Raw genomic sequence first — 109,684 nt, 5'->3', positions numbered from 1 at the left:
ACGTCGGTGTCCACGGTGAAGCGGTCCTGCGGATCGTTCAGCTCGCCGGTGATGACGTTCTTGTAGTTCGGACGCGACGGATCGGTGTAGTTGTCGCGCTGGATCACATGGGTCCACTCGCCCTTCATCCGCACCAGAGCCCAGTCGAACCGGTGGTTGTAGGTGACGTTCGCATCGATGCCGCGCGCCTTGTAGCGGGCATAGTTCTGCGGCGCGTCCTGATACGAACCCTCGATGATGCGGTACGCCTGCTCGCCGTTCGGACCGCCGGCAGCGGGCGCGCGCTGGAAGAGCCCGCAGAACTGGTTGTTCAGCGACGGCGCGTCATAGCAGGCGTTCAGTGCGGCCTGCACCGACGGCGACGTGATCACGTTCTTGACCGTGATGTCGTAATAGTCGCCTGAGATCGAGAGACCCGGCACCCAGTGCGGCTCGAAGATGCCGCCCAGCGTCCAGGAACGCGAGCTTTCTTCCTTCAGGTTCGGATTGCCGCCGCTGAGGATCTGCAGCGACGAGGTGTAGACATAGTCATAGGACGCCGGGATGCCGGCCGCAGCGCAGTTCGCCTTGCGGTTGGCCGAGCCGGTGTTGATGTTGCGCAGCGAGCAGGGATCCGCCGGGGCCGGGGTGAAGTTCTGCCCCGCGACCGCATAGAGATCACCCACATACGGCGCACGGACGGCGCGCGAATAGCTGCCGCGGATGCCGAAATCGCGCACGGGGCGCCAGATCGCGTCGCCGCTGTAGGCGAACACGGTGCCGGTCGTACCGCGATAGTTCGCGACGCGACCCGAACCGCTTGCGGTCAGTTCCTGGAAGAACGGCACGTCCTTGAGGATCGGGACCGAAATCTCGCCGAACGCTTCCTTCACTTCGAAGGCGGGCGAACGGAAGGTCGGGATGGCGTTGTAGAACGCATAGCCAGCCTGGGTCAGCGGATCGAGGTCGTAGCGCAGCGTCTCGCGCCGATATTCGCCGCCGACCGCAACGCTCAGCGGGCCGCCCGGCAGCTCGAACAGGTTGCCGGCGACATAGCCGTTGGCCACGAACTGCGTCGCGCTGCCGGTGGCAGTGGTGTTCATCAGCAGATAGTTGCGCGCCGCGCTGCTCACCGAGCCTTCGCCGAACGGATTGAGCGGCACACAGGCCGCGACGTCCGCCGCGAGGACCGCCGGGTTTCCGGCGCGATCGGTGCCCGCATAGGCCGGGCTGACCTGCGAACGGCAGACGATATTGCCGTTGGCGTCGCGGGTCGTGTCATTCGCGAGCAGGAAGCGCTGGCGATTGACGTTGCCGCTGATCACGTTGGTTTCGCGATGCTCGCTGTACTCGGCCGACACTTCATAGTGCCAGCTGCTGGCGATTTCGCCACGCGCGCCGCCGACGAAGCGGTACACCTCGCGCTTGATGTTCTCGTCGCGCGTGCCCAGGTCGACCCAATTGCGACGCAGCGAGAAGCGATAGGTGCCTGCCGCGACCTGCGCGAGCGACGCGGCCTGCTGCGCGGCGGTGATCGCGGCGCCGGTGTTCGGGTTGACGCCCGTCGCGATCGCGGCCTGCAGCTGTGCGGTGATCGTGTTACGCGCGGCGCTGTTCAGATAGGGGTTGTCGAGGCGGATGCCCTCGCGATTCACGCGACCGGTGGCGCCACCGGTGGTGAAGTAGGACAGATCCGTGAGGCCTGTGCCCCCGATCTGATCGCTGAGCGTTTGCCCCTGCGAGAAGAACGGACCACTCTGCGAACCGAACGCTTCGGTGCGCACATACTTGGCTTCGAAGAACGGCACGAACGCGCTCGACACTTCGAAATGGCCCAGGGCGTTGAACGCATAGCGCTTCACGTTGGGCGACAGCACCACCAGCTTGCCTTCGCGGCCGGTCGAACCATTGCCGCCGACGAAGCTGCCGTTCGGGCCAAGGCCGACGCGCAGGCCCGTCTGCGGGGTGAGAGCGCCGCCCGGCTGGAACAGATAGGCGCACGTGAAGGCGTTGCCGACGGCGTCGGTGCCGCACGGGCGGCCGCCGGTGTTGCCGTAGCGGAAGCCGAGCTGGCCGCCGAGCGAGATGGTGGTGCTGCGCAGATCGCGATAGAAGATGCGATCCGGCACGTCGTCGGACGAGGCGCCGGTGTCGGTGTCGACCACGACGAACGCGTCATTGTGGCGCAGCGCCGGACGGTCGGAAGCATAGTAGTCCGACTGGTGCGAATATTCCGCCGAGACCACAACGTTGCCGCGGCCGTCGGCGAAGTTCTTGCCGGCCAGCAGCGACACGGTCTGGTTGCCGGCATCGCCATACTTGCTCACGCCGGTACGGGCGTTGAGCTGCAGGCCGTTGAAGTGATCCTTGAGGATAAAGTTGACGACGCCCGAGATCGCGTCCGAACCGTACACGGCCGACTTGCCGCCGGTGACGATGTCGATGCGATCGATCAGGTCAAGCGGAATCGTGTTCACGTCGACGGCGTTGCCGTTGTTGATGATGTCGCTGGTGACCTGGCGACGGCCGTTGATCAGCGTCAGCGTGCGCGACGTACCCAGACCGCGAAGGTCGAGGAAGTTTTGGCCACGACGGCCGAGGCCCGAGGTGGAGTTCTGCGAGCCGACCGTGCTGCGCAGCTGCGGCATCGTGTTCAGCACGTCGCCGACCGAGATGCGGCCGCTGTTGGCGATCTGTTCGGCGGTGACCGTGGTGATCGGAACCGGCGAATCCTGGTTCGCCGTGCGCAGACGCGAACCGGTGACGACGATCGAAGCGTCGTCCTCGGCGGCGGGCGCGCCGGCATCGTTCTGCGGAGTCGTCTGCGCCAGCGCCATGGTCGGAACGAGCATCGCGCTCCCGACCAGCGCCGTCGCACTCAAAAGCTTTGAAAATTTCATGGATTGCCCCTCACAGGCGATATGCCTGAGGGAGCTTTGACCCGAGATGGCCGGATTCTTACAAGAGGTTTGGTTACGTTTCTTTCATGTTTATTACGGCCTGTTGCAGCATTGTCACAGAGTGAAACGAATTGTTGCTAAAATGCAGCAAAAGCGCGCAATTTAATTACAAACAGTTGCTGAAGATAATCCAGACAAGTGCGCCCCGATGCGCTGGATAAAAAAGAGCCGGGGTTTTCACCCCGGCTCCGTCTTCCATCGCGGATTGGATACGTCAGTCGCGCTCGACGCACATCGCGATGCCCATGCCGCCGCCGATGCACAACGTCGCAAGGCCCTTCTTGGCATCGCGCTTGTTCATCTCGTGGAGCAGGGTGGTGAGGATGCGCGCGCCCGAGGCGCCGATCGGGTGGCCGATCGCGATCGCGCCGCCGTTCACGTTCACCTTGTCGGCATCCCAGCCCAGCTCCTTGCCGACCGACAGCGCCTGCGCGGCAAAGGCCTCGTTGGCCTCGATCAGGTCGAGATCGCCGATCGTCCAGCCGGCCTTTTCCAGCGCCTTGCGGCTGGCGGTGACCGGGCCGATGCCCATCACCGACGGGTCGACGCCGGTGCTCGCCCAGCTGCGGATGGTGGCGAGGATCGGCGCGCCGCGCTTCTCGGCTTCCTCGCGGCTCATCAGCACCAGCGCCGCGGCGCCGTCGTTAAGGCCCGAGGCGTTGGCGGCGGTGACGGTGCCGTCCTTCTTGAACGCAGGGCGCAGGCCGGCGACGCTGTCCACCGTCGCGCCGGCGCGGATATATTCGTCATCGGCGACGATCGTCTCGCCCTTGCGGGTCTTGACTGTGACCGGCGCGATCTCGTCCTTGAAGCGGCCGTCGGCACGCGCCTTCTCGGCGAGGTTCTGCGAGCGGACCGCGAACTCGTCCTGCTCGCCACGGGTCACCTGATATTGCTCGGCGAGATTCTCCGCGGTGATGCCCATGTGATAGCCGTTGAACACGTCGGTTAGGCCGTCCTTGATCATCGTGTCGACCAGGCTCAGGTCACCCATCTTGGTGCCCGGGCGCAGCGACTGGGCATGGGTGCTCATCGACATCGATTCCTGGCCCCCCGCGACGATGATCGAGGCATCGCCGTTGCGGATCGACTGGAAGCCGAGCGCCACCGCGCGCAGGCCCGAGCCGCAGACCTGCTGCACGCTCCACGCCGGCACTTCCTTGGGCACGCCCGCATGCATCGAGGCCTGGCGGGCGGGGTTCTGCCCCTGCGCGGCGGTGAGCACCTGGCCGAGAATGACTTCGGAAACTTCCTCGCCCTTCACGCCGGCTTCGGCGAGGGCGGCCTCGATCGCGACGCGGCCAAGCTCGTGCGCGGGGGTGGCGGCGAAGGCACCGAGAAAGCTGCCCACCGGGGTACGCTTGGCGGCAGTGATCACGACGTCGGTCATGCTGGTCTCCTGGGGTGTGTTTGGTCGCTATCTAGTGCGGGGAAGTGCAGTTAACCAGTGAGCAAGCGGCTCCCACACCGCTTTGCGCGCGCGGCCGCCGACGATCATGCCGACATGGCCGAGCGTCATCTCGCGCACTTCGCCCAGCCGCGCGGCGCTGGCGGCCGGGACGATGCGGTCGGTGGTGGAGATCAGCGACAGCGCGGGCATGTCGAGCGCCTCGGGCTGCGCGGTGATGCCTGCCACCTGCCAGCGGCCGCTGCCGGGCAGGTCGGCCGAGAGGAAGTCGTCGAACAGCTGGCGCCCGGCTCCGAAGCTGAGCGGCGCGCCGGCATTGGCCCAGTCCTCGAGTACGACGAAGGCGCGTGCCTCCGCCGCCTTGGGATGGAGGCGGCCGAAACGCTCGTACTTCACGATCGTGCGGCGGGGATCGAGCTGCCAGAAGCCGGCCTGCAGCACCTCCATCGGCACCACGCCCAGCCGTTCGCAGGTGGGATAGGCCTGGTCCCAGAGTGCTGCGAACCGCTCCAGCGCGGCGCCATAGCCGGCGAAGTGCCAGGGCGCCGCGATGGTGACGAGGCCAGCGGTTTCGATCGCCTGCGCCGCGGCGATCGCCATGGTGCCGCCGAGGCAATAGCCGGCAAGCACCGGCGGGCGCCGCAACTGGCGCAGCAAGGGAAGCAGCAATTGCTCGACATGGCCGTTGACGTCGAGCGCTGCCTCGTCAGGCACCGGGCTTCCCCAATCGACCAGCAGCGGGCGCACGCCCTGGCGCGACAGCCAGCGCAGCAAGGAATTGCCGCGCGCAAGATCAAGCACCACCGGCGGGTTGATCAGCGACGGCACGAATACCACCGGCCGGCCATGCCCGCCATAATCGCGCAGCACCGCGCGGCCGGCGCGCGCGACGATCGGCTTTTCGGGGCGCGGGGCGGGGCGGGGGGCGTGCTGATAGGCGGCCAGACCCGCCAGCGCGGCTGCCCGTCTTTCGGGCGATGTTGCCGTTTCGTTGCGCAGCAATGCGAGAAAAAGCGGCAAAGGGCGCGGTCCGTGTTGCGGCGCGTCAGAAACTGTAGTTAGGTGCGCATCTGTCACGCGCGGGGTTCCCCATGAAGAAAGCTGCACCTGGAAGCGGTCCGGTCATTATCAAGAAGTACGCGAACCGCCGCCTCTATAATACCGAGACTTCGTCCTACATCACGCTCGAGCATCTCGCAGCGATGACGCGCGAAGGCCGCGACTTCAAGGTCGTCGACGCCAAGACCGAAGAGGACATCACGCATAATGTCCTCACCCAGATCATCATGGAGGAGGAAGCCCGCGGCCAGACGATGCTGCCGGTGAACTTCCTGCGCCAGCTGATTTCGCTGTACGGCGATTCCATGCAGGCGATGGTGCCGGGCTATCTGGAAGCGTCGATGGACAGCTTCCGCCGCAACCAGGAACAGTTCAAGTCGGCGGTCGAAGGCGCCTTCGCCAACTCGCCCTTCGCGGAGATCGCCAAGCGCAACATCGCGATGTTCGAAGCCGCGGCAAGCGCCTTCCAGCCGGGTGGCGCCGCGAACCCGGCTCCGGGTGCTGCGCCCACGACGGCCCCGGCGGCGCCCGAGGCGAGCAGCGGCGGCGACGGCGACGTGTCGTCGCTCAAGGCCGAGCTGGCCCGGCTGCAGGAAAAGATCGAGAAGCTGGGGAAGTAACGCCCCCCGTTGAAGTAAGCCATATCCTCCCCCGCCAGGGGGAGGTGGCGGGGGAAGCGCGGCGGAGGGGGAGGAAGCCCGACGCTTGCGAGGTTCTGGCATCCTCCCCCTCCGAGCCGCTGCGCGGCCCACCTCCCCCTGGCGGGGGAGGATACGCCCTCCCAATACCCCCTTACGGCTTGCGGAATTTGAGCGTCATACGGTCGCTCTCGCCGATAGCGGCGTATTTGGCGCGGTCCTGGTCCTTGAGCGCATAGGTGGGCGGCAGCGTCCATACGCCGTTGGGCCAGTCGGCGGTGTCGGCCTTGTTGGCATTCACTTCCGATGCACCGACGAACTTGAAGCCCGCCGCCTCGGCCAGCCGGCGCACGGTCGACACCTTCAGATAGCCGCTGTTGGTCTCGCGCTCGTCGCTCGCGTTTTCGGGTAGGCGATGGTCCTCGATGCCCAGCGTGCCGCCCTTTTTGAGCATCGCGTACATCTGCTTGAACGCCTCGGGCGAATAGTCCTTTCCGTCCTTGCCGCCCATCCGCCAGTTATGGACGTTGCGGAAGGTGAGCACCACGTCGGCCGTGCCGTCCGGCACCTTGGCCTGGCCGGCGGCGGCAGGGAAGGCGACGACGCGGATCGGGCCGTAGAGCGCGGCATCTTTCGCCTTCAGCGCCTCGATACCCTTGGCGTTGCCGCTCGGCACGGCGGCGTAGAGGATGCCTTTGCCCTTGGTAAGCGGCGCGAGAATCTCGGTGTACCAGCCGCCGCTCGGCCAGATCTCGACGACGGTGTCGCCGGGCTTCACGCCGAAAAAGGCGAGCGTGTCGGCGGGGTGGCGATATTTGTCGCGCGCGGTATTGGCGGGCGTGCGGCTTGGTGCCTGGACCGCGGCTTCGATCGCCTGGCGCAGCGAGGCGGGTTGCTGCGCAGCAACGCTGGCGACGGCGGCGAGGGTGGTGACGGCGGCGACGGCGACAAGACGATGGCGCATAAGCGATGGCTCCCTGCTATCGGTGCGCGACTGTGACGCAACAGGATGACGATGCAACTAGAATTCTGGATCGGCGCCGGGGTTGCGCTGCTGATCGCGATCGTGGCCGGGGTGGCCGAGCATCGCCGGCGCAAGCGGCGGAATCTCGAACAGGTTGGTTGGGTGCCGTGGATGGCGATCCAGATGGCCGGGCTGTTCGCCGCGCTCGTGCTGGTCAGCGTCGCGTTGCACGCGGGTTGAGGCTTTGAAGATCCTCCCCTGAAAGGGGAGGTGGCGCGCGCAGCGCGACGGAGGGGTGTCAGCGCTGGTATCGTGGCGCGCACCCTTAGCGGGTACACCCCTCCACCACCGCCTTCGGCGGCGGTCCCCCTCCCCCTGCGGGGGAGGATCTAAGAGTTACAGGCACGCCTCCAGCAGCGCCTGGTCGAAACCGAACTGCTTGGCCTTGTCGAGCGTGTAGGGGCGCAGGCCCATCGAGCGATATTCGCCGATGATCTTCCCGTCGGTGCCCTCGTCGAGATACTCGAACTTGAACAGCTCCTGGGTGACGATCACCGGGCCTTCCATGCCGATCACCTCGGTGATGTTGGTCACCCGGCGGCTGCCGTCGCGCAGGCGCTTCACCTGGATGATCAGGTCCACCGAATCGGCGATCTGGCGGCTGATCGCTTCCTTGGGCACCTTGATGTCCGACATCATCACCATGTTCTCCATACGCGCCAGCGCCTCGCGGGGGCTGTTCGAGTGGAGGGTGCACATCGAACCGTCGTGACCGGTGTTCATCGCGGCGAGCATGTCGAAACACTCGGCGCCGCGGATTTCGCCGAGGATGATGCGGTCGGGCCGCATACGCAGCGCGTTCTTGACCAGGTCGCGGATCGAGATCTCGCCCTGGCCTTCGAGATTGGCGGGTCGGGTCTCCAGGGGCAGCCAGTGCGGCTGCTGCAGGCGGAGTTCGGCGGCGTCCTCGATGGTCAGCACGCGCTCGCCGGGGTCGATCATCTTGGAGATCGCGTTGAGCATCGTCGTCTTGCCCGAGCCGGTGCCGCCCGAGATGACGATGTTGAACCGGCTCGCGCCCGCGATCTTGAGCGCGGTCGCCATCTTCTCGGACATCGATCCGCCCTTGGCCATCATGTCGAGCGTGATCGGCTTGGCGGAGAACTTACGGATCGAGATGGCGGTGCCGCGCAAGCTGAGCGGCGGCACGATCACGTTGACGCGGCTGCCGTCCTTGAGCCGCGCATCGGCGAGCGGGGTGGTCTGGTCGACGCGGCGGCCGACCGAGTTGCAGATCCGCTGCGCGATCTGGAACAGATGCTCCTCGTCGCGGAACTGGATGTTGGCGAGCTCGAGCTTGCCCTTGCGCTCGACATAAGTCTGCTCGGGGCCGTTGACCATGATGTCGGTGACGGCGGCGTCGGCGAGCAGCTCCTCGAGTGGGCCCAGGCCGAGCAGCTCGTCGACCAGCACCTTCTCCAGCGCGAACTGCTCGCGCCGGTTGAGGGTCAGCTTCAGCTCGGCGAGCACTTCGCCGATGATCGGGCGGAATTCTTCGGCCAGCTCGTCCTTGCTCAGCGTCGCCGCGGCCTCGGGATCGACGCGCTCGAGCAGGCGCGGCAGCACCTGTTCTTTGATGCGGTGGATCGAGGCCTCGAAGCCCTCGTTGCGCGAACTGCCCTGGTCGGCGGGCGCCGCCTGACGATCGGCGAGGCGCTGCATCGCGTCGGCGCTCGCCGCGCTGGGGCCGAGCGGGTCGCGCTCCAGCATCGGGTCGGCGAAGTGGTGGCCGGGCAGGGGGACCGAGTCGAGCGGCGGGAACTGGTCGCCGCCCAGCGGCAGCGGCTCGGCACGTTGGTAACCGCCGCCCTGCATCGGCCGCGCCACGCCAAAGGCCGGACGTCCTCCGGTACCACCGCCCATGCCGCCACGACGCCCGAACGCGCTCATCGAACTTCAGTCCTCCAGGAAGGTACCGGGACTAAAGGACAAGCCTTGCGATTTGGCTAACTATGCGGGGGAGCCCCAAACGCAAACAGCCCCGCTCGCGCGGGGCTGTTGCAGGCCAGCGGCTGGAAGCCGGGCTTATTCGGCGCGTTCAGCCAGCACGGTCAGGCCGCGCTCGTTGACCTCGGCGAAACCGCCTTCGACGCGGATCAGCTCGGGCGTGGTGGCGCCGGGCTTGTACAGCTCGATATTGCCGTCGCGGATCGTCGACATGATCGGCGCATGGCCTTCGAGCACGCCGAAATCGCCCTCGCTGCCGGGGACGACGACCATGTGAACCTCTTCCGAGCGGACGAGACGTTCCGGAGTGACGAGTTCGAAGTGCAGCATCTCGGTTCTTCCTAAGCCCCTCCCCCGAAGGAGAGGGGCGAGAGTCAATTACGCCTCGTCGGCGAGCTTCTTGGCCTTGGCGATCGCGTCGTCGATGCCGCCGACCATGTAGAAGGCCGCTTCCGGCAGATGGTCATACTCGCCGTCGACCACCGCCTTGAACGAGCGCACGGTGTCTTCCAGCTGCACGAAGGCGCCCGGAATGCCGGTGAACACTTCGGCGACGTGGAACGGCTGGCTGAGGAAGCGCTGGATCTTGCGGGCGCGGGCGACGGTCAGCTTATCCTCTTCGGAAAGCTCGTCCATGCCCAGGATCGCGATGATGTCCTGCAGCGACTTGTACTTCTGCAGGATGGCCTGCACCGCACGTGCCGTCTCGTAATGCTCCTGGCCGACGACGCGCGGCTCGAGCACGCGGCTGGTCGAGTCGAGCGGATCCACCGCCGGGTAGATGCCCAGCTCGGAGATGGCGCGGTTGAGCACGGTCGTCGCGTCCAAGTGGGCGAACGAGGTTGCCGGCGCCGGATCGGTAAGATCGTCGGCGGGCACGTACACGGCCTGCACCGAGGTGATCGACCCCTTGTTGGTCGAGGTGATGCGCTCCTGCAGCTGGCCCATGTCGGTCGACAGGGTCGGCTGATAGCCCACCGCCGACGGAATACGGCCGAGCAGTGCCGACACTTCCGCGCCCGCCTGGGTGAAGCGGAAGATGTTGTCCACGAAGAACAGCACGTCCTGGCCTTCGACGTCGCGGAAATACTCGGCGATCGTCAGGCCCGACAGCGCGACGCGCGCACGGGCGCCCGGCGGCTCGTTCATCTGGCCATAGACCAGCGCGACCTTCGAACCTTCCGAGATGGCGTTGCCGTCGGCGTCCTTGGCGATAACGCCGGCGTCGAGGAACTCGTGATAGAGATCGTTGCCCTCACGGGTACGCTCGCCGACGCCTGCGAACACCGAGGTGCCGCCATGGCCCTTCGCGATGTTGTTGATCAGTTCCTGGATGAGCACGGTCTTGCCCACGCCGGCGCCGCCGAACAGGCCGATCTTGCCGCCCTTCGCGTACGGCGCGAGCAGATCGATCACCTTGATGCCGGTGACGAGAATCGCGCTGTCGGTCGACTGGTCGATGAACTCAGGCGCCTTGGCGTGGATCGGCGCGCGCAGATCGGTGCTGACCGGACCGCGCTCGTCGATCGGCTCGCCGACGACGTTGAGGATGCGGCCGAGCGTCGCCGGGCCGACCGGAACCTGGATCTGGTTGCCGGTGTCGGTCACGGTCTGGCCGCGGGTCAGGCCCTCGGTGGCGTCCATCGCGATCGTGCGGACGGTGTTCTCGCCCAGATGCTGTGCGACTTCGAGAACCAGGCGGTTGCCGTTGTTCTGGGTCTCCAGCGCCGAAAGGATCGCCGGCAGGTTGTTCTCGAACGTCACGTCGACGACCGCGCCGATCACCTGGCTGATGCGGCCGACATTGTTGGTGCCCGTGGTCGGGGTCGTGTCTACAGCGGCGGTTGCCATTGTTGCTTTCCTTGCTTCGTGCAGCTTTTAGAGCGCTTCGGCGCCCGAAATGATTTCCACCAGCTCGGTCGTGATCGCGGCCTGGCGGGAACGGTTATACTGGATCGTCAGACGGTTGATCAGGTCGCCGGCGTTGCGCGTGGCGTTGTCCATCGCGGTCATCGACGCGCCCTGCTCGCTGGCCTGGTTCTCCAGCAGCGCCTTGAAGATCTGCACCGTCAGGTTGCGCGGCAGCAGATCGGCGAGGATCGTCTCTTCGTCCGGCTCGTACTCGACCGAAGCACCCGCACTCGCCACCGTCGTCTCCGGTACCGAGACCGGGATCAGCTGCTGCTCGGTCGGCACCTGGGCCAGTGCTGAGCGGAAGTGCGAGTAGAACAGGGTCGCCACGTCGAACTCGCCCGCGAAGAAGCGGTCGGTCACGTCCTTGGCGATGGCGCGCGCCTCGTCATAGCCCGGGGTACGAACACCAGTGGTGTCGAACTGGCCGACGATCATGCCGGGGAAGGTACGGGCGATCACCGCGCGGCCCTTGCGGCCCACGAGGTAGAACTTCACGGTCTTGCCCTCGGCAATCAGCGTGCGGGCCTTGAGGATCGCCGCCTTGACGATGTTGGCGTTGAACGCGCCCGACAGGCCCTTGTCGCCATTGGCGATGATGAGGAGCTGCGTGTCCGCCTTGCCGGTGCTGGCGAGGAGACGCGGCGCATTGTCGCTGGCCCCCACCTTGCTGGCGAGGCTGGCGACCACGCCCTCAAGGCGCTGGGCATAGGGACGCGCGGCTTCTGCGGCGGCTTGCGCCTTCCGCAGCTTCGCCGCCGCGACCATCTGCTTGGCCTTGGTGATCTTCTGGGTCGACTTGACCGAGGCGATCCGGCCCTTGAGTTCCTTGAGGTTGGCCATCCGGCGGCAGTCCCTTAGGCGAAGGTCTTGGTGAAGGCGTCGAGCACGCCCTTCACCTTGTCCCGCGTACCGTTCTCGAAAGCCTTGGTGTCGCGGATCTCGGCGAGCACCTCGGCATGCTGCGAACGGAAGTGCGCGAGCATCGCGGCTTCGAAGCGGACCACGTCCTTGACCGCGACAGTGTCGAGGTAGCCGTTGGTGCCGGCGAAGATCGAGATGGTCTGCTCTTCGAACGACAGCGGGCTGAACTGCGGCTGCTTGAGCAGTTCGGTCAGGCGCGCACCGCGGTTCAGCAGCTTCTGGGTCGAGGCATCGAGGTCCGAACCGAACTGCGCGAACGCAGCCATTTCGCGATACTGGGCCAGCTCGAGCTTGATCGAGCCCGACACCTTCTTCATCGCCTTGGTCTGCGCGGCAGAACCCACGCGCGACACCGAAAGGCCGACGTTGATGGCCGGACGGATGCCCTGGTAGAACAGGTTCGTCTCGAGGAAGATCTGGCCGTCGGTGATCGAGATCACGTTGGTCGGGATGTAGGCCGACACGTCGCCTGCCTGGGTCTCGATGATCGGCAGCGCGGTCAGCGAGCCGTTGCCGTTGGCGTCGTTCATCTTCGCGGCGCGCTCGAGCAGGCGGCTGTGGAGATAGAACACGTCGCCCGGATAGGCTTCGCGGCCCGGCGGACGGCGGAGCAGCAGCGACATCTGACGATAGGCGACGGCCTGCTTCGAAAGATCGTCATACACGATCACGGCGTGCATGCCGTTGTCGCGGAAGAACTCGCCCATAGCGCAGCCGGTGTAGGGCGCGAGGAACTGCAGCGGAGCGGGCTCCGAGGCGGTCGCGGCGACGACGATCGAATACTCCATCGCGCCATTCTCTTCGAGTTGGCGGACGATCTGCGCGACGGTCGAGCGCTTCTGGCCGACGGCGACGTAGATGCAGTAGAGCTTCTTGCCTTCGTCGCCCGAGCTGTTCGGGCCCTTCTGGTTGATGAAGGTGTCGATCGCGACGGCGGTCTTGCCGGTCTGGCGATCGCCGATGATCAGCTCGCGCTGGCCACGGCCAATCGGCACCAGCGCGTCGATCGCCTTGAGGCCGGTCTGCACCGGCTCGTGCACCGACTTGCGCGGGATGATGCCCGGCGCCTTCACTTCGACGCGGCGACGCTCGGTATATTCGATCGGGCCCTTGCCATCGATCGGGTTGCCCAGGCCGTCGACGACGCGGCCGAGCAGGCCCTTGCCGACGGGAACGTCCACGATCGTGCCGGTACGCTTGACGGTGTCGCCTTCCTTGATCTCGGCGTCCGAGCCGAAGATCACGACGCCGACGTTATCGGCTTCGAGGTTGAGCGCCATGCCCTGCACGCCATTGGCGAATTCGACCATCTCACCGGCCTGGACATTGTCCAGCCCGTGGATGCGCGCGATGCCGTCGCCGACGGACAGCACCTGGCCGATTTCCGAAACCTGCGCTTCGGTGCCGAAATTGGCGATCTGGTCCTTGATGACCTTCGAGATTTCTGCGGCGCGGATATCCATCTTCTTGCCTTCAGCCTTTCATCGCGTGCGCGAGGGAGTTCAGTCGGGTCTTGATCGACGAATCGATCATCTGGCTGCCGATCTTCACGACCAGGCCGCCGAGCAGCGAGGGGTCCACCGACAGGTCGACCGAGACCTCGCGGCCGATACGGGTGCGAAGCTGCTGCTTGAGCGCGTCGACCTGTTCGGCAGTGAGCGGGTGTGCCGAGGTCACTTCCGCGGTCGTCTCGCCGCGGTGGCTGGTCGCCAGCGCGCGGAAGGTGCGGATGATCGCCGGCAGCTGCGCCAGACGATGGTTCTCGGCGAGTACGCCGAGGAACTTGGTCGTCGTCGCATCCAGGCCCATCACGCCCGCCGCAGCGGCGACGGCCTTGCCGGCGTCCTTGCGGCCGATCAACGGGCTGGTGGTGAGCGCCTTGAACTCGGGCGATTCGTCGAGCGCCGCCCGCACGGTCGCAAGGCTCGCTTCGACGGCCTCGATGGCCTTGGCGTCACGTGCCAGCTCGAAGAGCGCGGTTGCGTAGCGTCCGCTTAGGCTGGCCTGAATACCGCCGGAATTCTCCACGCGATTCGTTTCCTCTCGGAGGGTCGGAAGTGACCCCATGCACAAAAGGGGGGCGACGCAAACTGCGCCCCCGATGGGTTGCCGGGCTGCTAGCATCGCGCTTGGCCGTATGCAACCCGAGTCGCCGAAACGTCACACGCTGGTTTCATGTTTGCGTTTCGACGTGTCTGGAAGCGCCCAAGAAAAAGGGCAGGCGATGCGCTCGCCTGCCCCGAAATCATGGGATTAGCCGGCGTCAGGCGACTCGCAGCGCCGCCGCGCGCTTGCGCCGGAACATGCCGCCGACCAGCGCGAAGCCGCCGATCATCGTCGCCCAGCTGGCGGGCTCGGGCACTGCGCTGAGGAACACCTGGCTCTGCTGGTCCTTGGAGAAGAGCAGCTGCAGCTTGTGGCCGGCGATCGCGGTCCAGCCGCCGGTCGTGATCTGGGTCAGGTAGCTGTTGGCCAGCGCACGGGCATCGTCGCTGTTGCCGCCGACGGTGTAGAACTGGCCGCTGGTGGTGTCGTAGTTGCCGCTATGCTCTTCGAGGATCTCCCACACCGCCAGCTGGGTGGCGGCGGAGATGGTCTTGCGGCCGAGCAGATCCTGTTCGTTGCCCAGCAGCACCTCCGAATGGGTGAGCAGGGTGAGCAACTGCTGCTGGCGGGTGACGTCGCCGAGCACGGCGGAGATGCCGGTGCGCTCGAAGCTGCCGGTACCGATCGCGGTGAAGGCGTCGGCGCAATAGGTGAGGAACTCCACCGTCTTGCCGTTCTCGGTGCCGGTGAAGCGGAAGCGGCTCATGCCCGGCCAGTTGCCGACGAAACCGGTGGGGGTGTAGACCATCTGGTCCGCGGCGAGATAGCCGGGATCGTCGTCATAGCCGGTGATCACCACCGTCGCATGGGCGGCTGCCGGCACCACCGCGCCGAGCGCCAGGGCTGCGGCCATCAGGACATTGCGCATCGTCTTCTGTTCCCACCTGTTGTGGGGACGAGCGCTAGCGGGCGCGCGGGGGCCGGGGCTAGCTTATTGAAATTGGTGAATGACCGGCTTTGGCACAGCCGTGCCGGGTTGGGACGGGCGCGGCGCGTCCCGACCTAAATCCCCCTCCCGCCTGCGGGAGGGGTTAGGGGAGGGTGTGTGAGGGTAGCGGGCGATCCGACGTCGATTGGCCGAACAGGCGCAGCCGCGCTTCTTCGAGCGCAGCCCCCGCTTCCCTTACACACCCTCCCTCTGCCCCTCCCGCAAGCGGGAGGGGGTAAAGAGGGCAAGACTTAGCGCGAGCGACCCGCGCCGCCGCCCTGGCCGCGATTGCCGCCACCGGGGCGACCCTGGCCGCTGCCGGCCGGACGCGCGTTGAACTTGCGCTTCGGCGCACCCGGACCACGACCGGCGCCAGCGCCCGCACCGGCATGGCCGGCACCTTCGGCGCGACGCGGCTGGTCGCTGCGCGGACCACCCTCGGCGCGGCGCGGCTCGCCGGCACGCGGCGCATCGCTGCGCGGACCGCCGCGACCACGACCGCCCGGCTGGCCGTCGCCACGACGACCCGAGGCATGCTGCATCGCGCGGCCGTTGCGGCCGTTCTGCTCGTCGCGGCTCGCCGGCATCGGCGAACGGGTCGACTTGATCTTGTCGGACTCGGCCGTGAAGTTCTCCGGCAGCGGCTGCACGGTGAGCTTCTGGCGGGTCAGCCGCTCGATGTCCTTCAGGTACGGACGCTCGTCATCGGCGCAGTAGCTGATCGCGATGCCGTCGGCGCCGGCGCGCGCGGTGCGGCCGATGCGGTGGACATATTGCTCCGGCACGTTCGGCAGCTCGAAGTTGAACACATGGCTGACGCCCGACACGTCGATGCCGCGCGCGGCGATGTCGGTCGCGACCATCAGCTTGACCTTGCCCGAGCGGAACTCGCCCAGCGCGCGCTCACGCTGCGGCTGGCTCTTGTTGCCGTGGATCGCGTTGGCGGCGATGCCGTTGCCGGCGAGCAGCCGCACGACGCGGTCGGCACCATGCTTGGTGCGGGTGAAGATCAGTGCGCGGTCGATGTCCGGGTTGCGCAGCTGGATCGTCAGCAGCGCCTGCTTTTCGGCCTGGGTCACATAGGTGACGAACTGCTCGACGCGCTCCGCCGTGGTGGCGACCGGGGTCACCTTCACTTCGACCGGATTATGGATGAACTGGCTGGCCAGCTCGCGGATCGTCTTCGGCATGGTCGCCGAGAAGAACAGCGACTGACGCTTGGTCGGCAGCTCCTTCACGATGCGGCGCAGCGCATGGATGAAGCCGAGGTCGAGCATCTGGTCGGCTTCGTCGAGCACCAGGATCTCGATGCCCAGCAGGATCAGGAAATGCTGATCGAGCAGGTCGACGAGGCGGCCCGGCGTGGCGACGAGGATGTCGACGCCGCGCGCCAGATCGGTCTTGTTCTTGTGGACCGAAGTGCCGCCGAACACGGTGGCGATGCGCAGGCCGGTGCCGCTGGCATAATGCTTGGCGTTGTCGGCGATCTGCGCGGCCAGCTCACGCGTCGGCGCGAGGACGAGCATGCGGCAGCCGCGCGGCTGCGGGCGCTTGCCGCTGGCGATCAGGCGATCGATCGAGGGGAGCATGAACGCCGCGGTCTTGCCGGTGCCGGTCTGCGCGATGCCGAGCAGGTCGCGGCCTTCGAGCAGCGCGGGGATCGACTGCGCCTGGATCGGCGTCGCGTCGGTATAGCCCTTGGCGGCGAGCGCAGCCAGGACGGTCTCGGAAAGGCCGAGTTCTTTGAATTGCATGGTAAAACCTTATAGATGCGGCCGGCGCGCACGCATCTTCAAAGGGCGCACGCGAAGGCGGGGTCAACAAGTGACGCCCCGCGTGATTTGGGAAGCCGATAAGCGACGAAGCAGAGCCTAGCGGAGCAGGTCCCCGTTTGGGGCGCGCCGCCGATCACGCTGCATATAAATGCCTCGTCGTGATTTCGCATATGGCAGTGATGCTGCGTCGCGTCAAGAAGCGTGTGCGCGTTGGTCAGGCGTTAACCCCGTTTGTCGTAGAGCCGGTGTCCTGGGGCAAGGGAACAGGTGCTGGTGCTCGTCGCGAGGCTGGAAGTTTGGGGAAGCATGGACGCGCGCGGCGCGGTGCGCTTCCTGGTGAATCGGGAAACCACCGTGCGCGGCATGGACGGCCGCCCGTTCGACGCAGTGGTCGAGAATTTCTCGCGCACCGGCTTTTTGTTCAACGCCGATGTCGCGCTGCCCGAGGGGACGCTGATCTGGATCGGCATGTCCGGCGCCGGCGCGCGCGAGGCACGGGTGGTGTGGCGCGAGGACACGCGCCACGGCTGCGAATTCCTGATGCCGCTCAGCCAGCGCGACCTGCAGCATGCGTTCCGGAGCCGGGAGCGGATGGTGGAGGATCTCGAGGCGCGGCTGCGGCGGGCGAGCATGTTGCGCGAGGGGGAGTAAACTATTTGGATCCTCCCCTGCCAAAGCAGGGGAGGGGGACCATGGGCGCCAGCCCATGGTGGAGGGGCCGCCGCGCCAGCGGCGGTGCGCAGGTGGTGCAGGGAGCACCGCGCCTCGCGGCGCGGCCCCTCCACCACCGCCTCCGGCGGCGGTCCCCCTCCCCCGTAGGGGGAGGATCCGGGCAGCCCACCGTCAGCCGACCCCTTGCGACAAAATGCGACAATTTAACCGTGGTTAATTCAGAAACCCGACATGCGCTGTCGTGTTCTTTCTCGCTCTCACAATGGAGGACGAGATGACCATCAAGCATATCGGATCGATCGGCGCCATGTTCGCCGCCGCCATGATCGTGTCGGCACCGGCCGACGCCGCACCCCGCCACTATGGCAAGAAGCAGGTCTGCAAGGTCGAAGTCCGCGGCCATGGCCATCACAAGAAGCGCGTGCGCGTCTGTCACTGGGTTCGCCACCGCTGATCGCGGGCAGTTTCCAGGTCGCCAAATAGAGGGATACCCCGCGATATGAAGAACATGATCTCATCGACCGTCAAGGCGCTCGCCTGTGCAGGCCTTATCGCTTCGGCGAGCGCGCCCGCATTCGCCGCGCAGCACGATCAGCGCTGGCACGGCGAGCAGAAGAACTGGGATCCCGCCCGATCCTATCGCGACACCAACCGGTCGCCGCGACGGCTTTCCCGCAACGACCGCATCTATCGCGGCCGCGACGGCAGGACCTATTGCAAGCGCTCCGACGGCACGACCGGCCTTGTGATCGGCGGCGTGGCGGGCGGCGTGCTCGGCAACGTCGTCGGCGGCGGGACGCTGGGGACGCTGCTCGGCGCAGGCGGCGGCGCGCTGCTCGGCCGCCAGATCGACAAGGGCAACGTCAAGTGTAAGTGAGCCGTGGGAGGCGCTACGGCGCCTCCTGCCTCCAGGCCTAGCCTATCGTCGGGTCCGGCAGGAACGCCCGCTCTCGATACGCGAACCAGTCGAAGTCCGCCGGCGCGCCCATGCCACTCACGTCCTGGCAGGCCATGCCGATGAAGGCGCCGGTGAAGTTGGGCAGGCCCGGCGCGCTCGCCTCGTCGGAGAGGATCGAGGCGTCGAACAGTTCGGGGAGCCAGTGCCAGGCCTCCGCCCCGGCCATCCGCCAGCCGAAGCGCAGCCGCTCGTAATCCACTTCGCAGCGTAGCTCGACCGGACCTGCCGGCAGCGGGATCGGCGTGGTGAAGGCGTCGCCCTGCGGCGAATCGGGCAGCGCTGTCATCACGCGGAGATGGCGGCCCACATCCTCGTCATGGCTGACATGGAGATAGTGGAACTTGGTGCTGTTGTAATAGACGACCAGCCCCGCCGCCTGCTGGAAATCCTGCGGTTCGAAGTCGAGCACGCAGCTGGTCGAGGTGCAGAAGGCCTGGAGCCGCCGCGCGACCAGCGCTTGGGTAAAGACGCTGCCGATCGTCTCGCGCCCGAACAGGCGGAGATGGCCGGGCCGGGCGGTGAGGCTGAAGATCCGGTCGGGCTCGGGGGTGCGCAGCCATTGCAGGTTGATCGGCAGCGTGGCCGAGTCGAAGTCGTGGCGCTCCTCGGTCGGTCGCGCGGGCGAGGGCGTGTTGCTGAGCGCGGGCACTTCCAGTTCGGGCAGGCCGCGGCCGTCGCGGGTGTAGAGCCAGCCATCCTCGGCCCAGCGCATCGGCTGGATCGCGGTCTCGCGGCCGAGCACGCAGCGCCCGCGATTCGGCAGCGGGCGGCCGCACAGATAGGCGAGCCAGGGTTCGCCCTCGGCGGTGTGGACCAGATCGGCATGGCCCGCGCGCGCCAGCACCGCATCGGGGCGGGTGCGGCTGGAGAGGATATAGGTGTCCGGGTGCAACTCGTACGGCCCGGTAATCTCGCGCGACCGCGCCATGGTGACGGCATGGTTCCAGCCGGTGCCGCCCTCGGCGGTGAGGAGGTAATAGAACTCGCCCCGGCGATAGAGATGCGGCGCCTCGGTCAGCCCCAGCGCGGTGCCGGGGAAGATGTTGGTGCGCGCGCCGACCAGCTTCTCCGCCGCGGGATCATATTCCTGCAGCACGATTCCGGCGAAGCGGTTGCGGCCGGGGCGATGGTCCCAGAGCTGGTTCACCACCCATTTGCGGCCGTCGTCATCGTGGAACATCGAGGGGTCGAACCCGCTCGAATTGAGGTGGATCGGATCGGACCACTCCCCGTCGATCGTGTCGCAGGTGACGAGGTAGTTGTGGAAGTCGCGCAGCGACGCGCCCGAGGCGCCGCCCATCGTCGTGCGGCCGTAGCGCTTCACATCGGTGTAGAGCAGGTGGAAGCGCGTGCCGTCATGGGTGAGGCACGGCGCCCACACCCCGCAGCTGTCCGGATCGCCACGCATGTCGAGCTGCGCCGCGCGCACCAGCGGGCGGGCGATCAGCGTCCAGTTGGCGAGATCGCGGCTGTGGTGGATCTGCACGCCGGGGAACCACTCGAAGGTCGAGGTCGCGATATAATAGTCGTCGCCGACGCGGCAGATCGACGGATCGGGGTTGAAGCCGGGAAGGATCGGGTTGCGGATCATCGGGGCGCCTTGACGAGGGTCCAGAGAAGAAGGGCGGCGACGAGGTCGAGCAGCCCGAGGGCGATGAAGAAGGGGCCATAGCCCAGCGAGGCGACCAGCCCGCCGATCAGCAGCGTGAAAATGAGGATGCTGCCATTGGCGAAGGTGCCGGCAAGGCCGGCGACGGTGCCGAGCTCATTGCGCGGGAACAGGTCGGTCGCCATGGTGATGACGGTGACCGAAAGCGTCTGGTGCGCGAACCCGCCCAGGCAGAGCAGCGCCACCGCCGCCCAGGCATTCTCGACGCTGGCGACGAACACCATGCCGGTCATCAGCAGTGCGCCGAAGGTGAAGGTCCAGCGCCGCGCGTTGATCAGGCTGATCCCGCGCCGCTGGAGGAACAGCGCCAGCGCCGGGCCGAACATGCAGCCGATGTCCGCCGCGATGAACGGCAGGAAGGCGGAGACGGCGATCTCGCCCAGGTTGAAGCCGCGTACCTTCACCAGATAGAGCGGCATCCAGAAGGTGAGCGTCCCCCAGGTCGGGTCGGCGAGGAAACGCGGCAGCGCGATGCCCCAGAAGTTGCGCTGGGTGAGCAGACGCAGCGGCGAGGGGCGCTCGGCGCGTTCCTGGATATGGGCTTCCTGGCCGCTGAGGATCAGGTCGCGTTCCTGCTCCGAGATGCTCGAATGGGTTTGCGGCGTGCGATAATTGACCAGCCACAGCAGCGCCCAGAGCAACGCCAGCACGCCGGTGACGACGAACGCCGCGCGCCAGTTCCACAGCGCTATCGATCCGGCGACCAGCGGCGCTGCCAGCGCCGCGCCGGCCGAGGCGCCGAGATTGTAGATGCCGCCGGCAAAGCCGCGCTCGCGCGCCGGGAACCATTCGGACACGACCTTGAGCCCGCCGGTGTGCGAGGTGCCCTCGGCAAAGCCCAGCATGCCGCGGAGTGCGAACAGCCACTGCCAGCTGAACGCCAGCCCGTGCGCCATGCTCAGCAGGCCCCAGCCCGCGGCGAACAGCGCCATGCCCGAGCGCAGGCCGACCACGTCGAGGATATAGCCCACCACCGGCTGCAGCATGATGCCGCCCTGGAAGGCGGCGGTGATGTAGGAATATTGCTGCTCGTTGATGTGGAGATCGACCATGAAGCTCGGTGCGGCGACCGCCAGCGTGCTCCGCGTCAGATAGTTGAGCATCGTGCCCAGCATGACGATGCCGATGATCCACCAGCGCAGCGCGCTCGTGCGGTGCCAGAAGGACATGCACTCTCCAAACTTCCGCGCCGACACGCGTGTTAACGTTAACGTTGCCAGCAAAGCGCGTCGACTGCAAGAGCCGGGGCGGCTTTGCGCGCAAGCGGCGGGATGCCGCAACTACGCCAATGGGCGTATAGCGATGGCATGACCGATGCCGCTGCCCTGCAGGATGCCCGCTGGAACGCCTTCGCCGCGCGCGACCGGGCGCAGGATGGGCGCTTCGTCGTCGCGGTGACCACTACCGGGATCTATTGCAAGCCGAGCTGCCCGGCGCGGCGGCCGCGTCCGGAGAATGTCCGCTTCTTCGATGCGGGGGCGGACGCCGCCGCAGCGGGCTTCCGCGCGTGCCTGCGCTGCAAGCCGGACGAGGCGGCGCGCGATGCGATCGCCGTCGCCCGCGCCACCGAACTGCTCGATGCAGCGGAGGAGACGATCGGGCTCGAAGCGCTGGCCGCGGCGGTCGGCTACGCGCCGCACCATTTCAACCGGCTGTTCAAGCGTGCGACCGGCGTGACCCCCGCCGCCTATGCCCGGGGTCTGCGCGCACGCCGGGCGGCCGCGGCACTCGACGAGGAGGACAGCGTGACCCAGGCGATCTATGCCGCCGGCTATTCGGCCCCCAGCCGCTTCTATGCCGAGGCAGGCGCGCGGCTCGGCATGGTGCCGAGCGCCTGGCGCAGCGGCGGGGCGGGGGTGACGATCCGCTGGACGCTCGCCGACACCAGCCTCGGCCCGCTGCTCATCGCCGCGACCGACAAGGGCCTGTGCCGCATCGCCTTCGACGAGGATGCCGCGATGCTTGCCCGCCGCTTCCCCGCCGCGACGGTGGCACCCGGCGATGCCGATTTCGTCGCGCTCGCGGCCGAGGTAGTGGCGCTGGTCGAGGACCCCAACCGCCAGCGCGACCTGCCGCTCGACGTGCAGGGCACCGCCTTCCAGGAGGCCGTCTGGCAGGCGCTGCGGAAGATTCCGCCGGGCGAGACGCGCAGCTATGCTGAACTCGCGGCGATGGCGGGCAATCCGGGCGCAGTGCGCGCGGCGGGCACGGCGTGCGGCGCCAACCCGGTCGCGCTCGCCATCCCCTGCCACCGCGCCCAGCGCGGCGACGGCAGCATGGGCGGGTACGCCTATGGGCTGGAGCGGAAGAGAGTGCTGCGCGCTCGCGAGGGCGTGCGCGAGCGGAAGTAGCCTACTGCGCCCCGCCCGGCGCGCAGTGATAGACCAGCTTCTCGTTATAGGCCGGCGGCAGCGTCGCGCGCATCAGTTGCTGGAGGCTGGCGAGGCTGGCGCGCTTGGCCTGGTCGGCGGTGCACTGGTTGACCGGCACCACCGGCTTCACGTCGCGCACCTTCTGCATGTCCGCCGCCGAGAGGAAATAGCGCGTGTCGGTGAGCGTGCCGCTGTCCGGATCGAACTCGCGCACCGTCACCGTCTGTTCGTCGGCGGGGACGAGCACGCGCTGCCAGCGGCGGCCGGATTCGGCATACTGCGTGCCGCCGTCAAAGCAACCGTCGGGTCCGACATTCAGCTTCACCGCTTCTCCCGGCGAGACGGTGATCCGGCTGCGATCGGGCTGGAGCGTGCAGACCAGCGGGCCTTCCGCCCCATCCGCCGGCAGCTTGGCCTCGGCTGTCTGGTTGCCCTCGCCCGGCGCGGCGATGCTCGCCTCGTCGAAGCTCGGGCGCAGCACGAACAAGGCGACCGCACCGAGCAGAAGCGCGCCGCCGCCCACCGCGGTCCAGATGCCCGGGCGCTGCCGGTCGCGCGAGAGCAGCAGCCCCGCCGCGCCCAGCGCCAGCGCGCCGAACACCAGCAGCACCGCGGCACCCGCCATATAGGTTTCGCGCGCGGACTCGTTGGCCGCCCGCGCCTTGTCGATCGCCGCCTCCCGGGCGCGCGCCGCGGCGGATTCGGCCTGCGCATTCCGGTTGGCGATGTCGGCGCGGTCCTTCTCCTCGGCCGCCTTGTCGAGCGCGTTGCGCTGGTCGACGCTGATGCACGGCGCCGCGATCGAGACGAAGGGCTGCTTGGCCTGGGTCAGGAAGGCGGTCAGTTCCGGGTACGAGATTGCGAAGGCGAAGGTCGAATCGCCTTCCTCGCTGTTGGTGATCGCCGAGTTGACGCCGAGCACCCGCCCGCACGCATCAAGCAGCGGCCCGCCCGAATTGCCGCGGGCGATGTTGGCGGTGTGGAGCAGCACCGAAATGCCCTCCAGCGTCCGCGTGCCGGCAAAGCCGCCCTGCGAGCGCACCGGCGATTGCGGGGTGATGAAGTCGGCCGCCGAGCGCGCCGTGGCGATGTCGACATTGCCCGGATAGCCGAGCGCGAACAGCGTCTCGCCATCGGTCACCGCGGCGCTGGACAGCGCCAGCGTCGGCAGCTTGGCGCCGCTGAACTCGATCAGCGCCAGGTCGCGCTTGGTGTCGATCGCGATCAGCTTGCCCTGGAAGGACTTGCTGCCCTCGGACGGCACTACGCCGATCACCACGTTGCCGGGATAGCGCGAGGCGAGCTCGACGACATGCGCGTTGGTGACGACCCGGTTGGGTGCCACCGCGAAGCCGCTGCCATGGCCGAAGCCTACCACCTCGTCGTCGGCAACCGCGATGGTGACGATCCGCACCACGCCGCGCCCTGCCGCCGAGATGTCGTCGGCACGCGCCGGCACAATCCAGGCGAGCAGCATCGCCACCAGCATGATCACCTGCCGCATGCGCGGAAACACCCCGGTTCTAGCCATGGCCGCGCTTTCGGCGAAAAGTGCCGCGGGTTCAAGCGGCGCCGCGCCAATGCCGCTACTTCGCACCGGCAGGCGCCGGTGCCGCGGCGGCACCCGCCCGGATCCGCGCGTCGAACGCGTCGATCATCCTGGAGGCCGCCGCGCCCGCGCCCGAGGCGTGCGGATCATAGGTGAGCACCAGCAACATCGCCCGCGCCTCGACCAGCTTCTTCTCGCCGACCAGCATCCCCGCGACCTGCATCCGCAGGCCCCGATCCTGCGGCGCCAGCGCATAGGCCTGCAGCAGCCCCTTCCGCGCGGCCTCGGGCGGCCATTGGCGGCGATCGGCATAGCTGCGGTAGAGCAGGATCAGCGGCCGCGGATCCTCGGTATCGAGCCGGTTGGCGCGATCGATCGTGCGGCGGATCGCGGCCCAGGTCTCGGGCGTGTCGTCCCTGGCCGCCTCGGCGATCGACATCTGCGCCATCGCCCGGGTGCAATACGCCTCGACCAAGTTCGGGTCCGCGGCGATCGCCCGGTCGGTGGCAGCGAGCGCGGTCGCAGGATCGCCCGCGGCATAGGCCGCCCCGGCCAGCGCCTGCTGGACCTCGACATCGTCGGGGAAGCCCGCCGCGATCTTCCTGGCCTCGGCATAGAGGGCGGCGGCGGTCTTCTCCTCCAGCCCGGCGTCCGATCGAATCCGTATCGGCAGCATCGCGGCCTCGCCCGGCCGCAGCAGCCGGATGGACACCGGCGGAATGGCGAGGTTCTCCGCGCGGATGCGAAACCCGCTGATCTTGCGCTGCCGGAGGAAGCGGTCGAGTTCCTGGTCCAGCGTGTCCGGATCGCCGAACGCGGCGGCCGCCGCCTCGGGGGGGTTCCGCTGCCGGGTGATCGCATCGAGATAGGCGCTCAGCTGGCCCCTGCGGCTCGATTCGAAGCTCAGATAATGGACCAGCGCCCAGCCGCGCCCATAGAGCGCTTCGCGCTGGTCCGGGCGCAGCCTGCCCGCCGCGCCCGCCAGGATCTGCCGGATCGGTAGCGGGTTGACCGTCTGCAGGCCCTGCGCGCGGTAGAGCGGCGCGCCGCCGAATTGCAGATTGCCCGCGCGATCGAAGCTGGCGGTGGCATGGAACTCGGCCCAACCTTCGGACACCCAGGAGGGCAAGGCGGCATCCGGCCAGGTGGTCGCCAGGAAGTGATGGGCATATTCATGCTGCAGCACCTGTTGCGTGCCGAGCGCGAACGGCCCCTCGCCGAACAGGTCGCCCGGCACGAACGCCACCGAGGCCCCGGCGCGCGGGATGTAGAAGCCGGCGACATTGGCGGTACCGGCAAGGGCGGCGACGCGCCCCTTGTCGCCGACGAAATAGACGGTCAGCCGCCCGGCCTTGCCCAGCGAGGATTCCAGGATGCCGCGCGACAGGCGCAGCGCCTTGTCGAACTTCTCCAGCCGTTCGGCATTGCGCCGCAACGCCGCTTCGGAGGCATTGGCATAGACGATGAAATGCGCCGTCTCGGCGACGCGCCAGTCGGCATGGGCCGTTCGCACACCGAGAACCGCCAGGAACAACGCCAGCAAGGCCAAGCACCGCATACACGGTCCCCCGTCGCCCCCGGCCGCCACGATATCGTGCGGCGGGGCGATGGCAAATCGAATCGGCGGGGTCAGACGAAGCTATAGGGGTCCACGTCGACGGCGACCCGCACGCGGGCGCTCCAGCTCAGCCCGCCCAGCCAGTCGCGGAGCACGTCCTGCACGTCGAAACTCCGCTTGGCGTGGACGAGCAGCCGGAAGCGGTGCCGCCCGCGCAGCATCGCCAGCGGCGCCGGGGCAGGGCCGTAGACGTGCATCTCGGCCAGCTCCGGGGCCGAGCGGCCGATCATCCGCGCGGTTTCCTCCGCCGCCGCCTTGTCCTCCGAGGAGACGATGATTGCGGCATAGCGGCCGAAAGGCGGCGCATCGGCCTCTCGCCGCGCCTCCGTCTCGGCGGCGTAGAAGGCCTCGGCATCGCCCGAGACCAGCGCCCGCATCACCTGCGCCTCGGGCGCATGGGTCTGGATGAACACCGTGCCCGGCTTCTCGCCGCGGCCGGCACGGCCCGAGACCTGCATGATCTGCTGGAAGGTGCGTTCGGAGGCGCGGAGGTCGCCGCCGTCGAGCCCGAGATCGGCATCGACCACCCCGACCAGCGTCAGGTTGGGGAAGTGATAGCCCTTGGTGACCAACTGGGTGCCGACGACGATATCGATCGCGCCATGCTCCATCCGCGACACGAACTCGGCCGCCTTGGCGGGGGACCAGAGCGTGTCCGAGGTGACGATAGCTGTCCGTGCCTCGGGCCACAGCGCCGCGACCTCGTCGGCGATCCGCTCGACCCCCGGGCCGCAGGCGACCAGCGTGTCGTCGGACTTGCACTCGGGGCACATGCTCGGCGTCGGCATGGTGTGGCCGCAATGGTGGCAGGAGAGGCGGTGGAGCAGCCGGTGCTCGACCATCCAGGCCGTGCAGTTCGGGCACTGGAAGCGGTGGCCGCAGTGGCGGCACAAGGTCAGCGGCGCATAGCCGCGGCGGTTGAGGAACAGCAGCGACTGTTCGCCGCGCTTCAGGGTCTCCTCGATCGCCGCAACCAGCCGGGGTGCCAGCCAGCGGCCGCGCTCCGGGGGCTCGCGGATCAGGTCGATGGGCTCGATCTTCGGGAGTTCGGCGGCACCGTAGCGGCCGGGCAGCTTGAGCTCGGCATAGCGGCCGACTTCCACCTGGTGCCGCGTCTCGATCGCCGGGGTGGCGGAGGCGAGGACGACCGGGCAGCGCTCGAACATGCCGCGCATCACCGCCACGTCGCGGGCGTGGTAATGCACCCCCTCTTCCTGCTTGAAGCTGGTCTCGTGCGCCTCGTCGACCACGATCAGGCCCAGCTTGGAATAGGGCAGGAACAAGGCCGATCGCGCGCCCACCGTCACCATCGCCTCGCCGCTGGCGATCGCACGCCAGGCGCGGCGGCGCTCGGAGCTGCGCAGGCCCGAATGCCATGCCACCGGCTCGCAGCCGAAGCGGCCGGCGAAGCGGGTGAGGAAGGGCTCGGTCAGCGCGATTTCGGGGAGCAGCACCAGGGTCTGCTTGCCCGCCTCGATCGCGGCGGCGACCGCCTCGAAATAGACCTCGGTCTTGCCCGATCCGGTGACGCCGTCGAGCAGGAAGGGCTGGAAGGCGGCGGTCTCCACCGCGGTGCGCAGGCCGCCTGCCACCGCCGCCTGGGCGGGGTTGAGCTCGGGGGGCGCGAAGGCCGGGTCGGGGAGCGGGTAGGGGGCCTGGGTGTCGACCGTCACCGCCTCGATCGCGCCGGTCTTCACCAGCCCGCGAATCACCGCGTCGGAGACTTCGGCGATCGCGGCGAGCTCGCGCACCAGCCCCTGGCGCTCGCCGATTCGCTCCAGCGCCTGGATACGCTGCGGCGTCAAGCGGTCGGGGATTACGCCGGTAGCGCGATATTCGGTGATCGTCGGCGCCGCCTCGAACGCCGCCGAGGTGCGCAGCGTCATCGCCAGCACCGAGGAGGGGGGGGCGAGATAATAGTCCGCGGTCCATTCGATCAGCCGCCGGACGGGGGCGGGGATCGGGGGCGCGTCGGCGACGGCGAGGATCGCGCGCAGGCGATTATCGCCGATTTCTTCGGTGGGTAGCCGTTCGGGCTCCCACACGACGCCGGCAAACTGGCGCGGGCCGATCGGAACGATGACGATACTGCCGGGCTCGACCGTCATGCCATGGGGCACGCGATAGTCGAGCGGCCCCAGAGCCGGATGGAGGACGAGAATGCGCGCGCGGGACATGATCGGCCCCTCATATGGGCATTTTCGGCGGAACGGGAATCCCGTATCGCCTGTTCGTCGTCCAAGGAGACCTGCCGATGCTGTTGCTCGCCCTGCTGCTCGCCCAGACTGCGCCCGCCCAGGCGACCACCGCGTGCAAGGCGCCGGACGCCAGCCTGCCGGTTGCGCTCGCCGGCTGGAGCACGCCCGGCGACGAACTGGTGACGGACAAGGCGGTGTCGCTGGCGACGGTCGACGCGTCGACGCTCAAGGGCCTGCCCAAGGGCGCCAAGCCGGGGCGCGCGGCGACGATCGAGTTCCGCATTGCCAAGGCCGGGACCTACGGCGTCGCGCTCGACCAGCCGGGCTGGATCGACGTGGTGCCGGGCGCCGCGGGCGGCGCGCCGCTCACGTCGGTGGCGCATGGGCATGGACCGGACTGCTCGACGATCCGCAAGATCGTCCGCTTCGAGCTGGCGCCGGGGACGTATCGGGCCTTCGCCAGCGGTCTGCAGCAGACCAAGGCCAAGCTGATGCTGGTGCCGAACTGAATCGGCTTGTTCTTGGGGTGGAACGAATATAGAACAGCGACTCGCTGAACAGGGGAGTCGGCGATGCTGATACTGATAGCTGGACTGGCCATGACGGTGCCGCAGTGCACCGAGCTTCCGCGATCCTTGTCGGGCTGGGAACGCAGCGCCGACGGGCTCGATACCCGCCATGCAACGACGATCGCCGCGAAGAACGGCGCGGCGGAAACCCAGGTGACGATCCGCAAGGCCGGCACCTTCGGCATCGCGGCGGATCAACCCGGCTGGATCGACGTTTCCAAGGGAAGCGGCCGGCCCTTGCGCATGACCTCCCGCGCGCCGGGCGTCGCCTGCGCGAAGATCGAGAAGATCGTCTACTACAAGCTCGAACCCGGCACCTACCGCGTCACCATCGGCAAGCTGCAGAAGCCGCAGGTGAAGCTGATGCTGGTCTATGGCAACCGCGCGCAGGGGTTTGCCCGGCGCGGCCGTGTCGGCTAGGCGGGCGCAAACACTCCACTGGAAGGTTCTGCCATGAAGTTCTTCGCCGACACCGCCATCATCGACGACATCCGCGACCTGGCCGATGCGGGTCTGCTCGACGGCGTCACCACCAACCCGTCGCTGATCGCCAAGTCGGGTCGCAACTTCCTCGAAGTGGTGGCGGAGATCTGCGGGATCGTCGAAGGCCCGGTGTCGGCCGAGGTCGTCGCGCTCGATTTCGCGGGCATGATGCGCGAGGCGGAAATCGTCCGGAAGATCGCCGACAATGTCGCGGTCAAGCTGCCGCTGACGATCGACGGCCTCAAGGCCTGCAAGGCGCTGACCGACGACGGCACGATGGTCAACGTGACGCTCTGCTTCTCGGCCAACCAGGCGCTGCTGGCGGCCAAGGCAGGCGCGACCTTCATCTCGCCCTTCGTCGGCCGCCACGACGATATCGGCTTCGACGGCATGGACCTGATCGAAGACATCCGCCTGATCTACGACAATTATGACTTCGGCACCGAGATCCTGGTCGCCAGCGTCCGCCACCCGATTCACGTGCTGCAGGCCGCCAAGATCGGCGCTGACGTGATGACCGCCCCGCCGGCGGTGATCAAGCAACTGGTCAAGCACCCGCTGACCGACAAGGGCATCGAGTCGTTCATGGCCGACTGGGCCAAGACCGGCCAGACGATCGCGTGACATCCGGCGCGCTGGCGGCGATCAGCACGCCAGCGCGCTACTATCTAACGGCGGCACGGAGATGCGGCCGTCTTCCATGATCGCCCGGAAATACTGCATATTCGGGCGGGCCCCTTCCTCCAGATCGAGCGCAAGCCACCCGAGGTCGAGCGATTCGGGGTGCCTGTTCAGCGGAGCGACGAGATCGTCCTCTTCCTCGATCAGATCGATCTGTGCCGGATATTCGGGCATCCCCAGAAACGGTGTGGCCGCATACTGCTTCCGCCGTGCGTTCCGGAGGAACATCTTGGTGAACTGGGCCGCATTGGCGTTGGCTTCGACTGAGAAATGGCCATCGATCAGATAATGCGGCTCGGCGAGCAGCAATCGTCGGTTCGGCGAACGCTCTTCAATGAACCGAATCGGGTTTAGTACCTGGATGGCGTCGATGTGCCATCGCATCGCACTGCGACAGTAAATCGCGTTGAAAATAGCTCGGGCGACGAACGGCGGAATCACATCGTAGCTAATTTGATCCCGGCGGAATTCCGGCCGGGGGAAGCATGCGCGAGGCCCTTGTACGCGCAACCGGAACGGCATCTGTTCTCCCCTAGATCCTCCAATGTTCTATACATGTTCATGTGTGGCCTAACAAGCGCCGTACGCCCGAAACGGAGCTTTCTCTCCGCGCTTGCTGGTGGTGGTGAATGGTACTGCGACGCTGCTGCTCGCCGCCTCGGCGAGTCTATCTTGAGGAGTCCTCGCATGTTCGGGCTGAGCCACATCTCTTTCGAAATCCGCATCGCACGCCTTGCGTTTAAGCTCGTCTTTTCGGTCGCGGGACGTTCCCGTGGCTGAGCGATGAGAACGATGCTAGCGATGGACGATGACCGACCCCCCCCTCCCGCGCCGCTTCGCCGAGCATCTCGGCCGCGACCGGCGGCGTTCGGTGCACACCATCCGCGCCTATGAGGCGACCGCGATCCGGCTGCTCGGCTTCCTCCAGGGGCATTGGGGCGGCCCGGTCGCGGAGGACGCGCTCGCCAAGGTCAGCGCTGCCGATCTTCGCGCGTACCTCGCCCACCGCCGCGGAGAGGGCCTGTCCAACGCCTCCGCCGCGCGCGAGCTTTCCGCCGTCCGCGCCTTCCTGAAGTTTGCCGGGGGCGACGATGCCCTGCTGCCGCGCCTGCGCGGGCCCAAGGTGAAGAAGGGTCTGCCGCGTCCGATCGCGCCGCACGAAGCCGTAGCGCTCGCCGAATGGGCGTCGGACGAAGCCAGCGAGCCGTGGATCGCCGCGCGCGACTGGGCGGTGCTGCTGCTGCTGTACGGCGCGGGGCTGCGCATCGGCGAAGCGGTGGCGCTGACCGGCGCGGCCTTGCCGCTCGGCGCCACGCTGCGCGTCACCGGCAAGCGCGACAAGACGCGCGACGTGCCGCTGTTGCCCGAGGTCCGCGCCGCGATCGAAGCCTATGTCGAGGCCTGCCCCTGGAGCACCGGGCGCGACCTGCCGCTGTTCCGCGGCGCCAAGGGCGGGCCGCTGCCGCCGGGGGCGATCCGCAAGGCGGTGCGCTCGGCGCGGACCAGCCTGGGGCTGTCCGATCGCACCACCCCCCATGCGCTGCGCCACAGCTTCGCGACGCATCTGCTGGGTAGGGGCGCGGACTTGCGCGCGCTGCAGGAGTTGCTCGGCCATGCAAGCCTCAGTTCGACCCAGGTCTACACCGCGGTCGATGCGGCGCATCTGCTCGACGTCTACCGCGCCGCGCACCCGCGCGCCTGACGGCGGGTAGTCAACAACCAGGCTGGGGCAGGTCCTACCCGCCCCAGCCCGAACGCCTCAGTGCTTGGCCGTGTCAGCCGCCTCGCGCTTGGCATAGTCGCCGGCGAGCACATCGAAGGCGAGCTTGTGTTCGCCAGTCTCGGAGATCAGCCCCTTGCGGTTCCAGCCCTGCTGGTAGATCGGGTGCTGGCGCCGCGGCGAGCGGAAGTCCTTGAGGATCCAGGGGCTCATGCCCCGCAGGAACGGCACCTTGGCGGCCATGGCGAGCGTCGCGCGGTAATAGGCCGCCTGATATTCCTCGCTGTACTTGTGCGGGCTGGCGACCGGATCGTGATAGCCGGCGCGCGCATCCGCCCCGAATTCGGAGAAGATCAGCGGCTTGTTGGCCGGCCCGCGCCATTCCTGGCTCGCGAGATCCTCCAGTGCATCGTCGGTGTACCAGCCGTTGTACGTGTTGATCGCCATGACATCGAGGTCCGCGGCGAGCGGATCGTCGATCTTCATGATCTTGTTGCCCTCGCGTCCGCTGAGCAGCGCGGCGGTGACCAGGCGGCTCGGATCGAGGGTGCGGACGTCGCCGATCATCGTGCGCAGGAAAGCGTTGCGCGCATCGTTGGTCGGCGTTTCGTTGGCGACGCTCCACAGCACGATGGCCGCGCGGTTGCGGTCGCGGTGGATGTTCTCGGACAGGATGCGGCGGGCATCGGCCAGCGTGTCCGGGTTGTTCCAGTTGACCAGCCAGTAGAGTGGGATCTCGCTCCACACGAGCAGGCCCATCTCGTCGGCGAGGCGGGTGGTCAGCTCGCTGTGCGGATAGTGGGCGAGGCGCACGAAATTGCCGTGCAGGCCGTATTTGATCTCACTCAGCAGCGCGCGCGCCGCGGCGGGCGTCATCGCGCGCACCGGGTTCGCGCCCAGCTCTTCCTCGTGCATCGAGATGCCGCGCAGGAAGATCGGCTTGCCGTTGAGCAGGATGTCGGTGCCCTTCACCGCGATGGTGCGGAAGCCCATCCGGTCGGAGAAGTGATCGGCGCCGGCATCGATGCTGATGTCATAGAGCTTGGGGTTCTCGGGCGACCAGCGGACGAGATTGCGCGGCACCGGCAGCGTCGCTTCCCACTTGCCTTCGCCATCGGTCTTGCCGTCGAGCGTCGCGCCAAGGGTGGGGATGCGGAACTTGAGCGCGGTGTTCGCCGCCTTGGGCCCTTCGAGCTTCACCGAGACGGCGATATGGCTGCCGTCCGGCGTCAGGCGCACGAACGCGTCGTCGACATAGGTGTCGGGCACCGTCACCAGCGTGATGCTGCGGGTGATGCCGCCATAGGTTTCCCAGTCGGTCACCGGCGGCGGTACGTCGTTGGCGGTGCGCACCGAATCGACGCCGATGGTGATCTGGTTGCGGCCCGGCCGCAGCAGCTTGGTCACCTCGAAGGCGAAGGGGGTGTAGCCGCCGCGATGTTCGCCCAGCGGACTGCCGTTGAGATAGACGTACGAGCGATATTCGGCCGCGCCGATGCGCAGGAACACGCGGCTGCCGGGCTTGGGCGCCGTCGCGGGGAACTCGCGCTGGTACCAGACCAGGCCCTGGTACAGCCGCATCTCGGGCGAATGGCCGATCCACGAGCCGGGCAGGCTGGTGACCGGGGACTGCTGCATGTCATATTCGAAGAAGGTGCGCGGCTTGGCCTGCATCACCTCGGCGATGTTGACGTCGGCCGAGCGGTTGGTCCGCTGGTTGGGCGGCTCGCCATGGAAGCCGGCGAGGCCGTCGCGATACGGGTCGATCGACCAGTGCCACGGCCCGTCGAGGCTCTGCTGCTGGCGAAGATCCGCCGCGACCAGCACGGGCTGCGCCCATGCCGAAGGTATTCCGAGGCATGCGAGCCCCAAGGCTGCGAGAACGCGCAGTCGCCGCATCATCTTCTCCCTGTTCCTCCGGGAAAACCCGGAGCCCGGTATCATTGTAGACAGGGAGAGTGGACTTACAACGTGGTCTGATCAATCCGCGCCGTGGCCCTTGGCGAGATACTCGTCTGATTGCATCTCCAACAGACGGGATACGGTACGCTCGAATTCGAACCGGCCGTCACCGCTTTCATAGAGATGCTCCGGCACCGCGTCGGCCGCGGCGAGCAGCTTCACCTTGTGCTCGTACAGCGCGTCGACCAGCGTGACGAAGCGCGCCGCCTCGTTGCGATTCTCGGGCCCGAGCTTGGGGATGCCGACCAGGATCACGGTGTGGAAGCGCCGGGCGATGGCGAGATAGTCGGGCGCCCCGCGCGCCTCGCCGCACAGCCGCTTGAACGAGAAGACCGCGACGCCCTTCACGCATTTGGGCACATGGATTTGCCGCCCGCCCGGAATGGGCACTTCGCAAGTGGGGACGCGGGTGCGATCTTCCACCGGATAGTCGGTCAGGCGGAAGAAGGCGGCGGACAGCGTGGCGGTGGCTTCCGCGCCGTTGGGCACCAGCCAGGTATCGACGCTGCCCAGCCGGTCGCGGCGATAATCCACCGGTCCGTTGAGCGCGAGCACATCCATCCGCTCGCCGATCAGGTCGATGAAGGGCAGGAACAGCTGGCGGTTGAGCCCGTCCTTGTAGAGGTCCTTGGGCGGCCGGTTGGACGTTGCGACCACGGTCAGGCCATGCGCCATCATCGCGGTGAACAGCCGCGAGAGGATCATCGCATCGGGCGGGTTGTTCACCACCAACTCGTCGAAGGCGAGCAGCCGGGTGTCGCTGGCCAGCGCATCGGCAACGGCGACCACCGGATCGGCGGTATCCTTCTGCCGCTCGACGTTCAGCCGCTCGTGCACCTCCAGCATGAATTCGTGGAAATGGACGCGGCGCTTCCGGCGGATGTCGAGGCTGTCATAGAACAGGTCCATCAGCATCGACTTGCCGCGGCCGACATCGCCCCACAGGTACAGCCCGCGCGGCACCGGCGGCTTGCGGCCGGTGAGCTTCCACAGCACGCTGCCCTTGCGGGGGGCGGCCTGCAGCTCCTCGGCCAGCGCATCGAGCCGGGCGGCGGCCGCCTCCTGCTCGCGATCGGGGCGAAGCTCGCCGGCGGAGACGAGGGCGCGGTAACGATCGAGAACGCGGGTCATGGGGCAGGTCTACCAACGAAAACGAGCTGCCCGGCCGAAGGGCCAGGCAGCTCGGTGTCTCTCAAAATCGTGAAGAAAAGGCGTTCAGAGCACGCGCTCGGCCGCCAGCTTCTTCACTTCGGCGATCGCCTTGGCCGGGTTCAGACCCTTGGGGCAGGCATTCGCGCAGTTCATGATCGTGTGGCAGCGATACAGGCGGAACGGATCCTCGAGCTGGTCGAGCCGCTCGCCGGTCATCTCGTCGCGCGAATCGGCGAGCCAGCGATAGGCCTGGAGCAGGATCGCCGGGCCGAGGAACTTGTCGCTGTTCCACCAATAGCTGGGGCACGAGGTCGAGCAGCACGCGCACAGGATGCACTCGTACAGGCCGTCGAGCTTCTCGCGGTCCTTGGGGCTCTGCAGCCGCTCCTTGCCCGAAGGCGTGGTGGTGACGGTCTGCAGCCAGGGCTTGATCGAAGCATACTGCGCATAGAAATGCGTGAAATCGGGAACCAGGTCCTTGATCACGTCCATGTGCGGCAGCGGGGTGATCTGCACCTCGCCCTTCACGTCCTCGATCGCCGTCGTGCAGGCGAGGCCGTTCTTGCCGGCGATGTTCATCGAGCACGATCCGCAGATGCCTTCACGGCACGAGCGGCGGAAGGTCAGCGACGAATCCTGTTCGCCCTTGATCTTGATCAGCGCGTCGAGAACCATCGGGCCGCAATCGTCGAGGTCTACCTCGAACGTATCGTAGCGCGGGTTCTCACCCGAATCCGGGTCGTAGCGGTAGATCTTGAACTTCTTCACCCGGGTGGCTTCGGGGCTTGCCTTGTGCTCCTGGCCCTTGGTGATACGGCTGTTCTTGGGCAGGCGGAATTCGGCCATTCCTGAAACTTCCTCTTTCGCTTCGGCGCGACGCGTCGGTTTTGCGGCGCGGGCTATGCCTTTCGCGGGCGCAGCGCAAGTGTCCTTTGGGCTGGGCCCTCAGATCACGTCGAGCACGAGCCCCAGATCGCGGGCCTCTTCGGCTTCGATATACCAGTTATAGGGCGCGCGGCGGCGAAGCTCCTCGAAATCGACGCGCGAGCCGGCGACCAGCGCCTTGAAACCTTCTTCCTCGATCGCGATCGAATGCTCGATTTCGGCGAGCTTGGCCTTGAGGATCGCCGGCAGCATGCGCAGCGGGCCGGACAGTTCCAGCGAGGACTGCATCTGCCGCTCGTGCAGCATCAGCCGGGTGCCGCGGGTGAGGAAGCGCTTGTCGACGGGGAAGCCCGACATGAAGGTGGCACCCGCAGAATAGACGGCGACCTTGCCGAGAAACAGAAGCTCGCGTCCCGTGGTTTCGCGGAGCAGCCGGAGCTCGTCCGCCATCAGCCGCGCGACTTCCGGATCGCCGCCGAGCGTGGAAAGCGTGACGATCAGCGGGCCGTCGCTGGGCGCGCCGAGCAGCTGGTCGCGGAAATTCTGGTACATCGAATCGTCCACCGTACCCTGCAGCCGCACATGCGGGGTGGCGAGCAGCGGGTAGCGCTGGAGCGGGCTCTGGGAATCGGACATGCGCGGCCAACCGGCGAAGGGCGGGGGAGTTCCGCTCTTCCTCCATCCCCCTCCCACAAGCGGGAGGGGCGAATTGAGGTTCAGGGCTTCAGCGCGTCCGTCGCCGGTGCGCCCACCGGCGCCGTGGGCGTTTGCGGCATCCGTGCCTCCAGCGGTGCGAGCCACGCGCCCACCCCGTCGCCGATCGTCACCTGCGGCATCGACGGATCGAGCCGCCCCGCGCGCTCCCAGCCGATGATCGTCTTGCGTGCTTCGGCGGCCGCGTCCGCCAGCGGCTGGGGCTTGCGCAACGCGTGGTTGACCAGCGCGTCGCCGAAGAAGGTCCAGTCATTCTCCGCCCGGCAGCCAAAGGAGGAGCGCGTCGCCGAGGCGGCGGTGAGGATGGCGGTGGTGTTGCTCATCAGTCGCTTGACGAACGCACCCGAATAGCAGGCGGAGAGCAGCAGCAGCCGGTTGCGGATGCCGAGTCCGTCGAGCAGCGCGGCGAGCCGTTTAGGCGGCAGCACGCCGAAGCCCTGGTCGCCATCGTGATAGGCGATCCCCGCATCGGGCGCGCCATGCGCGGTGACGTAGAGGATCAGCACGTCCCGATCGCGGTCCATCAGTTCGGCAATGCGGGCGAGCGCCAGCGTCAGGGACGTAAGGCTGCCGACGGGAAGGGGTGCGCCGCCGCGTCCGTCCGGCCCCGCCAGCACCAGCGCCCGGCCCTCGGCATCGTAGCGATGGGTTAGCACCCGGCCGCTCTCGCGCGCCTCGCGGGCGAACACCGGATCGCTGTCGAGCGCGACGCTGAGCACATAGGCGTCGACCACGCCCTTGCGCTCGGGCTGGAGGCCGGCGAGCGCCGTGCTCAATCGCCGCTGCTCCGCGAGCATCGCCCGGGGATCGCGTCCGCGCTGGAGTTCCGGGCCGCTCTCCATGCCGTCGATGCCATCGTTGCCGGAAACCAGGCCGGGCCATTCGGTGCGGTGTTCGGGCGGCGCTTGTTGCGCGAAGGCGGGGCAGACGCCGCAAAAGGGAAGCACCAAGGCAGATGCGCGCAACCAGAACCGCATTCGGGCCGATCCCCCGGAACAGGTGAACCGACACTCTTGCCCGCGCCCGTGCGAAGTCAAGCGGCCGTCCGCAGAATCGCATTGGATTTGCGCGCGCTGCCCCTTATCGCTGGCGCCATGCTCAAGCGCCTCCTGATCGCCCTCGCCATCCTGATCGTCGCTGGCGGTGCCGCCTGGTACTGGCTCGGTCGTCCGGATATCGCCTCGCTCCCCGAGATCGCCGTCACCGGGCGCGAGCCCGATATCAGCGCGCCGCGCTACCAGACCATCCCCACCGTGGGCGTCGCCAAGGCGGTCGGCTGGGCGGCGGGTGCCGCGCCCAAGGCCGCCGCGGGCCTCAAGGTACAGCGGTTCGCCGACAAGCTCGATCACCCGCGCTGGCTGTACCAGCTGCCCAATGGCGACATCCTGGTGGCGGAGAGCAACTCGCCGCCGCGGACCAACGGCGGCATCACCGGCTGGGTGATGGGCATCCTGATGAACAAGGCGGGCGCGGGCGGCGCCTCGGCCAATCGCATCACCCTGCTGCGCGACAGCGACGGCGACGGCGTGGCGGATATGCGCACGGTGTTTCTCACCGGGCTCAACTCGCCGAGCGGGATGACGCTGGCCAACGGGTCGCTCTACGTCGCCAACACCGATTCGCTGGTCCGCTATCCCTATATCGAAGGGCAGACCAAGATCAGCGCCAAGCCGGAGAAGATCCTGTCGCTGCCCGGCGGCGGCAATCACTGGGCGCGCAACGTGGTCGCGTCGCTCGACGGCAAGCACCTCTATGTCAGCATCGGCTCCTCGTCGAACATCGCCGAGGACGGGCTGGCAGCCGAGGGCCCGATCTACACCGCAGAAAGCCCGGGCCAGATGGCGGCAGCCGCCGCGCAGCCGACCAACCGCGCGGTGATCCTCGAGGTCGATCCCGCGACCAAGACCAGCCGCATCTTCGCCTGGGGCATCCGCAACGCCAACGGCATGGCCTTCGAGCCCAAGACCCAGGCGCTGTGGGCGGTGGTCAACGAGCGCGACATGCTCGGTTCAGACATGCCGCCGGATTATATGAGCCGGGTCGATCTCGGCGCCTTCTTCGGCTGGCCCTGGCAATATTGGGGTGGCTATGAGGACAAGCGCGTGGAGCCGGGCCGTCCCGATCTGCGCGAATATGTCCGCCGTCCCGACTTTGCGCTGGGCGCCCACACCGCGCCGCTGGGCCTGACCTTCGCCGACGGCGCGCGGCTGGGCGGTGCCTATGCGAACGGTGCGTTCGTCGGCCTGCACGGTTCGTGGAACCGCCAGCCGCCGTCGGGCTACAAGGTCGTATTCGTGCCGTTCGGCGACAACGGCTTCCCGGCCAAGGGCGCCAAGCTGCAGGATGTGCTCACCGGGTTCCTCAACGCCAAGGGCGAGGCACAGGGCCGCCCGGTCGCGGTGATCACCGGGGCGGGCGGCGCGCTGCTCGTGGCGGACGACGTCGGCAACATGGTCTGGCGGGTGAGCGCGGCGCGCTGACCCATCCAGGGGCCCTCAGGCGAGCAGCCGGGGGCCTTCCTTGGCCAGCATCTCGCGGATCTTGCCCGCGAACAGCGCGAGCATGCCGGGCAGGGCGATCTCGGCATGAACCTGCGTGTCCTGCACGTCGAGCCGGCTGACCACCTGCTGGCCCATGGCTGCGACGGTGAAGTGGAGGCTGTCGCCGTCCCAGCGATGCTCGACCGTGGCGCCGCCGGGGATCTTGTCGGCAAGCCGGCCGATCTTCGAATCGATCCGCGCCCGGGCGCCCTCGCGGCCGAGCTGGTGGGGAATATCGACGCTGATCGTCTGCGGGATCATTTTGCGAATACCATGGCGTCATCGGCAAACGCCTTGAATTCCAGCGCGTTCCCGCTGGGGTCGCGGAAGAACATCGTCGCCTGCTCGCCCGCCTGGCCCTGAAAGCGGATATGCGGCGCGATCCCGAAGGCGACGTCGGCTGCCTCCAGCTTCGCGGCGAGCGCGCGCCAGTCTTCCATCGTCAGCACCACGCCGAAATGCGGCACGGGCACGTCATGGCCGTCGACCGGGTTGGTGGTCGCGACCGGCTTCGCGGCGGCATCAAGATGCGCGACGATCTGGTGGCCGAACAGGTCGAAGTCGATCCACTGCGCCGACGAGCGCCCCTCGGGGCAGCCGAGCAGTTCGCCGTAAAAGGCGCGTGCGGCGGCAAGGTCGTGGACCGGGAAGGCGAGATGGAAAGGACGTGGCATGGGCCTGGCTTAGCCGCCTGCCACTGTCCCGACAACGCTCAGGCGTCGGCGATGCTCTCGCCGCGATGCCACCGCCGCAGATTTGCCCGCGCCTCTTGCACGAAGGCCGAGCGGCGCAGCACGCCCAGCAGCGTGTCGGCGATCCAGCGACCGGGGTTGCGCAAGGGGCGGCGGAACTGGATCAGCAGCACGATGCGGGTATGGGCGCTGTCGTTCCACACTTCGTGATCATAGGTGTCGTCGAACACCAAAGTCTCGCCCTCGGCCCAGCGAAGGGTGCGGCTGCCGATCCGCATGCGCACGTCTCCGTCGCGCGGCACGACCAGCCCCAGATGGCAGGTGATCAGCCCCTTGGTGACGCCGCGATGCGCCGGGATGTGCGTGCCGGGCGCGAGGATCGAGAACATCGCGCTGTTGAGGCCGGGCACCTGCTCGATCAGCCGCGAGGTGCGCGGGCAGCGCGCGAGGTTCTCGTCGACTCGGTAGCCATAGCCGCATAGGAACAGGCCGCGCCATTTGCCCAGCGGCGCGATCGCGCGGTGATCGGGGGAAATGGCGGCGAGCGACGGCGCGCCCGGCTGGGTGCCGATGGCTGCCAGCGCCTCGTCGCGGATCGCTTCCCATTCTGCCCGCAGCGCCGCGGTCCACGGAAAGGCGCGCATGTCGAGCACCGGCGTGTTGGGCACCAGCGAGGAGGTTGCGATCAGCCGATCGAAGGTGCCGCGCAGATGCTTGCCCCAGCGCAACAGCAGCGGGCGGGGGCGCGGGCGAGACTCGGGGAGAAGGGCAATGTCGCCCATCCGCCCGACCGGCGCCTCGCTGGTGGCAATGTCCACGCGCAACTTCCCCGCAGCTTCCACGTTACGCCCGCAGTTCGGTGCTGCAACGCAACAATCTATGGCTCGGGTCTAGGCCGTCACTTGGGTCCAAAACATGGCGGGTCCATGGATTCTTGTGGCGTACATCCGGCAGAAAGGTTGCCGGTGGCATGCCGCGCCACTCGCCTCTAGAAAGGGCTTCATGTTCTCACGTCCGCGCATGCCGCGCTTCGCCCTGCTTCTCCTCGCACTCGCTGCCCCGTCGCTGCCCACCCCGGTGCTGGCGCAAGGCCGGCCCGAGGGGGTCCAGACCGCCGAGGATCCCTGGCTCTACAAGGGCAGCGACCTCGTTCATGACGACAAATGGAAGTTCGGGCAGCTTTCCAACGGCGTGCGCTATGCGGTGCGCAAGAACGGCGTGCCGCCGGGGCAGATCTCGATCCGCGTCCGCATCGACGCCGGCTCGCTGATGGAGCGCGACTCCGAACGCGGCTTCGCCCATTTCCTCGAGCATCTCAGCTTCCGCGGCTCGACCTATGTGCCCGATGGCGATTCGAAGCGGATCTGGCAGCGGCTGGGCGTGACCTTCGGATCGGACAGCAACGCCGCGACGACGTTCATCAGCACGACCTACAAGCTCGACCTGCCCAACGCGACGCCCGCGGGGCTGGACGAGAGCTTCAAGATCCTCTCCGGCATGATGGCCAATCCGGCGATCACGCAAGCGTCGCTCAACGCAGAGCGGCCGGTGGTGCTGGCCGAGGGCCGCGAGCAGCCTGCGCCGCAGAAGCGGATGCAGGATGCGCTCTATCAGCTGATCTTCGCGGGCCAGCCGCTCGCCGATCGCGAGCCGATCGGCACGGTGGAGGCGCTCAACGCCGCCACGCCGGCCAGCGTGCAGGCCTTCCACGATCGCTGGTACCGCCCCGAACGCGCCACGGTGATCGCCATCGGCGACGTCGATCCGGCGGTGCTCGAGGCGATGATCAACAAATATTTCTCGAGCTGGCAGGGCAAGGGCGAGGCGCCCAAGACCCCTGATTTCGGCAAGCCCGAGGCCGATCACCCGATCGCGGCCAGCATCGTCGAACCGGCGCTGCAGCCGATGGCACTGATGGCGATCGTGCGGCCCTGGACGGTCTATGCCGATACGGTGATCTTCAACCAGAAGCGCATGATCGACATGGTGGCGATCCGCATCCTCAATCGCCGCCTTGAATCGCGCGCGCGTTCGGGCGCGTCGTTCATCGCCGCGGGAGCGGATCTGGACGACATCGCGCGTTCGGCCAACGTCACCACGCTTAGCGTCCTGCCCACCGGCGACGATTGGGAAAGCGCGTTGCGCGACGTCCGCGCCACCGCCGCCGAGCTGATGGCCGCCCCGCCGAGCCAGGCCGAGATCGACCGCGAGCTTGGCGAGATCGACTCGGTGATGCGCAACCGCATCTCCACCGCGCCGGTGGAATCGGCGGTGTCGCTGGCCGACGACCTCGTCCAGGCGGTCGACATCAACGAGACGGTGACGACGCCCGAGGCTTCCTATGCGATCTTCAAGGGCGCGATCGCGGCGCGCATGTTCACGCCGGCGGCCGTCCAGGCCTCGGCCAAGAAGGTGTTCGAGGGCACTGCGACGCGCGCGCTGGTCAACACCCATGCGCCCGATCCCGACGTGGTGCGAAAGGTGACCACCGCGCTTCAGGCGGATGTGAAGGCGGCAGCGATGAAGCGCCGTTCGCTTAACGTGAAGTTCGATCAGCTGCCGCGCATCGGCGCACCCGGCAAGGTGGTGGAGCGCAAGCGGATCGACCCCGATCTCGCGATCGATGAAGTCACCTACGCGAATGGCGTCAAGCTGCTGATGCGCGAGGACACCTCCGAGACCGGCAAGGTGTGGGTCAATATCCGCTTCGGTCGCGGTCTCCGCGCGATGCCGGGGGACAAGCGCGTGCCGGGCTGGGCGGGCAAGACCGCGCTGATGGCCAGCGGCATCGGCAAGTTCGGCCAGGAGGAGCTCGATGCGCTCACCGGCAACCGCCAGATCGGACTCGGCTTCGATATCGAGGAAGACGCCTTCGTCTTCCAAGCGCAGACCAACAAGGAGGATCTGGCCGACCAGCTCCGCCTGTTCGCGACCAAGCTGGCCGCACCCGGCTGGGACCCCAACCCGATCACCCGCGCCAAGGCGGCGACGCTCGCTTCCTATGCCGGCCTGTCGGCTTCGCCCGACGCCGTGCTCGGTCGTGACCTCGACGTGTTGCTCCACGACGGTGATCCGCGCTGGGGCGTGCCGAGCCGTGAGGAAGTGGTGGCGCTCACCCCGCAGGCGTTCCGCGCCTTCTGGGAGCCGCTGCTCCAGACCGGCCCGATCGAGGTCGAGATCTTCGGCGACTTGAACGCCGACGCGACGGTGCAGGCAGTGGCGGCGAGCTTCGGCGCGCTCAAGCCGCGCGCCGACGGCAAGGAAAGCGGTGCCCCGGTGCGCTTCCCGGCGCACGTCACGACGCCGGTGGTGCGCACGCACACCGGCGCGGTGGACCAGGCCGCGGCGGTGATAGCCTGGCCGACGGGTGGCGGCAGCGCCGGCCTCGCCGAGAGCCGCAAGCTCGAGATCCTGACCGCGGTGTTCCGTGATCGGCTGATCGAGCAGCTGCGCATCCAGGCGGGTGTCAGCTATTCGCCCAACGTGATGAGCGATTGGCCGCTGGGCCTGTCGACCGGCGGCAAGATCGCTGCGCTGGGCATGGTGCCGCCGGACAAGACCGACTTCTTCTTCAAGCTCGCCCGTGACATCGCGGCGGACCTGGTGGCGAAGCCGATCGACGCCGACGAGCTCAACCGCGCGCTGACCCCGCTCAAGCAGCAGCTGCTGCGCATGTCGAGCGGCAACATGTTCTGGATGAACCTGGTCGAGGGCGGTACCCAGGATCCGGCACGGATCGCGGGCATGCGCAGCCTGGCGAAGGACTATGCCGCGACCACGCCGGCCGAGCTGCAGGCGCTGGCGGCCAAGTATCTGCGGCCGGACAAGGATTGGACCATGGTGGTGCTGCCGGAGAAGGCTGCGAAGTAAGCGAGCGAGCTACTATTCCCCCTCCCGCTTGCGGGAGGGGGAACAAGGTCAGTACAGCGCGCCCAGCTGCTCGCCGTACACCGCCTTCAGCACGTGCCGCCGGATCTTCATGCTCGGCGTCAGCTGCTCGTTCTCGATGGTGAAGGCCTCGTCTGCGAGGATGAACTTGCGTACCCGCTCGACCACCGAGAGGTCGCGGTTCACCCGCTCCACGGCGGCGCCGATCGTCGCCTTGAAATCGGCGTCGCGGGAGAGGTTACGGAACTTGCACGGCGTTGCGGTCTTGGCGCAGAATTCCTGCACCCATTCGGGATCGGGCACGATCACCGCAGTCATGTAGGGCCGCTTGTCGCCATAGATCATCGCCTGGAGAATCTCGGGCTGGAGCGTCAGCATGCCCTCGATCTTTTGCGGCGAGACATTGTCGCCCTTGTCGTTGACGATGATGTCCTTCTTGCGATCGGTGATCTTGATGCGGCCCTTGGCATCGATCTCGCCGATGTCGCCGGTATGGAGCCAGCCATCCTTCAGCACGCGCTCGGTCTCGGCCTCGTTGCGCCAATAGCCGTGCATCACCAGCTCGCCGCGCACCAGGATCTCGCCGTCCTCGGCGATGCGGACCTCGACATCGTCCATCGGCGGGCCGACCGTGTCCATCTTGAGCCCGACCTTGGGCCGGTTGCACGAGATGACCGGCGCGGACTCGGTCTGGCCATAGCCTTGCAGGAAGGTGAGGCCGAGCGATTCGAAGAAGATGCCGACTTCCGGGTTGAGCGGCGCGCCGCCGGAGACCAGCGCCTTGATCCGTCCGCCGAAGCGCTTGGCGAGCTTGGGCCGCAGTGTCGCGCTCAGCAGCAGGTTCATCGGCGCGTCGGCGATGCGGGACTTGCCCGCCGCCTTGCGCCCGCCGATCGCCACCGCCTTTTCGAGCAGGAAGCTGGCGACGCTGCCCTGCTTTTCCACCTGCTTGGTGATGCGGGTGCGCAGCACCTCGAACAGCCGCGGCACCACGACCATGATGGTGGGGCGCACTTCCTCGATGTTCGAGGCGAGCTTCTCCAGCCCCTCGGCATAATAGATCTGCCCGCCAAGCGCGATCGGGAAGAACTGGCCGCCGGTATGCTCATAAGCGTGGGAGAGGGGGAGGAAGGACAGGAACACCTCTTCGCCCCAGCCAAAATCCTCGGAGATGATCGCGGTGCAGCCCTGGCAATTGTGCAGGATCGCGCCGTGATGCTGCATCACCCCGCGCGGCGATCCGCCGGTGCCGCTGGTGTAGATGATGCAGGCAAGGTCTTCGCGCTTGAACGTGGCCTGCGCGGCTACGGTCGCGACATCGGTCGCGTGGGCGGCGATCAGTTCGCGAAAGTCGTGGAACTCCAGGCTGCCCTGCTGGGCGAGGCGAACGTCGTCGATGCCGATTACGATGCGTCCCGCCGAGGAGCGCAGCATCGCCGGCAGCAGCGTCTTGGCGAGCTTGGTGTTGGAGACGATCACCGCGCAGGCGCCGGAGTTCTCCAGGATATGCTGGTGATCGCGTTCGGTATTGGTGGTGTAGGTGGGGACGGTGACGCAGCCCGCGGCCATGATCGCGAGGTCGCTGATGCAGAATTCGGGGCGGTTCTCGGAGACGAGCATCACCCGGTCGCCGGGCTTCAGCCCCAGCGCCTTGAGCGCGGTGGCGAGGCTCGCCACATGCCGCGCCGCCTCGGCCCAGCTGGTCGGGTGCCACGTCCCCCCGGTCTTGTTCCAGAGGAAGGGCGCGTCGCCCTTCTCTTCGGCACGCCGGAAGAACATCGTCACCAGATTGTCGAAACGTTCGAGCTTGCGCATTCCTACTCCCCCTGCAGGCGCCCCATCTTATCCTTGGCGTCCCGCGTCATTCCGACGGGCGGTTGGGCTTGGCGCCCACCCGCTGTATAACCGTTACCGTGCCGTCCTGATCCATCGCCACGCCTTCGCTGCGCGGATCGGCGGCGCCGACCCAGCGGCCGCCCACGCGCTCGATCGCATTGGCCTTGAGGCCCATCGGCGCGGCGCGGACGTCCTCGCCCAGTGCGCGCAGCGCCGGCAGCATCGCATCGAGCTGGGTGCCCTGCTCGGCGGTCGCGGTCTTGCCCGGCGCGTAGAGCAGCCCGAGGCCGATCGCGTTTTGTGCCGATAGCTTCCAGTCGACGACGCCGACGATCGCCTTCGCCACCTGCGCGATGATCGTCGACCCGCCCGCGGCGCCGACCGCGAGGCGCACCTTGCCGTCGGGCCCGAACACGATCGTCGGCGCCATCGAACTGCGCGGCCGCTTGCCGCCCTCGACCCGATTGGCCACCAGATACCCGTCCTTGACCGGCACGATGTCGAAATCAGTGAGCTGGTTGTTGAGGATCATGCCGTCGACGGTCAGCCCCGATCCGAACGGGCCTTCCACGGTGGTGGTCACTTCGACGACATTGCCTGCGCCGTCCGTCACCGCGAGGTCGGTGGTGCCGGCGACTTCCTGCACCTTGGCCTTCACGCGCTTGGGTGCGCCCGGCGGCGTGCCTGCGGCGATGCTGGTCATGGTCTTGGCAGAGTCGATCAACTTGGACCGGCTGGCGATATAGCTGCGATCGAGCAGGCCCTTCAGCGGCACCGACACGAAATCCGGATCGCCGAGATACAGGTCGCGATCGGCATAAGCCAGCCGCGAGCTTTCGGCGAACAGGTGCCAGGCGGTGGCCGAGTCCTTGCCGAGATCCCCCATGTCGAAGCGTTCGAGCTGCGCCAGGATCATCAGCACGGTGATGCCGCCCGAGGACGGCGGGCCCATCGAGCAGACCTTGTAGCCGCGGTAGCGCCCGCACAGCACCGGCCGGGCCTTGGCGTCATACGCAGCGAGGTCACCGGCGGTCATCTTCGAAGGATTGCGCGCGGCACCGTTCACCGTCGCGACCAGCTTGGCCGCCTGCGGGCCGACATAGAAGCTGTCGGGGCCTTGGCTTGCGATGCGTTCGAGCAGTGCGGCCAGCTCTGGGTTGCGCACGGTGGTGCCCGCGGGCAGCGGCTTGCCGTCGGTGCCGAAGAACAGCGCGCGATAGGCTGGATCAACATGGCCCGAGAATTGAGTCAGCGAATTGTTCATCCGCGGGCTCAGCACGAAGCCGTCGCGGGCAAGGCGGATGGCGGGGGCGAACAGCCTGGCCCAGGCAAGCTTGCCCGACTGGCGATGCGCCAGCGCCATTGCCCGCAGCGCCCCCGGCACGCCGACGCTGCGCCCGCCGGGCACCGCGGCGAAATGGCTGAGCGGCTTGCCGGCGGCGTCGTAGAACCAATGGTCGTCGGCGGCCATCGGTGCGGTCTCGCGACCGTCCACCGTCGTCATCGCCTTGGTCTTGGCATCGTACAGCACCAGGAAGCTGCCGCCGCCGAGCCCCGAGCTCTGCGGCTCGACCACGCCCAGCGCCAGCATCGTCGCGATTGCCGCGTCGGTGGCGCTGCCGCCTTCGCGCAGAATCTCGACCCCCGCCGCCGCGGCGCGGGGGTCAGCCGCGCTCACCATGCCCTGAGCATGGGCAAGCAGCGGCGTGAACAGCAGGAGGAGCAGCGCGACCGTTTTTCTCATGGGCCTAGGCGTAGCGCGCTTTGCCCCGGAGGCAAGCCGTCAGGCGAGTGCCCTGGCGATGTCGCGTGCCAGACCGGTCCCGCGATAGAGCAATGCCGAATAGACCTGCACCAGCACCGCACCCGCCTCGATCCGGCGCTTGGCCTCGTCGGGGCCGTCGATGCCGCCTGCCGAGATCAGCGGCAGCTGCCCGCCCGAGACGTCCCGCGCCTCGATCAGCTTGGCGCGGGCGAGTTCCTTGAGCGGCTTGCCCGAAAGCCCGCCGGCCTCACCCGCATGGGATGAGGCGAGCGGCGGGCGCGAAATGGTCGTGTTGGAGACGATCAGCGCATCGACATGCTGGTCGATCGCCGCGCGCACCGCGCCTTCCAGCCCGGCGCGATCGAGATCGGGCGCGACCTTCAGGAACAGCGGTGTGGTGCCGCGCGCTGCGTGTGCGGCGGCCAGCAGCTCGTCGAGCGCGGGCCGCGACTGGAGATCGCGCAGGCCTGGGGTGTTGGGCGAGCTGACGTTGATCGTGATATAGTCGGCATGGCGCGCGGCCTTGGTGACGCCCAGCGCATAATCGGCGACGCGGTCGGTCGACTCCTTGTTGGCGCCGACATTGATGCCGAGGATGCCGGGCCGCTGCTTCAGCCGCGCGACCCGTGCCAGCGCCGCGTCGATCCCGCCATTGTTGAAGCCCATGCGGTTTATAACCGCCTCGTCCTCGACCAGCCGGAACAGGCGGGGCTTGGGATTGCCCGGCTGCGGGCGCGGGGTGAGCGTGCCTACCTCGACCGCGCCGAAGCCCAGCCCGAACAGGCCCGCGATCGCTTCGGCATCCTTGTCGAGCCCCGCGGCCAACCCGACTCGGTTCGGGAAGGTCAGTCCTGCCAGCGTCACCGGCGTCGCCGATTCGGGGCCGCTACCGAAGGGCGCGCCGGCGCCGCCCCACAGCGCAAGCGCGCGAATCGCCGCGCGATGTGCCCGCTCGGGATCGAGCGCGAAGACCATGTTGCGAAGAATCTTGCCCATAAAAGCGCTCATGCATCGCAAGGCAAACGTCGTCAAAGGCGAGAATGTCGATTCCGTACAATACCGGGCCTCCCGAATCGGGTAGAGCATCCCTGCGACCCGAGGGGTTCCGCTTAACGGGGGGAACCCTTTCCTTTGGGCCCGGCCGGGTAACCGGCCGGGCCTCTTTTCCGTTGCGCTTTCTGCGCGAGCATGCTCCAGCTGTGCGACGAACCGAGGCACAGGGGAACAGCTTCGCATGCGTGGCACCGAAGAGGGCCAGGTGGCAATTGCTGCGCGCGAGAGCGCCGCGGCACGCGCTCTCGATATTCGCTTTCAGCCGTCCACCGGGCGGCTGATACCGCATGTCGAGAGCTTTTATCTCGCCCATATCGACGCGCCGTGCATTGAGGGCGTCGAGCGCGTCGATCTCGGCCAGTGGCGCTTCTGCCTGCAAGGTGGCGGTTCCGTGAAGTTTCCGGACGGCCATAGCGAGACAACGTTGCCGGTAATGGTCAACGGCCCGGGAACGGCGCACTGGACCTATCGGATCGAGGGGCCGTTCCGCTGCTTCGGCATCTCCTTGCGCGGCATGGGCTGGCGCAGCCTGGTCGGCCGTCCGGCGGACCAGGTGGCGGACCGGCTGGTGGACGGCGGCGACATCTTCGGGCCGGAAGTCCACGCGCTGCACGCGCAGCTTCGGGATCTCGATACGCTGGAGGATATGGTGGCCGTGGTCGAGCCGTTCCTGCTGCGCCGCATCGATGCCTCCCGGCGCGTGCCCAAGGCGCATATCGCCTTTCTCCGCATCGTTCGCGAATGGGCGGCCTCGGGCGATCCAACGATCGACGCGCTGTACGACGCGATGGAGGCGGAGACCGGCATGGGCCAGCGCCAGGTGCAGCGGCTGTGCAAGGAATATTTCGCGGGGCCGCCCAACCATCTGCGCCGCAAGTTCCGCGCGATCGGCGCGGCGATGCGCATCCACCAGGGCGCGCCGCTCGCCGAGGTGATGGCGCCCTTTGCCGACCAGTCGCACATGATCAACGAGATCAAGCATTTCACCGGCCAGACCCCGGGCTCGCTGCGCGACGGCATCGATCCGGTGCTCGCCGTCACGCTCGAGCACGAGAAGTTCCACTTTCTCCCGGATGTGATCCCCGAGACAGTTGACCTAAGCGGTCGCTAGGCCCACATGCCAATCGGATCAACTTTGTCCGATTGGGAGTCGATGCGTCTTTCGAGCCTTGCCGACTATGCCGTGGTGATGCTGGCCGCTGCTGCGCGCCACTGCGGTGCGTCGTGCCGGCTGAATGCGACGCTGCTGGCGGGCGAAACCGGGCTGCCGCTTCCGACCGTTCAGAAGCTGGTGAGCAAGCTCTCCGCCGCGGGCCTGATCGAGAGCGCACGCGGCACCGGCGGCGGCTTCCGGCTCGCGCGCCCGCCCGCAGCGATCAGCCTTGCCGATATCGTCGAGGCCATCGAGGGCCCGATCGCGCTGACCGTCTGCGTCGATTCGGCCCGGCATGATTGCGCCGTCGAGGGCGCTTGCCGGGTGAAGCCGCATTGGGGCGTGGTGAGCGACGCGGTGCGCTCGGCGCTCGCCCAGGTCAGTCTCGCCAGCCTCAGCAATCCCCCGGCGCTTGCGGGGCTCGCCCCGTCGTTGCATGGGCACGCGCCTTCCGCTTCCGACCTTTCTTCTCCTTCTCCGGTGCTCGCCGGGGAAAGCCAGGTATCTTTCTGATGGCCACCAAGAATGCCGAGGCGCTCGCCGCCGCGAACAAGAAGTATGAATGGGGCTTCGCCTCCGACGTCGAACAGGAGTTCGCGCCCAAGGGGCTGAGCGAGGATACCGTCCGCTACATCTCGGCCAAGAAGAACGAGCCCGAATGGATGCTCGACTGGCGTTTGAAGGCCTTCCGCCTGTGGCAGACGCTGGAGGCGCCGGACTGGGCCAAGCTCGACGTGCCGCCGATCGACTATCAGGACGCGTATTATTACGCCGAGCCGAAGCAGAAGAAGACGATCACCAGCCTCGACGAGCTCGATCCGGAAATTCGCCGGACGTACGAGAAGCTCGGCATCCCGATCGAGGAGCAGAAGGTACTCGCCGGCGTCGAGGGCGCGCGCAAGATCGCGGTCGACGCGGTGTTCGACAGCGTGTCGGTCGCGACGACCTTCCGTGCCGAGCTGAAGGCGGCGGGTGTCATCTTCCTGTCGATCAGCGAGGCGATCCGCGAATATCCCGAGCTGATCCAGAAGTGGCTTGGCAAGGTGGTGCCGCAGCGCGACAATTATTTCGCGACGCTCAACAGCGCGGTCTTCTCCGACGGCACCTTTGTCTATGTGCCGGAAGGCGTGCGGTGCCCGATGGAGCTTTCCACCTATTTCCGCATCAATGCGGAGAATACCGGCCAGTTCGAGCGCACGCTGATCGTCGCCGACAAGGGCGCCTATGTCTCCTATCTCGAAGGCTGCACCGCGCCGATGCGCGACGAGAACCAGCTGCACGCCGCCGTGGTGGAACTGGTCGCGCTCGACGATGCCGAGATTAAATATTCCACCGTCCAGAACTGGTATCCCGGCGACGAGAACGGCAAGGGTGGCATCTACAATTTCGTCACCAAGCGCGCGCTGTGCCAGGGCCGCAACTCCAAGGTGAGCTGGACCCAGGTCGAGACCGGCTCGGCGATCACCTGGAAGTACCCGAGCTGCGTGCTCGCGGGCGAGAACAGTGTCGGCGAATTCTACTCGGTGGCGGTGACCAATAATCGCCAGCAGGCCGATACCGGCACCAAGATGATCCATCTCGGCAAGGGCAGCCGCTCGACCATCGTGTCGAAGGGCATCTCGGCCGGGCGCAGCGACAACACCTATCGCGGGCTGGTCCGCGTGGCGGCGAGCGCGGAGAATGTCCGCAACTTCACCCAGTGCGACTCGCTGCTGCTCGGCGACCAGTGCGGTGCACACACCGTGCCGTACATCGAGGTGAAGAACCCGAGCGCGCAGATCGAGCATGAGGCGACCACCAGTAAGATCAGCGACGACCAGCTGTTCTACGCGCTCCAGCGCGGGCTGGACCAGGAAGCGGCGGTGGCGCTGATCGTCAACGGTTTCGCCCGCGAAGTGCTGCAGCAGCTGCCGATGGAATTCGCGGTGGAGGCGCAGAAGCTGCTCGGCATCTCGCTCGAAGGCTCAGTCGGATGATCCGTTCCGCTGCCTCCGCTCAGCCTGCGCTCATGTCGGCTGACGTAATAACGACGCTGGGCCGCGTTCCGGGCCTGCAGGAGTATCGTGCATGTTGAACGCCCTTCTCGCCGTTGCCTTCGCCTTCCAGGGCGGCGTCGCGATCGACAGCTCGGCCCAGTTCGGCGCGGCGACCAACCATGCGCGCTGCATCGTCCGCGCGATCGGCACCGCGCCGGCCGACGCGGGTGCGCGCGCTGCCAAGGTCGCCGGTGCGATCAAGCAGTGCCGCGATTTCCTCGATTCCGATTTCCAGGCCGGCCGCCTGCTGCTCAACGATCGGCCCTACCAGCCGAGCGCGTGGCACAAGCTGACCCCGGTGCTCGACGCGATCGAAGCCGATATCAAGGCCAGCGTGAGCGCGCCCAAGCAGTACAAGATCATGTGGAAGCTGCCCGACGGCTCCCTGGTCGATGCCTATGACGCGGGCGCCAAGCCCAAGACCCTCTCTCTCGTGACCGTGGCGATCTGAACCCCATGCTGAACATCCAGAACCTGCACGCCGAAGTCGACGGCAAGGAAATCCTCAAGGGCCTGACCCTGTCGCTGAACGCGGGCGAAGTGCACGCGATCATGGGCCCGAACGGCGCCGGTAAGTCGACGCTTGGATACGTCCTTGGCGGCCGGGGCGGCTATGAGGCGACTAGCGGCAGCGTCACCTTCGATGGGCAGGATCTGCTGGAATTGGAGCCCCACGAGCGCGCCGCCGCCGGCCTGTTCCTCGGCTTCCAATATCCGGTCGAGATCCCCGGCGTGTCCAACGTCCAGTTCCTGCGTGAGGCAGCCAATGCCCAGCGCCGCAACCGCGGCGAGGCGCCGCTCTCGGGTGCCGAGTTCCTCAAGCTGGCGCGCGCCCAGGCGGCAGCGCTCGGCATGGATGCGGAGATGCTCAAGCGGCCGGTGAATGTCGGCTTCTCGGGCGGCGAGAAGAAGCGCAACGAGATGGTGCAGATGGGGATCCTGAACCCCAAGCTCGCGATCCTCGACGAGACCGACAGCGGCCTCGACATCGATGCGTTGAAGGCTGTGGGCGAGGGCATCAACCGCATCATGCGCGCGCCCGACAAGGCCGTGCTGCTGATCACCCATTATCAGCGCCTGCTCGATTATGTGCAGCCGGACTTCGTCCATGTGCTGGCAGGCGGCCGCATCGTCCGCTCGGGCGGGCCTGAACTCGCGCTGGAGCTGGAGCGCGAAGGCTATGGAGCGCTGGCGGCGTGACCGTGGCGCTCGATCTCCCCACCAAGAAGGCGGAGGCGTGGCGCTGGTCCGACATGGACACGCTGCGCGCTGCCGCCGAGAGCCCACAGGCACAGGCGGGCGTCGATCCGGCAAGCCTGTTCCTCGACATCGACGGCCCGCGGCTGTGCTTTATCGACGGCGTGTTCGAGCCCGCGCATAGCCGCCCGGGTCCCGTAGAAGTCACCCGCCAGATCGCCGCGACCGATCACCCGCTCGGCAGCCTTGCCGTGGGCGAGGGCTGGGCGCTGCACCTGGGTCCCGAGCATGCCGCGACCTGCATCCAGATCGTCCACATCGGCACCGGCGGCGAGAATCATGTTCCCGCGCGCATCCTGCTCGCCGACGATGCCGTCGCCTCGGTGGTCGAAACCTTCGCCGGCACCGGCTGGGCGAACCGGCTGACCGCCATCGCGCTCGGCAAGGGCGCGCGGCTGATGCGATCGGTGCGGCTGGTGCAGACCGGCGGCTTCGTCTCGATCCGCGACGAGGCCGAGATCGGCGAGGCGGCGAGCCTGGTGTCGATCTTCCTCGGTGCCGGCGGTATGGGCAGCCGCATCGACGGCGCGCTGACGCTCACCGGCAAGGGCGCCTTTGCCGAAATGGGCGGCGCGCTGCTCACCAGCGGTACGCAGCGGCAGGAAGCCGCAGTTGCGGTACGCCACGAGCAGGTCGAGGGCAGCTCGCGGCAGATCTGGCGCGCGGTCGCTGCCGACCAGTCGGTGGCGAGCCTCGCCGCGCGGGTGGAAGTAGCGCGCGGCGCGCAGAAGACCGACGGCGAACAGTCGCTGCGCGGGCTGCTGCTCCAGCGCACCGCGACGGTGAACCTTAAGCCCGAACTCGAAATTTTCGCCGACGACGTGAAGTGCGCGCATGGCGCCACCGTCGGTGAGCTCGATCGCAACGCGCTTTTCTATCTGCAGAGCCGGGGCATCGAGGAAACGCAGGCCAAGGCGCTGCTGACCCATGCCTTCGTCGCGGACGCGCTGGCGCGGATCGGCGAGGAGCCGGTGCGCGAGGCGTTCGCAGCAGATGCGGCGAAGTGGCTGGAGGCGGCGCTGTGAGCGTCCTGACCACCGCCGCCCCGCTCGACGTGCTCGCGGACTTCCCCGCGATCCCCGCAGGCTGGGCCTATCTCGACACCGCCGCGACCTCGCAAAAGCCCCGTCCGGTGCTCGACGCGATCGCGCGCGGCTATGGCGAGACCTATGCCACTGTGCATCGCGGCGTGTATCAGCGTTCGGCCGACATGACGCTCGCCTTCGAGGCGGCGCGGGCGCGAGTGGCGAAGTTCATCGGTGGCAAGGCGCAAGAAGTCGTGTTCGTCCGTGGCGCGACCGAGGGGATCAACCTCGTAGCGCAGTGCTACGCGGCTACCCAGCTCACGGCCGGCGACCGCATCCTGCTCTCGGCGCTCGAGCATCATTCGAACATCGTGCCGTGGCAGATGGTCGCCGAGAAGATCGGCGCGCAGATCGACGTGGTGCCGCTCACCGCCGACCACCGCATCGACCTCGACGCGATGGCGGCGATGCTGACCGGCCGGCACAAGCTGGTCGCGCTCGCCCATGTCTCGAACGTGCTCGGCTCGGTGCTCGACGTCCGCCGCGCGACCGAGCTGGCCCATAGCGTTGGCGCCAAGATCCTGATCGACGGCTGCCAGGCGGTTGCCCGGCTGCCCGTCAACGTCGCCGAGCTCGGCTGCGACTTCTATGTCTTTTCCGGCCACAAGCTCTATGGCCCGACCGGCATCGGCGTGCTGTGGGGCCGCTACGAGCTGCTCGACGCGATGCCCCCTTATCAGGGCGGCGGATCGATGATCGATCGGGTCAGCTTTGCCAAGACCACCTATGCGCCGCCGCCGGGACGCTTCGAGGCGGGCACCCCGCACATTGTCGGCGTGGTCGGGCTGCATTCGGCGATCGACTATGTCGACGGCATCGGGCTGGACCGCATCCACGCGCACGAAACTGCGCTGGTGACGGAGACGCGCGCTGCGCTCGCTGGCATCAACAGTGTGCGGCTGTACGGGCCGGCCGACAGCGCCGGCATCGTCAGCTTCGCGGTGGAGGGCGTGCACCCGCACGATGTCGCGACGATCCTCGACGAGGGCAATGTCGCGATCCGTGCCGGGCATCACTGCGCCCAGCCGCTGATGGAATTGCTGGAGGTCCCCGCCACCGCGCGGGCGAGCTTCGGCGTGTATAACGGGCCGGCGGACGTCGCCGCGCTCGTCAAGGGTATCGAACGAGTGACGAGGATCTTCGGATGAACGAAGAACGCAGGATCGTGGTGGAAGAGGTCGAGGCCGTCGAGGCACCGCCTAAGGCGCGCGTCGACGAGGCCGTCGCAGAGCCGGCCGCCGAGCGGCAGCGCGACTATCTTTCCGGCTTCCTCTCGCAGAAGCCGGTCGAGCCCGGTGCCGGCGAGCCGGGCGGACCCCTGTACGAGGCGGTGATCGATGCGCTCAAGGAGATCTATGACCCGGAAATCCCGGTCAATCTCTACGATTTGGGGCTGATCTACGGCGTCGATATCACGGCGAACGGCCATGCCGCGATCACCATGACGCTGACCACGCCGCATTGCCCCGTCGCGGAATCGATGCCGGGCGAGGTCGAGCTTCGCGTGAGTGCGGTGCCGGGCATCGCGACGGCCGACGTCAACCTCGTCTGGGATCCGCCCTGGGACCCGCAGAAGATGAGCGACGAGGCGAAGCTGGAACTGGGGATGTTGTAATTCCTAGCCCCCTCCCGCGTGCGGGAGGGGGTTGGGGGTGGGCCCCCGGCACCCAATATCCGGAGCGCTCGCGGAGGGCGGGCGCCACCCCTCGGTCCCCTCCCGCACGCGGGAGGGGAAGAAGGTAGAAGAGACGATGACCACCGCGACCACTTCCCGCCAGCGCCCCGCCGCGCTTCTCCTGACCCCCGCCGCCGAGGCGCGCATCGCCGCGCTGATGGCGAAGGCGCCGGAAGGCACGGTCGGCGTCAAGCTCTCCACCCCGCGCAAGGGCTGCTCGGGGCTCGCCTATTCGGTAGACTATGTCAGCGAGGCCAAGCCGCTCGACGAGAAGATCGAGACGCCCGGCGGCACCTTCTTCGTTGACGGCGCCTCGGTGCTCTATCTGATCGGCTCGACGATGGACTGGGTGGAGGACGACTTCACCGCCGGCTTCGTCTTCACCAACCCCAATGCCAAGGGCACCTGCGGCTGCGGCGAAAGCTTCATGGTCTAATTGCGCCGGCTGGAGTAGATCCGGCGAAATGACTGAAGCTGCGGACACTGCCGCGCTGCCGATCTGTGTGGTGGCGCTCTACCAATTCACCCGGTTCGACGATCCGGCGGCGCTGCAGGGGCCGCTGGCGACGCTCTGCTGCGCGCAGGGCGTGAAGGGCACGCTGCTGCTCGCGCGCGAGGGCGTGAACGGCACCATCGCCGGCAGCGACGACGCCATCGCCGCCGTGGTCGACCATATCCGCGCGTTGCCGGGCTGCGCCGGGCTCGATGTGAAATACGCCCGCGCCGCCGAGCAGCCCTTTTACCGGATGAAGGTCCGCCTCAAGCGCGAGATCGTGACGATGGGCCAGCCGGACATCGATCCGCTCGCCAGCGTCGGCACCTATGTCGCGCCCGAGGACTGGAACGACCTGATCGCCGATCCGAACACGATTCTGATCGACACGCGCAACGATTATGAGGTTGCCGCCGGTACCTTCCGCGGCGCCATCGACCCGCACACCAAGAGCTTCCGCGACTTCCCCGACTGGTTCCGCGCGCACCGCGAGGAACTGTTGGGCAAGGGCGAGGCGGCACCCAAGGTCGCGATGTTCTGCACCGGCGGCATCCGCTGCGAGAAGTCGACCGCCTTCCTCAAGTCCGAGGGCATCGAGGACGTGTTCCACCTCAAGGGCGGCATCCTCAACTATCTGGAGAAGGTGCCCGAGGCGCAGAGCCTGTGGGACGGCGAATGCTTCGTGTTCGACCAGCGGGTGACGGTGGGCCACGGCCTGGCGCCCGGCAGCTATGAACTCTGCCATGCCTGCCGCCGCCCGGTCAGCGCCGACGACCGCCGCTCGCCACGCTATGAGGCGGGGGTGAGCTGCGCCGCCTGCTATGACGAGCGTACCGACGAAGACCGCGAACGCTACCGCGAACGCCATCGGCAGGAGCGCTTCGCCGCCACCCGCGGGGAGCCGCATGTCGGCAAGGTCTATCCCGCCGCCGAGCCGGACGCGTGAACGGAACTTCAGCACCGGCAACACAGGGTTTCCCGCGCGCGGCTTGATCCGGCGCAAGGACACGCCCATGTGAGCGGCATGCTCATCGAGACCGAAGCCACGCCCAACCCCGCCACGCTCAAGTTCCTGCCCGGCAGGATCGTGATGGAGGCGGGCACCCGCGACTTCGCCAGCCCCGAGGAGGCGGAAGCCTCGCCGCTCGCCACCGCGCTGTTCAGCCTGGGCGACGTGACCGGCGTGTTCTTCGGCCGCGACTTCATTTCGGTCACCGCCGCGCCCGGCGTCGAATGGCTGAGCCTCAAGCCCGACGTGCTCGGCATCCTGCTCGATCATTTCTCGGCCAACATGCCGCTGTTCATGGCAGGCTCGGCCGCCGGCTTCACCGTGCCGCCAGAAAGCGCCGATTTCGGCGACAATCCCGAGGATGCCGACATCGTCGCGCAGATCCGCGAGCTGATCGACACGCGCATCCGCCCTGCGGTCGCCAATGACGGCGGCGACATCGTCTATCGCGGGTTTAATGAGGGCAAGGTGTTCCTCCAGATGCAGGGCGCCTGCTCGGGCTGCCCCTCGTCCACCGCGACGCTGAAGAACGGCATCGAGCAGCTGCTCAAATATTACGTTCCCGAAGTTACCGAGGTGCGCGCGATCTGATCGCGCACCCGCTTCCCGCCTTCCCTACACGAAAGGACCGCAGGCCATGGGCCAGCCGCTGAACGACGTCGCCCTCGATACGATCTTCCGCACCGCGCGGAGCTTCAACGGCTATACCGACCAGGCCGTGACCCAGGCCGATATCGAGGCGATCTATGACCTGCTGAAGATGGGGCCGACGTCGGTCAACCAGCAGTCGGCGCGGTTCGTGTGGGTGCTGGGCCAGGACGGCAAGGACAAGCTCGCCAGCCTGTCGAGCGGCAGCAATGCCGACAAGATCCGCAAGGCACCCGCCAGCGTGATCATCGGCTACGACATCAACTTCCACGAGCATCTGCCGGAATTCTTCCCGCACGCGCCCGAGGCGAAGAACTGGTTCCCGAGCGAGGAAGGCCGCCGCGAACAGGCGTTCCGCAACTCCTCGCTGCAGGGCGCCTATTTCATCATCGCCGCGCGTGCGCTGGGCTTCGATACCGGCCCGATGTCGGGCTTCGACAATGCCAAGGTCGACGAGGCGTTCTTCGCCGATCAGCCGGGGGTGAAGTCGAACTTCATCTCGACGCTGGGCGTTGGTGATCTCTCGAGCGTCCACGCGCGTTCGCCGCGTCCGGCATTCGATCAGTTCAACCGGGTGATTTGACCTGCCCCCACTTCTTTGGGTAGCGCGGGGCGATGGCTGAAGCCCCGCGACTGCTCGTGATCGAAACCGCCACTGCTGCCTGTTCGGTAGCCTTGCTGGCGGACAATCTCGTTCTTGCCGAACGGCACGAACTGGTCGGCCGCGGCCATGCCGAGCGGCTGATCCCGATGATCGGCGAGCTGCCCGGCGGTGGCCGTGCCGACGCGATCCTGGTCGATGTCGGCCCGGGCAGCTTTACCGGCGTGCGCGTGGGCCTTGCCGCCGCGCGAGGGCTTGCGATCGGCTGGGGCGTGCCGGTGCACGGCTATTCCTCGCTCGCCCTGATCGCGGCGGCCGGATTCGCCGGTGACCCTGCGCTGGATCGGCTATCGGTAGTGCTCGAAGGTGGGCACGGCGAAGTCTTCGTGCAGCATTTCGCGACACCGCTGATCGAAACCGCGCCGCTCGCCTCGCTGCAGCCGGAGGCGGCGCTGGCCGCGCTCCACGGCCGCCCCGCGTTCGGCAGCGGCGTCCGTCGCCTCGCCTCGCTGGCCGAGGGGCTGGACCTGCGCGACGCGCTGCCCCGCGCCGCCGACGCCGTGCTGCTCCCGCCCGACTTCGCCACGCTGCCGCCGCGCCCGCTCTATGGCCGAGGACCCGACGCCAAGACGCTCGCCGAGCGGGGGCTCGCATGAGCGCCGCGCCCGAGGCGATCGAGCTCCGCGAAGGCGGGGTGCACGATCTGATCTCGGTCAACCGGATCATGCAGGCCGCCTTCGATCCCGAATTCGGCGAAGCCTGGACCCAATCGCAATGCGTGGGGATGATGGCGCTTTCGGGCGTGTGGCTGGTCGTTGCCAGCATCGGCGGCCGCGATGTCGGCTTTGCGATGGCGCGGGCGATGCTCGACGAAGCCGAATTGTTGTTGCTGGCGACCGGTCCCGGCGCACGCGGTCGGGGCGTGGGCGGAGCGTTGTTGCGCGCGGTAATCGCGGAATCACGCAATCGCGGTGCCGCCAAACTCCATCTCGAAGTCCGCGCAGGCAATGGAGCAATCCGCCTCTATCAGCGTGAGGGTTTCGAGAAGATCGGCGAACGACGCGGCTATTATCGCGGTACTAGTGGCCTGACATCAGATGCTCTCACTTTGGCACGTCCGCTTGCGTAAAAATTGCAACCATTGCGACGTAGATCTCTTGCCAATGACGATGCTTCGCACGATAGGACGCTGCAGGCGACATCCAGAATAGTCGCCATGAACGGGTCGAAAGGAATATCATGGAAGCTTCATCTGAAATTCAGGAAACCCTGATTGCGCTGACTGCTGATATTGTCGCTGCGCACGTCAGCAACAACAGCGTCGCCGTATCGGACCTGCCGCAGCTCATCCAGAACGTGCACGGCGCGCTCACCGGTCTCGGTACCGTGCAGCCGGAGCCGGAAGTGAAGCAGGAGCCGGCCGTTTCGGTGCGCGCTTCGGTGAAGCCCGACTATATCGTCTGCCTCGAGGACGGTAAGAAGCTGAAAATGCTCAAGCGTCACCTGATGACCCATTATCAGATGACTCCGGAACAGTATCGCGCCAAGTGGAACCTGCCGGCCGACTATCCGATGGTCGCTCCGAACTATGCCGAGCAGCGCCGCAGCCTAGCGAAGAAGATCGGCCTCGGCACCAAGCGTCGCAAGACCCGCTGATCGCCCGTCCCTAGGGACAGGTATGAAGCGCCGGCCCGGACCCCCGTCCGCGGCCGGCGTTTTCGCATTTGCTCGATCAGCGTTAGCGATCGGCTTGCCCTTTTCCGATGACGCCAATGGCGCTACAGCGGTGTCATGGTTCGCAAGATTGATCTCGAAGCGCTCTGCCACGAAAAAGGGCTGCGCATCACCGAACAGCGCAAGGTGATCGCGCGCGTGCTTTCCGATGCCGACGACCATCCCGATGTGGAAAAGGTCTATGAGCGCGCCGCCGCGATCGATCCCGGCATCTCCATCGCCACCGTCTATCGCACGGTGCGGCTGTTCGAAGAGGCGGGCATCCTCGATCGCCACGATTTCGGCGACGGCCGCGCCCGCTATGAGCCGGCGCCGGAAGCGCATCACGACCACCTGATCGACGTCGAGAGCGGCAAGGTGATCGAATTCGTCGATCCCGAGCTGGAGCTGCTGCAGAAGCAGATCGCCGAGCGTCTCGGCTTCCGCCTCGTCGACCACCGCATGGAACTCTACGGGGTTGCGCTCGAGCGCAAGAACTGAGCGCGCCCGGCGCCGCCGCGAGGAAGCGACCCAGGGGCTGCCGACCCGGTTGACCGGGGCGGAGCTGGCGCGCGTCTGGTTCCGCATCGCGCGACTGGCGCTGGCGCTGCTGGTGCATGTGCCGCTCCATTATCTGTTCCGGCTGGTGCGGCTGCCCTCGCCCTGGCCGCGCCTGTTCCTGGGTAGTGCGGCGCGGATTGCCGGCGCCAAGGTGAAGTGCGTCGGCACGCCGCTCAAGCGCGACGTGTTCTACGTCTCCAACCATCTCAGCTGGATCGACATCCTCGCGCTGGGCGGGGCGAGCGGCACGGCCTTCGTCGCCAAGGCGGAGATCGGCGCCTCGCCGCTGGTCGGCTGGCTCGCGAGCCTCAACCGTACGGTTTATGTGAAGCGCGAGAATCGTATGGGTGTCGCCGAGCAGATCAACCAGCTGCGCGAGGCGCTGGCCGATACCTGGGCGGTGACCATCTTCCCTGAGGGCACGACCACCGATGGCAAGTCGCTGCTGCCGTTCAAGACGCCGATGCTGCGCGTGCTGGAGCCGCCGCCGCCGGGCGTGATGGTGCAGCCGGTGATGCTCGATTATGGCGCGGCGGGCGAGGACATCGCCTGGATCGGGCAGGAGCGGGGGCTCAACAACGCCAAGCGCGTGCTGGCGCGCAAGCAGCGCTTCCGGCTGCGGGTGCATTTCCTCGAACCCTTCGACCCGCGCGACTTCCCCGGTCGCAAGGCGATCGCGGCCGAGAGCCGCCGGCGGATCGAGGAGGCGCTGGTGCGCACGCTCGGGCATCCGCTGCGGCCGTTCCGGTTCGCTGAGGATCCGATCGGGTACAAGGCGCCGGTGCAGCAGCAGGACTGAACGCTATCTGCGTCTCCTGGGCGCGCGCAGGTGCCACAGGCCTGTTTTCTGCCGTCATTTCCGCGTATAGGCGCGCCGATCATGACCACCCCCAAGACCTATCACGTCAAGTCGTACGGCTGCCAGATGAACGTCTATGACGGCGAGCGCATGGGCGAGCTGATGGCCGCCCAGGGCCTTGTCGCCGCGGAGGCGGACCAGGCCGATCTCGTTGTCCTCAACACCTGTCACATCCGCGAGAGGGCGACCGAGAAGGTCTATTCGGAGATCGGCCGGCTCAAGCTGCGCGAAGCGGGCAAGCCGATGATCGCGGTGGCCGGCTGCGTCGCCCAGGCCGAAGGTGAGGAAATCGCCCGCCGCGCCAAGGTGGACGTGGTGGTCGGCCCCCAAGCCTATCACAATTTGCCGGAGCTGGTCGACAAGGCTGCCAGGGGCCAGCTGGGCCTCGACACCGACATGCCGATCGCCAGCAAGTTCGGCAGGCTGCCCGCGCGCCGCAAGGTGGGGGCGAGCGCGTTCCTCACCGTGCAGGAAGGCTGCGACAAGTTCTGCACTTATTGCGTGGTGCCCTATACCCGTGGCGCCGAAGTCAGCCGCCCCTATGCGGCGATCGTCGACGAGGCGAAGGCGCTGGTCGATGCCGGCGCGCGCGAGATCACGCTGCTCGGCCAGAACGTCAACGCTTGGAGCGACGACGATGGGCGGGGCTTGCACGACCTGATCGTGGCGCTCGATCGGATCGAGGGGTTGTCGCGGATCCGCTACACCACCAGCCATCCCAACGACATGGCCGAGGGGCTGATCGAGGCGCATGCCCATGTGGCCAAGCTGATGCCGTTCCTCCATTTGCCGGTGCAGGCGGGCAGTGACCGCATCCTCAAGGCGATGAATCGCAGCCATACGCGCGATTCCTATCTCCGCATCATCGAGCGCGTCCGCGCCGCGCGGCCGGACATCGCGCTGTCGGGCGACTTCATCGTCGCCTTCCCCGGCGAGACCGAGGCGGAGTTCGAGGAGACGCTGCAGCTGGTCGACGCGGTGCGCTATGCACAGTGCTTCAGCTTCAAATATTCGCCGCGCCCGGGCACCCCGGCGGCCGAATGGGTCGACCAGTATCTGCCGGACGCGGTGGCCGACGAGCGGCTCCAGCGGCTGCAGGCGGCGCTCGGCCGCCATTCGCAGGCATTCAACGAGGCCAGTGTCGGCCGGCGCTGTTCGGTGCTGATCGAGCGGGTGGGGCGCCGCCCCGGCCAGATGATCGGCAAGTCGCCCTGGCTGCAATCGGTCCATCTGGAAACCGACGCGAAGATCGGCGACTTGATCGAGGTCGAACTGGTCAGCGCCGGGCCGAACTCGCTTGGCGGGCGGGCGCTGGCGCCGGCCTTGGTTTGATCGCGAACGTGTGCGCGATGGTGCGCCTGTAAGCGGGGCGGGCACGGCATCGCCGCTCCCGCCCCGCTCGCCTTTTCAGGCCAGTGCCGCTGGGCGCTTGCGGCGGGCGCGGATCGCGCCGCCGGCGAGGCCGAAGCCGCTGATCAGCATCGCCCAGCTCGCCGGCTCGGGCACTGCGCCGCCGGTCACGCCGTCGATCTGCACGCCGAGCGCCTGCTCGCGCAGCGACTGCCAATCGCCGTCGGTGCCGCGCTTATAGGCGACCAGCGGGTTGGGGGCGCCGCCGGGCATATAGGTGTCCGGGCCCAGTGCACCCTTGAACACCACCCAGTAGGAACCGGCTTTGAGCGTCCAGTTCAGCGAGTCCGTGCCCTGCCAGGCGACCGGATCCTGAGTCGAGAACCGCGTCGCATAGAGCTGATCTGCCGGCGTGAAATCGATGTCGCTATAGATGCCGGCAACGACGAGTCCGCCCTCGTTGCCGCCCAGCCAGCCGCGGATGCCGGTGATCGTGACGTCGTTCTTCAGGACGATGTACCCGGCAAGATTGCGCCCGTCGGCAAGCGTCATCGCGCTGCCGATGCTCATGGAGCCAGCCCCTGTGTCGATGATCGGCGCGGCCTGGGCAACGCCGCTGGTGGCGAGCAGGGCGGCAGCACATGCTGCCATGGCGAACTTCATTTTCTTTCCCCCATGTAACTAGACATGGAGAAGCTTGTACAAGCTGCCGCCAAGGGGTTCGACGGCGGCGTTGGGGGAAAGCGTCTCACCTGCATGGGTCTGCGTATCAACGCTGTTCCAGTTTGATCGCGATACGCGGGCTCTAGGCGAGCGAGGAACCGGCGTACAATAGCAGCGCGCATGCGAACGCGCCCCGAAGCAGATACTTCATGGAAGACCTTGGTTGTTACTGATGTGTGGCGACGCAGATAGCGATTGCCTGCCGCAGTTCCAACCCCAAGGCCGGCCCGCATCGTTCCCGTTTCGGCACGTGCGGGGCACAGGGGCGACTCTGCGGGAGGTCGTGGGGTGTCGCAACCACGTCACATCCCCGCGGCATTGCAGAGCCAACGCACGCTCCCCCTGTGCAGCCGCGTCTCCGTCTGCCATCTTGTTTGTCGACATGCGCCAAGGAACCTCCGCACGATGCCAAGGTTTGCCCCTCCGGGGCCGCGTGATCCCCGCGCCCCGCGCCAACACCGAAAGGACCGCATGAGCCGCAAGCCTGTCCCAGCCCAGTCCGGCGAACGTTCCCGGGTAGAGGTTACCTTCGACAAGCCCCAGCTCCTGCCGCAGCTCTTCGGAGAGTTCGATTCCAACCTGCTGATGCTCGAGGAGCGGCTGGGCGTGTACATCCACGCGCGCGGCCAGCGGGTGGTGATCGAAGGCGGCACCGAAGCCGTGGCGCATGCCCGCGAAGTGCTGCAGGAACTCCACAGCCGGGTGATCCGCGGCGAGGAAGTGGATGGCGGGCTGATCGATGCGGTGATCGCGATGTCGACCGAGCCGATGTTCACCGGCATCGTCCGTGCCGAGCCGAGCGGCAATAGCGGCCCCAAGCCTTCGATCATGATCCGCACGCGCAAGAAGACGATCGTGCCGCGTTCGGTGACGCAGACGCATTACATGCGCGAGCTTGCCTCGAACGACCTGATCTTCGCGCTCGGCCCGGCGGGTACCGGCAAGACCTATCTGGCGGTGGCGCAGGCGGTGGCGCAGCTGATCACCGGCAGCGTCCAGCGTCTGATCCTGTCGCGCCCGGCCGTCGAGGCGGGCGAGCGGCTGGGCTTCCTGCCGGGCGACATGAAGGAGAAGGTCGATCCCTATCTCCGCCCGATCTACGACGCGCTCTATGACTGCCTGCCTGCCGAGCAGGTGGAGCGGCGCATCGCCTCGGGCGAGATCGAGATCGCGCCGATCGCCTTCATGCGCGGCCGCACGCTGGCCGATGCCTTCGTCATCCTCGACGAAGCGCAGAACACCACGCCGATGCAGATGAAGATGTTCCTGACGCGCTTCGGCCAGAACAGCCGGATGGTGATCTGCGGCGATCCTAACCAGACCGACTTGCCCGGCGGCCCCAACGCCTCGGGGCTCAACGACGCGGTCAACCGGCTGGAGGGTGTCGAGGGCATCTCGATGGTGCGCTTCGGCGTGGGCGACGTGGTGCGCCATCCGATCGTCGGCCGCATCGTTGCGGCCTATGAGGGCGAAGGTTGAAGGCTGGGATATCCCGTCCTACATATCGGATATCCCCTTTGGAGACACGGCGTGGCTTCGCTCTATATCAAGGATAGCGAGACGAACGAGCGGGTTAGCCGCCTGGCGACCCGCCTGGGCCTTTCTAAGACCGAAGCGGTTCGCCGCGCGGTTGAGGCGCTGGAACAGCGGAGCGGTGACGACAAGCTGACACGGGCGCGTAGTTGGCTGGCACGGTTCGACGCACGCTTCCCGGTGCCAGAAGCGCGAGACGCTTCAGCCGACAAGGCGTTCTTCGATTCGCTCTCGGGCGATCTGTGACGCTGTTCGTCGATGCATCGGCCGCCATCGCAATTATGGGCGGTGAACCCGAGCGTGAGACGATGCTGGCCCGCCTCCTTGACGAGGACGCGATCTGGTCGCCGGTCGCGCGGTGGGAGACGATCGTCGGGCTGCACAAGTCGTATCGCCTCACGCTGCCGGAGGCGACGCAGCGTGCCTTCGCCTTTGCCGAGGCGTTGCGCATTCGCATGGTTGCGATCGGCGAGCAGGAAGCCGATCTGGCCCTGCGGAGTTATGCGGTCTACGGCAAGGGTGTGCATCCGGCCGCGCTCAACATGGGGGATTGCTTCGCTTATGCCTGTGCGACCGCGAACAATGCCCGCTTGCTCTACAAGGGAAATGATTTTGTCCAGACGGACCTCGCCTGATGCTTGACGTTGCCGCCCTCCTCGAATCGCCCTGGCCGGAAGGCGAGTGGGAAGCGCTTGCCCTGCGCGCAGCCGAGGCAGCGATCGCGCAGACGCCCTATGCCGAATGGAAGGGCTGGCCTACCGCGATCGAGGTTGCGGTGCGCTTCACCAGCGACGACGAAGTCCATACCCTCAACCGCCAGTATCGGCACAAGGACAAGTCGACCAACGTACTGTCCTTCCCGATGATCCAGCCCGATCTGCTCGATGCCGTCACCCAGAACAGCGATGATGGCGAAGTATTGCTGGGCGACATCGTGCTTGCGCACGGCGTCTGTTCGGTGGAAGCGGAAGAGCGCGGCGTTTCCGTGGAAGACCATGCCACGCATCTGATTGTCCATGGCATGCTGCATCTGCTAGGCTATGACCATATCGAGGATGGCGAGGCGGAAGCCATGGAGGCGATGGAACAGGCCGCCATGGCGGCGCTGAACCTGCACGATCCCTATCCCGTACGCGAGGACTGACCACCAACATGAACGAGGGCCCTAGTACCGGCTCGCCCGAACACCGACACGAAAATGGGGGCATCTGGCGCAGTCTGCGCGCACTCCTGTTCGGCGAGGAACAGGAAGAAACGCTGCGCGAGCGGCTGGAAGAAGCCATCGACGAGCATGGAAGCGACGGCAGCACTGCGCCCGCCGGCGACCTTGCCCCGATCGAGCGGCAGATGCTCAAGAACCTGCTGCATTTCGGCGAGCGCGATGCCGGCGACGTGGGCGTGCCCCGCGCGGACATCATCGCGGTGGAGGAGCAGACCAGCTTCGCCGATCTCGTCCAGCTTTTCGCGGAGGCAGGCCATAGCCGCCTGCCGGTCTATCGCGAGGAGCTCGATACGATCATCGGCATGGTCCACATCAAGGACGTGTTCGAGATCCTCGCCAAGGGCGAGGCGCATCCGCCGAACATCGCCGGGCTGATCCGCCAGCCGCTCTACGTGCCGCAATCGATGGGCGCGCTCGATCTGCTCGCGCAGATGCGGGTGAAGCGCACGCACCTCGCCGTGGTGCTCGACGAATATTCGGGCACCGAAGGCCTGATCACCATCGAAGACCTGATCGAGGAGATCGTCGGCGAGATCGAGGACGAGCATGACGAGGCCCCCGCCGCGCTGATCGTTCCGATCGACGGCGGCGGCTGGGAAGCCGATGCGCGTGCCGAGCTGGAGGACGTCGCCGAGACGGTCGACCCGCGGCTGGGCGAAGTGGAGGAGGATGTCGACACGATCGGCGGCCTTGCCTTCGTACTCGCGGGGCACGTGCCCGAAGTCGGCGAGTGCCTGGAGCATGAAAGCGGCTGGAAGCTCGAAGTCATCGATGCCGACGAGCGCAAGGTGAACCGCCTGCGGCTGCATCCGCCCGAAGTGCGGGTGGAAGACGCGGTCTAGTCCTCCTGCGAACGAACTTTGTTTCGTTCAGGGAATGTTTATATTGATCGCATTAGCTTAAAGTTCTCTGAGGGGGGAGGGCGTCATCTTGCGATTGATAGCAACTGCCGTCGCGCTGTTCGGCGCGGCGACTGCCCATGCGCAGCAAGCACCGTTTGCCGGGACCTATGCCGGCATCGAAGCCGGGGTGATCGAGCACCATTTCTACCTCGACGTTACGGTGAACGATCGGCCCTATTCCAGCCGCTACTATCGCGACACCGGCTTTGGCGGGGGTGGCTTTGCCGGCTACGACCTCGCGATGGCCCCGCGCTGGCGGATCGGCGGCGAAGTGGAGGGCACCGTCGGCGGCGGCTCGCCCGAGGCGGTGATCCGCGACGACTATCGGTACGGCCAGTCGCCGCGCGTCGGCTATCGGGTTACCGGACGGCTGGGCTTCGTCGCGACACCCACGCTGCTGCTCTATGGCAAGGGCGGCTATGGCGGCAATCGCTACCGCCTGACCGGCAATGCCGGGGTGCAGGACGCGCATGGCTGGAGCAGCAGCTTCGTCGTGGGTGCGGGCGCGGAATGGCGCGTGACGGACCACGCCGGGTTGCGCGTCGACTATACCCATGTCGACAATAGCAGCCACCAGTTGATGCTGGGGGTGCCAATCCGCTTTTGATGCCTAGCCCGGAAGCCCGATCAGGCTGATTTGCCGGCCGTAATCGGGTTCGCTGCGATGCGTCGCGCGGCGGAAGCTGAAGAAGCGGGCCTCGTTCGCATAGGTGTCCAGGCCCAATGCCTCGATCGTGCGCAGGCCCGCCAGCGCCAGCCGGTGGACGACATAGGCCTCGAGGTCGAACTGGAAATGCTCGGGGCGGCCATCGGCGAAGAAGCGTTCGTTGGCCGGGTCTTGCTCGCAGAAGCGCTGGAAGAAGCCGGCATCGACTTCGTAGCTGGCGCGGGCGATGCAGGGCCCGATCGCGGCGGCGATCCGCTCACGGCGGGCGCCGAGCGCTTCCATCGCGGCGATCGTCGAATCGGTGACCCCGCCGATCGCGCCCTTCCACCCGGCATGCGCGGCGGCGACAACGCCGGCCTCCCGATCGGCGAAAAGCACCGGCGCGCAGTCGGCGGTGAGGATACCGAGCACCAGCCCGGGCTGGTTGGTGACCAGCGCGTCGGCCTTGGGGCGCAGCGCCTCGTCGAACGGGGCGATCACCGTCACCGCATCGGCCGAATGGACCTGGTAGACGGTGACCAGCCGCGCACCCGGCAGTACCGCCTCGACCGCGCGAGAGCGGTTCTCGGCAATCGCCGCGGGATCGTCTTGCGAGCCCGTGCCCACATTCAACCCGGCCACCACGCCCGTCGAGACGCCGCCGATCCGGCCGAGAAAGCCGTGCGGCATACCGTCCAGCGCGCGGGCGCGGGTGATTTCGACCTCGCTCACAGCGCGAGCCGCATCAGCCGATCCTCGTCGGCATGGTTGCCCACCATGAAGGCATAGGGCCCGCGATCCTCGAAGCCGTAGCGCTGGTAGAAGCGCTTGGCGCGGTGGTTGTCGATATAGACGGAGAGCCAGAGCTCCGTGGCCCCACGCGAACGGGCGGTGCCAAGTGCCCAGTCCATCAGCGCCTGCGCCGCGCCGCTCCCCTTGGCGCGATCGAGCAGATAGAGTTGGCGGAGTTCGAGCGCGGGGCCCTCGGGCGTGGCGGGCAGGCTGATCGGCCCGAGCTTGCAATAGCCGGCGACGCACTCCGCATCCTCGATCACGCGGAAAGCGAAGGCGGAATCGGCGATCTCCTCCGCCCAGCCCTCGACCGTGAACTGGGCGAGGAAGGTCGCGAGGTCCTCCGGCGCATAGAGATGCGCGAAGGTCGCGTGGAAGCTATCCCGGAACACCGCGTCGATCGCGGCGGCATCGGCGGGGGTGGCGTCGCGATACTTCATGCGAACCCCGCCGGTACCGGCCAGCCCGGTGCGGTGAGCGCGATCACCTTGAATAGCGAGCCCATCTGGTCGTCTCCCACGAGCCGATTGCGATCGGCGGCAATCGCATCGCCGCGTTCGGGCGCCACGCGGGCAAGTGCCCGGGCGCGTTCGTCGATGCCGAGCGCCTTGAGGAAATCGCCCTGCGTCACCGGGCCGTGGACGGTCAGCCCCTCGGCCTCGGCGGCTTCCTTGAGCGTGCCGAAATCGACATGCGCGGTGAGGTCCGCCTCGCCCGGCGCGTCGAACGGATTGGCAAAGGCATGGCCGCGCACTGCCTGCAGCGTGTCGCCGATCGCCGGGCCGTCATAACCATAGTCGAGGATCAGCGCCGCGCCGCCCTGCGCGAGCAGCCGCTGGGCGAGCGCCCGGAGCAGCGAGACGCTAGCGGGCGAAGTTTCCAAGATCGATCCCGGTGCGGCATCGCGCAGCGCCTGCGGGATCACTGGATCGAAGCCGCGATCGCCGGTCACCGGCAGGAACAGCGTATCTTGGCAGGCGACCAGCCGCTCGCGCCACCCTTGCGCGGTGTGGACGAGCTGGCGGATCGGCAGCGCGTCGAAGAACTCGTTGGCGACAACCATGAGCGGCGCATCCTCCGGCAGCCCGACCAGATCGAGGTGCCATTCGGCGTGCGGCACGCGTTCCTTCTGCGCGGCGCGGAGCACCGGGCTCGTTTCGAGAAAGTCGACCGGCGGTGCGAACCCGGCCTTGCCCATCGCCCGCAGCGCATCGCTCGCCAGCGTGCCGCGGCCGGGGCCGAACTCGACATAGCGTGTGGCTTCGGGCCGACCGGCGCGGTCCCACAGATCGGCCAGCCACAGCCCGATCAGTTCGCCGAACATCTGGCTGATCTCGGGCGCCGTGGTGAAGTCGCCGCGCGCACCCAGCGGATCGCGGGTCGCGTAATAATGCGCGTTGGCCGCCCCCATGAACTGCGAGAGTGGGATCGGCCCGGCAAGCGTGATCGCCCGCGCCAGCCGCTCGGGGAGCGCGGGTTCGGCGGCGTTGTCGCGGCGGTCGTCGGGCTGGGCGTCGAGAGGGTTGGTCATGGCGGTCAGGTCACGCGACGCTCGGCCCGGTGATCGCCTCGATCCGCTTGCGGCGGCCCGGCGCGGTGGCGATCAGGAACAGGCCGCCCGCGATCATCGGCAGGCACAGCCACTGGCCCATGTGCAGGCCGGTGAGATCGACCAGCCAGACCAGCTGGCGATCGGGCTCGCGGAAGAACTCCACGAAGAAACGACACATGCCGTAGCCCAGCAGGAAGATCCCGGCGAGCTTGCCCGGCTGGTAGCGCGCATCGGTGCGCCAGAAGAAGAACCACAGCACCGCGAACAGCAGCAGGCCTTCCAGCCCCGCTTCGTAGAGCTGGCTGGGATGGCGCGCCGGCTCGGGAATACCCGCCGGCACGGTGCCGCGGAATACGATCGCCCAGGGCACGTCGCCGGGTTTGCCCCACAGCTCGCCGTTCACGAAGTTGGCGAGACGGCCGAAGAACAGGCCGAAGGGCGCGCAGCACACCACATAATCGTGCACGCGCAACCAGTTGAGCTTGTTCTGCCAGGAGAGGTAGATAATCGCGAGCGAGGTGCCGATTACCCCGCCATGGAAGCTCATGCCGCCTTCCCACAGCATCAGGATCTGCAGTGGGTTACCGAGCATTTCCGGCGCGTAGAACAGCACATAGCCGATGCGGCCGCCCAGGATGATGCCCAGTGTGGCGTAGAACACCAGATCATCGGCATGCCGGCGGGCCATCGGCGCACCGGGCTGGGCCAGTAGCTTCATCAGATACACCCAGCCGAGCAGGATGCCGGTGATATAGGCCAGCGAATACCATTTGATCTGGAAGAAACCCAGATTGATCGCCACCGGATCTAGGTGAAGATCGGTGAAATGCAGATGTCCGCCGGCAGCGGCGAGCAGGGTTGGCAGCACGGTAATCCCCGGCGTGAGAAGCGACTTTGCCCCGCGATAGAGCCAAAACGCCGCAAACCCAAGGGGGAGCGATCAGGCTGATCGAAAGCCCATGCTGGCGTGGGGCCTCGGCGCGCGATAGAGCCGGGGGATGGCTGGCAAACCTCCACCCCGTATCAGGCTCGATCGGCGCAGGCTGTTGATCGGCGGCGGCGCGGGACTGGGTCTGGTGGTTGCCTGGGGACTGTGGCCGCGCAGTTATGCGCCGAACCTCAGCGAGGGGCCGGGCGAAAGCCTGTTCGGCGCCTGGCTGAAGATCGGCAAGGACGGGCAAATCCGCGTCGCGGTGCCGCAGGCGGAGATGGGGCAGGGGGTCTATACCGCGCTTCCGCAGATCCTCGCCGACGAGCTGGGCGCGGACTGGAAGCTGGTCGGCGTCGAGCCCGCGCCGCTCAATCCGCTCTACGCCAATCCGCTGGCGGCGCAGACGCTTTTTGCCGCCGCGCTGGGCGGCCTGCCGGAGAAGATGCAGCGCAGCCATGCCGCGCGCGCCGACCTGATGCTCACCGCCGCCTCCACCTCGGTCCGCGCCTTCGAGGAGGATTTGCGCCAGGCGGGTGCGGCGGCGCGGGTGCTGCTGTGCAAGGCGGCGGCGCGGCGATGGGGTGTCGACTGGCAGGCCTGCGGCACCGCCGGCAGCATGGTGATCCACGGCAACCAGCGGCTGGGCTTCGGCGAGCTCGCCGAGGCGGCGGCCCAGGAAAAGGCGCCGACCCAGCCTCCCTTCCGCGGCGGCGAGGCCGGGCGGCTGCTCGGCCAGTCGCTGCCGCGGCTGGATGCGCCCGCCAAGCTCGACGGCAGCGCCAACTTCGCCGCCGATATCCGGCTGCCGAATATGGTGTTCGCCGCGATCCGCCAGGGGCCGGTGGGCGAGACCGAACTGGTCCATGTCGATCGCGAGGCCGCGAACCGCGTGCGCGGCATGCTTTCGATCGTCACCACCAAGCAATGGGTGGCGACGGTGGCGAGCAATTGGTGGGCGGCCGAGCGCGCGCTCCAAGCGTTGCGGCCGCGCTTCCGCAACCCGGCGACGGTGGTCAACGAAGACAGCATCGACGCCGCGCTCGATGCCGCGCTGGACGGCGAGGGCGCGCGGATCGAGGCAAAGGGCGACCTCGCCGCCGAGTTTCGCGGCGCGCGGGTGGTGACGGCGGAGTATCGCGTCGGGCTCGCCCCGCATGCCCCGCTGGAACCGATGACCTGTACTGCGGACTATGCGCATGGCCGCTTGTCGCTGTGGCTGCCGACCCAGGCGCCGGGCCTCGCGCGGGCGGCGGCGGCCAAGGCGCTGGGTATCGATCCGGCGCGGGTGACGCTGCATGCAATGCTCGGCGGCGGATCGTTCGGCGAGAAGCTGGAGGTGGATGCGGCGGTGCAGGCGGCGCTGATTGCGCAGTCTGTAAAGCGCCCGGTGCAGCTGACCTGGCCGCGTGACGAAGATCTGCGCCGCGATCGCTTCCGCCCGGCCGCCGCGGCGCGGCTAACCGCCAAGCTGGGGCAGGGCGGCACCGTCTCCGCCTGGCTGGCCAAGATCGCCGCGCCGTCGACGGGCCGCGAGCTTGCCGCCCGGCTGCTTGCCGGCGACACCGTCGCGGCGGCGGGGCTGGCGCTGCCTGGCAGGCACGATCCCTCTGCCGTGGAGGGCGCGGTGCCCGCTTATGCCATCCCGAACCTCGCGGTCGACCACCACCCGGCCGAGATCGGCGTGCCGACCGGCTATTGGCGCTCGGGTTCCCACAGCTACACCTGTTTCTTCGCCGAGAGCTTCGTCGACGAGCTGGCGCATGTCGCCAATCGCGATCCGCTGTCGTTCCGCATGGCGATGCTCGGCAACCAGCCGCGGCTCGCCCGCTGCCTGCAGACTGCGGCGCAGCTCGGCGGCTGGCAGGGCGGCGAGCCCGGCAGCGGCCAGGGCATCGCCGCGCATGCCTTTCGCGGCTCCTACATCGCCGTGATGGCCGAAGCGCATCTGACCCCGCAGCGCGAAATCGTCGTCGAGCGGCTGGTCGCGGCGGTCGATTGCGGGCGGGTGGTGAACCCCGACCTTGTTCGCCAGCAGATCGAGGGCGGGCTGTTGTTCGGCCTGGCAGCCGCGCTGGGGGCGCCGACCACGTTCAGCGAGAATATCGCCGAGGTGCAGACCTTCGCCGATCTCGCCCTGCCCACGCTGGCCAACACGCCGGACATCACGGTCGAGATCGTGTCGAGCGGATCGGACCCTGGCGGGGTGAGTGAGCTCGCCGTGCCACCGACCGCGCCCGCCATCGCTAACGCGTTACAAACCGCCACCGGCACGCGATTCCGTCGCCTGCCCCTGCTATCGGATGCCGAATGACCCTGCCTGCCGACCATCCGAAGATCCCGCCTGCCCGTGTGGGCGTGCTGCTGGTCAATCTCGGCACGCCCGACGCGCCGGATCCCGGCGCGGTGAAGCGTTATCTGGGCGAGTTCCTCTCGGATCGCCGCGTGGTGGAGATCCCGCCGTTGCTCTGGCAGCCGATCCTGCGCGGCATCATCCTGCGCACCCGGCCCAAGAAATCGGCGCATGCCTATAGCCAGGTGTGGCGCGAGGACGGTTCGCCGCTCGCCGCGATCACCAAGGCGCAGGCCCGCGGGCTGGAAGGCGCGTTCGGACCGGGCGTCACCGTTCTGCACGCGATGCGCTATGGCAAGCCTTCGGTGGGCGAGCAGATCGCGGCGCTCAAGGCGCAGGGCTGCGAGCGCATCCTGGTGGCCCCGCTCTACCCGCAATATTGTGCGGCGACGACGGCGACCGCCAATGACGTCGCCTTCGCCGCGCTGATGGCGATGCGCTGGCAGCCGGCGCTGCGCACGCTGCCGCCTTATTATGACGACCCAGCCTATATCGCGGCGCTCAAGACCAGCGTGGAGGAAGGGCTTGCCGGGCTCGACTTCACCCCCGATGCGGTGATCGCCAGCTTCCACGGCATGCCGCAGCGGACGCTGGAGCTGGGCGATCCCTATCATTGCCACTGCCGCAAGACCGGGCGGCTGCTCGGCGAGGCGTTGGGGCGCGAGCTGATCGTCACCTTCCAGTCCCGCTTCGGCCGGGCCAAGTGGCTGGAGCCGGCAACCGACACGACGCTGGAAGCATTGCCCGCCAAGGGCATTCGCCGCGTCGCCATCATCGCGCCAGGTTTCTCGGCGGACTGTCTGGAAACGCTGGAGGAACTGTCGATCCGCGGTCGCGAATCCTTCCTCCAGTCCGGAGGTACTGATTTCGCATATTTACCTTGTCTCAATGACAGCCCCACGGGCATGGAGTTGCTGCGACAGATCATCGGGCGCGAACTTGCCGGCTGGGTGAACCCCGCCTAGCCAATTCTTTGGTTTGATGTGGAGAGGAATGTTCATGGCACGTGTAGCGGTCGTCACTGGCGGTACCCGCGGTATTGGCGAGGCGATCAGCCTTGCGCTCAAGGAGGCCGGCATCACCGTCGCCGCCAACTATGCCGGCAATGACGAGAAGGCCGCCGCCTTCACCGAACGCACCGGCATCAAGGCGTATAAGTGGGATGTGGGCGATTTCGACGCCTGCGCTGCGGGCGTCGCGCAGGTGGAGGCCGAGCTCGGTCCGGTCGACATCGTCGTCAACAATGCGGGCATCACTCGCGACGGCACCATCCTGAAGATGACCCGCGAGATGTGGGAAGACGTGATCCGCATCAACCTGGGCGGCTGCTTCAACATGGCGCACGCCGTGTTCCCGGGCATGCGCACGCGCAAATGGGGCCGCATCGTCAACATCGGCTCGATCAACGGCCAGGCCGGCCAATATGGCCAGGTGAACTATGCCGCTGCCAAGTCCGGCATCCATGGCTTTACCAAGGCGCTGGCCCAGGAAGGCGCGCGATTCGGCGTGACCGTCAATGCGATCGCGCCTGGCTATATCGACACCGACATGGTCGCGGCGGTGCCGGCGGACGTGCTGGAAAAGATTGTCGCCAAGATTCCCGTAGGCCGTCTCGGTCAGGCGCACGAGATTGCGCGCGCGGTGGCGTTCCTCTGCGCGGAGGAGGGCGGCTTCGTCACCGGATCGACGCTGTCGATCAACGGCGGGCAGCACATGTACTGAACGAACAAGGGGGCCGGCGCCTTGCGGTGCCGACCCCCAACGTCTCTCGATACGCTACGCGAGAGCAACTGTACGCGTACAACACGTTCTGGATAGAGCGGTTCCCTTGAGCGAACGCTGAACGACTTGGTTATTTGCCGTTCATCTTCGCAGTTGCAGCACTGGCGGGCGGCGCGACAGCCGCTAAGAGGGACGGATGCGCTTCCGGCTCCGTTTTCTCGCTTATCCGCCGCTGGTGCTGTCGGTCCTTTTTCTCACCGCCTCGGGCAAGGAATTGCGGACGCCGCTGGGCAGTGACCCGGTGATGCATGCAGCGCGCGTGCCGCTCGTCCCCGGTGACCAGGCGCGGCAGACCATCGGCAGGCTTCGCTATCTAGGCGGGGTGCGGCTCACCAGCCCGGACCTCGGCTTTTCCGGCTATTCGGCGCTGAGCGTGGTGGACGATCAATTCACCCTGCTGAGCGATCGCGGCAATCTCGTCCGGTTTCGCATGGGTGCGGACTGGCGGCCGTTCGATATCCGATTCGCGGATCTTCCCGGCGGGCCCGGGAGCAGTGCCTATAAGGGCGACCGCGACTCGGAGTCGCTCGCGCACGATCCTAATACGGGCACGTTCTGGGTCGGCTTTGAATCCCACAACGCGATCTTCCGATTCGACCGTGATTTTCACGCCACACGCGGCGAGGCCTATCCGCGGGCGATGAAGCACTGGCCGCAAAATGGTGGTCCCGAATCGATGGTGCGACTCGCCGATGGCCGGTTCCTGGTGATCGGCGAGACCGCCCGCCCGCGCGGCGGCAAGGTCGACCAGCGCGAGATTTTAGTGTTCCCCGGTGATCCCACGATCGGCGATCCGCAGCCGATCCATTTGGCCTATGTCCCGCCTGACGGTTATGATCCGAGCGACGCGGCGCTGTTGCCCGATGGGCGGCTGCTGGTGCTGGTGCGTCGATTCGCGGTGCGCACGCTGTTCACGGTGAAGATCGAACTGGTCGACATCCGCGGCGTGAAGCCCGGTCAGGTGCTGCACGGCACCGAGCTTGCGGACTTCTCCCCGCCCTTCCAGCACGACAATTTCGAGGGGCTGGCGGTACAGCGCGAGGGCGAATCGCTCGTGCTGTGGATGATCTCGGACGACAACGAGCAATGGTGGGAGCAGACGCTGCTGCTCAAGTTCCGGCTGGACCTCTAGGCGCGCTGATCCCGAACCTCGGACACGGCAAAACCCGCCACTGCCGTGCAGTAGCGGGCCAAACCGTTGATCTGAAGGAAGATCAGGCCGCTTCGGCGGTGCCGGCGGTCGCCTTGCGCACTTCGCGCTTCAGGCGACGTGCGCGCAGCGACAGATCCTCGTCGCTGCTCTTCAGCAGCCAGTTGTCCAGGCCGCCGACATGCTCGACCGAACGCAGGCCGTGCGTCGAGACGCGGAGACGGATGCTCTTGCCGAGCGAATCCGAGAGCAGCGTCACATTCTGCAGGTTGGGCAGAAAGGTGCGCTTGGTCTTGTTGTTGGCGTGGGAAACATTGTGTCCCACCTGCCGGCCCTTGCCGGTCAGCTCGCAAATGCGCGACATCGCTTCAAATCCTGAGTTGGGCGGTAAGCCGGAAAGGCCGCGCTGTTAGCGTCGATGTGCGTCGTAGTCAACCGATTCACGGCCGAATGCGCGCAACCTGCTCGCCACCAGGGCGTTGGGCAGGTGAAACAATAAGAGGAGATTGGGATGCGCGCAATCCTGGGGTTGTTGGGAATTCTCGTGCTGGTCGCCGTCGTGCTGATCGCGCTGGGTTTCCTGAATGTCGATGTGCGCGGCGGCAAGCTGCCGACAGTCGCGGCGGAGACCGGTAAGGTCTCGGTCGGCGAATCGAACAGCACGGTGCGCGTGCCCACCGTCGAAATGAAGGACAAGCAAGTGAAGCTGCCCACCCTCGACGTGCAGAAGGCGCCCGAGCCGACGGCGACGCCGGCACAGTGACGCCGAGCGCGGGGCGAATCGCGGCGGCGGCCTTGCTGCCGCCGTTCGGCATCTATCTGGAGGAGGGCGCCGGTCGCCCCTTCCAGATCGCCTGCGGGCTGACCCTGCTCGGCTTCCTGCCGGGCGCGGGCTATGCGCTGTGGCGGCTGTTCCGCCGTCCGGAACCTGCTGCCGCCTGAGCAGGGCGTGACCGGGCGGCACGGGGCGGCTAAGCGGGGCGCGATGTTTCCCTTGCCCCCTCCGATGCGTGCCGCGCTTGCCGCCGCCCAGGCTGCGGCCGGGCAGGGCGAGGTGCCGGTCGGTGCCGTGATCGTGCGGCACGGCGCGGTGATCGCCACCGCCGCCAATGCCCCGCGCGCGCTCCACGACCCCACCGCCCATGCCGAGATACTGGCGATTCGCACGGCGGCGGCGCTGCTCGGCCGCGATCGGCTGGAGGATTGCGACCTGTGGGTGACGCTGGAGCCCTGCGCAATGTGCGCGGGCGCCATCGCCCATGCCCGAATCGCCCGGCTCTATTACGGTGCCAGCGATCCCAAGGGCGGCGCGGTCGAACATGGCCCGCGCCTGTTCGGTCAGCCGACCTGCCACCATCGCCCGGAGGTCTATGCTGGCATCGGGGAAGGCGAGGCCGGCGCGTTGCTGCGCGCCTTCTTTAGCGCCCGCCGCTGAGTCGATTCCGCTTCTGCACCGCAAAAGGTTGTGAACAGGCCGCCGCTGCGGATATGAGGGCGGTGCACCATGAGCGCACCTTTTCCCTGGATCGACGTAGCGATCATCTTCGTGCTGATCGCAATCAACGGCATTTTCTCCATGTCGGAGTTGGCGATCGTATCCGCCCGCCCGGCGCGGCTGGAGGCGCTCGCCCGGCTCGGCAACCGCGGCGCCAAGACCGCGATCGAGCTCGCCGAGGATCCCGGCAAGTTCCTCTCCACCGTCCAGATCGGCATCACGCTGATCGGCATCGTCTCGGGCGCCTATTCGGGTGCCAGCTTGGGTGAGCCGGTGGCGCAGCGGATCGAGGCGTTCGGCATTGCCGCCGGCCTTGCCCACACGCTGGGCATCACGTTGGTCATCGGCTTGACGACCTATGGCTCTCTGGTGATCGGCGAGTTGGTGCCGAAGCAGTTCGCGCTGCGCTCGCCGGAGCCGATCGCCGCCGCGATGGCGCTGCCGATGCGCTGGCTCTCCTGGGGTACCGCGCCGATCGTGTGGTTGCTCGATTCGTCGAGCGGGCTGGTGTTCCGCGTGCTCGGCCTCAAGCGCGAATCGGAGAATCGGGTCACTGCCGAGGAACTCCACCTGATCGTCGCCGAGGCGAGCAAGTCGGGGGTGATCGAGGAGCATGAGCGCTCGATCATCTCGGGCGTGGTGCGTCTCGCCGACCGCCCGGTCCGCGAAGTGATGACGCCGCGCACCCAGGTCGACTGGCTCGACGTCGATCTGGACGGCGCCGGCATCCGCGAGGAGCTGCTCGCCACCCCGCACACCCGCCTGCCGGTGGCGGAAGGCTCGATCGACGCGGTGATCGGCGTGGTCCAGGCGCGCGACATCGCCGCCGCGCTGTTCCGCGGCGAACCGCTCGACCTGCGCAAGCTGATGCGCAAGGCCCCCGTGCTGCCCGACCAGGTCGACGCGATGGACGCGCTGACCGCGCTGCGCCATGCCGAGGTGCCGATGGGTCTGGTGCACGACGAATACGGCCATTTCGAAGGCATCGTCACGCCGGCCAATCTGCTCGCGGCGATCGCGGGCGAATTCGCCTCGGACGCGGAGCCCGGCGACAATCCCAATATCGTCGAGCGCGAGGACGGCTCGCTGCTCGTCGCCGGTGCTACGCCGGCGGACCAGCTGGCCGAGCGGCTCGGCATCGATCTGCCCGAGGACCGCGACTATGCGACCGTCGCGGGGCTGGCGCTCGCGGTGTTCAAGCACCTGCCGGTCGAAGGCGAGGTGTTCGAGCAGAAGGGCTGGCGCTTCGAGATCGTCGACCTCGACGGCCGCAAGATCGACAAGCTGCTGGTCAGCCGCGAGGGGTAAGAAGAACCCGATCCTTCCCCTGGCGGGGGGAGGGTACGCGTTAAGGCTGGCGCACGAGCAGCATCGTCCAGTTGCGGAAATCCCGCCCCCGCCCCTTATAGTTGCGCCCCACCCCAGTGCATGGTAGCGCCCGCGGCTTGAATGGGGCCATTCCGCGTCCCTAACTTCAGGCTTTTCGGGAACCCATGTTCGCCACTCCAGCATATGCACAGGCCGCAGGCGCGGCTGGTCAGGGTAGCACTCTGGCCGGGATCGCGTCGGTAGCGCCGCTCGTCCTGATCTTCGTCGTCTTCTACTTCCTGATGATCCGCCCGCAGCAGAAGCGGATGCGGACGCTGCAGGATTCGCTGAAGGCGGTGAAGAAGAGCGACACCGTCGTTACCGCCGGCGGCCTCATCGGCAAGGTCACGCGCGTCGACGAGACCGAGGTAGAAATCGAGCTCGGCCCGAACGTGAAGGTCCGCGCGATCAAGTCGACGCTCGCCGAAGTGCGCCCGCACGGCGCCAAGCCTGCGAACGACTGATGCTGGATTTCCCGCGCTGGAAGGTCTGGTCGATCACCCTCGGCCTTGCCCTGATGGTCCTGCTCGCGGTGCCGAGCCTCGTGCCGGAGAGCATCCGCAACACTTGGCCGAGCTGGGTGCCCAAGCCGGCCGTCAACCTCGGGCTCGATCTCGCGGGCGGTTCGTACCTGCTCCTTGAGGGCGATACGAGCGACGTGCAGCAGACCAAGCTCGAGCAGATGCGCGAGCAGGTCCGCCTGGCGATGCGCCGCGATCCGCGCGTGGAAATCGGCGACATCTCAATCGCTGGCGGCAAACTCAGCTTCATGGTCCGCGATCCCGGCAAGGTGGATGCGGCGCGCGAGAAGCTGCTGCCGATGACCAACGGCGTCGGCACCACCGGCCAGCGCGACTGGGAAATCTCCGTCGTCGATTCGACCCGCTTCGTGCTGACGCCGACCCAGGCGGGGCTGTCGCAGCAGATCGAAACAGCTATGAACGACGCGCGCGAAGTGGTCGACAAGCGCATCAACGCGCTCGGCACCCGCGAGCCGACCGTCATCCGCGAAGGCAGCAACCGCATCGTCGTGCAGGTCCCCGGTCTGCAGGATCCCAGCCAACTCAAGGCGCTACTCGGCAAGACCGCCAAGCTCGAGTTCAAGCTGGTCGACCTGAGCGTGACGCCGCAGCAGATCGCCGCGAACGACATCCCCGTCACCTCGCAGCTGCTCCAGTACGAAAATGGCGCGCCGATCGTGGTCAACCGCACCGCCATGATCACCGGCGACATGCTGGTCGACGCCAAGCAGAGCTATGACGAACAGGGCCGCCCTGACGTGACGCTCCAGCTGGACGGCGCCGGCGCCAAGCGCTTTGCCCGGGTGACCACGGAAAATACCGGCAAGCCCTTCGCGATCATCGTCGACAACAAGGTGATCTCGGCGCCGAACATCAACACGCCAATCCTCGGCGGCAGCGCTTCGATTTCGGGCGGCTTCACCGTCGACAGCGCGAACCAGCTGGCCGTCGCGCTGCGTTCGGGCAAGCTGCCGATCAACCTGAAGGTCGTGCAGGAATCGACGGTCAGCCCCGAGCTCGGCGCCGATTCGATCCGCGCCGGCATCACCGCGTCAGTGATCGCGATCGTCGCGGTGATCGTGTTCATGGTGCTGACCTATGGCCGCTTCGGCGTCTATGCGAACTTGGCGGTGACGCTGAACGTGCTGGTGATCCTGGCGGTGATGGGCATGCTCAAGGCCACGCTGACGCTGCCCGGCATTGCCGGCTTCGTGCTGACCATCGGTACCGCGGTCGACGCCAACGTGCTGATTAACGAGCGTATCCGCGAGGAACGCCGCCGCGGTCGCAGCGTGATGCAGGCGGTCGAGCTCGGCTACAAGGAAGCTAGCCGCACCATCTTCGAGGCCAACGTCACCCACGCGATCGCCGGTGCGATCATGCTGGTGCTCGGTTCGGGCCCGATCCGCGGCTTCGCGGTGGTGCTGCTGATCGGTATCGCCAGCTCCGTCTTCACCGCCGTGGTGTTCACGCGCATGCTCGTCACGCTCTGGCTGCGCCGCAAGCGCCCGAGCGAGATCCATATTTAAGGAAGCGCCGACATGCGGCTCCTCAAGATCGTTCCCGACAACACCAATATCGGCTTCGTCCGCATCCGGTTCATCGCGTTCGCGATCACCGCGCTGCTGACCGTCGCCGCGATCGGTCTGGTCGCGGTGCATGGCCTTAATTTCGGCGTCGACTTTGCCGGCGGCGTGTCGATCGAGGAAAAGTTCACCTCGGCCCCGCCGCTCGACGAACTGCGCTCGACGGTGAACCAGCTCGGCTATGGCGAGGCGGTCCTCCAGGGCATGGGCGGCAAGAACGTCGTCACCATCCGCCTGCCGGTACCGAAGTCGAACGATGCGGGCGCGACCAACGCGATGGTCGAGCGGGTGAAGGGCGCGGTCGCGGCCAAGTTCCCAGGCGCGACCTTCTCTACCTACGCCACCGTCTCGAGCAAGGTGTCCGGCGAGCTGATTCGCAATGGCGTGCTCGCCGTGGCACTGGCGATCATCGGCATCGCGATCTTCTCCTGGCTGCGCTACGAATGGCAGTTCGGCGTCTCGACCGCCGTCGCCATCCTGCACGACGTGCTGATGACGCTCGGCTTCTTCGCGGTGACCGGCATGGTGTTCGACCTGAACATCGTCGCCGCGGTGCTGACGATCATCGGCTATTCGATCAACGACAAGATGGTGATCGACGACCGCATCCGCGAGAACATGCGCAAGTACCGCAAGATGGGGATGAGCGAGCTGATCGACCTGTCGGTCAACGAGACGCTGCCGCGTACCGTGATGACCTCGCTCACCATCCTGCTCGCGCTGGCGTCGCTGCTGGTGTTCGGCGGGCACGTGCTGCGCGGCTTCACCGCGGCGATGATGCTCGGCATCGTGGTTGGCACCTATTCGTCGATCTACGTCTCGTCCTCGCTGCTGATCACGCTCGGCCTCAAGCCCGGCGTGAAGCCGGAGAAGGCCGATTCGATCGCGAACAATGCCGAGCGCGTGGCGCCGCGCGAGCGCTCGTAAGGTGAAGATCGAGCGGCGCAGCGCCGAAGGGCCGCTGGTCTCCGGCTTTTCCGGCGGCGGCTTCCGCGTCGACGAGAATGTCTATCACGGACTGATCATCACCCCGCAGCGGGCCGACGGCTGGTCGCCGCCGGCCGTGGCCGAACTGACCGAGGCGGACCTCGAAGCGGCTTTCGCGCTGGATCCTCAGCCGGAGTTCCTGCTGCTCGGCACCGGCGCGACGCTGGTGCGCCCGCCGCTCAGTCTGGTGAAGGCGCTGGAGAAGCGCGGCATCGGCATCGAGGCGATGGACAGCCGGGCGGCGGCGCGCGCTTGGGGCGTGCTCCGCGCCGAACTGCGTTGGGTCGCGGGCGCGCTCTACCCGCTCGCCTGAGCGGGTTCGGCGAACAGGGCCGGCAGGGTGCGTTCCAGCCGCGCCAATGAAGGCCCCCAGCGCGCCGGATCGAACGGCCGGGTGAGCCGGCTCAGCGGATCGTCCATCGAATCGAGCGGGTCGAAGGCGTCGTTCAGCAGATAGTGTGCGAACCACAGGCGCGCTGCTTCGGCATCCGGGCGTCGAGCAGCGCCGGCGGTGACGTCGGCCACGAAGGGGTCCAGCGCGGTATAGGCGTTCAGCCAGGCGCTGCTCTCGAACCGCGAATGACGGTGGATCGGCACGCCGAAAAAGGCCGCCAGCGCGAAGGTCTTCGAATCGCCCACCAGCATCCCGTCCGCATGGCGCGCCATGGCTAGCGTGGCGGGCAACATGCCGATCCGCGGCGGCAGCAGCACGACATTGTCGCAATCGCCAACCGCCTCGATCAGCGGCGCCGCATCGACATGCGCGTCGTTGAGCGGATGGTTGGTGATCGCCAGCGTGCACCGATCCCCCAACCGGGCGGAGAGCGCGCGTACCAGCGCGGCGTTGGGCTTGATGTCCAGCCGGTGCATCGCGAAGAAATTATCCTCGGTCTCGCATTCCAGCGGCAGCAGCAGCAGCGGCCGGTCCTGCGGAATGCACAACCGCGCGAACAGCGCCGAGCGCTCCTCGGCTTCAGGCGCCAGGCTGCGCTGTAGCCGATCCCAGGCGGGGGCCAGCAGCGCGCGCAGCCGATCGGCCTCGGCTGGTGTCATCTCCGCGAGCAGGCCGTGATCGTGCGGGCGCTCGGTGATCAGGATCCAGCGGGGTGGGGGCGCGAAGGGCTCGTACCGCCCCTCCATCAGCAGCCGGACGGTGCCGGGGAAATGGCGTACCGTCTCGTGATCGGCGGTGCGGCACAGCACCACGTCAGGCGCCAGATCGCGGACGAAGCCGATCAGCCCCTCGGCATCCTCGGGCACGGTGCGGGTGCTGGGATGGTCGGGGCCGTCCATGATGTACCAGCGCAGCTCCGGCAGATCGGCACAGCGGGCGAGTTCCTCCGGCCCGATGCCGGTGCCGCACCACAAGGCGGGGGCGAGGACGTGCACCTCATGTGCCGTCGTCAGGCGGCGGAGCATCGGCTCAATGATGTGGACGAACCACCAGTTGGTTACCATCGGCAGGTAGAAGAGGATCCGCTGGCGCTGCTCGGGTTGCGGGAGAGGCGGCACGGGAACTCCGTCGGCGAGGGTACCTGCCTTGCTTATAGGCTCACACGGCCCCGGAAGACATGCGTTCGGCGCAATTTGCCGCGGCCGGTCAGCACGTGAGTCTCAGGCGTGGCCTACCGATTCGAGCGCTGCTTCGGCAGGCGCCGCATCGGGCGCCAGCAGCCAGGCTTCGGCGCCTTCGACGCTGTCGAAATAGCGCGCGTCGCGTTCGCCCGCCGCCCGCTTGATCTGCAGCCGCGCCAGCGACTGCGCGACGACGATGGCGAGTCGGCGCGAGGCGAATTTGGGGTTGTTCAGCACGTGCCTGAACGACTCGACGCTGTCCTGCGACTGAATCTTCATGCCGCGGATGTCGACCAGCGTGACATGCGCATTGGGCGCGGACTTCAGCAGGTGATGCGCCTGGTCCCGCGCCGCCACGAAGCGGACGATGTCCTCGATCGCAAAGAAGCCGGACATCACGATTCGGACGAGGCTCCTGGAAGCGTCGACGTCGATGGAGAAGGCAGCTTCCATGGGTTCCGATCCGGCAGCGTCGCGAACCCGCGAGGACGGGCTTGGCGACATAAGCCTATGGATGCACGGCGCGGGACTCAATTCCGTATCGTTCCGAAGGGGTTGCGCGCCACGGCTGGGACCGGCGCCGGCCGCGGCTCAGCCCGGCTTCGCCTGATACTTCGCCCGGAAATCATTGGCGAACGCAGTGAGTCGCTGTTCCTCGATCGCCGCGCGCAGATCGGCCATCAGGGTTTGATAGAACCAGAGATTATGCTCGGTCATCAGCATCGCGCCCAGGATCTCGCCGGCGCGGACGAGGTGGTGGATATAGGCGCGGCTCCAGGTGCCGCAGACCGGGCAGGGGCAGGCCGGGTCGAGCGGGCCCTGATCCTCGGCGAACTTGGCGTTGCGGATGTTGATCGGACCGGTGCGCGTGAACGCCTGGCCGGTGCGGCCCGAGCGGGTCGGCAGCACGCAATCGAACATGTCGATGCCGCGCTCGACCGCCCCGACGATATCGTCGGGCTTGCCCACGCCCATCAGGTAGCGCGGCTTGGTCTCATCGAGCTGGCCGGGGGCATAGTCGAGCACGCTGAACATCGCGTCCTGGCCTTCGCCCACCGCCAGACCGCCGACGGCATATCCGTCGAAGCCGATGTCCTTCAGTGCGTCGGCGCTGGCCTTGCGCAGGCCCTCGTCGAGCGCGCCCTGCTGGATGCCGAACAGGGCGGCGCGGGCGGCATGTTGCTCGCCCGAATCGAAGCCGGCGCGGCTGCGCTTGGCCCAGCGCATTGATCGCTCCATGGCCTTGGCCTGGACGTCACGGGTCGAGGTGGTCGGCACCAGCTCATCGAATGCCATGACGATGTCCGAGCCGAGCAGCCGCTGGATCTCCATCGAGCGTTCGGGGCTCATCATGTGGCGCGAGCCGTCGAGGTGCGAGGCGAAGGCGACGCCCTCCTCGCTGCGCTTGGTCAGCTCGGACAGGCTCATCACCTGATAGCCGCCCGAATCGGTGAGGATCGGCCGATCCCAGCCCATGAACTTGTGCAGCCCGCCCAGCCGCGCGACGCGCTCGGCGGTGGGGCGCAGCATCAGGTGATAGGTGTTGCCGAGCAGGATGTCGGCGCCGCTGGCGCGCACGTCCTGCGGCTTCACCGCCTTGACGGTGGCGGCGGTGCCGACCGGCATGAAGGCGGGGGTGCGGATCTCGCCGCGTTGCATGGCGATGGTGCCGCGACGCGCCTTGCCGTCGGTGGCGTGGATGGTGAACTGGAAACGGGGCATGCGTAGCTATTGGCGCGTTTGGGGCCGGAATCCAAGGGAGGGCCGTGTGGCGGAACAGGACGACGAACTGCGGGCGATGGCAACGCATCGCGGGCTGAAGCTGGTCAAGTCGCGGCGGCGAAAGGCGGGCGGGGACTTCGGGCTCTATGGGCTCAAGGATGCGGGCGGGGCGGAGGTGTTCGGTTTCGGGGCGGACGGGCTGACGGCGGATGCCGCGGCGATCCGTGGATTCCTGCGCGGCGGGATGCGCAGCGACTGGAGTACGTCAGTCGAGACCACGCCGGGGCCGAAGCGCGCGACCAAGCCGAAACCGGCGCCGAAACCAAAGCCCGCGCCCCCGCCCAAGCCGCGTTTCAAGCCCGAGGTTGCGAACCTGCTGCGCGACCTGCCCGAGGCGAGGGACGACGAGGTGTTCACCGATCTGCTCAAGCGCCCAGGCGTGCGGATCGAGCGGATCGTCTCGCGCGGGCAGGCGACGCCCGAGCATGCGCCGATGGCGCAGGACTGGGACGAATGGGTGGTGCTGCTCGAAGGCGCGGCCGGCATCCGGATCGAGGATTCGGCTGAGGTCCGGCTGGGGCCGGGCGATCACCTGCTGATCCAGGCGGGCCAGAAACATTGGGTGACATGGACCGCGCGCGACCGGCCGAGCGTTTGGCTGGCCGTACACCTAGACGGATAGGAGCAGGACCCATGGCCGAACCCCTCAACCCCGGTGACGACGCCGCCCCCGGTACGCCCGGCACCGGCGAAGACATCTGCCGCCGCTGCGGCGGTTCGGGCCGGATCGATGGCGGCGAATGCCCGAACTGCGGCGGGACGGGCAAAGTGGTGGAGGGAATCGGCGGGGGGTGACGCTTATTCTCCCCTCCCGCTTGCGGGAGGGGCAGGGGGAGGGTGCGTGCGGATAGCGGGCGAACCCGGTGAAGATAGAACCTCCACGTCGCACCCTCCCCTAACCCCTCCCGCAAGCGGGAGGGGATGAGGAGCTTACGGCAGCAGCAGCCCCGCCAGCGCCGCCGACATCAGGTTCGCCAGGCTCCCCGCGATCAGCGCCTTGATCCCCAGCCGGGCGATCACCGGGCGCTGGTTGGGCGCCAGGCTGCCGGTGGTCGCCATCTGGATCGCGATCGAGCTGAAATTGGCGAAGCCGCACAAGGCAAAGGTGATGATCGCCTTGGAGCGTGGCGCAAGGTCGGCCGCCTTGCCGAGTTCGATGAAGCCGACGAATTCGTTGAGCACCACCTTAGTGCCGAACAGCCCGCCAGCGGTCAGCGACTCGTGCCACGAGATGCCGAGCAGGTACATCACCGGCGCGAAGATCGCCCCGATGATCGCCTGGAAGCTGAGGTGCGGATAGCCGAACCAGCCGCCGACCATGCCGAGCAGACCGTTGGCCAGCGCCACCAGCGCCACGAAGGCGAGCACCATCGCACCCACCGCCACCGCGATCTTGACGCCGGTCGACGCGCCATTGGCGGCCGCCATGATGATGTTGGCGGCGCGTTCCTCCTGGAAATCCTCCTCGGCGACGCGAATCACCTCGTCCTCGCCGGACATCGGCGCGTCGATCACCGCCGGCTCGTCCGGCATGATGATCTTGGCCATCATCAGCCCGCCCGGCGCCGCCATGAACGAGGCGGCGAGCAGATAGGGGAGCGAGGCGGGCCCGAGCAGGCTGGCATAGGCGGCGAGGATCGTGCCCGCGACGCCCGACATGCCGACGCTCATCACCGCGAACACCTGCGACGGCGTGAGGCGGGCGAGATAGGGGCGGATGACCAATGGCGCTTCGCTCTGGCCGACGAAGATGTTCGCCGCCGCGCAGAGCGATTCGACCTTGCTGACGCCGGTCACCTTCTCGATCGCGCCGCCGATCCAGCGCACCACCAGCTGCATGATGCCGACATGGTAGAGGATCGAAACGAGCGCTGCGAAGAAGATGATCACCGGCAGCGCGGCGATGGCGAGGCTCTGTCCGCCCAGCTCAGGCTTGGCGAGGTTGCCGAACAACAGCTGGGTGCCTGCGCTGGCATAGCCGAGCAGTGCCGAGACGCCGTTGGCCATGCCGTGCAACGCCACCTGGCCCCAGCCGGTGCGCAAGACGATGATCGCCATGCCGGCCTGGAGCAGGAATGCGGGCACGACCACGCGCAGGCGGATCGCCCGGCGATTGCTCGAAAGCAGGAAGGCGATGCCCAAAATCGCCAGCACCCCGAAAATGCCAATCGGGAAATGAGTCATTCTGAAGTCGTAAGTCCCCACCGCCGGCGGAATTCCGGCCAGCAAACCGATCGACCATACACGCGGCAGCGCATCTTGCCACCTGCTTGCGTTGCCCGCCGGCGGGACAGATCCGCCGTCCTAGTCGTCCAGCCCGACGGCGAAGGCGAGCCGCAGCGCTTCGGAGAGGCTGCGCGCCTCCAGCTTGGCCATCGCATTGGCGCGGTGGACCTCCACCGTGCGCGGCGAGATGCCGAGATCATAGGCGATGGTCTTGTTCGGGTGGCCGCGCGCCAGTCCGCGCAGCACGTCCTGCTCGCGCGGGGAGAGCAGCGCGATGCGCCGCGCCGCCTCGGCTTGGCTGGCGAGTGCGGCATCGCCTTCCTCCAGCCGCTCGAAACCACGCTCCAGCGCCTCGACCAGCGCGCCCTTTTCAAAGGGCTTTTCGAGGAAGTCGATCGCGCCGCCCTTCATCGCAGCCACCGCGGTGCCGACATCGCCGTGCCCCGTCAGCACGATCACCGGCAGCTTGACGCCGCGCTTGGCCAGCTCGGCCTGCACCTCTATCCCATCCATCTCCGGCATGCGCACGTCTAGCAGGATGCAGCCGGGCTTGGCATCGCCCACCTTGCCCAGGAAATCCACGCCCGAGCCATAGGTGTCGACGTCATAGCCCGAGGTGCGCAGCATGAAGCTCGTCGAGCGGCGGACCGATTCCTCGTCGTCGACCAGGTGGATGCGCTTGCGCTCGCTCATGCGGGTTCCTCGTTTGCGGACATCAGGGTGAAGTTGAAAATGGTCCCGCCCTCGGCGCGGGGCTCGGCCCAGATGCGGCCGCCATGCGCCTCGACGATGGTTCGGCAGATCGACAGGCCGAGGCCCATGCCGCGCTCCTTGGTGGTGGCGAAGGCCTGGAATAGCTTCGGCGCCTGTTCGGGCGCGATGCCGGGGCCGGTATCCGCCACCCAGACGCGGACCAGATTGCGCGGCGCCACTTCGGAGCCGATGGTGATCTCGCGCACCGGGCTTTCCGCCATCGCCTCGATCGCGTTGCGGATGAGGTTCACCAGCACCTGCTGGATCTGCACCCGGTCGCACAGCACCGCGGTGGCGTGCGGATCGAGCGCGTAGAAGGCGCGGACGCCCAGCTCGCGCGATCCGGTGAGCGCCAGCCGGCTGGCCTCGTCGATCAGCCGCGGCAGGTCGACCAGCCCCATGTCCGCCTCGCCGCGCGCGACGAATTCGCGCAGGCGGCGGACGATGTTGCCCGCCCGCAGCGCTTCCTTGACCGATTCCTGCATCGCCTCCTGGATCATCGCCTGATCCTCGGGATCGTCGCTCTCGCGCGCCATCAGGTTGCGGCCGGCTTCGAGATAATTGGCGATGGCGGTCAGTGGCTGGTTGAGCTCGTGCGCGAGCGTCGACGCCATGGTGCCCATCGCCGAGAGGCGCGAGACATGGATCAGTTCGGACTGCAGCTCCTTGAGCCGCAGCTGGGAGCGCTGCTCGTCGGTCAGGTCGCGGATGAAGCCGGTGAAGATGCGCTGGCCTTCGCTGCTCGCCTCGCCGACCTGCAGCTCCATCGGGAAATCGGTGCCGTCGCGCCGCTGGCCGACGACGATGCGGCCGATTCCGATCACCCGCCGCTCGCCGGTGGTGAGGTAGCGGGCGAGGTAGGAGTCGTGCAGTTGTGCGTCGGGCGCGGGCATCAGCATGCTGACGTTGCGGCCGATCACCTCGGCCTCCGTCCAGCCGAACAGCCGTTCGGCTGCGGCGCTGAACGAGAGCATGGTGCCTTTGGCGTCGATCACCACCATCGCCGAGGGCACGGTGGCGAGGATCGAGCGCAGGTGCAGCGCGCTGCCGGCAAGCGCGGTCTGCGAAGCCTTGTGGTCGGTGATGTCGCGGAACACCTCGGCATAGCCGCGCAGGGATCCGTCCGCATCGACCAGCGCGGAGAGCTGCACTTCCGCCAGATATTCGCTGCCGTCGCGGCGAATGCGCCACCCTTCCTCGATCAGCCGACCGGCGGCGCGGGCGCGTTCCAGATCGCGCGCCGGCTTGGCCGCGGCGGCTTCGGCCGGGGGGTAGTGGAGCGCGACATCGGCGCCCGTCAAATCGGCGGGCGTCCAGCCGTCGAGCAGCTCCACGCCGCGGCTCCAGCTCGCGATGCGGCCGTCCGGATCGAGCAGCAGCACCCCGCGATCGGTCGCCGCTTCGAACAGCAGCGCCATCGCCGCGGGATCATGGGCGGGCCGATCGTTCATAAACTCCGATGCTTGTCTGGCTTCCTTCGCATGTCTCTACGCGCCCTCCTGCGCACAGGCTAGGATTTGATCGCGGTCAAAGTAAAGGACGGGCAAGTACGGGATGCTTCCGCTCTTCTCGATGGAGGCGGTCATGCTCGACGTCATTGGCAGCAATTACCTGTATATGGTGATGGGCGCGATGGGGGTGTTCACCCTCGCGCTCGCGTTCGTCAGCCTCAGCGAGTACATGCATCCGCGCGATCAGTGAGCGCGCATGGGCTTCCCCCGCGCGGCGCGGGGCGCTAGCGCGGTTGCATGACTGCGAACCTTTCGATCGCCGGCCTCGAACTGGGCGGCACCAAATGCGTGGCAACTTTGGGCAGCGGCCCCGGGGACGTGCGCGAACAGCATGTCGTGCCGACCACCGATCCGGCGACCACGCTGGCGGCGATCGAGGCGGTGCTCGATGGCTGGACCTTCGATGCGATCGGCATCGCCAGCTTCGGCCCGATCGAGCTCAATCCGGCGCGGCCGAATTTCGGCGCGATCATCGCGACGACCAAGCCGGGGTGGAACGACACCGATCTCACCCGGCGCCTGACCGCGCGTTATGGCAAGCCGCTGGCGATCCAGACCGACGTCAACGGCGCTGCGCTGGCGGAGGCGCGCTGGGGCGCTTCGGCGGGGCTGTCGACCCACGCCTATATCACCATCGGCACCGGCGTGGGCGTCGGGCTGGTCGCCAATGGCCGGCCGATCATGGGCTATGCGCATGGCGAGGCGGGGCACATGCGCTCGGCCCGCGCGCCCGGTGACACGTTCCAGGGCTGGTGCCCCTATCATGGCGATTGCGCCGAGGGGCTGCTCTCCGGCCCGGCGCTGGCGGCGCGATTCGGCCGGCCGGGGCAGGAGGTCGCCGACGACGCGCCCGAATGGGATTATTTCGCGCATGACTTGGCGGCACTGCTCCACAATCTGATCGTCAGCCTCGCGCCCGAGCGGATCGCGATCGGCGGCGGGGTGATGACCCGGCGGCCGCAACTGTTCGACGCGGTGCGCGCCAAGGTGGCGGCGAGCATCAACGGCTATGGCGCGCTGGCAGGCTATTGCGCCGAGCTCGACACCCGCGTCGGCCCGCCGGGGCTGGGGGATATGGCGGGGCCGCTCGGCGCGATCGCGATGGGGCTCGAAGCGCTGGATCGTTGAGCTTCGGCGCTTTGGGGGTTGCGTCCTGCCGACAAGCGGCATACAGGGCGCACCCTCGGTCGGGGCGTAGCGCAGCCTGGTAGCGCATCACACTGGGGGTGTGGGGGTCGCAGGTTCGAATCCTGTCGCCCCGACCAAGCCACACCCAAGAAATCCTGAAAATCGCCGGATTGTTGCGCGGACGCGGCCTTAGGGGAACTCCCCCTTTGCACGCCCGTGCACGGCACCCATATGCGCGTCCATGAGTGACAAGAACACTGCGTGGCACGGCACGACGATCCTCTCCGTGCGCAAATCCGGAAAAGTAGTCATCGCAGGCGACGGCCAGGTTTCGGCCGGCAACACCGTGATGAAGCCCAACGCCCGCAAGGTCCGCCCGCTGGGCGACGGCAAGGTGATCGCGGGGTTTGCCGGCGCCACTGCCGATGCCTTCACCCTGTTCGAGCGGCTGGAAGCCAAGCTGGAGCGCCACCACGGGCAGCTGCTGCGCGCGGCGGTGGAGCTCGCCAAGGACTGGCGGACCGACAAATATCTCCGCAACCTGGAGGCGATGCTGCTCGTCGCCGACAAGGACGTGACGCTGGTAATCACCGGCAATGGCGACGTGCTGGAGCCCGAGGCGCACGAGCATGGCACCGTCGCGGCGATCGGCTCGGGCGGTAACTTCGCGCTCTCCGCGGCGCGCGCGCTGATCGAGTATGAGCCCGATGCCGAAGTCGTCGCGCGCAAGGCGATGGCGATCGCCAGCGAGCTGTGCGTCTACACCAACGACCGGCTGACCGTGGAGACGCTGGACGCGGCCCACTGACTTCTTCTCCCCTCCCGCGTGCGGGAGGGGCCGGGGGTGGGCGCTCGCTCTCCTCCAAAGACTTCGCTCGCGGATGGCGGGCGCCCACCCCTAGCCCCTCCCGTAAGCGGGAGGGGGATGAGTACGACATGAACCAGAACCTCACCCCCAAGACGATCGTCGCCGCGCTCGACGCGCACATCATCGGCCAGAAGGATGCCAAGAAGGCCGTGGCCGTCGCGCTGCGCAACCGCTGGCGCCGGCAGCAGCTCTCGGCCGACCTCCGCGACGAGGTGACGCCGAAGAACATCCTGATGATCGGGCCCACCGGCTGCGGCAAGACCGAGATCAGCCGCCGCCTCGCCAAGCTGGCCGACGCGCCCTTCGTGAAGGTGGAAGCGACCAAGTTCACCGAGGTCGGCTATGTCGGCCGCGACGTCGAGCAGATCGCGCGTGACCTGGTCGAGGAAGCGATCCGGCTGGAGAAGGAGCGTCGCCGCTCCGCGGTGAAGGACAAGGCCGAGGAAGCGGCGATGGGCCGCCTGCTCGACGCGCTGACCGGCAAGGATTCGAGCACCGCGACCCGCGAGGCGTTCAAGCAGCGCTTCAACGAAGGCCTGCTCGACAATACCGAGATCGAGATCGAGGTGGAGCAGGCGCCGCAGATGCCGTTCGACATCCCTGGCGGCGCGCCGCAGATGATCAACCTGTCGGAGATGATGAAGGGCCTGACCGGGACGCCGCTCAAGCGCCGCAAGCTCAACGTCCGCTCTGCCTGGGACAAGCTCGTCGAGGAAGAGGCCGACAAGCGGCTCGACCAGGACGAGGTGAGCCGGGTGGCGCTGGCCGATGCCGAGGCGAACGGAATCGTCTTCCTCGATGAAATCGACAAGATCGCGGTGTCCGACGTGCGCGGCGGATCGGTGAGCCGCGAGGGCGTGCAGCGCGACCTGCTGCCGCTGATCGAGGGCACGACGGTGGCCACCAAGTATGGCCCGATGAAGACGGACCATATCCTGTTCATCGCGTCCGGCGCCTTCCATGTCGCCAAGCCCAGCGACCTGCTGCCCGAGCTGCAGGGCCGCCTGCCGATCCGGGTGGAGCTCAAGGCACTCACCGAGGAGGATTTCGTCGCGATCCTTTCCGACACCAAGGCGAGCCTGGTGCGGCAATACGCCGCGCTGCTCGGCACCGAGGGTGTCTCGATCGACTTCACCGAGGATGGCATCCGCGCGGTGGCGAAGATCGCCGCCGAGGTGAATGCCGAGATCGAGAATATCGGTGCCCGTCGCCTGCAGACGGTGATGGAGAAGCTGCTCGAGGAAGTCAGCTTCGAGGCCGAGGACCGCGGCGGCAGCGCCGTGGTGATCGACGCGGCCTATGTCGACCAGCAGCTGGCCAGCGTGGCGCGGAACACGGATCTGAGCCGGTACGTGCTGTGAGCTTCTAATCTTAAGCCCCTCCCCTTCAGGGGAGGGGTTTGGGGTGGGGCAGTGTCTCACAGAGACCAACCTGCGTTCTGGAATCTCTCCACCCCAACCCCTCCTCCAAGGAGGAGGGGCTTGAGTAGCATCTACCCCAACGTTCTGGCAGGTTCCCGGCATCGACTCGATCCGGGGGATTGCATGAAGAAGCTCGTTCTCACCGCGCTACTGGCCGGTGCCGCCGCCGCGCCGCTATTGGCCCAGACCGCGGCGCCCGCCCCGCCGGTCGCCGCGAAGAAGCCCTACACCGTCAAGGCCCCCTTCGGCGCGACCCGCGAGGATCCCTATTACTGGCTCCGCGACGATACGCGGAAGAACCCCGAGATGCTCGCCTATCTCGCCGCCGAGAACGCCTATGCCGATGCGGTACTGGCGCCGACCAAGCCGATGGCGGACACGCTGTATCGCGAGATCATCGGCCACATCAAACAGGACGACGCGAGCGTCCCCTACGCCAAGCACGGCTATTTCTATTATACCCGCTTCGATACCGGCGCCGATTATGCGGTGGTCGCGCGGCGCAAGGGCAGCATGACCGCGCCCGAGCAAATCCTGTTCGACCAGCCGGCGATGGCCAAGGGCAAGGGCTTCTTCCAGATCGGCAACTGGCGGGTGAGCCCCAACAATGCCCGCATCGCCTGGGCCGAGGATGTGGTCGGCCGCCGGCAATATGTGCTGAAGGTCAAGGACATCGCCACCGGCGCGCTGCTCGCCGACACCGTGCCCAATATCGAGCCCGGCCTCGTCTGGTCCGCCGACGGCAAGACGATCTTCTATGTCGAGAAGGATCCCGTCACCCTGCTCGGCACGCGGGTGAAGGCGCATGTGCTCGGCACCCCGGCCTCGGCCGATCGGCTGGTCTATACCGAGAAGGACGACACCTTCTACATGAGCATCGGCGCAACCACCGACGAGCGCCATATCTGCATCAGTCTCCATTCGACGGTGAGCGACGAGCAGCGCTGTGCCCCGGCTGCCAATCCGGTGACCTTCACGCCGGTCGCGCCGCGCGAGCGGGACTTCCTCTACACCGCCGATCACCTGGGCGGGCGCTGGATCATCCGTACCAACTACCAGGCGCCCAACTATCGGATCATGGTGGCGCCGGATGCGAAGGCAGCGGCGGGGCGCGCCGCCTGGACCGATCTCGTGCCGACCAGTGACACGGTCTTCATCGAAAATTTCCAGCCCTTCGATCGCTTCCTCGCCATCGAGGAGCGCTCGGGCGGCAACAAGCGGCTGCGGATGCTGACCCCGGCCGGCAAGAGCAGCTTCGTCAGCGCGGACGAGCCGGCCTATGTGATGGACCTCGGCACCAACGAGGATCCGGCCAGCCCGGTGCTGCGCTACACCTATAGCTCGCTGGTCACGCCGACCACCACCTACGAAGTCGATGCCGCCACCGGCAAGCGCACCGTGCTGAAGGTGCAGCCGGTGCCGGGCTATGACGCGTCCAAATACGACACCGAGCGAGTCTGGGCGACTGCGCGGGATGGGACCAAGGTGCCGGTGAGCCTGGTCTACGCCAAGGGCTTGCAGAAGAACGGCACCGCCGCGCTGTTCCAATATGCCTATGGCAGCTACGGCTATTCGACCGATCCCAGCTTCAACCCGACCCTGCCGAGCATGCTCGATCGCGGCATGGTATATGCCATCGCGCACATCCGCGGTGGGCAGGAAATGGGCCGGCGCTGGTATGACGACGGGAAGATCTTCCACAAGAAGAACAGCTTCACCGACTTCATCGACGTGACCCGCTTCCTCGTCGACCAGGGCTATGCCGCCAAGGGCCGGGTGGCGGCGATGGGCGGCAGCGCAGGCGGGCTGCTGATGGGTGCGGTCGCCAACCTGGCGCCGCAGGACTATCGCGTGATCGTGGCGCAGGTGCCGTTCGTCGACGTGGTGACGACGATGCTCGACACCTCGATCCCGCTCACCACCGGCGAATTCGACGAATGGGGAAACCCGGCCGAGAAGCGCTATTACGACTATATGCTGAGCTACTCGCCCTACGATAACGTAACGGCGCAGGCCTATCCGGCGATGTATGTCGGCACCGGACTATGGGACAGCCAGGTGCAATATTACGAGCCGACCAAATGGGTGGCGAAGCTGCGCGCGACCAAGACCGACCAGAACCCGCTGGTCTTCCGCGTCAACATGGAGGCGGGCCATGGCGGCAAGTCCGGCCGGTTCGAGCGCTACAAGCAGAATGCCGAGTATCTCGCCTTCGCGCTCGACCAGCTGAAGGTGCAGTGAGCGCGAAGGGGGGCGCTCAGCCCCCCTTCGCCCGGGTATAGGGCGTGAACTTCCCCAGCCGGCAATAGCCGCTGGGGATGCTCATCCCTGGGGTCACCACCCGAAACAGGTCGTTGCGGCAGAGCTGGCTGCCGCGGATCTCGACGATCACCGTGCTCAGCGGCGCGAGTGAGGGACATTCGGAGACGAGATCGTTGCGATAGAGCCGCGCGCCCTGGCGATAGACCAGGGTTCGCGAATCGATGATCTGCGGGCCGTCGGTGAAGCCGGGATTGATGCAGTCCTGCGGCTTGCCCGGCACCCGGTCGCCCAGGGTGCTGGCCAGCTCGCGCCGCGCCTGGGCATCGCGCTGGGCCTGATAGTCGGCATTCTGGACGCATCCGGCGAGCATTGCCGCGCCGATAGTGATGATGGCGAACCGCATCGTCTCTCTCCTCGCCGACCCTACGACTCAGCCGGCAAAACTATCCTTCGCGGCGCGGCGTTCGGCGAGCATGCGCGCATCGGCGGCGCGGAGAAAGGGGTTGGTCGCGCGTTCGGCGGCGATCGTGGTCGGCACGGTCGCCTCGCCCGCGGCACGCAGTCGTTCGACCTCGGCCATGCGGTCGCGGATCGCAGCGTTATCCGGCTCCGCCACCAGCGCGTAGCGGCCGTTCGACAGCGTATATTCGTGCGCGCAATAGACGATGGTATCGTCGGGCATCGCGGCGAAGCGCTGCATCGCCGTAAACATCTGCGCCGCCGTGCCCTCGAACAGCCGCCCGCAGCCCATCGCGAACAGCGTGTCGCCGACGAACGCCAGCGCATCCCCGGCGAAGTGATAGGCGATATGGCCGGCGGTGTGCGCGGGCACTTCCAGCACCGTCGCGACATGCGCGCCGATCGCCACCGTGTCGCCCTCGGCGACTAGCCGATCGGCCGTGGGGATCTTGGCCGCCTCGGCCGCCGGGGCGATCACGGTGCAGCCGGTCGCCGCCTTGAGCGCGGCATTGCCGCCGGTGTGATCGGGATGCCAGTGGGTGTTCCAGATCGCCGAGAGCTGCCAGCCCTGTTCGGCCAGCGCCGCCAGCACCGGATCGGCGTCGCCCGGATCGACCACGATCGTCTCGGCCGACACGGGATCGTGGACGAGCCAGATGTAATTGTCGGTGAAGGCGGGGACGCGAACGATCCGGAGCGCGGTCATGGCCTCACCACTCGCCCGTGTTCGGCATCGAAGCCCAGGGCTCCTGCGGGGGCAGGCTGCCGTTCTGGAGCAGTTCGATCGAGATCTTGTCCGGCGTGCGGACGAAAGCCATGTGGCCATCGCGCGGCGGGCGGTTGATCGTCACGCCGGCATCCTGCAGCCGCTGGCAGGTTTCGTAGATGTCGTCGACCTGGAAGGCGAGGTGGCCGAAATTGCGGCCGCCGGTATAGTCCTCCGGATCCCAGTTATGGGTCAGCTCCACTTCCGCGGTGCCGCGGCCGGTTGCCGGATCGATGTCCGCCTCGCTGGCCAGATAGATCAGCGTGAAGCGGCCCTTCTCGCTGGTGATGCGATGCGTTTCCTTCAGGCCCAGCAGCTCGAAAAATCGGATCGTCGCGTCCGGATCAGTGACGCGGATCATGGTGTGGAGGAACTTCACGGGGCACTCCCTGGCTTGGCGTTTCCTGCCAGATAGGGGCGGGGAGCGCCCCGTGCCACCCGGCTATTGCGCCGGGGGCGGACCGAACTGGGCAAGCGCGGCGCGGGCGGCGGTCGCCTGGGGGCTGCTGGGCGCAGCGGTAACCACCTTGTTCCAGGCTGCCTTGGCGCCCGCTTCGTCGCCGCTCGCGGCGGCGATGTTGCCCGCCTCCAGCTGGACCGCGGCATCGTCGCCGGCGCGCTTCACCGCCTCGGCGATATCTTTCTGCGCGCGGGGCAGGTCGTTCATCCGCCGGGCGAGCGTTGCCGAGAGCAGCCAGGCGAGCGGATCGTCGCCGGCTTTTGCGATGGCCACGTCGATATCGGCACGCGCCCCGGCATTCTCGCCCGAGGCGACGGCGGCGCGGGCGCGATCGATATAGGCTTCGCCCAGCGCGAGCCCCTGCAGCTGGCCGCTCGCCAGCGCGGCGTTGATCGCGGCGCGCGCCTTGGGCGGCTTCTTGGCAGCGAGCCAGGCATTGCCCGCCTGCGTCCAGTAGGTCGCCGCGCGGGGGCTATCCTTCGCGGCTTCGGCTTCGCCCGCGGCTTCCTCGAACGCGGCGGCGGCCGAGTCCCAGCGGCCCTGGTTGGTGTAGGCGACGGCGAGGCACTGGCGGGCGAACATGCCGCCCTTCTCGATGCCCCATTTCACCGCCTCGTTGATCGCCGCGCCGGGGTCTGCGGTGGCGAGATCCATGCATTTGGTGAAGCGCGGCGGCTCGCCCGCGGGCGCCGGCGCGGCGGCCTTGGCAGCGGCGGCGCGGGCGCGCTCGGCATCGCGCAGCACGGGGCCCGATTTGGGCGCGATGGCGGCGGGAGTCTGCTGCTGGGCGATCAGCAGGAGGAGGGGGAAGAGCATGCGATCAGTACGTCCTCGGTAGCCCGGAGCAGCAGGCGAATGTCGGCGTCGCGCGACAGGCGGTGGTCACCGCCCTTGACCAGCGTCACCTGCACATCGTCTGAACGAAGCGTGTCGGCAAGCCGCAGCGCCAGTTCCCACGGCACCTCGGCGTCGTGCTGGCCCTGGAGCAGGCGGACGGGGCCGTCAAAGGCGATCGGCGCTTCCAGCATCAGGTTCGCCTCGCCCGAGGTCCAGAAGGCCAGGGTGGTGACCATCGGTTCGGGGCCATAGTCGCTCGGCTGCTCCAGCCGGCCCTCCGCCGCGAGCGTCGCCTTTTCGGCATCGGTGAAGCCCCAGCGGGTGAAATCGGGTGCGGCGGCGATGCCGACCATGCCGATCACGCGCTCGGGCCGCGCCTGCGCGACCAGCAGCATCAGCCAGCCGCCCATCGACGAGCCGACCAGCACCACCGGTCCTTCCACCAGCGTGTCGATCATCCGCAGCGCGTCGTCGCGCCAGCTCGCCAGCGTCTGGTCCTCGAAATCGCCCGGGCTTTCGCCGCAGCCGGCATAGTCGAAGCGGAGGAACGCCTGTCCGCGGTCGCGTGCCCAGGCCTCCATCGCCAGCACCTTCGATCCCTGCATGTCGGAGCGATAGCCGGGCAGGAAGACGAGGGTGGGGCCGGCGCCGGGCGTGTGATGATGGGCGAGCATGGTCATGGCCGGCGGTGTAGCCGCTCGCGCCTTTAACCGCCAGCGACGGAACCGATCACTGCCATCGGGATTGATCGTAGGACAACGGTCTCGGCAAGGAGCATCTAAGCGTCATGAGCAAAGTCGAGAAAGCCATCGCCCTGCCGGTCCGCCGGTTCGTCCCCAGCAGCCAGCTCATCTTCGGTGCAGCGATCGCCGTTTCGGGCCTGTCGGTCCTCGCCGGCAAGCTGATCGGCGCGCTCGCCTAAACGGGCGCCTAGGACGCGGTCTTCGGCCGATCGCCGCACATCGCGCGCAGCGCCTGCCACTGATCGGGGCGGAGTGCGGGCACATAGGCGGCACCGGGCTTCGCGCTTGCCTGGAACGCTTTCTCGCGCGACGTCGATAGCGGGTGCGAGGAGAGATAGGTCATCAGCACCGCGGCATTGCCGGGCGCTTCGTCCTGCCGGGCCAGCCGCGCGAACAGCCGGGCAGTGGGAAGCGGCGAGATGTCGGCGGCCTGTAGCCGCCCGATCGCATAGCCGTCCGCGCCTGCCTCGGCCTTGCGCGAATAGCGGGCGTTGAGCAGCGCGTTGCCATAGCCGCTGATATTGGCGTCGAACCCGCCGAGCAGCAGCTGCAGGCCATATTGGCGGATCAGCGATTCCATCCCGTCGCGGTGGGCGACATGGCCGAGCTCATGCGCGAGCACCCCGGCCACTTCGTCCGGCGACTGGGCATTCTGGATCAGTCCGTCGAACAGCACCACCTGCCCGCCGGGAAAGGCGACGGCGTTGATCATCGGTGCGTGGACGACGCGGATCGTCACGTCGCCGTCCTGGCGCAGCCGCGCGCCGAGCGCCCGTAGCGCCGCTTCTCCCTGCGGGCTGGCGCAGGCATAGGTGCCGAGATTGCCGACGATCAGCTGGCCCATCCGCTGCTCGACCGATTGCGGTACCAGCCGCGCCAGCAGCGGCGGCAGCTTGAGCGTGAAGGCGATCACCAGCACCGCGAGAATGGCGAGGACGCCCGCCGAGCGCCACAGCCCGAAGCGATCGATCCAGGCGCCGTAGCGTGCCGGCTTGGGCAGCTGCACCGCGATTTCGGACGGGGGGAATTCTAGGAAGGTGATCCGCCACCCCGGCCGTCCCTTCAGCCCGAAGGCGCGTTCGTGGTGGGAGGTGCCGTGCGGCTCCAGATCGGCAAAGGCATAGGGCCCCGGATCGGCGCCGTCGCCCTGCAGGGTGAACCGCCGCTCGTCCGCGGTCGGCACGATCACGGGCATGCGCCGTTCGCCGCTGCGGCCGTCATAATGCCAGACCCGGGTTTCCACCTGTTGCCCTCCCTCAGAACGCGCCCATGTCGAGGCTGTCGAACAGCCCTTCGCCCTGGCCCGGCGCGCGCGTGTCCGACTGCGTGAACTGGTCGAGCTCCAGCGTCCCATAGGCGCGCAGGTGGCGGATGAAAAAGGCCCAGTTGCGATAGCCGATGAAGATCGAGCCGACGCCCAGCGTGCACACCACGAGCGCGAGCGTGCCGAGCATGAGCTTCAGCCAATCCCTGGTGCGCGCGGTGAATTCGAATTCGAGATTCCCGAGGGTCAGCGCGCCGATCGCCTGGCGAAAATAGGCCGCGTAGAAGGAAAGGCTGATCAGCCCGAACAGCGCCAGGAACAGCAGGTAGAACAGCACGAAGCCGACGATCAGGAACAGCGGGGCGACAGGGCCTGCCCCCATCCGCGGACTGACGCCGAGCATCAGGCTGATCACCACGAGCAGGATGCCGCCCAGTGCCAGCGCGACGGGCAGCAGGTAGAACAGCAGATAGCGCCGCATCAGCCCGTCGGAACTGGCGCCGGAGCGGAACGGATAGGGGCCGAAGCTCATCGCGTTCCAACGCTCGTTCCACAGGCTCACCAGCGCCCAGGGAACCAGCAGGCCGAACGCGGCGCTGCCCAGCATCATCCGCCAGAGATAGGTAAAGCCGTAGCGAAACCCCTGGTCGTCGCTGCCGCCGCGGATGCCGTGCCAATAGGTGCGGCTGAGCCGGTAGCGCAGGGCGCGGAAGATCGCGACGCCCCCCAGCATGAACAGGAACAGGTAGAGCAGCAAGAACAGCAGGGCCGCGGCCGCGGCGCCCGCCGGCGTGCCCCGCAGCGCCAGCACCCCGACCAGCAGGTTGAGCGCGCCCAACGGCACGAACACGAGCAGCATCGCCATGAAATAGCCAAGCATCAATTCGCGCCCGGTACCGGTCCATTCGAGCCGGTCATCGATGAAGCGCGTCTGGCTCCACAGATAGCGCCGCGTCCGCGTCCGCCCCCAGAAATTGTAGAGGCCGAGCGTCACGATGGTGAGCAGCAGGTTGGTGAAGGCAATCGGCGCGTATTCGCGCCACGAGCCGTAAAACTCGAACGCCCCGCGCTCGCCTTGATCGTGCATGATCGTCCCCCTTGGCCGCCATCCAATAGCGGCCAAGGGTTGACGTCAAGTAACCTTTATAGCGCGCTCTTGAAGGTGTCGCACTGGCGCGGGTCGCCGGTTTCGATGCCGCGCTTGAGCCACGCCATGCGCTGCGCCGAGGTGCCGTGGGTGAAGCTGTCCGGCACCACGCTGCCCTGCGCTTCCTTCTGCAGCGTGTCGTCGCCGATCGCGTTCGCCGCGGTCATGCCTTCCTCGATGTCGCCCGGCTCCAGCCGGTCGCGGTTGCGCGCCGCCCAGACGCCCGCATAGCAGTCCGCCTGCAGCTCCAGCTTCACCGAAAGGCGATTGCCCTCGGTCTTGGAGGCGCGGGCCTGGGCCTGCGAGACTTCGGTCGAGGTGCCGAGCAGATCCTGGATATGGTGGCCCATCTCGTGCGCGATCACGTAATCGCGGGCGAAATCGCCCTTGGCGCCGAAGCGGTTCTGCAGCTCGTCGAAAAAGGCGGTGTCGAGATACACGCCGTCGTCGCTCGGGCAGTAGAAGGGGCCGACGGCCGAGGTCGCCGCGCCGCAGCCGGTATTGGCGCCGCCCTTGAAGAAGTTGATCGTCGCGGGGCGATAGTCGTTGCGGCCCATTTCCTGGAATATCTTGCCCCAGGTCTGGTCGGTGCTCGTCATCACCCGGCATGCTTCCAGCCGGCGCTCGTCGACGCGGCAGACCTGCTGGCCGGACTTGCCCGCGGTGGGCGAGCGCCCGGCGCTGCCGCCGCCGCCGCTCTGCCCCAGCATGCCGCCGCCGCCGCCCATCGCGAACATCACCAGCGCGATGATGCCGATCAGCACGATCCCGCCACAGCCCATGCCGCGGCCGAGGAACATCGGCAGCAGCCCGAGCAGCGGAAAGCCGCCGCCGCCACCGCCGCCCGAACCGAGGTCGCGCGCGTTGTCGGTAGGATCCAGATCGTCGAGCCGCATGGGGCCTCCCCTTGATTTGATTGCCGTAACAATGCGCCAATCGTCGGCGCGTTGCACGCGTCGCTATCAAGGTTCGTATTGCTCCGCAGCATGGGATGCGCCACAGCGCAACGCATGGCCGATGCTGAGTCCCGCCCGCACCGCCGCCGCCATGCCGGACCCGGCATGCCGCTGCCGGATACCGTCGCGCTGGTGCTGCAGGGGGGTGGGGCGCTCGGCAGTTTCCAAGCCGGCGTCATCGAGGAACTCGCCACCGCCGCGATCGACGTGGACTGGGTGGCCGGCATCTCGATCGGGGCGGTCAATGCCGCGCTGTTCGCCGGCAACCCGCCCGAGAAGCGGCTGGGGGCTATCCGCGCCTTCTGGGAGCAGGTGACCTCCGCCCTGCCCGAATTCTCGCTGCCGATGAACGATCAGGCGCGCGAGATCAGCCATGAATGGGCCGCCGGCGCGGTGATGCTGGGCGGCGTTCCCGGCTTTTTTCGCCCGCGCCCGATCCCGCCCGCCTTCGCCGTGCCGGGTACGCCGGGCGCACTGAGCTTCTACGATACCAGTCCGCTGCGCGAGACGCTGGACCGGCTGGTCGACTGGGACCTGCTGAACGACGGGCCCGTGCGGTTGTCGGTCGGCGCGGTCAACCTGCACAGCGGCAATTTCCGCTATTTCGACACGCGCGACGAACGCATCGATGCGCGGCACATCATGGCGTCTGGTGCGTTGCCGCCCGGGCTACCGCCGGTCGAGATCGACGGTTGCTGGTATTGGGACGGGGGACTCGTCTCCAACACCCCGCTTACCCATGTCCTCGATCGGCAGGAGGCCGAGATGCTCGTCTTCCAGGTCGATCTCTTCCCCGCGGAGAACGAATTGCCGCGCACGATCATGGACGTGATGGGCCGCGAGAAGGAAATCCGCTTCTCCAGCCGCACCCGCGCCATTTCCGACGAGCGGCTGCGGCTGCGCAAGGCGCGCGAGACGGTGCGGCGGCTGCTCGACAAGCTGCCCGATCATGTCGCCGACGCGCCCGAAGTGCAGGCGGTGCGCGATCTGGTGACCGAATATCCGGTCAATGTGGTGCAGCTGATCTACCGCGCGAAGCTCTGGGAAGGCGGCTCGCGCGATTTCGAATTCTCCGCGCGGACGATGCACGAGCATTGGGAGGCCGGCCGTATCGCGGTCGCCGAAACCATGGCCAACTCGAAGCTCGTCGCGCAGAACATCCTCGACGGCAAAACTGCCGCCTTCGATCTCACCCAGCGTTAAAAGGAGTATGCCGATGTTCCTCAAGGGCAAGTCCGCGATCATCACCGGGTCCACATCGGGCATCGGCCTGGCCTATGCCAAGGCGCTGGCGGCCGAGGGCGCGAATGTGCTGATCAACGGCTTCGGCGACGCCGCCGCCATCGAGAAGGAACGCGCTGCGCTGGCCGAGACCAGCGGCGGCAAGGCGCTGTACGACGCCGCCGACATGACCAAGCCCGATCAGATCGCGGCGATGGTTGCGCGGGGCGAGGCCGAGTTCGGCGCGGTCGACATCGTCATTTCCAACGCCGGCATCCAGCATGTCGCGCCGATCGACGAATTCCCGCTCGACAAATGGGATGCGATCATCGCGATCAACCTCAGCTCCACCTTCCACCTGATGCGCGCGGCGATCCCGGGCATGAAGCAGCGGAAATGGGGCCGGATCATCTCCACCGCCAGCGCGCACAGCCTGGTCGCCAGCCCCAACAAGTCGGCCTATGTCACCGCCAAGCACGGCCTGGCCGGCCTCACCAAGACGGCGGCGCTGGAAGTGGCGACGCACGGCATCACGGTGAACTGCATTTCGCCGGGCTATGTCTGGACCCCGCTGGTCGAGAACCAGATTCCGGACACGATGAAGACCCGGAACATGACGCGCGATCAGGTGATCAATGACGTGCTGCTCGATGCGCAGCCGACCAAGCAGTTCGTGCTGCCCGAGCAGGTGGCGGCGCTGGCCGTGTTCCTGTGCCGCGACGAGGCCGCGCAGATCACCGGTTCGAACTATTCGATCGACGGCGGCTGGACGGCCGAATGATGCTGCGCATGGTGGTTGCCTTGGGGCTGGGCGCTGCGCTGGCCGGCTGCAGCGTCTATCACGAGGCGACTTCGCCGGGGATGGACACGCGCCTGCCCTGGCGCCGGATCGCGACCGATGCGGATCGCACCAAGCTGCGCGACTGGCGCAAGGCGTGGAGCGAGGCGCTGCCGCTCGCGCGCGCTGCGGATGTGAAGCTGATCGAGGGCGATCCCGCCCTGTTCGATCCCGATCGGGCGCTGGATACGGCGATGCCGCCGGCCGGCGCCTATCGCTGCCGAACCTTCAAGCTGGGCGGCGGCGGCACCGCGGTCAGCGCGATCGTCACCTATGACTGGCGGCCCTGCCCGATCACCGCGGAAGGCGATCTGCGGCATTTCCGGATCGAGGGCGGCGTGCAGCGGCCGGACGGCAATTTCTTCCCCGATGTGAGCGCGCGGGTGACCTTCCTCGGCACGCTCGAGGTGGGCGACGACAGCGCACCGCTTCGGTACGGGATCGACGCTCGTCGCAACCTGATCGGCTATGGCGAGCGGATCGGCGACGAGCGCTGGCGGCTGGTGCTTCCTTATCCGGCGTTCGAATCGAAGGTCGACGTGATCGAGATCGTCCCCGCGGTTTGACAGGTGGACGGGCAGGCGTGACACTCGGACTCATGATGACAAAGGGGGTCCGATGTTCACGTCTTTCCTGCTGGCCGGGGCGATGAGCCTCGGCACACCTGCCGCTGCTGCCGCCGCCGATCCGGTGCGGGATGCCACCGCCAAGGCGATGCCCCAGCTGATGGCGCTCTATCGCGACCTTCACGCCCATCCCGAACGCAGCCTGCACGAGGTGGAGACCGCCGCCAAGCTCGCTGCCGCGGCGCGCGATGCGGGCTATGCGGTGACTGAGAAGGTGGGCGGCACCGGCGTGGTCGCGGTGCTGCGCAACGGGCCGGGCCCGGTGGTGCTGATCCGTGCCGACATGGACGGGCTGCCGGTGGTCGAGAATACCGGTCTGCCCTTCGCCTCCAAGGTCCGCGCGACCACCGACGAGGGAATCGAGAGCGGTGTGATGCACGCCTGCGGGCACGACACCCATATGGCGAGCTGGGTCGGTACGCTGCGCAACCTCGCCGCGATGAAGGATCGCTGGCACGGCACCGTGGTGATGATCGCCCAGCCTGCCGAGGAGCGCGGGCGCGGCGCCAAGGCGATGCTCGACGACGGGCTGTTCACCCGCTTCCCCAAGCCGGGCTATGCGATCGCGTTCCACGACAGCGCCAGCCTGCCCGCCGGGCAGATCGGGGTCACGCCGGGCTATGCGCTGGCCAATGTCGATTCGGTCGACATCGTGGTGAAGGGGGTGGGCGGCCACGGCGCCTATCCGCACACGACGCGCGACCCGATCGTGCTCGCCGCGCGGATCGTCACCACGCTGCAGACCCTGGTCAGCCGCGAGATGGACCCGCAGCAGCCGGCGGTGGTCACCGTCGGCGCGATCCATGGCGGATCGAAGCACAACATCATCGGCAACGACGTGACGATGCTGCTCACCGTGCGCAGCTTCACCCCCGAATCGCGCCAGCAACTGCTCGACGGCATCGCGCGCATCGCCAAGGGCGAGGCGATCGCGGCCGGCGTTCCGGAGGACCGGATGCCGGTAGTGTCGGTGAAGGACGAATATACCCCCGCGACCTTCAATACCCAGCCGCTCGCCGGGCGGCTGCAGGGGCTGTTCACCGCGCGCTTCGGCAAGGACCGGGTGGTGGAGACCAAGGCGGTCATGGGCGGCGAGGATTTCAGCCGCTACTGGCTCGCCGACAAGAGCATCCAGAGCACGATCTTCTGGGTAGGCGGGGTGCCCCAGGCCAAATGGGACGCGGCGCAGGGCGGCAAGGCGATGCTGCCCTCGCTCCACAGCGCCGAATGGGCCCCCGATGCCGAAGCGGTGGTCAGCACCGCAACCGAGGCACTGACCGCGGCGGCACTGGATATTTTGAAGCGCTAGGGCTGCGCAATCCTCCCCCTGGCGGGGGAGGATGAAGTAGGGATCAAAGCTTGCCGAACACCGCCTCGTAGCCAGCGGTATCCCCGGCGGCGAGGAAGCGGGCCTGTTCGGTCCAGCGGTCGCGGGTCATGCGGCCCTGGAAGCTGCCGAGTTGCGCGTCGAGCGCCTTGCCGCTGGCCTCGTCGAGTGCGGCGAGCTGGGCGAAGCGGGTGATGCCCAGTTCGTTGAGCCGCGCCGCCAGCTTGGGGCCTACCCCCTTCAGCCGGGTGAGGTCGTCGCCGCTGCTAGCGGGCGCAGGCTCCGGTTCGACGGGCGCCGGTGTGGCATTGGTGTCCGCGGCGAGCGCGGCCGACGGGGCTGCGACCGGTGCAGCGGCGGCGATCGGCTCGTCGGCGAGGGGGCCGGGCTCGGGCGTGGGTGCCGGCGCTTCGGGTGCGCTCGGGATTTCCGACACCGGTTCGATCGGCTGGGCCGGATCGACGACTTCCAGTTCGCCGCGCTCGTCCAGCTCCTCGCGCGCCTTGCGGCGGCGGATCGCCAGTCGCGTCCCCCAGATCAGGATGAACACCGCCAGCGCCGCGCCGAGCGCGATGAGGACGAAGGAGGTGGTCAGCCAGCCGGTCTCGGCGGTCGCGGCGACCGCGCCATAGCCCTGGGAAACCTGATCGTTCATGCGTGCCGCTCCAAGGTTCGCTTGCCTTGCCCCTCCCTTAGCGTGCGGTGCGCGCGCGTCCACCCATCTGCGCGGCGGCGCGGGACCTTCCGGGGTTAGCGGATCCGAGGTTCGGGCGCGCCGCGCGCCCGCAGCCGCAGCGCCAGACCGTAGATTATGATCGCCACCCCGGCGAACAGGAACCACTGCACCGCATAGGCGAGGTGGTTGTTGGGCACGTTGGAGATGTCGGGCGGCGCGCTGGGCTGGAGCCCCGGCGCGCCCTGGTCGGACACCAGCATCAGCGGCTGCGGCGCGGAATCGAAGATGCCGGCGATCAGCGGGCGGTGATCGGGGGCGCGGGTGAGGGTGCCGCTGACGATCCCGCCGGGCCATTGCGGGCGGAACATCGGGTCACGGGTCACGCCCATGTCGACCAGCAGCGTCGCGTCGGTATGGGTGCGACAGGTGGCGATCTGGCGCCAGCCTTGGAGCCCCTGCACGCCGCGGCCGCCCTGGCGCACCCAGCTGGTTACCGACTGGCAGGCCGAGCGGGCGTGACGGAACAGCAGCGAGGCATCTGCCGCGCCGCTCTCGATGGTGATCGTCGGCTGCATCGTGTTGGCCGCGAAGATGGCGAGCGCGGCCTCTTTCTGGGTCTTCCGGTCAAGCTGCCAGAAGCCGAGCGCGATCATCGCCGCGACCGCCAGGCCGACGAGCAGGGTGGGGATCGGCGGAACGCGGCGCATCTCAGTCCTCGGCGATCCGACCCTCGTGGGCCCGGTTGCGATATTCGAGTGCGAGCAACAGCCCCTTGGCCAGGCGCAGCGATCCCACCACCATCGCCAGCGTAACCGGCGGCCAGAGCAGCAGATGGACCCAGAAGGGCGGGGAGAAGCTGAATTCCACCCACAGCGCCAGGATCGTCACCAGCGTGCCGATGCCGAGGGTGAGGAACACCACCGGGCCATCGCCGACGTTGAATGCAGCGAACTCGAGCCCGCAGGCCGAGCAGCGATCGGCAAAGGCGGTGAAGCTGCGGAACAGCGTCTTGGCGCCGCAGCGCGGGCAACAGCCATAGAGGCCGGAGGCGATCGGGGGCGGCAACGCAGCGCTGCCGCCCCCTGTGGGATCGGGGGTGGGTGCGGTCACGTCAGCCGGCGTGGACCGGCGCGCCCCAACCGCCCCAGACATAGATCGACGCGAACAGGAACAGCCAGACGACGTCGACAAAGTGCCAGTACCAGGCCGCCGCCTCGAAGCCGAAATGCTGGCGAGGGGTGAAGTCGCCGCGATAGGCGCGCACCAGGTTTACGATCAGGAAGATCGTGCCGACGATCACGTGGAAGCCGTGGAATCCCGTCGCCATGAAGAAGGCGCCGCCATAGCTGGAGCCATGCTCGCTCGCCGCCTTGAAGGGGAAAGGAGCCTCCATATACTCATAGGCCTGGAGGCAGCTGAAGGTGAAGCCGAGGATCACGGTGAGCCACAGGCCCTTCTTCACCGTATCGTTCTCGCCCACGCCGATCAGGCCCCAGATCCCGCGCAGCTCGCCGCCGCGCTCGTTGTGGATCAGGCCGTGGTGCGCCCAGGTGACGGTGCAGCCCGAGCAGAGCAGGATCAGCGTGTTGAGCAGCGGGAACTGCCAGGCGTCGAGCACTTCCATGCCCTTGGGCGGCCAGGTGCCGCCGACCGCCTCGACGGTGGAGGGAAAGAGCGAGAAATCGAACCAGGCCCAGAACCAGCCGACGAAGAACATCACTTCGGAGGCGATGAACAGGATCATGCCGTAGCGCAGATGGAGCTGGACGATCGGCGTGTGATCGCCGGCATGCGCCTCCTGGATCACCTTGCCCCACCAGCCGAACATGGTGAGCAGCACCAGCAGGAAGCCGGTGGTGAGCACCAGCGTGCCGTTGGGATATTTGTGCATCCACATCACGGCGCCCGAGGCGAGGGTAAGCCCACCCAGCGAGCCGAGCAGCGGCCAGATGCTGGGCGGCAGGATATGATACTGGTGGTTCTTTGCTCCAGCCATGGGCGTATCCCAATCCTCTCTCTATTTTGCGCGATGCTAGCTTGGTGTCTTCGGCGAATCCACTGGATAAAATGTATAGGACAAGGTGATCTCTTGGACGTCGCGCGCGTCCGGATCATTCAGGATTTTCGGATCGACGAAGAAGATCACCGGCATGCGGACGGTCTGGCCGGGCTGCAGCGTCTGCTGGGTGAAGCAGAAGCACTGGATCTTGGTGAAATATTTGCCGACTTGCGCGGGCGTGACGTTGAACGTCGCTGTGCCCGTGATCGCGCGATTCGAAGTATTGGTGGCGGTGAAGAACGCCATGTCGCGGCCGCCGATGTCGATAGTGTCCTCGCGGCGCTCGGGCGCGAACTTCCAGGGCAGCTTGGGGCTGACATTGCTGTCGAAGGCGATGGTGATCTTCTGGCCCGTGGCACCCGGCGCGTGCAGGCCCCGCTGGGTGGTGCCGTTGAGCCCGGTCGCCTCGCAGAAGATCCGGTAGAGCGGCACCGCGGCAAAACCCAGCCCGGTCATGCCGCACACCAGCACGGCACCCATCAGGCCGACGCGCAGGTTGCGGCTGATCCTCATCCGCCGTGGCCCAGCTGCATCTTCACGATCGAGATCGCGAACACCAGCACCACGAATCCCCCGAGCAGCAGCGCCATCACCCGCGCGCGGGCGCGCTGGCGGGCGCGGATCAATTCCAGCTCCGATGCCGGCATGTGGTTCACATCCTCTCCGCGGGAATCGTTCATCCGATCCACCTGTCGATCACGAGCGCACCGAATAGCACGAACAGATACAATATCGAGAATTTGAACAACCGCTTTTCCGGAATCATACGGTCTTCCGGCTCGGTGCGGCGCGTGGCGACCTGGATCGCCATAGCGAGGAAGATGCCGGACATCAGCGCGGCGGTGAGGCCGTAGATCATGCCGCTCAGCCCCAGCGGCCAGGGCGCGGCGGCGGCGGCGATCATCGGCAGCGTGTAGAGGCCGATCTGGATGCGCGTCGTGCGCTCGCCCGCCACGACCGGCAGCATCGGCACGCCGGCATTGGCGTAATCGGTCTTCACGAACAGCGCGAGCGCCCAGAAGTGCGGCGGCGTCCACAGGAAGATCAGCGCGAACAGCAGCAGCGGCAGCGTGGCGACGTTGCCGGTCGCCGCCGCCCAGCCGATCAGCGGCGGGAAGGCGCCGGCCGCGCCGCCGATCACGATGTTCTGTGGCGTCCGGCGCT

115 protein-coding genes and 1 tRNA gene (2 of these 116 running past the window's edge) are annotated in these 109,684 nt (G+C 67.4%); 60 read left to right on the top strand and 56 right to left on the bottom strand.

Translation table 11 applies throughout. From position 1 onward, the window contains the following. From ACTJKY_RS00830 to ACTJKY_RS00820, 3 genes are all read right to left on the bottom strand, one after another. Positions 1-2,879, bottom strand: partial view of a TonB-dependent receptor domain-containing protein gene (locus tag ACTJKY_RS00830; protein WP_440843554.1) — the 5' portion only. 319 nt of this gene lie to the left of the window's left edge; 2,879 of the gene's 3,198 nt are visible here — the first part of the coding sequence; its start codon is at positions 2,877-2,879; its stop codon lies off the left edge, out of view. 274 nt (positions 2,880-3,153) lie between these two features. Next, complete coding sequence (locus ACTJKY_RS00825) at positions 3,154-4,329, bottom strand: acetyl-CoA C-acetyltransferase (protein WP_440843552.1); 1,176 nt, start codon at positions 4,327-4,329, stop codon at positions 3,154-3,156. Positions 4,330-4,356: 27 nt separating this feature from the next. Then, positions 4,357-5,367, bottom strand: coding sequence for an alpha/beta fold hydrolase (locus ACTJKY_RS00820; protein WP_440843550.1), 1,011 nt, complete (start codon positions 5,365-5,367; stop codon positions 4,357-4,359). Between the two features lie 71 nt (positions 5,368-5,438). Between ACTJKY_RS00820 and phaR the strand changes: the two genes are divergently transcribed. Then, complete coding sequence (gene phaR / locus ACTJKY_RS00815) at positions 5,439-6,026, top strand: polyhydroxyalkanoate synthesis repressor PhaR (protein ID WP_440843549.1); 588 nt, start codon at positions 5,439-5,441, stop codon at positions 6,024-6,026. A 172-nt stretch (positions 6,027-6,198) separates the two neighbouring features. On the opposite strand, the gene ACTJKY_RS00810 is transcribed toward phaR, so the two are convergent. Beyond that, positions 6,199-7,008 carry a class I SAM-dependent methyltransferase gene (locus tag ACTJKY_RS00810; RefSeq protein WP_440843547.1) on the bottom strand — a complete coding sequence of 270 codons (810 nt, stop codon included), beginning with the start codon at positions 7,006-7,008 and terminating at the stop codon, positions 6,199-6,201. Positions 7,009-7,059: 51 nt separating this feature from the next. Between ACTJKY_RS00810 and ACTJKY_RS00805 the strand changes: the two genes are divergently transcribed. Next, complete coding sequence (locus ACTJKY_RS00805) at positions 7,060-7,248, top strand: hypothetical protein (RefSeq protein WP_141988113.1); 189 nt, start codon at positions 7,060-7,062, stop codon at positions 7,246-7,248. A gap of 156 nt (positions 7,249-7,404) precedes the next feature. Here the strand turns inward: ACTJKY_RS00805 and ACTJKY_RS00800 are convergent, their stop codons facing one another. From ACTJKY_RS00800 to ACTJKY_RS00765, 8 genes are all read right to left on the bottom strand, one after another. Beyond that, a complete protein-coding gene (locus tag ACTJKY_RS00800) occupies positions 7,405-8,958 on the bottom strand; it encodes a CpaF family protein (protein ID WP_440843545.1) in 1,554 nt (517 codons plus the stop codon). 135 nt (positions 8,959-9,093) lie between these two features. Then, the gene (locus ACTJKY_RS00795; protein ID WP_121072229.1) at positions 9,094-9,345 is read right to left on the bottom strand and encodes an ATP synthase F1 subunit epsilon; all 252 of its coding nucleotides are present in this window, start codon (positions 9,343-9,345) and stop codon (positions 9,094-9,096) included. 48 nt (positions 9,346-9,393) lie between these two features. Further along, positions 9,394-10,866: a F0F1 ATP synthase subunit beta gene (atpD, locus tag ACTJKY_RS00790; protein ID WP_141988116.1), complete on the bottom strand. Its 1,473-nt coding sequence runs from the start codon at positions 10,864-10,866 to the stop codon at positions 9,394-9,396. 27 nt (positions 10,867-10,893) lie between these two features. Further along, entirely contained in the window at positions 10,894-11,769 is an 876-nt protein-coding gene (locus ACTJKY_RS00785) for a F0F1 ATP synthase subunit gamma (protein WP_141988117.1), read from the bottom strand. 14 nt (positions 11,770-11,783) lie between these two features. Next, complete coding sequence (atpA, locus tag ACTJKY_RS00780) at positions 11,784-13,313, bottom strand: F0F1 ATP synthase subunit alpha (RefSeq protein WP_440843544.1); 1,530 nt, start codon at positions 13,311-13,313, stop codon at positions 11,784-11,786. A 10-nt stretch (positions 13,314-13,323) separates the two neighbouring features. Then, entirely contained in the window at positions 13,324-13,878 is a 555-nt protein-coding gene (locus ACTJKY_RS00775; RefSeq protein ID WP_440843543.1) for a F0F1 ATP synthase subunit delta, read from the bottom strand. Between the two features lie 235 nt (positions 13,879-14,113). Next, complete coding sequence (locus tag ACTJKY_RS00770; RefSeq protein ID WP_440843542.1) at positions 14,114-14,824, bottom strand: PEPxxWA-CTERM sorting domain-containing protein; 711 nt, start codon at positions 14,822-14,824, stop codon at positions 14,114-14,116. Positions 14,825-15,135: 311 nt separating this feature from the next. Continuing rightward, a complete protein-coding gene (locus ACTJKY_RS00765) occupies positions 15,136-16,638 on the bottom strand; it encodes a DEAD/DEAH box helicase (protein WP_440843541.1) in 1,503 nt (500 codons plus the stop codon). A gap of 288 nt (positions 16,639-16,926) precedes the next feature. Here ACTJKY_RS00765 and ACTJKY_RS00760 point away from each other — a divergent pair, with 288 nt between their 5' ends. The 3 genes from ACTJKY_RS00760 (at position 16,927) to ACTJKY_RS00750 (ending at position 18,208) form a co-directional block, all read left to right on the top strand. Beyond that, positions 16,927-17,310 carry a PilZ domain-containing protein gene (locus tag ACTJKY_RS00760; protein ID WP_440843540.1) on the top strand — a complete coding sequence of 128 codons (384 nt, stop codon included), beginning with the start codon at positions 16,927-16,929 and terminating at the stop codon, positions 17,308-17,310. A 295-nt stretch (positions 17,311-17,605) separates the two neighbouring features. After that, positions 17,606-17,785 carry a hypothetical protein gene (locus tag ACTJKY_RS00755; RefSeq protein WP_141988124.1) on the top strand — a complete coding sequence of 60 codons (180 nt, stop codon included), beginning with the start codon at positions 17,606-17,608 and terminating at the stop codon, positions 17,783-17,785. A gap of 45 nt (positions 17,786-17,830) precedes the next feature. Further along, a complete protein-coding gene (locus tag ACTJKY_RS00750) occupies positions 17,831-18,208 on the top strand; it encodes a glycine zipper 2TM domain-containing protein (RefSeq protein WP_440843538.1) in 378 nt (125 codons plus the stop codon). Positions 18,209-18,245: 37 nt separating this feature from the next. On the opposite strand, the gene ACTJKY_RS00745 is transcribed toward ACTJKY_RS00750, so the two are convergent. Further along, on the bottom strand, positions 18,246-19,880 hold the full coding sequence (locus ACTJKY_RS00745; RefSeq protein ID WP_440843537.1) for a glycoside hydrolase family 43 protein: 1,635 nt from the start codon (positions 19,878-19,880) through the stop codon (positions 18,246-18,248). Beyond that, complete coding sequence (locus ACTJKY_RS00740; protein WP_440843535.1) at positions 19,877-21,127, bottom strand: MFS transporter; 1,251 nt, start codon at positions 21,125-21,127, stop codon at positions 19,877-19,879. Before ACTJKY_RS00740 ends, ACTJKY_RS00745 begins: the two co-directional genes overlap by 4 nt. Before the next feature lie 138 nt (positions 21,128-21,265). Here ACTJKY_RS00740 and ada point away from each other — a divergent pair, with 138 nt between their 5' ends. Beyond that, on the top strand, positions 21,266-22,309 hold the full coding sequence (gene ada / locus ACTJKY_RS00735; protein WP_440843534.1) for a bifunctional DNA-binding transcriptional regulator/O6-methylguanine-DNA methyltransferase Ada: 1,044 nt from the start codon (positions 21,266-21,268) through the stop codon (positions 22,307-22,309). 1 nt (position 22,310) lies between these two features. On the opposite strand, the gene ACTJKY_RS00730 is transcribed toward ada, so the two are convergent. The 3 genes from ACTJKY_RS00730 to ACTJKY_RS00720 form a co-directional block, all read right to left on the bottom strand. Continuing rightward, positions 22,311-23,861 (bottom strand): S1C family serine protease, encoded by a 1,551-nt coding sequence (locus ACTJKY_RS00730; protein ID WP_440843532.1) that lies wholly within the window; start codon positions 23,859-23,861, stop codon positions 22,311-22,313. 55 nt (positions 23,862-23,916) lie between these two features. Then, on the bottom strand, positions 23,917-25,422 hold the full coding sequence (locus ACTJKY_RS00725; protein ID WP_440843531.1) for a hypothetical protein: 1,506 nt from the start codon (positions 25,420-25,422) through the stop codon (positions 23,917-23,919). 86 nt (positions 25,423-25,508) lie between these two features. Then, positions 25,509-27,674, bottom strand: coding sequence for a primosomal protein N' (locus ACTJKY_RS00720; RefSeq protein ID WP_440843530.1), 2,166 nt, complete (start codon positions 27,672-27,674; stop codon positions 25,509-25,511). Between the two features lie 77 nt (positions 27,675-27,751). On the opposite strand from ACTJKY_RS00720, the gene ACTJKY_RS00715 reads away from it, so the two are divergent. The 3 genes from ACTJKY_RS00715 (at position 27,752) to fsa (ending at position 29,371) form a co-directional block, all read left to right on the top strand. Further along, the gene (locus ACTJKY_RS00715; RefSeq protein ID WP_440843529.1) at positions 27,752-28,204 is read left to right on the top strand and encodes a hypothetical protein; all 453 of its coding nucleotides are present in this window, start codon (positions 27,752-27,754) and stop codon (positions 28,202-28,204) included. 63 nt (positions 28,205-28,267) lie between these two features. Further along, entirely contained in the window at positions 28,268-28,684 is a 417-nt protein-coding gene (locus ACTJKY_RS00710; protein WP_440843527.1) for a hypothetical protein, read from the top strand. A 33-nt stretch (positions 28,685-28,717) separates the two neighbouring features. Next, the gene (gene fsa, locus ACTJKY_RS00705) at positions 28,718-29,371 is read left to right on the top strand and encodes a fructose-6-phosphate aldolase (RefSeq protein ID WP_440843525.1); all 654 of its coding nucleotides are present in this window, start codon (positions 28,718-28,720) and stop codon (positions 29,369-29,371) included. Between the two features lie 21 nt (positions 29,372-29,392). Here fsa and cas5 read toward each other — a convergent pair whose 3' ends face one another. After that, on the bottom strand, positions 29,393-29,950 hold the full coding sequence (gene cas5 / locus ACTJKY_RS00700) for a CRISPR-associated protein Cas5 (RefSeq protein ID WP_440843524.1): 558 nt from the start codon (positions 29,948-29,950) through the stop codon (positions 29,393-29,395). 286 nt (positions 29,951-30,236) lie between these two features. Here cas5 and ACTJKY_RS00695 point away from each other — a divergent pair, with 286 nt between their 5' ends. Beyond that, a complete protein-coding gene (locus ACTJKY_RS00695) occupies positions 30,237-31,130 on the top strand; it encodes a tyrosine recombinase XerC (protein WP_440843523.1) in 894 nt (297 codons plus the stop codon). A gap of 57 nt (positions 31,131-31,187) precedes the next feature. Here ACTJKY_RS00695 and ACTJKY_RS00690 read toward each other — a convergent pair whose 3' ends face one another. From ACTJKY_RS00690 to ACTJKY_RS00670, 5 genes are all read right to left on the bottom strand, one after another. Further along, entirely contained in the window at positions 31,188-32,975 is a 1,788-nt protein-coding gene (locus ACTJKY_RS00690) for a glycoside hydrolase family 2 protein (RefSeq protein ID WP_440843521.1), read from the bottom strand. A gap of 153 nt (positions 32,976-33,128) precedes the next feature. Beyond that, a complete protein-coding gene (gene zapE / locus ACTJKY_RS00685; protein WP_440843520.1) occupies positions 33,129-34,241 on the bottom strand; it encodes a cell division protein ZapE in 1,113 nt (370 codons plus the stop codon). Between the two features lie 84 nt (positions 34,242-34,325). After that, positions 34,326-35,108, bottom strand: a complete 783-nt coding sequence (locus ACTJKY_RS00680) for a succinate dehydrogenase iron-sulfur subunit (protein ID WP_440843519.1) — start codon at positions 35,106-35,108, stop codon at positions 34,326-34,328. Positions 35,109-35,207: 99 nt separating this feature from the next. Beyond that, positions 35,208-35,783, bottom strand: a complete 576-nt coding sequence (locus ACTJKY_RS00675) for an ATP-dependent Clp protease proteolytic subunit (RefSeq protein WP_440843517.1) — start codon at positions 35,781-35,783, stop codon at positions 35,208-35,210. 80 nt (positions 35,784-35,863) lie between these two features. After that, complete coding sequence (locus tag ACTJKY_RS00670; RefSeq protein WP_440845197.1) at positions 35,864-36,808, bottom strand: C13 family peptidase; 945 nt, start codon at positions 36,806-36,808, stop codon at positions 35,864-35,866. Between the two features lie 147 nt (positions 36,809-36,955). On the opposite strand from ACTJKY_RS00670, the gene ACTJKY_RS00665 reads away from it, so the two are divergent. After that, positions 36,956-38,341 carry a PQQ-dependent sugar dehydrogenase gene (locus tag ACTJKY_RS00665; RefSeq protein ID WP_440843515.1) on the top strand — a complete coding sequence of 462 codons (1,386 nt, stop codon included), beginning with the start codon at positions 36,956-36,958 and terminating at the stop codon, positions 38,339-38,341. A gap of 15 nt (positions 38,342-38,356) precedes the next feature. Here ACTJKY_RS00665 and ACTJKY_RS00660 read toward each other — a convergent pair whose 3' ends face one another. From ACTJKY_RS00660 to ACTJKY_RS00650, 3 genes are read right to left on the bottom strand one after another with little or no spacing between them, the layout of a single operon-like run. After that, positions 38,357-38,662 carry a polyhydroxyalkanoic acid system family protein gene (locus ACTJKY_RS00660; protein WP_440843514.1) on the bottom strand — a complete coding sequence of 102 codons (306 nt, stop codon included), beginning with the start codon at positions 38,660-38,662 and terminating at the stop codon, positions 38,357-38,359. Continuing rightward, the gene (locus ACTJKY_RS00655; protein ID WP_440843512.1) at positions 38,659-39,075 is read right to left on the bottom strand and encodes a VOC family protein; all 417 of its coding nucleotides are present in this window, start codon (positions 39,073-39,075) and stop codon (positions 38,659-38,661) included. The genes ACTJKY_RS00660 and ACTJKY_RS00655 overlap by 4 nt, the downstream gene beginning before the upstream one ends. A 38-nt stretch (positions 39,076-39,113) precedes the next feature. Next, complete coding sequence (locus ACTJKY_RS00650; RefSeq protein ID WP_440843510.1) at positions 39,114-39,911, bottom strand: aspartyl/asparaginyl beta-hydroxylase domain-containing protein; 798 nt, start codon at positions 39,909-39,911, stop codon at positions 39,114-39,116. A 184-nt stretch (positions 39,912-40,095) separates the two neighbouring features. Here ACTJKY_RS00650 and ACTJKY_RS00645 point away from each other — a divergent pair, with 184 nt between their 5' ends. Continuing rightward, a complete protein-coding gene (locus tag ACTJKY_RS00645; RefSeq protein WP_440843508.1) occupies positions 40,096-42,963 on the top strand; it encodes a M16 family metallopeptidase in 2,868 nt (955 codons plus the stop codon). A 48-nt stretch (positions 42,964-43,011) separates the two neighbouring features. Here ACTJKY_RS00645 and ACTJKY_RS00640 read toward each other — a convergent pair whose 3' ends face one another. The 3 genes from ACTJKY_RS00640 to ACTJKY_RS00630 are packed head-to-tail and all read right to left on the bottom strand — an operon-like array spanning position 43,012 to position 47,578. Next, on the bottom strand, positions 43,012-44,796 hold the full coding sequence (locus ACTJKY_RS00640) for an AMP-dependent synthetase/ligase (RefSeq protein ID WP_440843507.1): 1,785 nt from the start codon (positions 44,794-44,796) through the stop codon (positions 43,012-43,014). A 46-nt stretch (positions 44,797-44,842) separates the two neighbouring features. Then, positions 44,843-46,561 carry a gamma-glutamyltransferase gene (ggt, locus tag ACTJKY_RS00635; protein WP_440843506.1) on the bottom strand — a complete coding sequence of 573 codons (1,719 nt, stop codon included), beginning with the start codon at positions 46,559-46,561 and terminating at the stop codon, positions 44,843-44,845. A 39-nt stretch (positions 46,562-46,600) separates the two neighbouring features. After that, complete coding sequence (locus ACTJKY_RS00630; protein WP_440843504.1) at positions 46,601-47,578, bottom strand: quinone-dependent dihydroorotate dehydrogenase; 978 nt, start codon at positions 47,576-47,578, stop codon at positions 46,601-46,603. Positions 47,579-47,816: 238 nt separating this feature from the next. Between ACTJKY_RS00630 and ACTJKY_RS00625 the strand changes: the two genes are divergently transcribed. The 18 genes from ACTJKY_RS00625 to miaB all read left to right on the top strand — a co-directional run bounded on the left by ACTJKY_RS00625 (position 47,817) and on the right by miaB (position 62,057). Further along, positions 47,817-48,746, top strand: coding sequence for a helix-turn-helix domain-containing protein (locus ACTJKY_RS00625; protein WP_440843502.1), 930 nt, complete (start codon positions 47,817-47,819; stop codon positions 48,744-48,746). Positions 48,747-48,788: 42 nt separating this feature from the next. Then, entirely contained in the window at positions 48,789-49,301 is a 513-nt protein-coding gene (locus ACTJKY_RS00620) for an SUF system Fe-S cluster assembly regulator (protein WP_440843500.1), read from the top strand. Beyond that, positions 49,301-50,764 carry a Fe-S cluster assembly protein SufB gene (gene sufB, locus ACTJKY_RS00615; RefSeq protein ID WP_440843498.1) on the top strand — a complete coding sequence of 488 codons (1,464 nt, stop codon included), beginning with the start codon at positions 49,301-49,303 and terminating at the stop codon, positions 50,762-50,764. The genes ACTJKY_RS00620 and sufB overlap by 1 nt, the downstream gene beginning before the upstream one ends. Positions 50,765-50,855: 91 nt before the next feature. Then, positions 50,856-51,275: a hypothetical protein gene (locus ACTJKY_RS00610; RefSeq protein ID WP_440843496.1), complete on the top strand. Its 420-nt coding sequence runs from the start codon at positions 50,856-50,858 to the stop codon at positions 51,273-51,275. A 5-nt stretch (positions 51,276-51,280) separates the two neighbouring features. Continuing rightward, on the top strand, positions 51,281-52,024 hold the full coding sequence (gene sufC / locus ACTJKY_RS00605; RefSeq protein ID WP_440843494.1) for a Fe-S cluster assembly ATPase SufC: 744 nt from the start codon (positions 51,281-51,283) through the stop codon (positions 52,022-52,024). Between the two features lie 53 nt (positions 52,025-52,077). Continuing rightward, positions 52,078-53,106 (top strand): SufD family Fe-S cluster assembly protein, encoded by a 1,029-nt coding sequence (locus tag ACTJKY_RS00600; RefSeq protein ID WP_440845196.1) that lies wholly within the window; start codon positions 52,078-52,080, stop codon positions 53,104-53,106. Then, positions 53,103-54,314 carry a cysteine desulfurase gene (locus ACTJKY_RS00595; RefSeq protein WP_440843492.1) on the top strand — a complete coding sequence of 404 codons (1,212 nt, stop codon included), beginning with the start codon at positions 53,103-53,105 and terminating at the stop codon, positions 54,312-54,314. The genes ACTJKY_RS00600 and ACTJKY_RS00595 overlap by 4 nt, the downstream gene beginning before the upstream one ends. Further along, on the top strand, positions 54,311-54,781 hold the full coding sequence (locus ACTJKY_RS00590; protein ID WP_121072159.1) for an SUF system Fe-S cluster assembly protein: 471 nt from the start codon (positions 54,311-54,313) through the stop codon (positions 54,779-54,781). Before ACTJKY_RS00595 ends, ACTJKY_RS00590 begins: the two co-directional genes overlap by 4 nt. A 136-nt stretch (positions 54,782-54,917) precedes the next feature. Continuing rightward, positions 54,918-55,277, top strand: coding sequence for a HesB/IscA family protein (locus tag ACTJKY_RS00585; protein ID WP_440843490.1), 360 nt, complete (start codon positions 54,918-54,920; stop codon positions 55,275-55,277). Positions 55,278-55,305: 28 nt separating this feature from the next. Then, the gene (gene trhO, locus ACTJKY_RS00580; protein WP_440843488.1) at positions 55,306-56,280 is read left to right on the top strand and encodes an oxygen-dependent tRNA uridine(34) hydroxylase TrhO; all 975 of its coding nucleotides are present in this window, start codon (positions 55,306-55,308) and stop codon (positions 56,278-56,280) included. A gap of 78 nt (positions 56,281-56,358) precedes the next feature. Continuing rightward, positions 56,359-56,934, top strand: a complete 576-nt coding sequence (locus tag ACTJKY_RS00575; protein ID WP_440845195.1) for a NifU family protein — start codon at positions 56,359-56,361, stop codon at positions 56,932-56,934. A gap of 46 nt (positions 56,935-56,980) precedes the next feature. Continuing rightward, positions 56,981-57,574, top strand: coding sequence for a malonic semialdehyde reductase (locus ACTJKY_RS00570; protein ID WP_440843486.1), 594 nt, complete (start codon positions 56,981-56,983; stop codon positions 57,572-57,574). Positions 57,575-57,606: 32 nt separating this feature from the next. After that, positions 57,607-58,248, top strand: a complete 642-nt coding sequence (tsaB, locus tag ACTJKY_RS00565) for a tRNA (adenosine(37)-N6)-threonylcarbamoyltransferase complex dimerization subunit type 1 TsaB (RefSeq protein WP_440843484.1) — start codon at positions 57,607-57,609, stop codon at positions 58,246-58,248. Continuing rightward, positions 58,245-58,721 carry a ribosomal protein S18-alanine N-acetyltransferase gene (rimI, locus tag ACTJKY_RS00560; protein WP_440843482.1) on the top strand — a complete coding sequence of 159 codons (477 nt, stop codon included), beginning with the start codon at positions 58,245-58,247 and terminating at the stop codon, positions 58,719-58,721. The genes tsaB and rimI overlap by 4 nt, the downstream gene beginning before the upstream one ends. A 110-nt stretch (positions 58,722-58,831) precedes the next feature. Beyond that, a complete protein-coding gene (locus ACTJKY_RS00555; protein WP_064310290.1) occupies positions 58,832-59,248 on the top strand; it encodes a MucR family transcriptional regulator in 417 nt (138 codons plus the stop codon). A gap of 135 nt (positions 59,249-59,383) precedes the next feature. Continuing rightward, complete coding sequence (locus ACTJKY_RS00550; RefSeq protein ID WP_066724328.1) at positions 59,384-59,806, top strand: Fur family transcriptional regulator; 423 nt, start codon at positions 59,384-59,386, stop codon at positions 59,804-59,806. Further along, positions 59,784-60,665, top strand: coding sequence for a lysophospholipid acyltransferase family protein (locus ACTJKY_RS00545; protein WP_440843479.1), 882 nt, complete (start codon positions 59,784-59,786; stop codon positions 60,663-60,665). Before ACTJKY_RS00550 ends, ACTJKY_RS00545 begins: the two co-directional genes overlap by 23 nt. Positions 60,666-60,746: 81 nt before the next feature. After that, positions 60,747-62,057, top strand: a complete 1,311-nt coding sequence (gene miaB / locus ACTJKY_RS00540; protein WP_440843477.1) for a tRNA (N6-isopentenyl adenosine(37)-C2)-methylthiotransferase MiaB — start codon at positions 60,747-60,749, stop codon at positions 62,055-62,057. A 75-nt stretch (positions 62,058-62,132) separates the two neighbouring features. On the opposite strand, the gene ACTJKY_RS00535 is transcribed toward miaB, so the two are convergent. Further along, complete coding sequence (locus ACTJKY_RS00535) at positions 62,133-62,738, bottom strand: PEPxxWA-CTERM sorting domain-containing protein (protein WP_440843475.1); 606 nt, start codon at positions 62,736-62,738, stop codon at positions 62,133-62,135. Between the two features lie 531 nt (positions 62,739-63,269). On the opposite strand from ACTJKY_RS00535, the gene ACTJKY_RS00530 reads away from it, so the two are divergent. The 6 genes from ACTJKY_RS00530 to ACTJKY_RS00505 all read left to right on the top strand — a co-directional run bounded on the left by ACTJKY_RS00530 (position 63,270) and on the right by ACTJKY_RS00505 (position 67,062). Next, positions 63,270-64,277, top strand: coding sequence for a PhoH family protein (locus tag ACTJKY_RS00530; protein ID WP_440843473.1), 1,008 nt, complete (start codon positions 63,270-63,272; stop codon positions 64,275-64,277). A gap of 51 nt (positions 64,278-64,328) precedes the next feature. Beyond that, entirely contained in the window at positions 64,329-64,577 is a 249-nt protein-coding gene (locus ACTJKY_RS00525) for a type II toxin-antitoxin system VapB family antitoxin (protein WP_440843471.1), read from the top strand. Beyond that, a complete protein-coding gene (locus tag ACTJKY_RS00520) occupies positions 64,574-64,966 on the top strand; it encodes a type II toxin-antitoxin system VapC family toxin (protein ID WP_440843469.1) in 393 nt (130 codons plus the stop codon). The genes ACTJKY_RS00525 and ACTJKY_RS00520 overlap by 4 nt, the downstream gene beginning before the upstream one ends. Continuing rightward, positions 64,966-65,475, top strand: a complete 510-nt coding sequence (gene ybeY, locus ACTJKY_RS00515; RefSeq protein WP_440843467.1) for an rRNA maturation RNase YbeY — start codon at positions 64,966-64,968, stop codon at positions 65,473-65,475. The genes ACTJKY_RS00520 and ybeY overlap by 1 nt, the downstream gene beginning before the upstream one ends. Before the next feature lie 8 nt (positions 65,476-65,483). Continuing rightward, positions 65,484-66,395: a hemolysin family protein gene (locus ACTJKY_RS00510; RefSeq protein WP_440843465.1), complete on the top strand. Its 912-nt coding sequence runs from the start codon at positions 65,484-65,486 to the stop codon at positions 66,393-66,395. A gap of 88 nt (positions 66,396-66,483) precedes the next feature. Next, positions 66,484-67,062 (top strand): outer membrane beta-barrel protein, encoded by a 579-nt coding sequence (locus ACTJKY_RS00505; protein WP_440843463.1) that lies wholly within the window; start codon positions 66,484-66,486, stop codon positions 67,060-67,062. A gap of 3 nt (positions 67,063-67,065) precedes the next feature. Here ACTJKY_RS00505 and pgeF read toward each other — a convergent pair whose 3' ends face one another. Genes pgeF through lgt form a run of 4 tightly spaced genes read right to left on the bottom strand, consistent with a single transcriptional unit; the run spans position 67,066 to position 70,313 of the window. Continuing rightward, positions 67,066-67,833: a peptidoglycan editing factor PgeF gene (gene pgeF, locus ACTJKY_RS00500; RefSeq protein WP_440843461.1), complete on the bottom strand. Its 768-nt coding sequence runs from the start codon at positions 67,831-67,833 to the stop codon at positions 67,066-67,068. After that, positions 67,830-68,333: an N-acetyltransferase family protein gene (locus ACTJKY_RS00495; RefSeq protein ID WP_440843459.1), complete on the bottom strand. Its 504-nt coding sequence runs from the start codon at positions 68,331-68,333 to the stop codon at positions 67,830-67,832. The genes pgeF and ACTJKY_RS00495 overlap by 4 nt, the downstream gene beginning before the upstream one ends. After that, positions 68,330-69,424 carry a class I SAM-dependent methyltransferase gene (locus tag ACTJKY_RS00490; protein WP_440843457.1) on the bottom strand — a complete coding sequence of 365 codons (1,095 nt, stop codon included), beginning with the start codon at positions 69,422-69,424 and terminating at the stop codon, positions 68,330-68,332. Before ACTJKY_RS00490 ends, ACTJKY_RS00495 begins: the two co-directional genes overlap by 4 nt. Positions 69,425-69,434: 10 nt before the next feature. Then, positions 69,435-70,313, bottom strand: coding sequence for a prolipoprotein diacylglyceryl transferase (lgt, locus tag ACTJKY_RS00485; protein WP_440843455.1), 879 nt, complete (start codon positions 70,311-70,313; stop codon positions 69,435-69,437). A gap of 130 nt (positions 70,314-70,443) precedes the next feature. Here lgt and ACTJKY_RS00480 point away from each other — a divergent pair, with 130 nt between their 5' ends. The 4 genes from ACTJKY_RS00480 (at position 70,444) to ACTJKY_RS00465 (ending at position 75,640) form a co-directional block, all read left to right on the top strand. Further along, positions 70,444-72,687, top strand: coding sequence for a molybdopterin cofactor-binding domain-containing protein (locus ACTJKY_RS00480; protein ID WP_440843453.1), 2,244 nt, complete (start codon positions 70,444-70,446; stop codon positions 72,685-72,687). Further along, positions 72,684-73,691 (top strand): ferrochelatase, encoded by a 1,008-nt coding sequence (gene hemH / locus ACTJKY_RS00475; protein ID WP_440843451.1) that lies wholly within the window; start codon positions 72,684-72,686, stop codon positions 73,689-73,691. Before ACTJKY_RS00480 ends, hemH begins: the two co-directional genes overlap by 4 nt. Before the next feature lie 34 nt (positions 73,692-73,725). Further along, positions 73,726-74,448: an acetoacetyl-CoA reductase gene (gene phbB / locus ACTJKY_RS00470; RefSeq protein WP_440843449.1), complete on the top strand. Its 723-nt coding sequence runs from the start codon at positions 73,726-73,728 to the stop codon at positions 74,446-74,448. A gap of 196 nt (positions 74,449-74,644) precedes the next feature. Next, positions 74,645-75,640 (top strand): esterase-like activity of phytase family protein, encoded by a 996-nt coding sequence (locus ACTJKY_RS00465; protein WP_440843447.1) that lies wholly within the window; start codon positions 74,645-74,647, stop codon positions 75,638-75,640. A gap of 82 nt (positions 75,641-75,722) precedes the next feature. On the opposite strand, the gene rpmB is transcribed toward ACTJKY_RS00465, so the two are convergent. Continuing rightward, positions 75,723-76,022 carry a 50S ribosomal protein L28 gene (gene rpmB / locus ACTJKY_RS00460; RefSeq protein ID WP_440843445.1) on the bottom strand — a complete coding sequence of 100 codons (300 nt, stop codon included), beginning with the start codon at positions 76,020-76,022 and terminating at the stop codon, positions 75,723-75,725. A 147-nt stretch (positions 76,023-76,169) separates the two neighbouring features. On the opposite strand from rpmB, the gene ACTJKY_RS00455 reads away from it, so the two are divergent. From ACTJKY_RS00455 to ACTJKY_RS00420, 8 genes are all read left to right on the top strand, one after another. Continuing rightward, positions 76,170-76,421 carry a hypothetical protein gene (locus tag ACTJKY_RS00455; protein ID WP_440843443.1) on the top strand — a complete coding sequence of 84 codons (252 nt, stop codon included), beginning with the start codon at positions 76,170-76,172 and terminating at the stop codon, positions 76,419-76,421. After that, complete coding sequence (locus ACTJKY_RS00450; RefSeq protein ID WP_440843441.1) at positions 76,418-76,600, top strand: YqaE/Pmp3 family membrane protein; 183 nt, start codon at positions 76,418-76,420, stop codon at positions 76,598-76,600. The genes ACTJKY_RS00455 and ACTJKY_RS00450 overlap by 4 nt, the downstream gene beginning before the upstream one ends. Before the next feature lie 64 nt (positions 76,601-76,664). Next, the gene (locus tag ACTJKY_RS00445; protein WP_440843439.1) at positions 76,665-77,093 is read left to right on the top strand and encodes a nucleoside deaminase; all 429 of its coding nucleotides are present in this window, start codon (positions 76,665-76,667) and stop codon (positions 77,091-77,093) included. Between the two features lie 69 nt (positions 77,094-77,162). Then, complete coding sequence (locus tag ACTJKY_RS00440; protein WP_440843437.1) at positions 77,163-78,461, top strand: hemolysin family protein; 1,299 nt, start codon at positions 77,163-77,165, stop codon at positions 78,459-78,461. A 185-nt stretch (positions 78,462-78,646) separates the two neighbouring features. Further along, the gene (gene yajC, locus ACTJKY_RS00435) at positions 78,647-78,985 is read left to right on the top strand and encodes a preprotein translocase subunit YajC (protein ID WP_440843435.1); all 339 of its coding nucleotides are present in this window, start codon (positions 78,647-78,649) and stop codon (positions 78,983-78,985) included. Beyond that, positions 78,985-80,571 (top strand): protein translocase subunit SecD, encoded by a 1,587-nt coding sequence (gene secD, locus ACTJKY_RS00430; protein WP_440843433.1) that lies wholly within the window; start codon positions 78,985-78,987, stop codon positions 80,569-80,571. The genes yajC and secD overlap by 1 nt, the downstream gene beginning before the upstream one ends. Before the next feature lie 12 nt (positions 80,572-80,583). After that, entirely contained in the window at positions 80,584-81,555 is a 972-nt protein-coding gene (secF, locus tag ACTJKY_RS00425; RefSeq protein WP_440843431.1) for a protein translocase subunit SecF, read from the top strand. Between the two features lies 1 nt (position 81,556). Then, positions 81,557-81,928: an Mth938-like domain-containing protein gene (locus tag ACTJKY_RS00420; protein WP_440843430.1), complete on the top strand. Its 372-nt coding sequence runs from the start codon at positions 81,557-81,559 to the stop codon at positions 81,926-81,928. On the opposite strand, the gene ACTJKY_RS00415 is transcribed toward ACTJKY_RS00420, so the two are convergent. From ACTJKY_RS00415 to tgt, 3 genes are all read right to left on the bottom strand, one after another. Beyond that, the gene (locus ACTJKY_RS00415) at positions 81,913-83,127 is read right to left on the bottom strand and encodes a hypothetical protein (protein WP_440843428.1); all 1,215 of its coding nucleotides are present in this window, start codon (positions 83,125-83,127) and stop codon (positions 81,913-81,915) included. The genes ACTJKY_RS00420 and ACTJKY_RS00415 overlap by 16 nt on opposite strands. Positions 83,128-83,229: 102 nt before the next feature. After that, complete coding sequence (locus ACTJKY_RS00410; RefSeq protein WP_440843426.1) at positions 83,230-83,586, bottom strand: hypothetical protein; 357 nt, start codon at positions 83,584-83,586, stop codon at positions 83,230-83,232. A gap of 195 nt (positions 83,587-83,781) precedes the next feature. Then, positions 83,782-84,912 carry a tRNA guanosine(34) transglycosylase Tgt gene (gene tgt, locus ACTJKY_RS00405; protein ID WP_440843424.1) on the bottom strand — a complete coding sequence of 377 codons (1,131 nt, stop codon included), beginning with the start codon at positions 84,910-84,912 and terminating at the stop codon, positions 83,782-83,784. 46 nt (positions 84,913-84,958) lie between these two features. Here tgt and ACTJKY_RS00400 point away from each other — a divergent pair, with 46 nt between their 5' ends. Further along, complete coding sequence (locus ACTJKY_RS00400; RefSeq protein ID WP_440843422.1) at positions 84,959-85,594, top strand: cupin domain-containing protein; 636 nt, start codon at positions 84,959-84,961, stop codon at positions 85,592-85,594. An 11-nt stretch (positions 85,595-85,605) separates the two neighbouring features. After that, complete coding sequence (locus ACTJKY_RS00395) at positions 85,606-85,767, top strand: hypothetical protein (RefSeq protein ID WP_294253142.1); 162 nt, start codon at positions 85,606-85,608, stop codon at positions 85,765-85,767. 135 nt (positions 85,768-85,902) lie between these two features. Here the strand turns inward: ACTJKY_RS00395 and ACTJKY_RS00390 are convergent, their stop codons facing one another. The 3 genes from ACTJKY_RS00390 to ACTJKY_RS00380 all read right to left on the bottom strand — a co-directional run bounded on the left by ACTJKY_RS00390 (position 85,903) and on the right by ACTJKY_RS00380 (position 89,402). Further along, positions 85,903-87,156, bottom strand: coding sequence for a NupC/NupG family nucleoside CNT transporter (locus ACTJKY_RS00390; RefSeq protein WP_440843420.1), 1,254 nt, complete (start codon positions 87,154-87,156; stop codon positions 85,903-85,905). 120 nt (positions 87,157-87,276) lie between these two features. Continuing rightward, positions 87,277-87,891, bottom strand: coding sequence for a response regulator transcription factor (locus ACTJKY_RS00385; protein ID WP_440843418.1), 615 nt, complete (start codon positions 87,889-87,891; stop codon positions 87,277-87,279). Continuing rightward, positions 87,888-89,402 carry a PAS domain-containing sensor histidine kinase gene (locus ACTJKY_RS00380; RefSeq protein ID WP_440843416.1) on the bottom strand — a complete coding sequence of 505 codons (1,515 nt, stop codon included), beginning with the start codon at positions 89,400-89,402 and terminating at the stop codon, positions 87,888-87,890. The genes ACTJKY_RS00385 and ACTJKY_RS00380 overlap by 4 nt, the downstream gene beginning before the upstream one ends. A gap of 297 nt (positions 89,403-89,699) precedes the next feature. On the opposite strand from ACTJKY_RS00380, the gene ACTJKY_RS00375 reads away from it, so the two are divergent. The 5 genes from ACTJKY_RS00375 (at position 89,700) to ACTJKY_RS00355 (ending at position 95,120) form a co-directional block, all read left to right on the top strand. Further along, entirely contained in the window at positions 89,700-90,590 is an 891-nt protein-coding gene (locus ACTJKY_RS00375) for an ROK family protein (RefSeq protein ID WP_440843415.1), read from the top strand. Positions 90,591-90,650: 60 nt separating this feature from the next. Beyond that, a tRNA-Pro gene (locus ACTJKY_RS00370) sits at positions 90,651-90,727 on the top strand. Positions 90,728-90,831: 104 nt separating this feature from the next. Beyond that, positions 90,832-91,398, top strand: coding sequence for an ATP-dependent protease subunit HslV (hslV, locus tag ACTJKY_RS00365; protein WP_440843414.1), 567 nt, complete (start codon positions 90,832-90,834; stop codon positions 91,396-91,398). 128 nt (positions 91,399-91,526) lie between these two features. Beyond that, a complete protein-coding gene (gene hslU / locus ACTJKY_RS00360) occupies positions 91,527-92,819 on the top strand; it encodes an ATP-dependent protease ATPase subunit HslU (protein WP_440843412.1) in 1,293 nt (430 codons plus the stop codon). A 183-nt stretch (positions 92,820-93,002) separates the two neighbouring features. Further along, positions 93,003-95,120, top strand: coding sequence for a S9 family peptidase (locus ACTJKY_RS00355; protein WP_440843411.1), 2,118 nt, complete (start codon positions 93,003-93,005; stop codon positions 95,118-95,120). Positions 95,121-95,136: 16 nt separating this feature from the next. Here the strand turns inward: ACTJKY_RS00355 and ACTJKY_RS00350 are convergent, their stop codons facing one another. The 5 genes from ACTJKY_RS00350 to ACTJKY_RS00330 all read right to left on the bottom strand — a co-directional run bounded on the left by ACTJKY_RS00350 (position 95,137) and on the right by ACTJKY_RS00330 (position 98,343). Continuing rightward, on the bottom strand, positions 95,137-95,544 hold the full coding sequence (locus ACTJKY_RS00350; RefSeq protein WP_440843409.1) for a hypothetical protein: 408 nt from the start codon (positions 95,542-95,544) through the stop codon (positions 95,137-95,139). Between the two features lie 27 nt (positions 95,545-95,571). Then, positions 95,572-96,306: a hydroxyacylglutathione hydrolase gene (gloB, locus tag ACTJKY_RS00345; RefSeq protein ID WP_440843408.1), complete on the bottom strand. Its 735-nt coding sequence runs from the start codon at positions 96,304-96,306 to the stop codon at positions 95,572-95,574. A gap of 4 nt (positions 96,307-96,310) precedes the next feature. Beyond that, entirely contained in the window at positions 96,311-96,745 is a 435-nt protein-coding gene (locus tag ACTJKY_RS00340; RefSeq protein ID WP_440843407.1) for a VOC family protein, read from the bottom strand. 63 nt (positions 96,746-96,808) lie between these two features. Then, positions 96,809-97,642 carry a tetratricopeptide repeat protein gene (locus ACTJKY_RS00335; protein ID WP_440843406.1) on the bottom strand — a complete coding sequence of 278 codons (834 nt, stop codon included), beginning with the start codon at positions 97,640-97,642 and terminating at the stop codon, positions 96,809-96,811. Further along, complete coding sequence (locus ACTJKY_RS00330; RefSeq protein ID WP_440843405.1) at positions 97,618-98,343, bottom strand: alpha/beta fold hydrolase; 726 nt, start codon at positions 98,341-98,343, stop codon at positions 97,618-97,620. The genes ACTJKY_RS00335 and ACTJKY_RS00330 overlap by 25 nt, the downstream gene beginning before the upstream one ends. Before the next feature lie 107 nt (positions 98,344-98,450). Between ACTJKY_RS00330 and ACTJKY_RS00325 the strand changes: the two genes are divergently transcribed. Then, complete coding sequence (locus tag ACTJKY_RS00325) at positions 98,451-98,585, top strand: hypothetical protein (RefSeq protein WP_440843404.1); 135 nt, start codon at positions 98,451-98,453, stop codon at positions 98,583-98,585. Positions 98,586-98,593: 8 nt separating this feature from the next. Here the strand turns inward: ACTJKY_RS00325 and ACTJKY_RS00320 are convergent, their stop codons facing one another. The 3 genes from ACTJKY_RS00320 to ypfJ are packed head-to-tail and all read right to left on the bottom strand — an operon-like array spanning position 98,594 to position 101,713. Further along, entirely contained in the window at positions 98,594-99,649 is a 1,056-nt protein-coding gene (locus ACTJKY_RS00320) for a M48 family metallopeptidase (protein ID WP_440843403.1), read from the bottom strand. Positions 99,650-99,662: 13 nt separating this feature from the next. Continuing rightward, complete coding sequence (locus tag ACTJKY_RS00315; protein WP_440843402.1) at positions 99,663-100,757, bottom strand: YjgN family protein; 1,095 nt, start codon at positions 100,755-100,757, stop codon at positions 99,663-99,665. A gap of 56 nt (positions 100,758-100,813) precedes the next feature. Beyond that, on the bottom strand, positions 100,814-101,713 hold the full coding sequence (ypfJ, locus tag ACTJKY_RS00310) for a KPN_02809 family neutral zinc metallopeptidase (RefSeq protein WP_440843401.1): 900 nt from the start codon (positions 101,711-101,713) through the stop codon (positions 100,814-100,816). Positions 101,714-101,827: 114 nt separating this feature from the next. On the opposite strand from ypfJ, the gene ACTJKY_RS00305 reads away from it, so the two are divergent. The 4 genes from ACTJKY_RS00305 to ACTJKY_RS00290 are packed head-to-tail and all read left to right on the top strand — an operon-like array spanning position 101,828 to position 105,767. Beyond that, entirely contained in the window at positions 101,828-102,976 is a 1,149-nt protein-coding gene (locus ACTJKY_RS00305; protein ID WP_440843400.1) for a patatin-like phospholipase family protein, read from the top strand. Positions 102,977-102,989: 13 nt separating this feature from the next. Next, the gene (locus ACTJKY_RS00300; RefSeq protein ID WP_440843399.1) at positions 102,990-103,775 is read left to right on the top strand and encodes a 3-hydroxybutyrate dehydrogenase; all 786 of its coding nucleotides are present in this window, start codon (positions 102,990-102,992) and stop codon (positions 103,773-103,775) included. A gap of 8 nt (positions 103,776-103,783) precedes the next feature. Next, on the top strand, positions 103,784-104,398 hold the full coding sequence (locus tag ACTJKY_RS00295) for a DUF4893 domain-containing protein (protein WP_440843397.1): 615 nt from the start codon (positions 103,784-103,786) through the stop codon (positions 104,396-104,398). A gap of 52 nt (positions 104,399-104,450) precedes the next feature. After that, the gene (locus ACTJKY_RS00290) at positions 104,451-105,767 is read left to right on the top strand and encodes an amidohydrolase (RefSeq protein ID WP_440843396.1); all 1,317 of its coding nucleotides are present in this window, start codon (positions 104,451-104,453) and stop codon (positions 105,765-105,767) included. Positions 105,768-105,810: 43 nt separating this feature from the next. Here ACTJKY_RS00290 and ACTJKY_RS00285 read toward each other — a convergent pair whose 3' ends face one another. From ACTJKY_RS00285 to ACTJKY_RS00255, 7 genes are all read right to left on the bottom strand, one after another. Beyond that, complete coding sequence (locus tag ACTJKY_RS00285; RefSeq protein ID WP_440843395.1) at positions 105,811-106,440, bottom strand: hypothetical protein; 630 nt, start codon at positions 106,438-106,440, stop codon at positions 105,811-105,813. Positions 106,441-106,535: 95 nt separating this feature from the next. Next, positions 106,536-107,168 (bottom strand): SURF1 family protein, encoded by a 633-nt coding sequence (locus tag ACTJKY_RS00280; RefSeq protein ID WP_440843394.1) that lies wholly within the window; start codon positions 107,166-107,168, stop codon positions 106,536-106,538. Between the two features lies 1 nt (position 107,169). Next, positions 107,170-107,571 carry a DUF983 domain-containing protein gene (locus tag ACTJKY_RS00275; RefSeq protein WP_440843393.1) on the bottom strand — a complete coding sequence of 134 codons (402 nt, stop codon included), beginning with the start codon at positions 107,569-107,571 and terminating at the stop codon, positions 107,170-107,172. Between the two features lies 1 nt (position 107,572). Then, the gene (locus ACTJKY_RS00270) at positions 107,573-108,457 is read right to left on the bottom strand and encodes a cytochrome c oxidase subunit 3 (protein WP_440843392.1); all 885 of its coding nucleotides are present in this window, start codon (positions 108,455-108,457) and stop codon (positions 107,573-107,575) included. 36 nt (positions 108,458-108,493) lie between these two features. Continuing rightward, positions 108,494-109,033 carry a cytochrome c oxidase assembly protein gene (locus ACTJKY_RS00265; RefSeq protein WP_440843390.1) on the bottom strand — a complete coding sequence of 180 codons (540 nt, stop codon included), beginning with the start codon at positions 109,031-109,033 and terminating at the stop codon, positions 108,494-108,496. Then, a complete protein-coding gene (locus tag ACTJKY_RS00260) occupies positions 109,030-109,200 on the bottom strand; it encodes a hypothetical protein (RefSeq protein WP_440843389.1) in 171 nt (56 codons plus the stop codon). Before ACTJKY_RS00260 ends, ACTJKY_RS00265 begins: the two co-directional genes overlap by 4 nt. Then, positions 109,197-109,684: the 3' portion of a heme o synthase gene (locus ACTJKY_RS00255; RefSeq protein ID WP_440843388.1), read on the bottom strand. Its footprint extends 418 nt past the window's final position; only the last 488 of its 906 coding nucleotides appear in the window; the start codon falls outside the window, past its right edge — the gene reads right to left on this strand; the stop codon is at positions 109,197-109,199. The genes ACTJKY_RS00260 and ACTJKY_RS00255 overlap by 4 nt, the downstream gene beginning before the upstream one ends.

The sequence above is a fragment of the Sphingomonas sp. 22176 genome (assembly GCF_052045505.1).
Classification (GTDB): Bacteria; Pseudomonadota; Alphaproteobacteria; order Sphingomonadales; family Sphingomonadaceae; genus Sphingomonas.
Note: the sequence above shows the minus strand (reverse complement) of the source record. Positions and strands in the feature narration are given on the sequence as shown.

Coding starts and splice junctions, on each gene's coding strand:
- rpmB (WP_440843445.1), bottom strand. CDS start 76,022: ATGTCGCGCATTTGCGAGCTGACCGGCAAGGGCCGGCAGGTGGGACAC.
- ada (WP_440843534.1), top strand. CDS start 21,266: ATGACCGATGCCGCTGCCCTGCAGGATGCCCGCTGGAACGCCTTCGCC.
- ACTJKY_RS00315 (WP_440843402.1), bottom strand. CDS start 100,757: ATGCACGATCAAGGCGAGCGCGGGGCGTTCGAGTTTTACGGCTCGTGG.
- ACTJKY_RS00380 (WP_440843416.1), bottom strand. CDS start 89,402: ATGAACGATCGGCCCGCCCATGATCCCGCGGCGATGGCGCTGCTGTTC.
- yajC (WP_440843435.1), top strand. CDS start 78,647: ATGTTCGCCACTCCAGCATATGCACAGGCCGCAGGCGCGGCTGGTCAG.
- ACTJKY_RS00785 (WP_141988117.1), bottom strand. CDS start 11,769: ATGGCCAACCTCAAGGAACTCAAGGGCCGGATCGCCTCGGTCAAGTCG.
- atpA (WP_440843544.1), bottom strand. CDS start 13,313: ATGGATATCCGCGCCGCAGAAATCTCGAAGGTCATCAAGGACCAGATC.
- zapE (WP_440843520.1), bottom strand. CDS start 34,241: ATGACCCGCGTTCTCGATCGTTACCGCGCCCTCGTCTCCGCCGGCGAG.
- ACTJKY_RS00465 (WP_440843447.1), top strand. CDS start 74,645: ATGCGCTTCCGGCTCCGTTTTCTCGCTTATCCGCCGCTGGTGCTGTCG.
- ACTJKY_RS00770 (WP_440843542.1), bottom strand. CDS start 14,824: ATGCGCAATGTCCTGATGGCCGCAGCCCTGGCGCTCGGCGCGGTGGTG.
- phbB (WP_440843449.1), top strand. CDS start 73,726: ATGGCACGTGTAGCGGTCGTCACTGGCGGTACCCGCGGTATTGGCGAG.
- hslV (WP_440843414.1), top strand. CDS start 90,832: ATGAGTGACAAGAACACTGCGTGGCACGGCACGACGATCCTCTCCGTG.
- miaB (WP_440843477.1), top strand. CDS start 60,747: ATGACCACCCCCAAGACCTATCACGTCAAGTCGTACGGCTGCCAGATG.
- ACTJKY_RS00740 (WP_440843535.1), bottom strand. CDS start 21,127: ATGTCCTTCTGGCACCGCACGAGCGCGCTGCGCTGGTGGATCATCGGC.
- phaR (WP_440843549.1), top strand. CDS start 5,439: ATGAAGAAAGCTGCACCTGGAAGCGGTCCGGTCATTATCAAGAAGTAC.
- ACTJKY_RS00265 (WP_440843390.1), bottom strand. CDS start 109,033: ATGAGGATCAGCCGCAACCTGCGCGTCGGCCTGATGGGTGCCGTGCTG.
- ACTJKY_RS00590 (WP_121072159.1), top strand. CDS start 54,311: ATGAACGAAGAACGCAGGATCGTGGTGGAAGAGGTCGAGGCCGTCGAG.
- ACTJKY_RS00655 (WP_440843512.1), bottom strand. CDS start 39,075: ATGCCACGTCCTTTCCATCTCGCCTTCCCGGTCCACGACCTTGCCGCC.
- ACTJKY_RS00375 (WP_440843415.1), top strand. CDS start 89,700: ATGACTGCGAACCTTTCGATCGCCGGCCTCGAACTGGGCGGCACCAAA.
- ACTJKY_RS00550 (WP_066724328.1), top strand. CDS start 59,384: ATGGTTCGCAAGATTGATCTCGAAGCGCTCTGCCACGAAAAAGGGCTG.
- ACTJKY_RS00675 (WP_440843517.1), bottom strand. CDS start 35,783: ATGTCCGATTCCCAGAGCCCGCTCCAGCGCTACCCGCTGCTCGCCACC.
- tsaB (WP_440843484.1), top strand. CDS start 57,607: ATGGCTGAAGCCCCGCGACTGCTCGTGATCGAAACCGCCACTGCTGCC.
- ACTJKY_RS00270 (WP_440843392.1), bottom strand. CDS start 108,457: ATGGCTGGAGCAAAGAACCACCAGTATCATATCCTGCCGCCCAGCATC.
- ACTJKY_RS00305 (WP_440843400.1), top strand. CDS start 101,828: ATGGCCGATGCTGAGTCCCGCCCGCACCGCCGCCGCCATGCCGGACCC.
- ACTJKY_RS00280 (WP_440843394.1), bottom strand. CDS start 107,168: ATGCGCCGCGTTCCGCCGATCCCCACCCTGCTCGTCGGCCTGGCGGTC.
- ACTJKY_RS00585 (WP_440843490.1), top strand. CDS start 54,918: ATGACCACCGCGACCACTTCCCGCCAGCGCCCCGCCGCGCTTCTCCTG.
- sufC (WP_440843494.1), top strand. CDS start 51,281: ATGCTGAACATCCAGAACCTGCACGCCGAAGTCGACGGCAAGGAAATC.
- ACTJKY_RS00455 (WP_440843443.1), top strand. CDS start 76,170: ATGCGCGCAATCCTGGGGTTGTTGGGAATTCTCGTGCTGGTCGCCGTC.
- atpD (WP_141988116.1), bottom strand. CDS start 10,866: ATGGCAACCGCCGCTGTAGACACGACCCCGACCACGGGCACCAACAAT.
- ACTJKY_RS00410 (WP_440843426.1), bottom strand. CDS start 83,586: ATGTCCGGCTTCTTTGCGATCGAGGACATCGTCCGCTTCGTGGCGGCG.
- ACTJKY_RS00350 (WP_440843409.1), bottom strand. CDS start 95,544: ATGCGGTTCGCCATCATCACTATCGGCGCGGCAATGCTCGCCGGATGC.
- ACTJKY_RS00335 (WP_440843406.1), bottom strand. CDS start 97,642: ATGCTCTTCCCCCTCCTCCTGCTGATCGCCCAGCAGCAGACTCCCGCC.
- ACTJKY_RS00610 (WP_440843496.1), top strand. CDS start 50,856: ATGTTGAACGCCCTTCTCGCCGTTGCCTTCGCCTTCCAGGGCGGCGTC.
- ACTJKY_RS00805 (WP_141988113.1), top strand. CDS start 7,060: ATGCAACTAGAATTCTGGATCGGCGCCGGGGTTGCGCTGCTGATCGCG.
- ACTJKY_RS00810 (WP_440843547.1), bottom strand. CDS start 7,008: ATGCGCCATCGTCTTGTCGCCGTCGCCGCCGTCACCACCCTCGCCGCC.
- tgt (WP_440843424.1), bottom strand. CDS start 84,912: ATGCCCCGTTTCCAGTTCACCATCCACGCCACCGACGGCAAGGCGCGT.
- ACTJKY_RS00625 (WP_440843502.1), top strand. CDS start 47,817: ATGCGTGGCACCGAAGAGGGCCAGGTGGCAATTGCTGCGCGCGAGAGC.
- ACTJKY_RS00640 (WP_440843507.1), bottom strand. CDS start 44,796: ATGCGCAAGCTCGAACGTTTCGACAATCTGGTGACGATGTTCTTCCGG.
- ACTJKY_RS00325 (WP_440843404.1), top strand. CDS start 98,451: ATGAGCAAAGTCGAGAAAGCCATCGCCCTGCCGGTCCGCCGGTTCGTC.
- hemH (WP_440843451.1), top strand. CDS start 72,684: ATGACCCTGCCTGCCGACCATCCGAAGATCCCGCCTGCCCGTGTGGGC.
- ACTJKY_RS00480 (WP_440843453.1), top strand. CDS start 70,444: ATGGCTGGCAAACCTCCACCCCGTATCAGGCTCGATCGGCGCAGGCTG.
- ACTJKY_RS00755 (WP_141988124.1), top strand. CDS start 17,606: ATGACCATCAAGCATATCGGATCGATCGGCGCCATGTTCGCCGCCGCC.
- ACTJKY_RS00630 (WP_440843504.1), bottom strand. CDS start 47,578: ATGGGCAAGATTCTTCGCAACATGGTCTTCGCGCTCGATCCCGAGCGG.
- ACTJKY_RS00330 (WP_440843405.1), bottom strand. CDS start 98,343: ATGACCATGCTCGCCCATCATCACACGCCCGGCGCCGGCCCCACCCTC.
- ggt (WP_440843506.1), bottom strand. CDS start 46,561: ATGAGAAAAACGGTCGCGCTGCTCCTCCTGCTGTTCACGCCGCTGCTT.
- ACTJKY_RS00495 (WP_440843459.1), bottom strand. CDS start 68,333: ATGAAGTATCGCGACGCCACCCCCGCCGATGCCGCCGCGATCGACGCG.
- ACTJKY_RS00510 (WP_440843465.1), top strand. CDS start 65,484: ATGAACGAGGGCCCTAGTACCGGCTCGCCCGAACACCGACACGAAAAT.
- gloB (WP_440843408.1), bottom strand. CDS start 96,306: ATGACCGCGCTCCGGATCGTTCGCGTCCCCGCCTTCACCGACAATTAC.
- ACTJKY_RS00300 (WP_440843399.1), top strand. CDS start 102,990: ATGTTCCTCAAGGGCAAGTCCGCGATCATCACCGGGTCCACATCGGGC.
- ACTJKY_RS00795 (WP_121072229.1), bottom strand. CDS start 9,345: ATGCTGCACTTCGAACTCGTCACTCCGGAACGTCTCGTCCGCTCGGAA.
- secF (WP_440843431.1), top strand. CDS start 80,584: ATGCGGCTCCTCAAGATCGTTCCCGACAACACCAATATCGGCTTCGTC.
- hslU (WP_440843412.1), top strand. CDS start 91,527: ATGAACCAGAACCTCACCCCCAAGACGATCGTCGCCGCGCTCGACGCG.
- ACTJKY_RS00645 (WP_440843508.1), top strand. CDS start 40,096: ATGTTCTCACGTCCGCGCATGCCGCGCTTCGCCCTGCTTCTCCTCGCA.
- ACTJKY_RS00385 (WP_440843418.1), bottom strand. CDS start 87,891: ATGAGCGAGCGCAAGCGCATCCACCTGGTCGACGACGAGGAATCGGTC.
- ACTJKY_RS00710 (WP_440843527.1), top strand. CDS start 28,268: ATGCTGATACTGATAGCTGGACTGGCCATGACGGTGCCGCAGTGCACC.
- secD (WP_440843433.1), top strand. CDS start 78,985: ATGCTGGATTTCCCGCGCTGGAAGGTCTGGTCGATCACCCTCGGCCTT.
- ACTJKY_RS00620 (WP_440843500.1), top strand. CDS start 48,789: ATGCGTCTTTCGAGCCTTGCCGACTATGCCGTGGTGATGCTGGCCGCT.
- ACTJKY_RS00730 (WP_440843532.1), bottom strand. CDS start 23,861: ATGGCTAGAACCGGGGTGTTTCCGCGCATGCGGCAGGTGATCATGCTG.
- ypfJ (WP_440843401.1), bottom strand. CDS start 101,713: ATGCGGCTCGACGATCTGGATCCTACCGACAACGCGCGCGACCTCGGT.
- ACTJKY_RS00285 (WP_440843395.1), bottom strand. CDS start 106,440: ATGAACGATCAGGTTTCCCAGGGCTATGGCGCGGTCGCCGCGACCGCC.
- ACTJKY_RS00445 (WP_440843439.1), top strand. CDS start 76,665: ATGCGTGCCGCGCTTGCCGCCGCCCAGGCTGCGGCCGGGCAGGGCGAG.
- ACTJKY_RS00665 (WP_440843515.1), top strand. CDS start 36,956: ATGCTCAAGCGCCTCCTGATCGCCCTCGCCATCCTGATCGTCGCTGGC.
- ACTJKY_RS00715 (WP_440843529.1), top strand. CDS start 27,752: ATGCTGTTGCTCGCCCTGCTGCTCGCCCAGACTGCGCCCGCCCAGGCG.
- ACTJKY_RS00390 (WP_440843420.1), bottom strand. CDS start 87,156: ATGACTCATTTCCCGATTGGCATTTTCGGGGTGCTGGCGATTTTGGGC.
- ACTJKY_RS00575 (WP_440845195.1), top strand. CDS start 56,359: ATGCTCATCGAGACCGAAGCCACGCCCAACCCCGCCACGCTCAAGTTC.
- ACTJKY_RS00555 (WP_064310290.1), top strand. CDS start 58,832: ATGGAAGCTTCATCTGAAATTCAGGAAACCCTGATTGCGCTGACTGCT.
- ACTJKY_RS00720 (WP_440843530.1), bottom strand. CDS start 27,674: ATGTCCCGCGCGCGCATTCTCGTCCTCCATCCGGCTCTGGGGCCGCTC.
- sufB (WP_440843498.1), top strand. CDS start 49,301: ATGGCCACCAAGAATGCCGAGGCGCTCGCCGCCGCGAACAAGAAGTAT.
- ACTJKY_RS00745 (WP_440843537.1), bottom strand. CDS start 19,880: ATGATCCGCAACCCGATCCTTCCCGGCTTCAACCCCGATCCGTCGATC.
- ACTJKY_RS00570 (WP_440843486.1), top strand. CDS start 56,981: ATGGGCCAGCCGCTGAACGACGTCGCCCTCGATACGATCTTCCGCACC.
- fsa (WP_440843525.1), top strand. CDS start 28,718: ATGAAGTTCTTCGCCGACACCGCCATCATCGACGACATCCGCGACCTG.
- ACTJKY_RS00440 (WP_440843437.1), top strand. CDS start 77,163: ATGAGCGCACCTTTTCCCTGGATCGACGTAGCGATCATCTTCGTGCTG.
- ACTJKY_RS00290 (WP_440843396.1), top strand. CDS start 104,451: ATGTTCACGTCTTTCCTGCTGGCCGGGGCGATGAGCCTCGGCACACCT.
- ACTJKY_RS00395 (WP_294253142.1), top strand. CDS start 85,606: ATGGCCGAACCCCTCAACCCCGGTGACGACGCCGCCCCCGGTACGCCC.
- ACTJKY_RS00490 (WP_440843457.1), bottom strand. CDS start 69,424: ATGACCAACCCTCTCGACGCCCAGCCCGACGACCGCCGCGACAACGCC.
- ACTJKY_RS00530 (WP_440843473.1), top strand. CDS start 63,270: ATGAGCCGCAAGCCTGTCCCAGCCCAGTCCGGCGAACGTTCCCGGGTA.
- cas5 (WP_440843524.1), bottom strand. CDS start 29,950: ATGCCGTTCCGGTTGCGCGTACAAGGGCCTCGCGCATGCTTCCCCCGG.
- ybeY (WP_440843467.1), top strand. CDS start 64,966: ATGCTTGACGTTGCCGCCCTCCTCGAATCGCCCTGGCCGGAAGGCGAG.
- ACTJKY_RS00695 (WP_440843523.1), top strand. CDS start 30,237: ATGACCGACCCCCCCCTCCCGCGCCGCTTCGCCGAGCATCTCGGCCGC.
- rimI (WP_440843482.1), top strand. CDS start 58,245: ATGAGCGCCGCGCCCGAGGCGATCGAGCTCCGCGAAGGCGGGGTGCAC.
- ACTJKY_RS00600 (WP_440845196.1), top strand. CDS start 52,078: ATGGACACGCTGCGCGCTGCCGCCGAGAGCCCACAGGCACAGGCGGGC.
- ACTJKY_RS00750 (WP_440843538.1), top strand. CDS start 17,831: ATGAAGAACATGATCTCATCGACCGTCAAGGCGCTCGCCTGTGCAGGC.
- ACTJKY_RS00680 (WP_440843519.1), bottom strand. CDS start 35,108: ATGGCCGAATTCCGCCTGCCCAAGAACAGCCGTATCACCAAGGGCCAG.
- ACTJKY_RS00660 (WP_440843514.1), bottom strand. CDS start 38,662: ATGATCCCGCAGACGATCAGCGTCGATATTCCCCACCAGCTCGGCCGC.
- ACTJKY_RS00355 (WP_440843411.1), top strand. CDS start 93,003: ATGAAGAAGCTCGTTCTCACCGCGCTACTGGCCGGTGCCGCCGCCGCG.
- trhO (WP_440843488.1), top strand. CDS start 55,306: ATGACTGAAGCTGCGGACACTGCCGCGCTGCCGATCTGTGTGGTGGCG.
- ACTJKY_RS00535 (WP_440843475.1), bottom strand. CDS start 62,738: ATGAAGTTCGCCATGGCAGCATGTGCTGCCGCCCTGCTCGCCACCAGC.
- ACTJKY_RS00825 (WP_440843552.1), bottom strand. CDS start 4,329: ATGACCGACGTCGTGATCACTGCCGCCAAGCGTACCCCGGTGGGCAGC.
- ACTJKY_RS00800 (WP_440843545.1), bottom strand. CDS start 8,958: ATGAGCGCGTTCGGGCGTCGTGGCGGCATGGGCGGTGGTACCGGAGGA.
- ACTJKY_RS00765 (WP_440843541.1), bottom strand. CDS start 16,638: ATGCAATTCAAAGAACTCGGCCTTTCCGAGACCGTCCTGGCTGCGCTC.
- ACTJKY_RS00260 (WP_440843389.1), bottom strand. CDS start 109,200: ATGAACGATTCCCGCGGAGAGGATGTGAACCACATGCCGGCATCGGAG.
- ACTJKY_RS00295 (WP_440843397.1), top strand. CDS start 103,784: ATGGTGGTTGCCTTGGGGCTGGGCGCTGCGCTGGCCGGCTGCAGCGTC.